The sequence below is a fragment of the Aeromicrobium wangtongii genome, from assembly GCF_024584515.1.
Classification (GTDB): domain Bacteria; phylum Actinomycetota; class Actinomycetes; order Propionibacteriales; family Nocardioidaceae; genus Aeromicrobium; species Aeromicrobium wangtongii.
In genome coordinates, this window is the sequence record NZ_CP102173.1 from 2,473,253 (window position 1) to 2,585,343 (window position 112,091).

The following is a 112,091-nucleotide window of genomic DNA, read 5'->3' on the forward strand; positions in this document are numbered from 1 at the left end:
GTCCTCGGCCGCCGCCAGGCTGCGCTCGTGCCGGCGGACGGTGGAGATCATCGCGTGGCTGTGGACCATCAGGGCGCAGATCATCAGCGCGGTGACCACGCCGTGCAGCACGGGGTAGAACCGGTCTTCGGCGAGGAACACCGGGGCGAAGCAGGCGAGGGTGACGGTGAGGAGTCCCGCCAGGAGCGGGAGGAGGCCGGGGACCAGCGCGAGAGCGATGCCGGGGACGAAGAGCAGCACGGCGACCGAGCCGGTTCGGTCCCCGCTGCCGAGGTCGAGCAGGGACACCGCGAGGATCTGGCCGAGGGGGAGCAGCAGCATCCACTCGCGCGACCAGCGCGCCGGCCGCGCCAGGCTCGCCAGCGCCTGGACCGTGAGGCTCACCGCGACCGCGGCGACGACGAGCGGGGCGCGAGTGGGCAAGGGGATCTTGGAGACGATCAGGGCCACCAGGACGACCAGCAGGGTGAACGGCAGGTGGCGCCACCCCGATGCGTCCGGCGTCGGCCACGCGTCGGCGACCCGGCGGGTCAGCTCGCGCACCCGCGTGCCGCCCACCGTGGGCATCAGCCGACGCCGCCGTGGGCGGTGTCCGCCGCGGAGTCGTCCACGGCCTGCGTCGCCCGCACCGTGGTCGTGGCGCGCACCGTCTGGGTCACCCGGACGGTCTCGAGCGGCTCCGCCTCCAGGGCTCTGCTGAAGCGGGCCCAGTAGCGCGCGGTCGCGCGGACCACGTCGGGCTGGATGTAGTCGCGATGCCTCTGCGAGACGAAGGCGGCGAGCATCTCGAGCTTGGTGTCGACGAAACCGTCGACGGTGACGAAGCGGTTGGGCCGGAAGTCGACGGTGGACGACGGGCTCTGGAAGCACCACAGGTCCGCCACCGACCGCGCGCCGACCTCCACGGCGTCGTGCACGGCGCGGTGGTCCTGGTGGCGGTCGTGCATGCCATGGGTGTAGATGCGGTCGGGGTCGACCTCCGCGACGGTCTGCTCGACGGCCCCGATGAGGCCGTCCGCGGGTGACATCCGGGTGTCGGCGAAGTCCAGGTGGATCAGCCGAGCGCCGACCACGGCGGCCGCGTGCATCGCCTCCTGGTGGCGGACGTCGGCGCTCCCACCGACCGCGCCGCCGGACAGGATGAGCGTGGTGAGCTCGTCGCCGGCCGCCGCGTGGGCCGCGAGCGTCGCACCCACCCCGAGCTCGACGTCGTCGGGGTGCGCACCGATCGCCAGCACCCGCAGCCTCGACGGGGCCTGGCGGCTGCGGGCCAGCTGCGCCAGCTCGCGGACCCGCCTGACCAGCTCCTCGGCCCCGATCGGCTTGGCGATGAAGTCATCGGCGTCCTCGCGGAGCGCCTCGACAGCGTGGTCGAAGGTCGGGTAGGCGGTGAGGATCAGGATCGCGATGCTCGGGTTGAGCGCGCGGAACTCCGGCAGCACCTGCAACCCCGAGCGGCCCGGGAGCCGGATGTCGGCCACGAGCACGTCGTAGCCGTGCCGCCGCATCGCCGCGACGGCCTCGTCGGCCGTGCCCGCCAGGTCGACCTCCATCCCGCCGTGTCGCTGGAGGCTGGCACGCATGAAGTTGGCCGCGTCGCGGTCGTCCTCGAGCACGAGCACCCGGATCGCTGCCTCGGCCATGGTTTCCCCTCGCGGACGACGTGGTTCCACGGTACCGCGGCCCCCTTGCCCAGGAGGCTTCCGCAGGGTGGCCGCCCCGACCGTCCCGGTCAGCAGCCAGGAGCCGTCGCGATGGGTTCAGGCCCGCCCGAGAAATTCGGACGAGCAACCCCCGACAGGGTGATCAGCACGAGCGGACGCACGAAGGCGCGCACCCGTCCGTGGACGGAGTGCGCGCCTTCGTATGCCTGCGTGCGCTGGATTCAGCCCTTGAGGGCCGAGGCGAGCTGCTCGTCGGTCTGCTCGAGAGCCTCAGCGGCCTTCGTCAGGTACTCGCCCATGCCCTCCAGGCCCGAGATGGCCTGCTTGGCGCCCTTGTCGAAGTCCTCGTAGGACACGTTGAACGCCTTCGAGGACTTGTCGGTGACGTAGCCACCTTCGACGAGGGTTCGCACCAGGTCCATGAGCTTCCCGAGGGTCACCTCGATCTCGTTCTGACCGCCCCTGAGCTGGGTCGCCGCTCCGCGCATCTCTTCATAGGTGACATTCATGTTCGCCATAGGTCGAGCCTTTCTCGTCGAATATCCTGCGCCGGCCCCCCGATGGCCTCTGCTGGCCCCGGTACTCAACCCGGCATGTGGCCAACACCATAACGGAGACAGGGTGAATCTTCATCTCCAACACCGAACCGATTTCGCCGAGCCGGGCGTCGGTGGGACGCCGCCCACCTATGCTGACCCGCATGCGTGTCGAAGTGACTGTGATCCAGCCTGAGGTCGGCCTGCGCCGCGACATCGTGCTGGACGCCGACGAGTCCACTCCCCTGGGCGATGTCATCGCCGAGATCGCCGGGCTGAGCGGCACGTCCGTCATCGAGTCGCCCCACGTCATCTCCTTGGCCGCGCGCCGCAGCGGCCGGTCCCCGGACAGCGTGGCCGACGCGGCTCCGACGGTCTACCTGCGTGGCGAGCCGCTCGACCCGGGCAGCCCGGTCGCAGAGGCCGGCCTCAAGACCGGGTCGATCCTGTCGATCGGCGACCCGGCCGCCTCGATCGTCGACGAGCCGGAGGGCCTGGTCGAGATCCGGATCGTGTCCGGCACCGGCGCGGGCGCGGTCCACCGGCTGATGGCCGGCGAGGCCGGCATCGGCACGGATCCCGGATGCACCATTCGGCTCGCGGACGACCGGGTGCCGCCGGTCGCCGTCTCGATCGAGGTGTCGCTGCGCGGCGAGGTCACCGTCAGCGTGATGGAGGGTGCCGCCGACGTGCTCGCCGAGACGGTGCCGCACGCCGATCCCCCGCTGGCGCTGGACCGCGAGGAGCTGACCGACACCACGACGTGGGAGATCGGCTCGCAGCTGAGCGTCGGCGACATCCTGCTCGAGCTGGAGACGATCCAGGAACCGGACGCAGCCGTCGACGACAGCGCGGACCCCGGCTGGAGCGACTACAACCGTCCGCCCCGCCTGCTGCCGCCCGAGCGTCCGACCCAGTTCAAGCTGCCCCAGCTCCCGTCGCAGCAGAGCAAGAACGGGCTGCCGTGGCTGACGATGATGATCCCGGTCGTGATGGGCGTGTCCCTGGCACTCATCACCGGACGCATGTACATGCTCATGATGGCCGCGATGTCGCCGATGATGATGCTCGGCTCGTACCTGCAGAGCAAGAAGACCGGCAAGCAGACGTACCGCCAGCAGATGGCCGAGCACAAGGAGAAGACGGCCGCCGTCGAGGCTGACATCGCGCAAGCGGTCGTCGACGAACGGATCGCCCGCCGCATGGAGGCCCCCGACCCGGCGCTGGCCCTGCTCATCGCGAGCGGACCGCGGGCCCGGCTGTGGGAACGCCGGACGACCGACCCGGACTACCTGTCGATCCGACTGGGTGTCGGCGACCTGGAGTCCGACGTCACGGTCGACGACCCCCAGCAGATGGAGCACAAGCGCAAGACCGTCCGCCCCGCCTATGACGTGCCCGTCACGCTGCCGCTGGAGGAGCGCGGCGTCGTCGGCATCGCTGGACAGGGCGACCTGCCCCGGCGCGTCTGCACCTGGGCGATCGCGCAGCTGGCGACCCTCCAGAGCCCTCGCGACACGCAGGTCTACGTGCTGACCGACGCCGAGGGTGCGGACGCCTGGGAGTGGCTGCGGTGGCTGCCTCACGCCCGCCCGCAGTTCGGCCAGGACACCGTCGTGACGATCGGCATCGACACCGAGACCTGCGCCCGCCGCATCGCCGAGCTCTCCGCGTCCCTCGCCGCTCGTGCCCAGGCGGCCTCCAAGTCCTCCTCCAAGCCGGCCCGCGTCGACGCTGACATCGTCATCGTCTTCGACGGCGCCCGGCGACTGCGATCGCTGCCGGGCGTCGTCGCGCTGCTGAAGCAGGGCCCCGCGCTCGGCATCTACTCGATCTGCCTCGACACTGACGAGCGGCTGCTGCCCGAGGAGGCCAGCGCCGTCGTCCTGGAGACCCCGCGTGGACTGACGCTGCGCCAGCAGCGCGTCACGGTGGTCGACGACATCATCCCCGACCTGGTCGACCCCGCCTGGCTGTCCCGGCTGGCCCGCTCGCTCGCTCCGCTGCGCGACATCTCCGGTGGGGACGACGACTCGGTGCTGCCGTCGGCGTGTCGGCTCACCGAGGTCATGGCGCTCGAGCCACCGACGTCCGAGCTCATCCGGGCCCGGTGGTCGATCAGCCCTCGCTCGACCGAGGCCGTCGTCGGCATCTCGCTGGACGGGCCGTTCTCGATCGACATGCGCAAGGACGGGCCGCACGGCCTGGTCGCCGGCACGACCGGCGCCGGCAAGTCCGAGCTGCTGCAGACCATCGTCGCGTCCCTGGCGGTCTCCAACCGGCCCGACGGGATGACCTTCGTGCTGGTCGACTACAAGGGCGGTGCGGCGTTCAAGGACTGCGTCGACCTGCCCCACACCGTCGGCATGGTCACCGACCTCGACACGCACCTGGTCGAGCGGGCCCTGGTGTCGCTGGGCGCCGAGCTCAACCGGCGCGAGCACATGCTCGCCGCCGCCGGAGCCAAGGACATCGAGGACTACGTCGACCTGCAGGCCAAGCGACCCGAGCTGGCGGCGATGCCGCGTCTGCTGATCGTCATCGACGAGTTCGCGTCATTGGCCCGCGAGCTGCCCGACTTCGTGACCGGCCTGGTCAACATCGCTCAGCGGGGACGCTCGCTGGGCATCCACCTCATCCTGGCGACGCAGCGGCCCAGCGGTGTCGTCTCCCCCGAGATCCGCGCCAACACCAACTTGCGCATCGCGCTGCGCGTCACCGACGGCTCGGAGAGCACGGACGTCATCGACGCCCCCGATGCCGGCAACATCTCCAAGGCCACGCCGGGCCGCGCCTACGTCCGGCTCGGTGCGAACTCGCTGGTGCCGTTCCAGTCCGGACGCGTCGGCGGCCGGCGGCCGGGCACCGTCAACACGAGCGCGGCGGCCCCGTGGGTCAGCACGATCGGTCTGCCCCAGCTGGCCCAGCCCATCGCGGTGCGGCCGCGGGCGGCGGTCGTCGACGATGCGGAGGTCACCGACCTCACGGTGCTGGTCGAGGCGGTCCGCAAGGCCAACGACGACCTGGGCCTGCCGCCCCAGCACAGCCCGTGGCTCCCGGCGCTCACGACCGAGGTGCAGCTCGACGACCTGCTCGCCGATGTCACCGTCCCGGAGGCACCCGCCCTGCCGGTCATCCCGTTCGGCATCGAGGACCTTCCCGCCGAGCAGGCCCGGCGGCACGCCGCGATCGACTTCGAGACGTTCTCGCACCTGTCCATCGTCGGTGGGCCGCGCAGCGGCCGTTCGCAGGCGCTGCGCACCATGGCCGCCTCGATCGGACGGCTCGCCAGCCCCGCGGACGTCCACGTCTACGGGCTCGACTGCGGCAACGGCGCGTTGCTGGCACTCACCGATCTCCCGCACTGCGGCGCGGTCGTGCAACGCACCCAGACCGACCGGGTCACCCGGCTGTTCGGCCGCCTGACCGGCGAGCTCGCCCGCCGCCAGGAGCTTCTCGCCGGTGGCGGGTTCGCCGATCTGGGCGAGCTGCGGGCCTCGATGCCTGCCGAGGAGCGCCTCCCCCACATCGTGCTCATGCTCGACCGCTGGGAGGGATTCCTGGGCGGGCTGGCCGAGATCGAGAACGGGGCGCTGTTCGACCAGGTGCAGAACTTCCTGCGCGAGGGAGCATCGGCCGGCATCCACCTGGTCATCACCGGCGACCGGCAGCTCGTCAACTCCCGGATGGGCTCGCTCGTCGAGCACAAGATCGGCCTGAAGCTGCCCGACAAGTCCGACTACTCGATGCTGGGCCTGCAACCGCGCAAGATGCCGGACGAGGTGCCCGAGGGCCGCGGCTTCCGCTCCGAGTCCGGGCTCGAGCTGCAGTTCGCCCTGCTGGGCCCCGACACGACGGGCCAGGCGCAGGCCGCCGAGCTGCGGCGCATGGCCGCCGACGCCAAGGCCACGTATGCCGACGTCCCACGGTCGGCCAGACCGTTCCGGGTCGACGTCCTGCCCACCCGCCTGTCGTTCGACGACGCCTGGGACATGCGCGAGCAGACGACCACGCAGCCGCTGTGGGCGCTCGTCGGCGTCGGCGGCGACGAGCTCACCGCGGTCGGCCTGGATCTCGAGCGCACGCCGCTGGCGACGATCGGCGGCCCGCCGCGGTCCGGACGCTCCACGGTGCTGCTGTCCGTCGCCGAGTCGCTGCTGCGCGGCGGCGCCGATCTGGTCGTCGCGGCGCCCCGGCCGTCCCCCTTGCGTGACCTGGCCGGTCGTCCCGGGGTGCGGGCCGTGCTGACCTCCAGCGACCTGACGGCCGCCGAGCTGCAACCGTTGATCGAGGAGGGGGACGGCCCGGTCGTCCTGCTGATCGACGACGGCGAGCTGCTCAAGGACGTCGAGGCCAAGGACTACCTGAAGGCGCTGACCCGCACGTGCGGCGACCGCCGGCGCGCCATCGTGCTGGGCGGCGACTCCGGGGAGATCGGCAGCGGGTTCAGCGGCTGGCAGGTCGAGATGAAGGGGCGCCAGGGTGTCGTCATCTCACCTCAGGGCATCAGCGATGGCGAGCTCATCGGCGTCCGCATGCCGCGCAGCTCGATCGGCGCGCAGAACCAGGCCGGTCGCGTCCTGGCCAACCTCGGCGACGGCATCCTGCGCACGATCCAGGCCCCCCTGCCGTAGGCAGCCGAGCCTCAAGCCTCCAGGGCGGCGTGCACCAAGGGGGCGACCTTCGTGCCGTACAGCTCGATGCTGCGCATCAGCTTGTCGTGCGGGAGGGTGCCGTTGCTGAACTTGAGGTCGAAGCGGTCCAGGCCCAGGATGCGGGTGTTGCGGACGATCTTGTCCGCGACGGTCTGCGGGGAGCCGACGTACACGGCGCCCTCGGGTCCGGCGGCGACCTCGAACTCCTGGCGGGTCGGCGGCGGCCAGCCACGCTCGCGGCCGATGCGCTCGCGCTGCACCGCCCAGTGCGGCCACAGCTCCTCGCGGGCCTGCTCGTCGGTGTCGGCGACGTGGCCGGGCGAGTGGACGCCGACCGGCAGCGCCGGCTGACCCAGCTGCTGGAGCGCCTGACGGTACAGATCGGCGAACGGCGCGAACTGGGCCGGCGGGCCGCCGATGATCGCCAGCATCAGCGGGATGCCGTAGCGAGCGGCGCGGATGACCGACTCGGGGCTGCCCCCGACGCCGATCCAGGTCTTGACCGAGCCGGCAGCGGTCTTCGGGAACACCTCCTGGTCGACCAGTGGCGGGCGCAGGTTGCCCTGCCACGTGATCGGACCCTCGGAGCGCAGCGCTGCGAACAGGTCGAGCTTCTCGGAGAACAGCTCCTCGTACTGGGCCAGATCGAAGCCGAACAGCGGGAAGGACTCCGTGAACGAGCCGCGGCCCAGGATGACCTCGGCGCGCCCGTTCGACACCGCGTCGAGCGTCGCGAAGCGCTCGTAGACGCGGATCGGGTCGTCCGAGCTCAGGACCGTGACCGCCGTGCCCAGGTGGATGTTCGTGGTGCGCGACGCGATCGCGGCCAGGACCACCTCGGGCGCGGTGACCGCGAAGTCCTCGCGGTGGTGCTCCCCCACCCCGAAGAACGCCAGGCCGAGCTCGTCGGCGAGCACAGCCTGGTCGATCACGTTGCGGATGACCTGCGGATACGGGAGCGGCTCACCGTCCGGACCTTCGGTGACGTCACCGAAGGTGTCGAGCCCGAGCTCGAGGCGGATGGGGGCGGAGGCACCGTCGGAGGACATGGGCCAATCCTAGGTGCGACTCCCGCAGCCACTACGGCACACTGGGGCCGTGCTCGACATCGTGCTGATCGTCCTCATCGGCCTGCTGCTGGGTGTGGGTGCCCTCGTGATCGCGGGTCTCGTGCGGTTCCGCTCCGTGCGGGCCCGGCACCGCCGGCGCATCGCTGCCGTGGAGCCCGAGCACAGCGAACCGGCCAGCCTCGTGGGCGTCGCGTCGGAGGGCAGGACCCAGGCACGCGGCGTGGGCACCCTGGCCGTGGGCCCGTCGCACCTGCTCTTCGTCCAGCTGGCCCCCGAGCGGGAGATCCTCATCCCCCGGGACGCGATCACGTCCGCCCGGGCGACCCGGCACTTCCTGGGCAAGACGACGGGCGCGGACATGCTGGTCGTCACGTGGGACGTCCAGGGCATGACCGATGCCGTTGCGCTCGCCGTTCCGGACGTCGGGGCCTGGCGCGACCGCCTCGCCTGAGGCCGGTCAGCCGACCTTCGCCGTGTGGACAGCGGACGCCGTCCGCACCTCGACGACCATGCCCTTGGCGAGCTGACGACCGCGGCGCGTCTCGACCTCCCCGTCGACCAGCACGTCGCCGTCGCCGATCATCGCACCGGCGTGCGCGCCCGACTCCGCGAAGTTCGCGAACTTCAGGAACTGCCCCAGCCGGATCATGTCGCCGCTGATCTCGATGGTCTCGATGTCGTCGCTGCTCATGGCCCGAGTCTAGAGTCGGACACATGGAGACGACCGCACGCGCCGACGTCTGGGTATCGTCCGTGCGGCTGTACAAGAACCGCAGCATCGCCTCGCGGGAGTGCAAGGCCGGCCACGTGCGCATCAACGGCGCCAAGGCCAAGCCCTCGCAGCCGGTCAACATCGGCGACCGCGTCGAGGCGCTGACCGAGGGCGGCCTGCGCACCGTCGTGATCACCAGGATCATCGTGAAGCGCGTCGGCGCCTCCGTCGCGGTGCAGTGCTACGAGGACAAGACACCGCCACCGCCGCCGAAGGAGGAGATCGCGATCATGCCCCGCCGCGATCGTGGCGCAGGGAGGCCGACCAAGCGCGACCGCCGCGCCCTGGACAAGCTGCGGGGACGCCAGTAGCCACCGAAATTTGGCCCATGAGCAACCGTTGTGGTCGAGGTGGAGCCTCGAAACGGTTGCTCATGGGCCAAATTTCGGTCGGCGGTGTCAGGGGGTGGGTGTCTCGCGGGGCGCGCCCCACTTGTCGACCCACGACGGCGGTGCCGACAAGGCGTCCAGCAACGCGTCGAGGTCGTCGTCGAAGGACACGATGCCGGCCTGCTCGGCCCGCACGAAGCCCTCGTCCACCATGGTCGTGAGCATCTGCCGCATGGGCGCCCAGTACCCGCCGACGTCCAGGAAGCCGCTCGGCTTGGCGTGGATCGTCAGCTGGGCCCAGGTCCACTGCTCGGCGATCTCCTCCAGCGTGCCTGCTCCACCGGGCAGGGCGATGAACGCATCGGACAGGTCCGCCATGAGCTGCTTGCGCTCGTGCATCGACTCCACGACGAGCAGCTCGGTGACACCCCGGTGTGACAGCTCACGGTCGTCCAGCTGCCGCGGGATGACACCGATGACGCGTCCCCCGGCCTCCAGGGCCGCATCGGCGACCAGTCCCATCAGGCCGACGTGGCCGCCGCCGTAGACCACGTCGATCCCGCGCTCAGCGAGCGTGCGCCCGGTGAGCCGGGCCGCCTCGGCGTATGCCGGATCCCGTCCGAAGCTGGATCCGCAGAACACCGCGACGGCCCGGGGCGTCATCGGCTCAGACGTCCGTGATGCGCACGCCCGCGTGCGCCTTGTAGCGACGGTTGACGCTGATCAGGTTGCAGGTCAGCGCCTCGACCTGGTGTGCGTTGCGCAGGCGTCCGCCGAAGATCCCGCGCATGCCGGGGATGACGTCGACCAGTGCCTGGACCGTGTCGGTGGCCTCGCGGTCGTCGCCCAGCACCAGCACGTCGGTGTCCATCGAGGTGACCTCGGGATCCTCCAGCAGCACGGCCGACACGTGGTGGAAGGCCGCGGTGACGACCGAGTCGGGCAGCAGCTGACGGGCCTGCATCGCGGCCGATCCCTCCTCGACCGGCAGCGGGTACGCACCCTGCTTGTCGAAGCCCATCGGGTTCACGCAGTCGACGACCAGCTTGCCGGCGAGGGTCGAGGCGAGCCCGGCGAGCAGCTCGGCGTGGCCGTCCCACGGGACCGCGACGATCACGATGTCGCCGGCTGCGGCAGCACCCTCGTTGTCGGCGCCCGTGACCGTTCCCCCGACCGCCTCGACCAGGTCGGCGGCAGTGGCCTCGGCGCGGTCGGCCTTGCGGCTGCCGATCACGACGGGCACGCCGGCAGCGGCGAAGCGCCGGGCCAGCCCGCGGCCCTGCGGTCCGGTGCCGCCGAGCACGGCGACCGTCTTGCCGGCCAGCTTGTCGTCGAGTGTCACGATGCGTACTCCTTCAGTCGAGCCACGTCCTTGACGCGGTGCTCATGGGTCTTGGCCAACGGGGTGGCGTTCAGCGAGGTGACCCCCGCCTCACGGAAGGCTTCCACACGCTCCGCGACGTGCCCCGCCGGGCCCAGCATCGCGACGCCGTGGACCAGCTCGTCCGGGACGGCGGCTGCCGCCTCGGCCTTCTTGCCCGACAGGTAGAGATCCTGGATCTCCTTGGCCGCGTCGACGAATCCGTAGCGGATCGCGAGCTGGTTGTAGAAGTTCTTGTCGCGCGCGCCCATGCCACCGATGTACAGCGCGAGGTTGTCGCGGACCTCCTGGACGGCGACCGCGAGCTCGTCGGCGTCCTCGGTGATCAGCATCCTGGTGTCGACGATGATCTCCAGCGGCGGCAGATCGGGCGAACGCTTGGCCTTGCCGGCCGCGAGCGCCTCGCCGAAGGCCTCCTCGGCGCGCTCGGGCAGGTAGAAGATCGGCTCCCAGCCCTCGAAGATCTCCGCGGACAGCTCGACGTTCTTGGGGCCGAGCGCGGCCAGCACCATCGGGATCCGGTCGCGGACGGGGTGGTTGATCAGGCGCAGCGGCTTGCCCAGGCCACTGCCGCCGTCCTCCTTGGTGAGCGGCACCTGGTAGTACTTGCCGCGGTGCTCGACCTTGTCTCGGCGCCACACCTGGCGGCAGATGTCGACGACCTCGCGCATGCGGCCCGACGGCGCCTCGTACTTCACGCCGTGGAAGCCCTCGACGACCTGCGGGCCGGAGGCGCCGATGCCCAGGATGAAGCGCCCGTCGGACACGAAGTCCAGGCCTGCGGCGGTCATCGCCAGCATGGTGGGCGTGCGGGAGTAGATGTTCAGGATGCTCGAGGCGATCTGCAGCGTCGAGGTCTGCGCGGCGATGTAGCCCAGCTGGCTGACCGAGTCGTACGTGTATGCCTCGGCCAGCAGGACCAGGTCGAGGCCGACCGCTTCGTACTCACGGAGCTCCTCGACGGTCTGCGAGAACTCACCGACGTAGTTGATGGGCATACCGATCTTCATGGATCTCCTCGAAGTCGTCGACAGTGATCTGCACCCTACTGTGACCCCGCACGCCGATATCGTCACGCCATGACCTACCGCGTGCTCGATGACGACGACATCAACTACGCCTCGACCAACCGCGCCTCCGGCCACAAGGGATCACTGGCCAGTGCCCTGGAGAATCTCCAGGCGCAGGGCTACACGCTGGTGACGACCGTCCCGGCCCCCGCGGCGCAGACCCTGTGGGTCTTCCATCAGGACGCGAGCTGACCCAACCGGTCCCCGAGCAACCGCCCGAGGGTCAGAGCGGGGGTCAGCAGCATGCCTGAGCAGAAGCTGTTGCCGCAAGTGGCCCCGGCCCCGATGATCTCCCCCACGGCGTAGAGACCGCCGATGACCGTCCCGTCCTCGGACCGGACGGCGCAGTCGGCGTCGATGTCCACGCCCTGGAAGGTGACCAGGGTGATCGCGTGGTTGCGCAGGGCGTAGAACGGCCCGTTCGCGATCGGGGCCGGCAGGTGGGTGCGCCCGAACTGCTCGTCGACCCCGGCCTCGACCGCCCGGTTGTACGAGGCCACGGTGGCGGCCAGCCCGGCAGCGTCGATCCCGGCCAGCTCGGCGAGCTCGGCCAGCGACGCCGCGGAGTGCACGCCCGGGCGGGTGTTCGCCATGGCGCGCACCTCGTCGGGCTCACGCCCCACGACGATCTGCTGCAGCCCGCCGCTGGCGGCGCTCAGTGCCGTGTCGTCGAAGATCGTCCAGAACGTCTGGTCCGGCACGCCGACGAGGGCACGCTCCTTCTCGTCGATCGACTCCTCGTCCTCGGCGACCCAGCGCCGGCCGTCCCGGTCGACGTAGATCTCCCACGGCGGCCGCTCGCTGGTGAGGCGTTGCCGGTCGTGCCAGTTGGCCCGTCCCGGTGAGACCGGGTCGGGCAGGCCGCCGAAGGTCGGCAGGTAGGTGCCGGCGCCCTGCAGCGCCGCACCGACCGAGAGGCCCAGGTGGATGCCGTCACCGGTCGAGGTCCGCGCGGCGGCCGACACCAGCGGGACGCCCTCCAGCTCGCGGAACAGCTCCGGGTCCGCGCCGTACCCGCCGGTGGCCAGGACGACGGCGCCGGCACCGACCTCGACCTCCTTGCCCGACCGCAGGACGCCGACGCCCGTGACCCGGCCGTCCTCGCCGGTCAGCAGCTCGGTCACCGCGGCGTCGAGCCACACGTCCAGGTCGGCGGTGGCCCGGACGCGGTCGAGCTCCTGCTCGAGCACGGCCAGGATCGACACGCCCTCGTTCACGCCGTAGACCGTGCGGGCCGTCTCGTAGGGCTCGTGCCCGTAGACGATGCGCGGCGTCTCGGGGGCGAAGTCGAAGCCGCGGTCGTCGAGCCAGTCGACGGTGGCCGGCGCGTGGGTCGCCACGATCTCGACCAGCTCCGCCCGGGCCGTCCCCTGGCTGATGCGCCGGATGTCGGTCAGGTGTTCTTCCGGCGAGTCGGCGATCCCCTGCTCACGCTGGCGTCGGGTCCCGCCCGCGGCGAGGTGCCCGCCGCTGAGGTGCAACGTGCCGCCGAGGCGGCGATCCTTCTCCACCAGGAGCACGGAGGCACCGGCGCTCGCGGCGCGGATGGCGCACGACAACCCTGCGGCCCCGGCACCGACGACGACGACATCAACATCCATGTTCACCATGGTCGTAGATAATATATGATTCCCGACTATGGGTCCCCTGAATGGCGTGCGCGTGCTCGATGCCTCGACGATCCTGGCCGGGCCGCTGGCCAGCCAGGTGCTCGGCGACTTCGGTGCCGACGTGATCAAGATCGAGCATCCGATCGCCGGTGACGGCATGCGCGGTCACGGTCCCGCCAAGGACGGCGTGCCGATCTGGTGGAAGGAGATCGCCCGCAACAAGCGGACGATCGGCCTGAGCCTGAGCACGCCCGACGGCGCCGACATCTTCCGCGCGCTCGTCGCCCAGAGCGATGTCGTGGTCGAGAACTTCCGCCCCGGCACGCTCGAGCGCTGGGGCGTGGGTCCCGAGGTGCTGCAGGAGCTCAACCCCGGACTCATCCTGGTGCGGATCACCGGCTTCGGGCAGACCGGCCCCTATGCCTCCCGCGCCGGCTTCGGCACCCTCGCCGAGGCGATGAGCGGATTCGCCCACCTGACCGGCCAGGCCGACGGCCCGCCCACCCTGCCGGCTTTCGGCCTGGCCGACTCGATCGCCGGCATCGCGGCGTCCTCGGCCGTCTCGATGGCTCTGTTCGCCCGCGAGCGCAACGGCGGCCGGGGACAGGTGATCGACCTGAACCTGCTCGACCCGATCATGACCGCCGTCGGCCCCGGCCCCACCGTCTACCAGCAGACCGGCGAGGTGGGCATGCGGCACGGCAACCGATCGACCAACAACGCACCCCGCAACGCCTACCGGACCAGTGACGACCACTGGGTCGCCGTGTCGACCAGCGCGCAGGCCATCGCCGAACGCGTCATGCACCTGGTCGGCCATCCCGAGGTGATCGACGAGCCGTGGTTCTCGGCCGGCAGCACCCGGGCCGCCCACGCCGACCTGCTGGACGAGATGGTCGGCTCCTGGATCGCCACCCGCACCCGCGACGAGGTCGTCGAGCAGTTCACCGAGGCCGGCGCAGCGGTCGCCCCGGTCTACGACGCGCGCGACCTGGTCAACGACCCGCACGTCCGGGAGACCGAGATGCTCGTCGAGGTCGACGACGCCGATTTCGGCCCGCTGCTGCAGCACAACGTGATGTGGCGGATGTCCGATACCCCCGGCGGCATCCGGTTCACCGGCCGCGACCTCGGCCAGGACACCGACGACATCCTGGCCGCGCTCGGTCTCCACGAGGACGACGTGGCCACCCTTCGCGCCCGCGACATCATCCGCTGACCCACGACTCCGAGGACTGCAGATCCATGCCCGACACGCTCAACCAGACCACCTCCCAGCTGCTCGACGCCGTCTCCGCCGGCCTCCAGGTGCACGACCTCGGCCGGCTGCTGACCGTCGGCATGCCGCAGTCGCCCAACCACCCGGCCTACTGGCACTCGCTGCCCCGCCGGCACGGTGACATGGTCCGCGCCGACGGCGGCTCCGCGGCCAACGACATGATCTCGATGGGCACCCACGTCGGCACCCACATCGATGCGCTCGCCCACGTGTCGCAGGACGGCAAGCTGTACGGCGACCTCGACGCCGCGGACGCGCTCGAGGGCGGCCGTTACGCGCGGCTCGGCGTCCACACGATCGAGCCGATGCTGCGTCGCGGCGTCCTGCTCGACGTGCCGGCGGCACTGGGCGTGGAACGACTGGAGGCCGGCCAGGAGATCACCGTCGACCACCTCGAGGCCACGCTGTCCGCCCAGGGCACCCGGATCCAGGCCGGCGACGTCGTGCTGATCCGCTCCGGCTGGGGCCAGCACTTCGACGCCGGCGACGGCGACACCTACCGCGGCCTGAGCACCGGCGTGCCGGGCGTCGGCGAGGCCGGGGCCACCTGGCTGGCCGGTCAGGACGTCCACGCCGCCGGCGCCGACACCATCGCCTTCGAGCGGCTGGCTCCCGGCGCCGGTCACGGCCTGCTGCCGGCCCACCGCGTGCTCCTGGTCGAGAGCGGCATCTACATCATCGAGGCCCTGGACCTGGAGGGCATCGCCGCCGCAGGCGTCCACGAGTTCTTGTTCGTCCTGTCCCCCTTGCCGCTGTTCGGCGCGACCGGTTCGCCGGTCCGCCCGCTGGCGGTGGTCGGGGCGTGACCGAGAGCGAGCGCACCCTGTCCCAGCAGCTGGCTGCCTTCGCAGTCGATGCGGCGACCCACGGCGTCCCCGCCGAGGTCGTCACCTCGGTCGGCCAGCGGACCCTCGACGTGCTTGGCCTGTGCGTCGCGGCCCACCGGCTGCCGACCAGCGCCGCCGCGATCGGCCACGTGCTGGACCAGGGCGGCCACGAGCAGGCAACGATCATCGGCGAGCCCACCCGCGTCACGGCGGCCCAGGCCGCCTTCGCCAACGGCGTGCTCGCCCACTCCCTGGACTACGACGACACCCACCTGCCCTCGGTGCTGCACCCCAGCGCATCGGTGGTGCCGGCCGCACTGGCCGCGGCGGAGCATGCGGGTGCCTCCGGCGAGCTGACCGTCCGCGCGATCGCCGTCGGGCTCGAGGTCGCGGTCCGGCTCGGCATGGCCGGCTACGACTCAGAGCTCGGCAACTCGGTGTTCTTCGAGCACGGGCAGCACGCCACCTCGATCACCGGCGCGATGGGCTCGGCGGTGGCCGCCGCGGTGGTCTACGGGCTGGACGAGCAGGGCATCACCGATGTGCTCGGACTGACCGCGTCGATGGCGTCGGGGGTCATCGAGGCCAACCGGACCGGCGGGACGGTCAAGCGTCTGCACTGCGGCCTGGCCGCGCAGGCCGGCGTCACCGCCGCACAGCTGGTCCGGCGCGGCTTCACCGGACCGCCGACCGTGCTGGAGGGGCGGTTCGGCTTCTTCCAGGCGTGGCTGCACGGACAGTTCTTTCCCGAGGCCGTCACCGACGGCCTGGGCACCGAGTGGTCGGTGCCGGGCATCTTCTTCAAGCCCTACCCGGCCAACCACTTCACCCACACCACCGTGGACGCGGGCCGCGCCCTGCGCGAGCGTGGGCTCACGCCCGAGCAGGTGGCCGAGGTCGTCGTCGGTGTCGCCGGGTCGACGGTGCGCACCATCGGCGAGCCGATCGAGGTCAAGCGCGCACCCGAGACCGGGTACCAGGCCCAGTTCTCGGGTCCCTACGCCTTCGCCGCCGGCCTGTTCGGTGGCGGCGGGCTGGGCACCGGTCTGGACGACTACAGCGACGAGCTCGCCCAGGACCCGGCGCGCCGGGCCCTGATGGCCAAGGTCAGCGTCGTCGCCCACGAGGTCTGCGACGAGATCTACCCCTTCCAGTTCCCGGCGGTGGTCACGGTGACCACGACGTCGGGCGAGGTCCTCGTCGAGGAGGTGCTGGCCAACCGCGGCGGGCCGGCCCGCCCCCTCACCGACGACGAGCTCGCCACCAAGTTCCGCGACAACGTCGCGGGTCGTGTCGGCGACGACGTCGCCGCCCAGGTCAGCGACGACGTGCTCGCCCTGCACCTGGCACCTGACCTGGCATCGGTCCTTCGGCCGCTGTCGACCATCACCCACCAAGGAGAGTCCCAGTGAGCGACTTCGACGTCCTGATCACCAACGTCCGGGCCGTCCTGCCCGGGCACGACGAGCCCCAGACCGTCGACATCGCCGTCAAGGACGGTCGGTTCGCGCGGATCGAGGCCGGCATCCCGGCCGAGTCGGCCGACCGGGTCGTCGACGCCGGCGGCAAGACCGCCTTTCCCGGCGTCGTCGACGCGCACCAGCACTGGGGCATCTACAACCCGCTGCCGATCGACGCTCGCACCGAGTCCCGCGCCTCGGCGCAGGGCGGCGTGACGACCTCGCTGTCGTACATGCGCACCGGCCAGTACTACCTGAACAAGGGCGGCCCGTACGCCGACTTCTTCCCCGAGGTGCTGGAGCAGACGGCCGGCAACGCGATGATCGACTACTGCTACCACCTGGCCCCGATGAGCAAGGAGCACATCGAGGAGATCCCGTCGCTGGTGGCCGACCACGGCGTCACCTCGTTCAAGGTGTTCATGTTCTACGGCAGCCACGGGCTGCACGGTCGCAGCACCGACCAGTCGTCCTTCCTGATGACGCCCGAGGGCGAGCGCTACGACTACGCGCACTTCGAGTTCGTGATGCGCGGCATCCAGAAGGCTCGCGAGGAGAACCCCGAGATCGCCGACCAGATCTCGCTGTCGCTGCACTGCGAGACCGCCGAGATCATGGCGGCCTACACCAAGATCGTCGAGGAGGACGGCTCGCTCAGCGGCCTGCCGGCGTACTCGGCGTCGCGTCCGCCGCACTCGGAGGGCCTTGCGGTCACCATCGCGTCCTACCTGGCACACGAGACGCAGCTGCCGACGATCAACCTGCTGCACCTGACCAGTCGCAAGGCCGTCGAGGCCGCGCTGACGATGGCCGCGGCGTTCCCGCACATCGACTTCCGCCGCGAGGTCACCGTGGGCCACCTGCTGGCCGACTGCGACACCGCCCACGGGATCGGCGGCAAGGTCAACCCGCCGCTGCGTCCCCGTGAGGACGTCGAGGCGCTGTGGGGCTACCTGCTCGACGGCAAGATCGACTGGGTCGTCTCGGACCACGCATGCTGCAAGGAGGAGCTGAAGTTCGGCGATCCCAAGGACGACGTGTTCCTGGCCAAGTCGGGCTTCGGTGGGGCCGAGTACCTGCTGGCGGGCATGATCAGCGAGGGCGGCAAGCGCGGTCTGCCGTTCGGCCGGATCGCCGAGCTCACCGCGACCAACCCGGCCCGTCGCTACGGCCTGGGTGCCCGCAAGGGAGCCATCAGCGTCGGCCTCGACGCCGACCTCGCACTGGTCGACGTCGACCGGCCGTGGACCGTGCGGGCCGAGGACTCCCTCTCGACCCAGGAGTACACGCCGTTCGAGGGCGCGAAGCTCACCGCCCAGGTGACCGACACGTTCCTGCGCGGCCGCCAGATCATGACCGACGGCGTCGTCACCGACGACGAGCCGGCCGGCATCTTCTTGTCGCGTCCCGCGTCGAGCTGATCAACACCGTTCGATGACCAGGTGCGGTGTCGCGCAGGGCGGCACCAGCACGCTGGTCCGGCAGCGCCCGAACGGGGCCAGGTCGATCGTCACGGCCGGGCCGGCACTCGTGCCGGCCCGGCTGATGACGTCGTCGAGATCATCGGTCAGCACGACCAGACCCAGCACGCCGCGGCGCGGCGCCACGGCCTGTCCGTGCAGCGATCCGGCCTGGTCGGCCGTGAGCCCGTAGTCGACGATGTTGACGTAGGTCTGCTGCCGGCTGGGACCGACGGTGCTCGAGCGCACCCGCAGCTCGTGATCGACCTGCATCAGCTCGGAGAAGGACGCATCCACGAAGTCGTAGGTGTAGACGACTCCCCAGCCGAACACGTCCGCGTACCAGTCGATGGTCGGCGCCGCGTCGCTGAGCGGCAGCGAGATGCTGACCGGCTCGCTCACGATGCGGTCGCGCACCTGCGCGAAGTCGGTGAAGAAGTCCGCGGGACCACTGAGCAGTGCGGTGACCACGCCGTCGGCGCCGCCGTGGTGGGCCTCGCGGAAGCTGCCCTCGGCCAGCTCGTACGAGGCCTCCGAGGTCGCCATGGGGAAGCCGGCATCCCGGGCGTGCTGCACCGCGGCCACGAAGTCCGGGGCGTAGAAGTCGATGACCCGGAAGGCGTCCCGGTGGATCCGGGTCCGCTCGTCGCGGATCGGGGCGGCGACGGGACCCTCGGCGTCGAAACGGCACAGCACCGCGCCCGCGTCCACGCCCGGCGTGCCCATCACGGTGAGCTCTGCGCCCGCTGCCACCCCGAACAGTCCCGAGACGTCTTCGGGGGGCAGCGAGCCCGTGCCGTCTGCGGTCATGCCGAAGACCTCGGCGAGCAGCGCCCGGTGGGGTTCTGCATCAGAGACCGAGATCAAAGGACCATAGATCGAGGACGACATTCATATATTATATCGCCATGACTGTGTCGTTGATCGAGAGCACCGCCGCGGTGGCCGTCGCCGCGATTCCCGCCGGAATTCCGGCCGCCGAGGACTTCCGCCTCGTCGAGGCGCCTGTTGCCCGGCCCGGCGACGGCGAGGTGCTGGTCCGCATCGAGGTGCTGTCGCTGGACCCCTACCTGCGCTCGCTGCTGACCGCCGGCCACCTGGACGATCCGCCGGTCGGACCCGGCGACGTGATGCCGGGACGCTCGGTCGGCGTCGTGATCGAGTCGGGTTCCCCCGGCCTCCCCGTCGGGGCCAGGGTGCTCGCCGAGACCGGCTGGCGAGCACACGCCGTCGTGGCGGCCGACCAGGCACGTCCGGTCTCGGTGCCCGACGGGGTCTCCCCCTCGGCCGCCCTCGGCGTCCTCGGCATGCCGGGCCTGACCGCGTACGCCGCCGTCGAGCGACACCTGCGCCCCCGTCCGGGCGAGACCGTCGTCATCTCGTCGGCCACCGGCGGCGTCGGGGCACTCGCCGGGCAGCTGAGCAAGCTGGCCGGGGCGCGCACCGTCGCGATCGTCGGATCCGACGACAAGGCCGAGCTCGCGCTGGAACTGGGTTACGAGGTCGCCGTCGTCCGAGGCCGCGACGGCTGGTTGGACGCGCTGCGCGCCGCCTGCCCCGACCGGATCGACGCCTACCTGCACATGGGCGACCAGGAGACCCTCGACGGCGTCGTCGAGCAGCTGGCCATCGGCGCCCGGGTGTCCCTGACCGGTCTGATCGACCAGTCCAACGGCGCCGCACCGACCCGCATCCGCGCCGGCGCCTTGATGGCTGCCCGGGCGACCACCTACGGGATGGTCGTGTACGACCACGCGGATCTCGCTGCCGAGCACGTCGAGCGAGTCGGGCGACTTCTCGTCGAGGGCACCGTGACCGCCCCCGAGGACCGCTACGACGGTCTCGAGCAGGCCGGCACCGCCTTCGCCCACCTGATGTCCGGCCGCAACCGCGGCAAGGTCGTCGTCACCGTGACGCACACGCCGTCATGAATCCAAGGGAGCTGTCATGAAGAACGTCGTCATCACCGGAAGCACCAAGGGGGTCGGGTTCGCCCTGGCCCGCGAGTTCCGCCGCCTGGGCCACTCGGTGGTGATCACCGGCCGGACCGCCGAGGCGGTGGACTCCGCGGTCACCACGCTGACGTCCGGGCCCGGCACCGGACGCGTGATCGGGCACGCACTGGACGTGACCGACCCCGACGCGGTCGCCGCCCTGTGGGACCACGCTGCGGCCAAGCTGGGCACGATCGACCTGTGGATCAACAACGCCGGCGTCGCGCACACCACCGCGCCGATCATCGAGACCTCCCCCCAGGACGTCCGCGCGATGGTGACGACGAACATGTACGGGACGATCTTCGGCTCCCAGGTCGCCGTCCGCGGCATGATCGCCCAGGGCTCCGGCCAGGTCTTCAACGTGCTCGGCGGTGGCAGCGACGGCAAGATCCGCCCCAACATGGGGGTCTACGGCGCCACCAAGCGCGGCCTCGACATGTTCACGGCCGCCTTGGTCAAGGAGGTCAAGGGCACCGGGGTTCGGGTCGGCCAGGTCCGCCCCGGCATCCTGATCACCGACGGCTGGCGCCGCGAGGCCGCCACGGCGCCCGACCAGGTCGCCAGCCAGCGCAAGATGCTCAACATCCTGGCCGACCACGCCGAGGACGTAGCCCCCGTGCTGGTCGATCGGATGCTGTCGAGCACCAAGAACGGCGACGCGATCGCGTGGCTCACGACGGGCAAGATCACCAAGCGGTTCATGACCCCGGGCTACGCCAAGAAGCATGACGTCCTGGGCCGCTACGGCCTATGACACCCCACCGCACAGACCAGTGCCCCGGCCCTCCGAGGAGGACCGGGGCACTGTCTTGTTCAGTCGATCAGCAGTTCTTGATCGTGTTCTGCAGTGCGGTGACAGCCGCAGCGGCCGAGGCCGCGTTGTTGTTGGCAGCCGCCGAGCTGTTCTGAGCCGCCGCGAGCTGCGCCTTCGCCGCAGCGACCTTCGCCTTGGCCTTCTTCTGGGCCTTCTTGGCCTTGGTGACCGCCTTCTTCTTCTTGGTCACGTTCTTCTTGGCCTTGGCCTTCTTGGCCTTGCCCTTGGCTTTCTTGACGGCCTTGTTGGCCTTCTTGACGGCCTTGTTGGCCTTCTTCACCGACGAGTCGGCCTTCTTGAGCGCCTTGGTTGCCGCAGCGACCGCTGCGTTGGCCGGGGCAATCTTGCCGGCCTCAGCAGCCGCGGCGTTCACGGCCGTCGAGTGACTGGACTGGGCTCCGGGCAGGGCCGCGACGGCGTCCGCGCAAGCCTTCGACATCGGCGTGATGTTGACCGTGAACGACTTGTCAGCCGGCAGGGTGCAGTCAATGGCCACGTTGGCGTCCGGCACGTTGAGCTTGAAGCTCTTGACCGCGACGGTCATGGTGCTGCCCGTTCCGGCCATCGACGCGGCGAGCGCCGGGATCGGAAGCGCAACCCCACCCTTGAAGTCGCCAGTGCGAGTGCCGGCCAGGGTGCCGAGATCGGTCACCAGGGTCGCGTCGAACTTCTGGTTCGGCAGGGCGATGGCCGCAGGCGCCGTGTTGGGCATGTCGTCCATGCTCGCCGCAACGGCGATCTTGCCGTCGGCCTTGGCCTGGGCGGTCAGCGCGAGGTCGGTGTTGTATGCGTAGCTCGTGCCGAAGGTCGAGCACGTGAACGACAGCGCCTTCGAGGGCAACGGCGTGATCGGCACGGTCAGTGTCACCGGGGCGGTGGGGGTGCACGGGATGTTCGTCGAAGCACCCACCGCCAACGCGAAGTCCTCGACCTTGAGAGACAGCGTGCTTCCCGAAGCGGTGACAGATCCGCTCAGCGCGGGGATGACGATCGGCGTACCGCCCTTGAAGTCCCCGGTGCGCGAGCCCTTCAGATCGCCCAGATCGGTGCCGAGGGTCGCCGTGATGTCCTGGTTGGGGAGATTCACGAACGAAGGTGCCGCATTGGGCATGTCCTGCATCGCAGCAGTGACTGCCACCGTGCCACCCGCCACGGCCTTTGCCGTGAGGTCGACGGTCGACGTGTAGACGAACCCGTTCTGACCGAAGGTGCAGTTGAAAGACACCGACTGAGGGTCGGCCGCCTGGGCCGCGGACATGGTCATCGGCACGCTCAGCGCGCCGAGCACCAACGCCCCTGCTGTGGTCCCGGCAAGTTTGCGAAAACGCATATTTCCTCCTTGGCGGCCACCGGACTGTGGCCTAGGTCTCACCGAAGAATATACGATATCCAATACCCTGTGGGGCTTTTGCGTAACAGAGCTGTTAAATCAGCACAATCAGGACGAAGGTCACCGGTGGGCGCGGGCCAGCACGAGGCGTGCCTGCCGGGCGACGGCCTCGTCGAGCATGCGCCCGCGGGAGTCGACCGCGACCCCGGACCCGGCCGCAGCGAGTGCAGTCAGGATCTCCTCGGCCTCGGCGACCGCTTCCGCCGTGGGCGTGAACACCTCGTTGACCACCGCGACCTGGGCCGGGTGGATGCAGGCGCGTCCGACGAAGCCGATCCGGGCGAGCGCCTCGGTGGAGGCACGCAGCGCGGCCAGGTCGCGGAAGTCCGTCGAGACCGGGGCGATGGGCGGGGCGATGCCGGAGGCGGCCGACACGACCACGATCTGGGAGCGCACCCACAAGAGCTCACGCTCGTCGGGGCCGAGCGTCACACCGAGATCTGCGCGCAGGTCCGCCTCCCCCACCTGCAGGCGGTGGACCCGGGGCGCTGCCGCGATCTCGGCCGCGCGGAGGATTGCGCCGCCGCTCTCGAGGAGCGGGACGATCCGGGCCGCGGAGCCGAGCGCGTCCAGCACGGCGGACGCGGCCTCGACATCGGCCGCGGACTCCGCCTTGGCCAGCACCACACCGGTGAACCCTTCGGCCTCACCGATGGCCCGGATGTCCTCCAGCCCTGCCTCCCCCGGGTTCACCCGGACCCAGACGCCCACATCCGACGTCGGCAGGTCGTCCAACCACATCGCAACGATGTCGCGGGCCAGGTCCTTGCGCTCGGGACGGACCGCGTCCTCCAGGTCGACGATCAGCTCGTCGGCACCCCGGTCCAGGGCGCTGCGCAGCTTGTCGGGCGCATCGCCGGGGACGTAGAGCGCAGATCGGGCCAGTCGTAGGGGTTCAGCGGTCATGGGGAGCTGTCCTTCGTGGGGGATGTCGGGGAGTGCGCGAGCAGGATCCGGGCCACCTCGGCCGGCGCGCTGAGCGGGGCGTCGTGCCCGGCGGCGATCAGGATGGGTTCCACTCCCAGCGCCTCGACCCTGGCGCGGGTGGCGCCGGAGGGATATCCGTCCGGTGTGCGGGCGCAGAAGACGAAGGTCTCCCGGACGGTCGATGGCACCGCCGGCACCGGGTCGAGCGCGGGGGCCACGGGGCTCACCGTGAGCCGGGCGTTGAGCCACGCGACGGTCGCCGCGTCGTACTCGCCGGACTCGGTGGACGCCGGGCGCGAGGGGACGGTGGCGTCCCGAGGTGGCGGGGTCCCGGCGCCGGGCAACATGTCGACGGCTCGCTCGCCGGGTGCCGGGACCGCTGCGTCCAGGTGCACGAGCGCGGCGATCCGGTCCGGGACGCGTGCCGCCACTGCGGTCGTGACCAGACCACCTTGGCTGTGACCGACCAGGACGACATCGCTCAGATCCTCCAGCTCGATCAGCGCGGTGACCTGATCGACCCACACGTCCAGTCCGGTGACCTCGGCGATCCTGCCGACGTGCTCGCCGGCGCCGATCAGGCTGGGTGCATGGACGTCGTGCCCCGCCGCGGCCAGCAGCGGGCGAACCCGCGACCAGGCCCAGCCCCCACGGAACGCGCCGTGCACCAGGACGAAGCTCGTCATGAACCGCTCGGGTCGGGCTCGTCGATCACGATCTCCAGGTACTCGCGCGGATAGGAGTCGTAGGGCTCGAGGTGCTCGTACATCGCCTCGGTGTGCGCGACATAGCCCTCGGCCGAGGTGCACTGCTCATAGCTGGCGACCGCGTCGAAGAACCGGAGGTGGGTGAAGTGCTGCGGATCGTCCAGGCTGCGCACCAGGCGCCGGCCACGGAAGCCCGGATGGTCGCGGAAGAAGCGTCCGAACTCCTCGTTGAGGGCGATGTACGCCTGGGCGTGCTGCTCCCCCGGTTTCGTACGGGCCTGGCTGACCACGACAATCATGGCGACCTCCTGTCAGAATAGATCATATATGGCTATGCTCTGGCCATGACGAGTAGCAGTCAGACCAAGACAATCCCCGAGTTCCTGGCCGAGGCTCCCGATGTCGACAGCCACGCGCTGTGGCAGCAGTTCTGGGAGATCCTGAGCGAGGCCAAGGACAAGATCACGGCGGTCCTGCCCGTCTCGCCGCACCCCTCCAGCGAGGGCCTCGGCGCCTGGAACACCGACGACAACAGCTACGAAGGCTCGCTCAACACCTTCGTGGGGGATCCGGACAACGGCGCCGAGTGGCTGGTCCACTCGTGGATCGGCAACCGCAGCGCCTCGATCCTGGACATGAACCTGCAGGTGTGGCTCGGCCCGCACATCGACGTGCCGCACCTGATCATCGTGTTCGGGACGGTCCCCAATGTCTTCTTCTTCACCGATCTGGTGCCCCGGCGTGACCTGATGGTCGACATCGACCACCTCAACCGGTACTACGAGTCGCAGAACGAGTCGTGGCTGGCCCTGCGCGGCGACGATCGGTTCACCTGGTCGGTCAGCCACGGCACGTACATGCGTGCCTACCTGTCGCCGGCCGGCCACTCGTACGTCGCCGATCGCACCGATGACGTCGTGGAGACGCTGCGGGCGGCCGTGCACGAGCGCGTCGACACCTGGCTGCAGTGGGTCGCCGAGGCGCAGCCCGTGCCCGAGTCCGAGCGGGCCGCCCTGCGCGCCCGTGACCACGCGGTCCGCACGTACGGCTACACACTTGATCCGATGAATGAGTTGTCCAAGCGGTTCCTGGGCGCCGAGCGCGTCGAGGAGCTCGTCGCGGTCCGGGCGGGTCTCGCCCAGATCGCATCTATCGATGGGAGCGCTACATGAAGGTACTCGTGATCGGAGCCGGCTTCGTCGGCTCGGCGGCCGCCACCGAGCTGGCCGCACTCGGCCACGAGGTGACGGTGACCGCCACCAGCGAGGAGAAGGTGATCACCCTCAAGGAGCGCTTCGGACGCGCCGTCGTGCTGCGCGGCTCGGACGCCGACAGCGTCGCTGCCGCCGTGGCGGACAAGGACGCCGTCGTCATCACCGCGGGTCCGTCGGCCCAGGGATCGATGACCCCGGAGGGTAGGGCGAAGACCTATCGCGACGTCCTGGTGACGACCGCAGAGAACGTCGTGGCAGCGGCCGGACCGAACACCCGACTGGTGTCGTTGTCGTCGCTGTCGGTGTACGGCGACGCCGCCAACCACCTCGACCAGATCGACGAGTCCTCCCCCGTGACCGACTCGGCAGACCCCAGCCCCAGCAACTTCCTGGCCATGGAGCGCACCTACTCCCAGGCCGGCGACCGGGCCGTGATCCTGCGCTGTGGCGACATCTTCGGGCAGGGCGATCCGCCGATCGCCGAGAAGGTCAAGATGGCCCACCAGTACCTGGGTGGCTCCGTGCCGTTCTCGGGCGAGGCGCTGCTGTACCGCCTCCACGTCGAGGACGCCGCCGCGGCGGTCGTTCACGCCGTCGAGAACGACCTGAGCGGGGTCTTCAACCTGACCCACGCCGAGGTGCCCCCCACCAACGCCCGGCTGTTCGACACCCTGTCGGCCGAGCAGGGTCTGCCGCCGCTGGAGTACCGCAACGAGATCGCCTCCCCGTCCTCCCCCATCTCGGTGGAGCGACTGGCAGCGACCGGCTTCCGTGCCTCGAAGTCCTTCGACCCGGCGCTGACCGCACTGCGCTGAGCTCTCTCGGCTGAAACAGGACCCTCCCTGGCCTCACGGCCGGGGAGGGTCTTTCGCGTACGGGGCGCAGCATGACGAAGACCCTCCCTCGGCCGCGCGGCCGAGGGAGGGTCTGGTCGTCGTGCAGGTTCTGTTCTGCCGCTGGGTCAGGCCTCGGTCCGACGGGTGCGGCCCGGCAGGAACATGAACAGGGCCACGGCCAGCAGCACGAAGGCGCTGGACCACAGACCGATCACCGTGAGTGCAGCAGCACCTGTCTTGGGCAGCGCCGCGCCGGAGTCGCCGGAGCCACTCGAGCTGCCGCCACTGCCACTGCCACTGCCGCTGTCGGAGTCGTCATCGACGCTGCCGATGCCCACCGTCATGGCGCTGAGCTTGCCGCCGCCGGTGCAGTCGGAGTAGACCGTGAGGCCCGACATCTCGCCGAAGTCGAACTTGAATGCGGTGATCTCGACGTCCATCTTGGACTCGGAGCTGGTGATGGTCGACGTCAGCGTCGGGACCGGCACCTTGCCGTATTTCGGAACGGTGACCTTCGACGTGCTGGCGAAGGAGACCTTCTTGCCACCGATCATGGCCTCGGCGTTGATCTTCATCTCGCCGTTGTCGATCGGCACCGGCGCGAGACCGGGGATCTCCGAGAAGGACGCCTTCAGCGTGACCTTGTCGTCATCGGCCGTGGCGCGCATTCCGCTGATGCTCACCGTCGGGTCGTAGGTGAACGGGCTGCCCAGGGTCTGCAGCTTGCACGCGAACTTCGCCGTGCCCTTGGCCGCGACGCCCTTCTTGTCGCCCGACTCGGTCGGCGTGGGCGTGGGCGTCGGCGCCGGGGTGGCCGTCGGAGTGGGTGTGGGGGTCGGAGTGGGTGTCGGTGTCACGCCGGGCAACGTCGGAACCGTGTCGACCGTGACGCTGGGAATGGGCCAGGAGGTCTCGCCACCGCCGGTGGGGCACAACGTCGGGAACGTCGCGCCGATAGCCGTCGTGTCGTACTGAAGTCGCTTCACCTCGACCTTGAGCGGCGTGGCGGAGCCCGCCAGCTTGGCGGAGACAGCCGGCACCGGCACCGGCTGGGACTTCTTGATGGGAGTCGTGCTGGTGCCCGTGAGAGTCACCTTCGTCCCGTTGACGTCGGCCACGATGCTTCCGGCCATCTTCGCGCTCGCCACGTCCAGGGGTACGACTCCGGGCAGGTTGTTGGCCTGCATCGTGAGCACCGTGTCGGTGCCGTCGGTCACCGCCGTCACATCCAGCTCGATCGCCCAGTCGTAGGCCGGGAAGGCGTCGGTCTGGCAGTTCAGGGTCTTGGCCGACTTGACCGGAGCAGCCTGGGCCGGGGTCGTCAGGAGGGGCACCGAGGCAAGCGCCACCGCCGCGGCGGCGAGGGCCGTACCGGCCGGTCGGCGCCAGCTGATGGTCCGGGCGCTCATGCGATGCCGCCCTTGGTGCGCACGCCGAACCGCAGGCCGGCACCGACGAGCAGGAACAGCCCGGCGCCCACCACGGCGTACGCCAGGACGTCACCGGCACCGGTCTTGGGCAGCTCGGAGGCTGCCGCAGGCGCATCGGCTGCCGCGGTTGCGGGGGCCGCGGCTGCGGGGGTCTCGGCTGCGGGGGCCGCGGCCGGCGCCTCGGCGGCGGCACCGAACGTCATCGGCATGATGACCTCGTTGGCCTTGACGGTCTTGGCGTCCGCGACCGTCGGGAGCGGGCCGGCCGCGATGACGCACTTGACCTTCGTGCAGTCGTGCGGGCCGAACTTCTGCTTCACCACGATCGTGAAGGTGCCGATGGAGCCCTTCGCGTCCGCATTGCGGAAGGTCGCGCCGCCCTGCAGGTTGCAGTCACCGGGGCCGGTGTAGCCCTCGACGCACTGTCCCGCCGCGATCTGCTTCAGCCCGGGGGTGAACCCCGATCCGCTGATGGTGATCTTCTGGCCGTCCTTGAGGCCTTGCGTCGCGCTGACGTCCATGGACGCTGCCGCGTAGCTCGGTGCTGCCCCCATGATGGCGACGACGAACAGCGCGGACGCGCCCGCCAGTACCTTGGCGAGTCTCGTGGTGATTCTCATATTTCTCCTTGGTCGAGCGACGTGCTCAGGGAAACTTCGGTGGCGGGATGTCGAACGGGTCGATGACGGTCGTGAGGCCGGCGGCCGCGGTGGTGCGCACGGCCGATCGGGTGATGGCGTTCTCGTCGGTTCCGAGGTAGGAGCGGACGACCTCGGGGTGCTCGCGCACCTCGTCGGGCGTTCCGGCGGCGATGACCCGGCCCAGGTTCATGGCGATCATCCGGTCGCACAGGTGCGACAGCAGCGGGAGATCGTGCTCGATGATCACCATCGTGGTGCCGAGCTCGCGGCGGATCCCGAGCAGGAGCTCACCCAGCGGCTCGCTCTCGCTCTGCGCGATACCGGCCGACGGCTCGTCGAGCAGCAGCACCCGGGGCTCGAGGGCCAGCAGGCACGCCAGCTCGACGACGCGGCGGGTGCCTGTCGAGAGCTCGCCGATGCTCATACGGGCGAACGGCGTCAGCGCCATGCGCTCCAACAGCTCGTCGGCCATCTCGGCCTTGCGCCGCTCGGCGACCCGGCCGCCGAGCGAGGCTGCCCAGAGCCCGGAGGGATCGACCCGCTCCTGCGCCAGCATCAGCGTCTCGTGCACCGAGAGGGTCGGGAACAGTGCCGCATCCTGGAAGGACCGGACGAGGCCGACCTTGGCGCGCTGCTCCGGCGTGGACTGCGTGACGTCCTGCCCGCCGTAGACGATCTGCCCTTCGTTCGGGGCCGTGAAACCGGCGACGAGCTCGAACAGTGTCGTCTTGCCGGCGCCGTTGGGGCCGATGATGCCGACGATCTCGCCCTGCTTGGCATCCAGGCTCACGTTGTCGACCGCCACCAGACCGCCGAAGCGACGGGTGACGCCGTTGACGGCCAGCACCGGGCCACCGTCGACCTCCAGCTCGGAGGGTGCACGGGTGCTCAGGCCCTCCAGCCGCAGCTCGCAGGCCAGCGGTGAGACCGCCTCGTTGACAGCCCCCAGGCGAGCCAGCTCCACGTCGATGCCGGCCCGACGGGCCACACCGTCGGCCCACCAGTCGCGGCACTTGTTGATCATGCCGCCGAGGCCGTCCTTCATCAGGACGACGACCAGCAGCCAACCGATCGCCAAGGTCGCCTGGCCGTAGAGGTCCAGCGACCACAGGCTCGGGATGCCGACGATCAGCAGGGCGCCGAGGACGGGCCCGCCGGTGAGGGCCAGACCGCCGACGACCGCGATGGCGACGACGTCGATGCTGGCGTTGGCCGGGAACGAGTTGACCGTCAGCTGCGTCTGGCTGTGGCCGATGACGGCGCCACCGAGGCCGGCGACCGCGCCGGACAGGGCGAAGATCTGCAGCTTGCGCATCCGGCTGCGCACCGTGAAGGCGCGGGCGGCGTCCTCGTTGTCACGGATGGCCTGCAGGGCGCGGCCGAAGCCACTGCGGCGCAGGTTGTTGACGAACCACATGGCCAGCGCGAGCATCAGCAGGGCGAACAGGTAGTAGTCGACCGCGAGATCGACCTCGTAGCCGAAGATGGTCGGCTTGGCGGGCTGCACGCCGAAGCCCAGGAAGCTGTCCAGCCTCAGCAACCAGCCCGAGGTGGCCAGCGCCAGTGCCAGCGTGGACACCGCCAGCGCGAGACCCTGCAGTCGCATCGCGGGGATGCCGACCAGGGCCGAGCTGAGGGCTGCGGCGAGGATGCCGGCGCCGACGCCGAGGACGAAGTTTCCGGTCGACGAGACCGTGTGGACCGAGACGGCCGCCCCGATGCCGGCGTAGGCGAACTGACCCAGGGACAGCTGGCCGGAGACACCCGTGAGCAGGCCGACGCTGAGGCCGACCAGCGCGAAGCCGATGACGTTGACCAGCGCCGAGGCCGTGGAATTGCTGATCGCGTAGGCCAGGCCCACCGATCCGGCCAGCAGCACGCTGCCCATGACCCGCGGGAACCAGCGCACCGCCCAGAGGCTCTGGTACTCCTGGGGCAGCGGCGGCATGGCGATGCGCTGCCAGCCGACGCGCTCGCGGGCCGCGCGGCCCAGCGCCGGCTGGGTCAGGAGCGCCACCACGATGATGATGCCGAGCGCGAGCGGCACGACGTTGCGGGTGTCGGGGTTGGACAGCAGGAGCTGCTCCAGGACACCCACGCCCAGCGAGGCGACCACCGCGATCGGGATGGACGACATCCGGGCGATGACGGCGCCGGCCAGTCCCTTGAGCAGCATGTCCGGGCCGAGGGTGTCCATCGACTGACCAGCGGTCGTCGGCGTCACCAGGATCGCGGAGAAGGCGGCAACACCGCCGGCGATCGCCCACGCGAGCGTGGCCATCCGCTTGGCGGGGATGCCGTCCAGCAAGGCAGCGTCGTTGTCGTCGGCGGCAGCACGGATCGCGACACCGACCCGGTGGTGACGCAGGAACCAGGCCAGTCCGAGCAGCAGCAGCGGGCCGAGGACCACCATCGCGACATGGGGCGTGGAGATCTGGGTCGAGCCGATGGAGAACTCGGGCAGGCCCGGCGGGCGTGGGAACGTGAAGCCGGTGACGCCGTCGGTGTTGATGATGAGGGCGAAGATCAAGATGAACTGCGACAGACCGAGCGTCGCGATCATGCCGATCATCGTCGGCCGGCCGGCGAGGCGGCGGATGACGATCCACTCGATCGCACCACCGAGCGCGGCGGCGACGGCCATCGCCACCAGGAACGAACCCCAGTACGGCAGGCCCCAGTCGCCGGCCAGCAGACCGAGCATCGAGGCGCCGAACACGCCGATCGAGCCGTGCGCGAAGTTGACGAATCGGCTGGACCGGTAGACCAGCACCAGACCGATGGCCAGCAGGCCGTAGGTCAACCCGGCGAACAGGCCGAGGACCAGCCGGTCCACGCCGAAGTCGAATCCGCCCCACGTGATGCGGGCCTCGGCGAAGGTGGCCGTGGTCAGGAGCGCGTTCATCCCGTCACCGCCGCGTGTCCACCCAGCATGAGGGTCCGGATGCGGTCCGGGTCGGCAGCGAGCACGGCGGCAGATTCTTCAGCGATGATCTCACCCTTCTCCATGACATAGGCGCGATGCACCAGCGACAGTGCGACGTTGACCGACTGCTCGACCACCAGCACCGAGGTGCCGCGCTCGTTGAGCCGACGCACCAGCTCGCACAGTCCGCCGACGACCACCGGCGCGAGGCCGAGCGAGAACTCGTCGATGACCAGCAGCTCCGGGTCGTTGACGATCGCCTTGGCGAGGGCCAGCATCTGCCGCTCTCCTCCCGACAGGGTGGAAGCGGGCTGGTTGCGCCGGGAGTTGAGCCGCGGGAAGATCGCCAGCGCGGCCTCGACGGCCTCGTCGACCCACTTCTTGTCCTTGGTCGCGTAGCCGTGCATCCTCAAGTTGTCCACGACGCTCAGCGACCCGAACGCCGACTGGCCGATGACCTGGCTGAGGCCCGCCTCGACCCGCTTGCGCGGCGACCAGTTGGTGGCGTCGACGCCACCGAGGTGGACCGTTCCGGCGTCCGGCTTGAGCAGTCCGCCGATGACCCGCAGCGTCGTGCTCTTGCCGACACCGTTGGGGCCCAGGAGCGCGACCATCTCGCCGCGCTCGACGGTCAGGCTGGCACCGAACAGGACCTGGACCGGTCCGTAGGACGCACTGATGCCGTCGACGCGCAGGGCCGGAGCCGCGGGGTCACTCACTGAACGGGACATCGTCACCCTCGTAGACGAAGCAGTTGCAGTCATCGGCGAAGCGCATCACGCGGTAGCTGCCGGCGGCGGCGTGACCGCCGTCGCCCAGCGCGTTGCCGAAGCCGGAGGCGGTCTGGAAGCCTGCACCGTCGGCGTCGACGGCCTTGCTCCAGGCCTCGGCCGTGAGCGGCCCGTCGACACCGTCGGCGCCCATCTTCAGCATCCGCACCGAGTCGCAGTACGGCAGCGCGACACGGGCCGCCTCACGCGTCTCGAAGGTGATGCCGGCAGCCTCGTAGATGTCGAGGCACTCCTTCTCGACGCCCTCACCGGGGAATGGCATCTCGCTGTCCGCGACGTCCTGCGGCGGGTGGAAGCCGATGCCCACCATGCCGTTCATCGTGTCGGCGGGAACCGTATCGGGGTTGTTCAGGAAGAACGACGGGTTGTCGAAACTGGAGATCGCGTAGGTGGCCTTGAACTGCTTGGAGCCCGCGATCGTGGCGAAGATCGACGCCAGCCGTGAACCACCCAGGAACATCACGCGGTCGATGCCTGCGCTGGCGAAGGTGATGGCCGCCTGCTCCGAGCCCTGGTAGATCGTGCCGATGTCGGTGGTGTCGACCCAGCCCACCTCGGCGTCGATGCCCAGCTTCTTGAGCTGCGGGACGGCCTTCTTGCCAACCGTGCGCCGGTTGACCGGAGTGTCGGCGGCGACGATCGCGACCTTCTTGCGGCCCTCGAAGAACTTCTCCTGCGACAGCGCCTTGATGTAGGAGGCGGTGAACGCGTTGTACTCCGGGAAGCTCGGGGACCACAGATACGGCGCCAGCTCATCGAACAGCGCCTGGTCGTTCGAGACCAGGCTGGCGTCCAGCATCAGCGTCTTGCGCTGCGCATAGCAAGGACGGGCATTGGACTGGTACTGACCGGTCAGCACCACGGCGAATGCCTTGTCGTCCTGGGCGACCTGGTTGCAGAGCTTCTCCTCCGAGGCCGGGGAGTCGGTCTGGGCGTCGTACATGCGGAAGACCGCGTCGAGCTTGCGGCCACCGAGCCCGCCGTTGTCGTTGACCCACTTCTCGAGGGCCTCGACCTGCTTCTTCGGGTCGCCGACCGAGGCCGTGACCAGCTTGGTCTGCTTCTTGACCTCGTCCAGGTCGACGCCGATGAAGACCACCTTGACGGTCTTGCCCGCGGCCGCCGGGCTGGCGCTGGTCGGCTGGGAACCGTCACCGCTGCTGCTGCCACCGCCGCCGGGCATCACTGCGCCGCAGCTGGCCAGGGCCAGCGCCGCAGCCGCTGCGACCACGACCGAGCGTGCGCGCAGGGCGCGATCCCGGGGCCGCTTCGGACCGCTGTCTGCCTCAACCATGGCTCGCCATCTCGTCAGCATGAAAGAACTATATAGGATATCTACTCGGCTATGACGTGCTCTTGGCAGAAATCTGGTCGCCCTGGGCCTGCCGCGCGGAGCACCGCTCCAGCCAGCGCTCGACCGCGTCGACGTCGACGACGGCATCGGCCGTCATGTCGGCTCCGGCCTTGACCGGCACGCCCTCGCCGTCCGCCTGCAGCGCCCACCAGCGCTCCAGCACCGCCAGGTCGATGACCGCGGCACCGTCGCCCGACGAGGCGCCGGCCGCCGGCGGTGGGCCTGCCAGGGAGGCGACCCGGCTCGGTGCGGGGGCAAAGATCCGGCGACGGATCGCGAAGGCGATCAGCAGGACACCCAGCGCATTGAGGGCGAACAGTCCCCACGGATAGGTCTCGAAGGTGGTCGAGAAGGCTCCTGACGAGCCCTCTCCGACCTGCCCGCTGATCGTGTACACGCCGAAGGCACCCGCCGGCAGGCCGATGGGGATCTGCAGCGTGAGGCTCTTGCCGGGCGCGAGCCTGGCGAAGCCGTCGGAGGAGTAGACCGGGTCGACCTTCTCGCCCTTGCCCACCGCGATGCTCAGCCCGGGAGCGACGACCTCGGCGGTGCCGACGTTCTCGACCCGCAGCTTCAGGACCCGGTCCGGTCCCCCGCCCATGAGATCGCCGAACCGGGTCGACCCCGTCAGCGACACCTTGGTCACGGCCAGCTCGGCAGCCCCGGCCGCTGCCTGCGGATCGGCGACCGTCGTGACCGGCAGGTCGACCGGCGCAGGAATGTCGATCGGGGCGGCGCCGGGCGGCGAGACCGCGCTGGGGCTTGAACCGCTTCCGGTGCCGGCACCGCTGCCCGCGTTGTTGCCCGCCTCGTTGCCGGCACCGTTGCCGGCGTTGTCACCGGCGCCATTGCCGGTGTCGTTGCCCGCGCCGTCGCCCGCGTCCGAGCCGCCGCCTGCACCGCCGGCCGTGACGTCGACCGTGGCCTTCAGCGTCGTGCCGCGGTGGTCCTGCGTCGCAACGACGCCCGCGACCTCGGCATCGGCGGCGACCGTCAGCTCTGCGTCGATCGCCCCGGTCGCGGCAGCCGCGACACTCACCGCAGTGCCCACCGGGGTGCCCGAGCCGTCGACGGCAGTGACGCTGACCTGACGCAGCGGGTCCCACTCGGCGCCGACCACGCGGAGGCGGTTCTTGTCGGAGGTGTCGCCCAGCCGCACGGTCGGGGCGGCCAGCACCCGCATCGGCTGGTCGAGGACGACAGTGTCCTTGCCGAGCTTCGCCGTCGCCCGGACAGTACCGGTTCCGGTCGCGGCGTCGGCCGGGACGAGAAGCGTCCCGGTGCCGCTGCCGTCCGCGATGGTGGTGGCGTCGACGGGCCGGCCGCAGGTGGTCCCACACAGGGCCAGCGGGACCTTGGTCTCCGAGGCGAATCCGGACAGAGAGGTCTGGACCTCGTCACCGGGGCGCGCGGCGTTGAGGACGTCCTGGCCGACGACCCGCGTGACGGTGAGTTGCTGCGCGGCCACCGTCGTCATGCTGGCCAGCATCGCGGTGTCCTGGGGCGTCGTGGCCGGATTGGTCCCGTCCGCGAGATCCACCTCGGCTGGCCGTTGCACACCAGCCGCTGACCGGGCAGGTCGAAGAAGACGGTGCGCAGGATCAGCGCCGAGGTGCCGGCCGTCGTGATCGGGAACGTGCCGTCGACCCGGGTCGGCGGGATGGCGTCCTTGCCGGCCTCGATCTCGAAGTCCACCACGACCGGCTTGAGCGGGGTGCGCTTGGAACCGGCGTCGAGGACGTCGAAGTAGTAGTAGGCCTTGCCCTCGCGGTCCGACAGCAGGGGCAGCACCTCCGGGCCGGTCGTGTTCGTGAGGCTGTAGGTGCGGTCGCCGCCGACCGCCGTGTCCCCCGCGGTCTGCAGTGTCATGCGAGGGTTGACACCCCACGGCTCGAGCTGCGTGCTGAGGGCGAGGATGCCGTCCACGTCGTCGATGGCGGCGTCGGGATCCGCAGCCGGGTTCGGCAGGTAGCGCCAGCACCCGCCGCCGGGATCGATCGGGCCGACCGGTGCGGCCGATGCGCTCGCGCCGGCGAAGCCGGGCAGAGCGGATCCCACGACCACCAAAGTGGCTAAAAACGACCTCACAGGCCCTTTGGCCATGACACACTCCAGAGCGTCGGCATGCCGGACAATCACCTCGCAGGCGAGGGCAATCGAAACCCTACATGATATATTTCGGAGATGTCGAGGATTCCACAGGCGTCGATCGCAGGAGTCCTCCGCGGGTTCGCCGAGCTGCTCCTCACGGTCGGCGCGCTGCTCGCCGCGCTCGCGTTCTACCTGCTGGTCTGGACCAATCTGCAGACCGCGGCAGCGCAGAAGGATCTGCTCCAGGAATTCCGTTCCCAGCAGCAGACCGACCAGACCGGCCAGGCCGGCCGCCAGACCAGGCCGGGCACCGGCGACGGGCTCAACGTCCTGCACATCCCGCGACTGGGCAAGGACTGGAAGCGCGTGGTCGTCGAGGGCGTCGACATGAAGAGCCTCAACACCGCCCCGGGCCACTTCCCCGACACCGCGCTGCCGGGGCAGGTCGGCAACTACGCCGTCGCCGGGCACCGCGCCACGCACGGTGAGCCGTTCGCCGATCTCGATCGCATGGTCGCCGGCGACAAGGTGTACGTCGAGGCGGCCAACGGCTGGTTCACCTATCAGGTGACCTGGTCACGCATCATCGCCCCGAACCACACCGAGATCCTGGCCCCGGTCGCCGGGAAGCCGGGCCAGGCGCCCACGGCCAGGACGTTGACCCTCATCACCTGTCACCCGCGCTGGGGATCGACCGAGCGCCTGGTGGTCGGGGCACAGCTGGTCGAGGAACGCTCACTGGCCGCGGGCCCACCCGAAGGAATGGACAGCTGACATGTATGCCCTCATCTGGCGACTGCTCCCCGGTCCGACCCCGGTCAAAGTCGGCGAGGCACTGGTGCTGCTCGCGCTGGTGTTCTGGCTGCTGATGGCCGTGGTCTTTCCGGCCGTCGAGCCCCACCTGCCCATCGACGAGGTCGTCGTCGGCTGAGCGGCCCCACCGATCAGTACTCGCGCAGCAGCGTCCCGTAGCCGTGCAGCTGGTCCTCGATGCCGTTGTCGCGCAGCGCCATCCACCAGGTCGCGGCGTTGATCGCGATGACCGGCTTGTCGAGCCAGCGCTCGGCCTCGTCGGCCAGCTCGGTCATGCACAGGTTGGTGCCGCACTGCACGATCGCGTCGACGTCGGAGTCGTTGATCTCGATCAGCGACTCGCGCAGCGTCTTCTCCGAGACCTGGGCGATCTCGACCGCACTGTTGACGCACAGCCCCTTGATCTGGCCGACCTCGAAGCCGAGCTCGGTGAAGAACTTGCGCACGTTGGTGTCACCGATCGGGGTGTACGGCGTGACGACGGCGATCTTCTTGGCGCCGAACAGCTTGAGCGCGCGCTCGCACCCCTCGGCGCCCGTGGCGACACCGAGCCCACCGGTGAGACCCTGGATCTGCTTGACGAACTGGCGGTTGCCCTCGACCCCGTCCCAGAACGTCTCGGCGCTCATGCCCATGACCATGTAGTCGGGCTGCATCGTCATCAGGCTGCGAACGCAGTCGTCCATGTTGGCCCGGATCTGCTCCAGCAGGTTCTCCATCCCCTCGTCGGTCGCGATACGACCGTCCGGGATGTAGATGCGGCCGTAGTGCGAGGTGACGCCGGGGACGCGCATCGCGTCGAACTCGGGCTGGACGATCGTGTTGGTGCTCGGGGCGATGACGCCGAACTTGCGGCGCCATCCCAGACGGTCCACGCTCACGCGGTCTCTCCAGTGGTCTCGTAGACGGACTCGCGGTCCGCCGTGGTGGGAAAATACTTGCGCAGCCACAACGCTCCGAGCAGGAAGCACAGCTGGACCGCGGTGTTGGTCAGCTGCTCAGCCCACTGGATCTGGACCGACTGCTCGGGCCGTGCCGCGAGCGAGGGCAGGATGTTGGTGCCCAGGACGTAGACGACGAACAACGCCCCGATGACGCGCCGGCCGGCCTTGAACGCGATGACCGCCGCGGTGACACCCAGTGCGGTGGCACTGACCGCCGCTGCGATGAGCAGGGGCCACATGTGGCCCATCCAGAGCGCGCCGATCGCGGCCGCCACCGGGAACACGGCGAACGGCCAGCCGGTCAGCTCGGACCCGCGCTTCGCGCTGAGCAGTGCCCACACGAGGGCGCTGAAGCCGAAGGCCAGGCACGGGAAGAGCAGCTGCTCGAGGATCGGGTACTCGTGGCACCCCGATGCGACCAGGATCTTCCAGGTGGCCTTGGCCAGACCGCCCGTGGTCACCACGATCGCGCCGATCAGCGCGATCGGGAAGACCCGCGGAACCCGCCGACCGGTCGCTTGGGCGGTGATCATCAGGGCCACCCCGGCGAGCATGACGGGGACGAAGTCCTCCAGCGCCAGGGCGACGGTGTACTCCTCGCAGACATCGATGCTGCGGGCGACCAAGGTCGCCGATCCGGGGTGCATCAGGCCTCCTGCGGGGTGAAGATGTCGCGCTTGCGGAAGCCGGCGCCCATGAAGCGTCCCATCGCCTTGGGCTTGGTCAGCCAGGCCACGCGGACGCCGTGCTTGTTGGCGGCCAGGACCTGGTCGACCAGCCACGGCGTGACGGTCTCGACCCGGTCACCGAGGATGTTGAAGATCTTCTTGACCTTGTCGAACTCCTCGGGCTTGTCCGCGTAGTCGCCGATCAGCAGATCGGTGGCCACGATGCCCGGGGAGAGGAAGCCGACCTTGACCGGCGTGCCCTTGGTGTCGCGGACCAGCGCCTCGGTGAGGTACTGGACGGCGCGCTTGGAGGCACCGTAGGTCGCCATGCCGGGCTGGTGCTCACCGCGGGAGCCGAAGCCCTCCATGTTCCAGATCCAGCCACCCCCGGCCTGGGTCGCCATCCCGGCCTGGGCGATGGCCGAGCCGTTGAACGCGCCGACCAGATTGGTCTGGACGACCGCGTCGACCAGCTCGGACGGCTGGTCGGCCAGCGGACCTCGCGGTGCCGACATACCTGCGTTGTTGATCCAGATGTCCACCCGGCCGAACGTGCCCACGGCCTGCTGCCACAGCGCCTGCACCGCGTCGCGGTCGGACACGTCCGTGACGACGCCGAGCACCCGGCCAGGATCGTCCAGGCCGGCGCGCAGCTGCTGCACACCGGCGTCGACCGATCCGGCACTGCGGCCGCAGATCGCGACCTGGTGACCACGCTCGAGCAGCTCACGCGCCAGGCCCAGACCGATGCCCCGGGTACCGCCGGTGACGACAGCCACCCGGCGGCCGGTCAGCGCGGTTCCCACGCCAACGATCCGTGCACGAAGTGGGTCGTGGTCTCGCCGCTCATCAGCTGCCAGACGATCGCCAGCTCGCGGGTGTCCGGATCCATCAGGAACTCGCGTCCACGGATCTTCTCGATGCCGGTCTTGTCGACCCCGACCAGGTGCTGCACCGTGAACAGTGCGCGGCCGTAGGAGGTGGCGTTGCCGAACACCTCGGGGCCCTCGAACATCGTGCGGGCGCCATCGCGATAGCGGTCGAAGGTGTACTCCCGCTCGAGATCGCCGCTCCACGTGATCGTGTGCCGCGCCGAACGCAGCGAGGTGGGCTCGTGCTCGATGCGCACCTGCACCTGGCCCTCGGTGGTCTGGTCGGCGCCGTTGACGAACAGCGTCCCGGTCCAGGCGCCGGCCTGCTTGGTGGGCAGGACGTGCGGACGGGGCCCGCGCTCCTTCTCCAGCTCGCGCCACTGGTCGACGTACTCCTGGGTTGCAGGATTGGTCTCCCGGTCAGTGGTGCGCTTGTAGACACCGTTGAAGACCGCGCAGACGGCCCATCCGTCGTGCAGCACCGAGGAGTAGACCTGGGTCTCCCCGTCAGGAAGAACCTGGTTCCAGGTGCGCAGATCGGCCTGCCAGCCCGGCGAGTAGTAGTTGGCCTCGACGAACAGGCCGTAGGGCTGGCCGGTGCCGTAGAAGTCCGGACCGGTGTAGACGCGGTTCTCGTCGGAGTCGACGACGCCGAAGTCGAACTGGGCGCCGAGCTCGAAGCGGTTGCGCAGCGGACCGGCGCCCGAGAGCTTGGAGTCCATCCAGTAGCGGGCGCCCTCGGCGGTCACCTCACTGGCCCGCGCGATGTACTCGAAGCCGACGTGGTTGCCCTGCGCGTCGAACAGCCCGGGGATGCCGTGCCACTCCCCCTCGATGCGCTTTTGCCACTCGCTGGTCTCGACCTGCGCCTGAACGCTCATCCAGGCAGCTCGTTGTTGACCAAGAGCTTGCGGATGTCCTCGGCGACCGGCTCGGTGATGAGGCGCGAGATCTGTGCCCACACCTTGTCGACCTCGGGGCTGAACAGCAGGCCGCGGTTGCGGGCGTCGCGGGTCGGCAGATCGGTGTCGGCGACATCGGCGACGACATCGGCCGGCACGTCGCCCTCGACGAGCGAGAACCAGTGGTCGAGGTAGGCCGCGACCGGCGCGTCGAGCTGGCCGAAGGCCTCCTCGGTCGCCCGGCTGGCCAGCATCCACGACGACATGACCGTGAGCTGGCGCGGCTCGAGGACGGCCTTGGACAGGCCTTCCATCGCGTTGACCTGCTCGTAGGTCTCGGTCAGCGGAGTGTGCGCCCAGTCGTTGTAGACCATGTGCGTGCCGGCGTCGACGCGCTGGATCAGGTCGAGGTGGAAGGCGAAGTACTCGCCGGCACCGACCGAGTCCAGCGTGAAGTGCGGCACCGGCGACTCGTCCGGCATGAAGGCGAACACCATGTGGCTGTCGAGGCCGATCTGCGGCACGACGATGCCGACGTAGACGGCCTTGGCCACCTTGTCGCCGGTGAAGACCCGGACCGAACCGACCGGATCGGGCCCCATCGTCGAGCTGAGGGTCATGAACGGGCCACCGTCGGCACCGGAGAACTCCTTGAGTCCCGCGCGATCGATCAGGGTGTCGAGGGTTCCGATGCACAGGTCACTGGGCAGGCTCATGCGTTGTCTTCCTTGTTGCTCGTGGTGACGTAGGTGGTGGTGATCTCGTCACCGGCGATGTCGCCGATGGCATCGGCCTCGGGGGCCGAGTCGTCGTGCAGGTCGTCGTGCAGGACCAGGCGGTGCTCGACGCGGGGCGGCGATGCCTCACCCCGGGCGTCGAGGATCTCGCGGCTGCGAACCTCCTTGAAGTTCCAGGCGCTCGCCAGCTCGGGGACGGCCTTGCGCGTCGGGGACGGGATGACCCGCGCCTCGACCCGTGCGCCGCCCTCGCCGACGATCGTGTTGCCCTCGACGCCCCAACCGGCCTCGATGAGCTCCTGGCGACGGCGGCGGTACTTGACTGCGTTCTGGTCGCTCTTGATGTGCAGCTCGGCCGACAGGTCGAACGGCAGCAGCTCGGGGCGCACGTGGTCGACGATCGCCTGGTCCTCGTACAGCACCTTGAAGACACGGCGACGGGCGTCACGATCGGCCCACTTGCCCTTGAAGAACGAGCGCAGCGCGACGAACTTGACCAGCGTCGTCTCTTCGTCGATCGGGATGTTGACGTCGAAGATCTTCATCGCGCCCATGGGCGTGCCCACGTCCAGCAGGATCATGTTGGGCATGAACCAGGTGGTGGAGACCGGCACCGGGGGCCGCTCGGTCAGCTTCTGACGGTTGGGGTTGATCATGCCCCAGATGCCCTTGGACCGCGGCGGGTTGAGCTCGATCGAGATCTTGCAGTGCCAGTCCGAGTCCTCCATGACGAAGTCGGGGACCTCGGGCTTCTCGGGGTTGCCGAACACACCACCGTGCACGAACGGCGTGTGGGCGACGTCGATGCCGTTCTCGAGGATGCGCTCGTAGTTGGACTTCCACAGGAACGAGCCGGTGACGGCGCGGTAGGTCTCCGTGTCGTCGATGTCGGACCAGTCGGGGATCGGCGGCCGCTCCTCCTCGGGGAGGTCACCCATGTAGACCCAGATGAACATGTACTTCTCTTGGGTCGGGTACGAGTCGATCCGCGCCTTGCGCGGGATGCCCTTGTCGGGCTGCGCGGGGATCTTCTGCACGACGCCATCGGGGTCGTACTCCCAGCCGTGGTACGGGCAGACGATGCAGTCGTCCTTGATGGTTCCGCCCGAAAGCGCGGCACCGCGGTGCACGCACAGATCCGACATCGCGACGACCGAGTGATCGCTGTTCTTGCGGTACAGCACCAGCTGCTGCCCGAGGATCTTGACCTTCTTCGGCTTCCCGACCTCCAGGTCGGTGCTGAACTCGACGGCGTACCAGAAGTTCTTGAACATGTTGGTCTCCTAGCGTCGACGGATGTCGGCGATATCGGGGTGGATGTGGTCCTGCCATGTGTCGAGCTCGGCCAAGGACGAGGGCTCGGCACCGAGACGGGCCGAGAAGAATGTGGTGACCAGGTCGATCAGGACCGACCGCAGCCGGTCCTGGTCACCGGCGGGTGGTTCCTCGAGGAATCCTCGAGCTGAGGTCGGGTCCTCCGGGGCTGCCGGCAGCATGTGTCCGGCATCGGCGATCCGCACCAGCCATGCCTCCGTGTCCGGTGGCAACGCCTCGGTGAAGGTGCGCTCGATCGGGTCGTGCCCCGCCGCACCGGCTTCCTGGCCGTACCGGATCGCGCTGGCGGCGACGACGCCGTCGGCCGTACCTCCCAGCAGGAGCACCGGCACGTCGACCGGGGCAGGAAGCAGCGTGCCCGGTGCGTGCCCGAGCTGCTGCGAGGCCATCGTGTGGGCGCCGTAGGTCGCGACCGCACGCACCTGCGGGAACCACGCGGCGCGTGCGGACTGCAGTGCCACGGTGCCACCGGCGGAGTGACCGAACACGCCGATCCTGTCCAGGTCCAGCAGCCCGGCCAGCGGGCCGGCTTCCTGCGCCTGCGCGACGGCTGCGAGCACCGCGGCCAGCGCCGGCGTGGTCGGCTTGGACCCGTAGGTGTCAGGTCCGACGGCCGTCAGGTCGACGCCCGGTGTCAGTCCGAACTGGCCCGGGAACAGCTCGGCGAGCCAGTCGAAGGTCACCGCGACCATGCCGGCCTGCGCCAAGGAGACGGCCAGCTCTAGATAACCGCTGGACGCCACGTTGATACCCGGCAGCACGATGACCACCGGATACGGTGCGCCGGACGGATCAGCCGGCAGGACGCCGCTCATCCGCTCGATGTCCGTGGCCGCCGGCAGCGCAGGATGCCGCAGGGTCACGTGGACGGTGTCGTAGGGGGCCACGGCACCGTCCACCCGGACAGCCGTCCGGTGAGCTCGCACCAGCGTCGTTGCGCCAGCGTTGTTCATGGTCCGTGCTCTCAGCGCAGGTGAGGGCGCGGCAGGACCCGGTCGCCACCCCACAGGGCGCGGACCAGCTGCTGGGTCATCTCGGGGCCGAAGAACCGGTCGCCCATCTCGTTGGCCGGATCGCGCTCGGCGATGTTGCGACGGGTCAGCTCGTCCTCGGCTGCCAGCGCGGCCTGCTCCTCGACCGGGACGCGCTCGGCCTCGTCGACCCAGGCCAGCCAGCGATCGAGGTGACGCTCGGCCAGCTCGGTGACCACGTCGGTGGTGCGCTGGTCGCCGGGTGCCATGAAGCAGAACGCCGTCGGCGACAGGCTGGCCCGGACGAAGGCACTGCGGCTCACGAAGGGCTCGATGAAGTCGTTGTCGGCCTGGAACTGCTCCCACTCGTCGTTGAGCGGACCGTAGTACTTGTCGAACGAGTCGGTGTCGGTCATCAGGTTCGACCGCGGCACGGAGTCCAGGAACAGCCAGCCCTGCGGGAAGGCGCCGAGCGCCATGCCGAAGTGCGGCACGCGGACGTGCGGGCCGAGCCAGATCGTGAGGTGGACGTTGACGAAGCCCAGGGCCGCGTTCTCCATGTGGGAGTGGATCATCCAGTCGACCTCGGGGCCGGTGTATCCGCGAACGCTGCCCGACGGGCCGTTCTCGGAGGTGAAGCTCTCCAGCGCGTCCGTCGAGGGGTCACGCACCAGGTCGAAGCGGTCCGCCACCTTGGTGGCCATCCGGTCGATCAGTGCCTTCCAGTCGGCGAACAACGAGGTCACATCGGTGGGACCCGCCTCGTCGAAGTACTCCTGAACCGACTTGAGGTTCTGACTCATGCCCTATCCCTCCACTATCGCGCACTGCTTTTCAAACAATATATTCTATCTTCGTTCCCGGAGGGGGGTTCTCGGCGAAGAATTTTCACCCGCCCGGATACGCGGTGGCGGCAAGCCCTGCGGCTCCGGCCCGAAAGGCTCCGGGGGCGTGGATCACACACGGCTGGACGTACTCCAGCAGGCCCTCGTCGCCGTACTCGCGCCCCCATCCGGAGCGCTTCACGCCGCCGAAGGGTGCCCGCAGCGTCATCCCGGTGCGGTTGTGGGTGTTGACGAAGGCGAACCCCGCATCGAGCCGGGCGGCCACCTCGAAGGCGCGCTCCTCGTCGCTGGACCACACCGATGCGCCCAGGCCCAGCTCCCCCGCGTTGGCGCGGGCCACGACATCGTCGAGCGAGTCGTAGGTGAGCACCGGGAGGGTCGGGCCGAACTGCTCGGTCGCGACCACCGGATCGTCGTCGGCCGCGCCCAGGACGAGGGTCGGCCGCACGAAGTGCCCACGGGACAGGTCACCGACCACGGTGCCGATCTCGACCACGGTCGCCCCGGCCGATCGGGCGGCCTCGACCAGGTGCTTGACCCGGGCCGCCGAGGCGGCACTCACCACGGGCCCCATGGTGACGCCGGGCGTCAACGGGTCACCGACGTGCAGCACGCGCTCCGCAGCCGCGACCAGCGCGGCAACGATCTCGTCGTGCCGCTCGGCCGGGACGTAGAGCCGCTTCAGCGCCATGCAGACCTGACCGCTGGTGGCGAAGGCCGCCATGACCATGCGGTCCATCGCGGCATCGTCGAGGTCTGCGTCCGGCAGCACGATGGCCGGGTCGTTGCCACCCAGCTCGAGGACGCTCGGGGTCAGCGAGCGGCCGGCCAGCGAGGCGATCGCGCGCCCCGCGACGTCGCCACCGGTGAACGCGATCCGCGAGATCAGCTCGTGGCCGACCAGCGCCGTGGCCGTCTCGACCTCTCCGTGCACGACCCGCACCAGCCCCGCCGGGAGGGCATCGGCCAGCGTCTGCAGCATCTGCGTGACCCCGAACGGCGCCAGCGGCGAGGGCTTGACCACGATCGCATTGCCCGCCACGAGCGCCGGGGCCACCTTCAGCATCGACAGGATCAGCGGGGCGTTCCACGGGGTGATCGCACCCACCACGCCGAACGGCCGGTGCCGGGTCACGAGCCGACCGCGCTCGTCGTCGGTGACCCGATCCTGGAGCAGCTCCTCGCCCCGTTCGGCGTACCAGCGCAGGACCACCGCCGCGAAGCCTGCCTCGCCGCGCGCATCGGCCAGCACCTTGCCGGTCTCGCGGGCGGTGAGCTCGGCGATCGCGTCCAGCTCCGGGTCCAGGGCATCGGCTGCGGCCCGCACGGCCCGCACGCGCTCGGCGACCGGGGTGGCGGCCCACCGGCACTGCGCGGCCGCGGCCAGTCGCACCTCGCGGTCGACGGCGGCGGTGTCGTGGAACTCGACCGTCCCGACGACGTCGTCGATCCGTGCCGGGTTCTCCCGGGCGGTCACGCGCCGGCCCCTCCCAGCACCGCGACCGGCTTGCCCAGCCGCAGCGAGTTGATCATCGAGGTGTTCAGCAGGTGGTTGCGCATCCGGTCGGGATCGGCGGCCAGGGCACGCAGCTCGTCGTGATAGGCCTTCTGGGCCTCCGGATCGGTCTGGCGCAGCCGCTCCCAGTTGTCGTGCGTGATCGCCTTGACGTACGACAGGGCGACCTGGCGACGTCCTTCGCAGGCCACGTCGAGCTCGTCGAGCGAGCCCGTCCCGTCCAGCACGGCCAGCAGCGCCCGGGCCTCGACGACGGCGTCGTGCAGGCCGCTGTTCATGCCCATGCCGCCCAGCGGGTTGTTGATGTGGGCGGCGTCGCCCATCAGGATCAGCCGGTCCTTGCGGAACGTGTCGGCGACGCGCTGGTGGACGCGGTACAGCGTCGTGTGCAGGACGTCCCACGGGCGGCCCAGGTCGGCCACGCCGGTCAGGCGGGCCTGGATCCGCGCCGGGTCGATCTCGACCTCGTCAGGGGTGTCCTGGTCGGTGGGGAACAGGATGCGCCAGTGCTCGGGGGTGCGCAGCACCACCAGCCACTCGGTCGGGTCGAAGACGTAGTTGACCGCGGCGATGCCGGGCAGCACGCCCTCCAGGTCCTCGGTCGTCGAGGCGACGAGGAAGCGCTCCGGATAGGTCATGCCCTCGAACGTGAAGCCGGCGGTCTGTCGGACCTGCGAGTTCGAGCCGTCGGCGCCCAGCACCCAGTCGGCGGTGAAGACATCGCCGCGCTCGGTGGTCAGGGTCGCACGGTCCTCGGTCGTCTCGGCCTTCGCGACCCGCTGGCCGAAGTGGACCGTGACGTTGTCCAGCGCCTGCAGCTCCGCCAGCAGGATCGGCGTGAGCTTGCTCTGCTCGCACTGCACGCGGAACGGGAACCTGGTGTCGCCGGCCAGGATGCCCAGGTCGAGATCGGCGATCGGGCCGGTCTGGCGGTCGCGGTACTGGAAGCTGGTCGAGACGATGCCGCGCTTCATCAGCGCATCGAGCACGCCGAGGTCGTCCAGCATCTCCAGGCTCGGCGGGTGGAAGGTGGACGCCCGCGACTCGGTCGCCAGGTGCTCCCCCGCCTCCAGGACGGTGACCTGGACCCCTGCACGGGCGACGACCAGCGCCGCGGTCAGGCCGACTGCGCCGGCGCCTGCGACGATCACCGAATCGGTGCGAACTGTGCTCATCTGTGTCCTTCCGACAGCGCCGCGGGCTCCGAGCCCGCGGCGTACCTCAACTCGTCCTGCAGGAGCTCGGGCAGCCCGACCAGGTCGGTCAGGTCTGTCCATTCCATCCGGTCGACCGCGCCGGCATGGCCGGTTCCCACGATCGCCGCCATCGTCCGGCGCACCGCCTCGGCCGCGGCGAGCATCGCCGACACCGGATGGATCACGAAGCGGACGCCGGCCTCGGCCAGTCGTTCGTCGGACGGTCCGGCGTCGATCGGGCCGCCGGCCTCGGACCGGTTGTACATCTGGGGCAGCGGACGACCGTCCGCCGCGAGTGCCGCGGCGACCGCCTCGAGGTCCTCGATCGAGGCGCCCTCGACGAAGACCGCGTCGGCACCCGCGGCGGCGAAGGCCCGGCAGCGCTCGACGACGGCGTCGCGACCCAGCACGGACAAGGCATCCGTGCGGGCCACGATGACCAGTCCGGTGTCCGCGTCGACCGCGGCCCGGACCCGGGACGCGGCCTCGTCGACGCCGACGACCTCCTTGCCGCCGAGGTGGCCGCACCGCTTCGGCGCGACCTGGTCCTCGAGGTGGAGCCCGGCGACGCCGGCCGCCGCATAGGTGTGGGTGGTCCGCCGGGCCTGCAGCGCATTGCCGTAGCCCGTGTCGGCGTCGGCCAGCAGGGGCACGCCGCCCAGCGACGGCAGCAGTGCCGCGGCACGTCCGGCGATGTCGGTGCCGTGCACGAAGCCGAAGTCCGGCAGACCCAGGTCGACAGCCGAGACCGTCGCGCCCGAGAGACACACCGCCTGGGCCCCCGCGGCAGCGGCGAGCCCGGCGGACACGGCGTCGAAGACACCCGGCAGCCGGACCACGGTGGGTCCGGCCAGCAGGGCTCGCAAGCGATCGGCGGAATGCTCCGAGGACGTCATCGGCCGTGGAGGGCGTAGCCGCCCTCGACGCCGACGACGCGGGCACCGGTGAAGATCCTGATGGTCTCCACGGTTCCCTCCTCGCCCATGCCCGACAGACCCCACGCCGGGCGCGGTGTCATCAGGTGCAGGCTCATGATCGTCGAGCCGTTGACCTTGACCTCTCCGGCGCGGACCTGACGGGCGACCGCGAGGGCCGCCTCGGTGTCCGTGCCGACGACATAGCCCTCGAGGCCGAACGGCGTGTCGTTGGCCAGCGCCACGGCCTCGTCGAGCGACTCGTAGGCGTGCACGGTCGCGACGGGGCCGAAGACCTCGTCGCGCGCGGCCGATGACGGCACGCCGGTGACCAGGGTCGGGGCCAGGAAGTTGCCCGGCCCGTCCGGGAGCTTCGTGGTGGCGTGGGCCGTTCCGCCGGCCGCGACACGCTCGTCGATGACGGCCTGCAGGTGGGCGAGGTGGCCCGGGTGCACGATCGGACCCAGGTCGGTCGACTCGTCCAGCGGGTCGCCGGCGGCCAGATCGGCCAGGCGGGCGCCGATCTCGGCCACGATGTCGTCGGCCAGCGCGGCCGGGACGACCAGACGCCCGAGCGCCCGGCACCACTGACCGTTGAGCGTGGTGAGCAGGTCGGCGGCCCGGCGGGCCGCATCGGCGACATCGGCGTCCGGCATGACGACCAGCGGGTTGTTGCCACCGAGCTCGAGCTGCAGCGCGGTGAAGTTGGCCGCGCAGGCACCGGCGATCTCACGACCCGCCCGCAGGCCTCCGGTGAAGGAGACGGCGCGGATGCGCGGGTCCTGGACCAGACGTCCGCCGACGACCGAACCGCCCTGCAGGAGCTGGAAGGTCCCCGCCGGCGCACCCTGCTCGGTGAGCACCGCGTCGACGACCTGCGCCAGTGCCGTGGTGCCCCACGGCGCGTACTCGCTGGGCTTGAGCAGCGACGGCGCGCCGGCCGCCAGCGAGCTGGCGATCTTGTGCGCCGCCATGGGAGCCGGAGCGTTCCACGGCACGAGGCTCAGCGCCGGGCCGAGGGGCAGGCGATGCACCTCCACGGGGTTGCCGTGCTCGCCGGTGCTCGTCTCCAGCAGGACGCCGTCACGCAGCATCTGCGCCGCGAGGTGGAATGCACCGGGGACGATCATCCCGACGATGCCGGTCTGCGAGACCGGCACACCGGTCGCGAACGACTCGAGCGCGGCCAGTCGCGGCACGTGGGCCTGCAGCGCCGCCCCGATGGCGTCGAGGATCTCGGCCCGGCGCTCGACCGGGACGTCGCTCCAGCCGCCCGTGGTGTGGACCCGGTCGGCGGCGGCCAGGGCCGCCTCGACGGAGTCCGCATCGCTGGCCGGCGCGACGCCGACGGGCTCGCCGGTGAACGGATCGGTCAGGGTCAGGTCAAGCGTGTCGGCCGGCGCCGACCAGACGCCGTCGACGAGCTGCTGGACGGCAGGAAGATCGAGCCCGGCGCGGGCCGGCGGAACAGTGCTCATCGGGCGGCTGCTTCGACCTTCTCGGGCTTCGCGTCAGCCATCGCGTCGCGCGTGGTCAGACCGGCCCAGCCCTCGCGATCGACGATGACCTTGGCCAGGTCGAGCTTGCCCCGCTCCGCGGGGAATGCCTGGACCAGGCCCATCGCGGTGTCGCGCAGCGAGCGGCCGAGCACGTTGTCCATCAGGGCGCCGGAGGTGCCGCACATCTTGAGGGCGTCGGTCGCGACGGAGAAGGCGTGCTCGCAGATGGCTCCCTTGGCGAGCTTCCAGCTGGCCACGACCTCGTCCTTGGGCAGGATCGGCGGCTCGCTGGCCTCCAGGTCGATCTGGCGGCGCAACCACAGGTGCGCCTCGCCCAGCGATGCCTCACCGTTGCCGATCAGCACCTGGTGCATGGGGCTGGAGGCGATCGGCTTGCCCGTGTCGGCGAACTTGGCCGCCATCGTGCGGCCGAGGGCGTACTCCCACACGCCGCGGGCGATACCGGCGTAGATCGCTGCGATCGCGACCTGGTTGCCGACCCAGGAGCCACGCGACATCTGCGTCGCGCGGGTGAATCCGCCGGGAATCGCCAGCGCCTCGTCGGCGGGGACGAAGCAGTCCTCGAGGACCAGGCCGTGGTTGTCGGAGGCACGCATGCCAAGACCCTGCCACGGGGCGCGCGGACGGACCCCGACGGACTCGCGGGCGACCAGGAACAGGCCGAGACCGTCGATGCCCGGGACGTCCTCGCGACGGGCCGTCACCAGGTAGTAGTCGGCCGTGCCGGACAGGCAGCCGAAGGACTTCTCGCCGTTGAGCAGCCAGCCACCCTCGGTCGCGGTGGCCGTGGTGGAGATCAGCACGTTGGCGTTGCTGGCCTTGACCGCCTCGCTGGCGAAGTTGGCCAGCATCAGGCTCTCGGCACCCATCCGGCGCAGCACCTTCTCGGCGAACTGGCGGACGACGGGAACCTCGTCATCGGTGTACAGGCCGGCGTCGATGGCCGCCAGCGGCAGCATGCCGCGCGAGGACGCCGAGCAGTGGAAGAAGTAGGCCAGTGCGGTCGAGCCGCACACGGTTCCCAGCGCGTAGGTCGTGGCGGCGAGGTCCCGCAGGCCTCCGCCGAGTCCGCCGAACTCCTCCGGGACGACCAGGCCGAGCAGGCCGGCGTCCGCGAGCAGCTTGACGTGCCCCTTCGGGAAGGCGCCGAGGGCGTCCGCCTCCTGGGCCGCGGCCCTGATGGCCGGCAGGACCGACTCGACGCGCTCCATGCGGGCGCGCTCGGCCGGGGTCAGATCAGGAATCAGGACCTCTGCGGTCAGCTTCTGGGTCATCCTGTGGCTCCTACGATCTCGGGTTCCCCGGCCAGGGCAGGCGCGGTGGGTGTCTGGGTGAAGGTGGTGGGTGTCGTCTCGTCGTGACGGCTGCGCAGGTCGCGCGCCAGGCCGAGGAGTGCAGACGTGTCCACCGGGGTGTCGACATCCACCTCCTCCAGCAGACGGATCAGGTCCTCGGTGGCGACGGCACCGCCGAGGCCCCCGAGGGTGCTGTCGAAGTGACGCACACCGCTCTTGAGCGCGGTGATGGCCTTGACCAGCCCGAGCCGGTCTCGATCGTGCAGCCCGAGGCGCAGGGGCGTCGGGCGGGCGAGGGCCACGGCCTCCTGCAGCAGTGCCCGGACCTGCAGCGGTGTGGCGCTGCCGGCCGTGTCGGGCAGGCCGATCTCGAGGACCTTGGCCCGGCCGAGGCGCTGGACGGCGCTGAGCACCGCGTCGACCCGGTCGGCCGCGAAGGGATCGGTCAGGTGCACGGCACAGCGTTCGGCGATGCCGTCGACCGCGGCGAGCACACGCTCGACATCGACCGGATCGGTGGGGTCCAGCACGAGCTCGGCGGTCCCGACCCCGAGGCCGAGGACGAGATCGGCCTGGGCACGATCGGCGACGACGACGCTGGCGACCTCCAGCGGCATGGTCCTGGGCACGAGGGCAGACGCCTGCTCCAGCGACGCGGCGGCGCTCAGATCGGCGACTCGGACCCGTGCCCCGGCGTGGGCGACGCTGGTGGCCAGGTGCGCCGCCTCGTTCGCGAGGCCGGCAGCGGCCAGCCCGGCCACTACACCGCCATCGGCGAGGGTCGCGACATCGGGAAGGACGTCGGCGAACTGCCCCCAGCCACGGGAGTGGAACAGCAGAGGCGCCGAGCGGCGGGCTGCGTGGCCGGCCAGGACCTCGCCGACGAAGATCGTGTGGTCTCCCCCGGGGTACGCGTGGACGACGCGGCAGTCGAACCAGCCCAGGCCGGAGTCGAGCAGGGGCACACCGGTGGCGGCGGTCGTCCAGGTCTCCCCGGCGAACCGGTCCTCGACGCCCGGGTCCATCCCGGCGAACCGGCGACCGACGTCGGTCTGGTCCTTGGCCAGGACGTTGACGCCGAAGATTCCGCTCTCCGCGATGAGCTGGTGGCTGTACAGGTTCTTGCTCAGGCAGATCGAGACCAGGGGCGGCTCGAGACTCACGCTGGAGAACGAGCTGGCCGTCATGCCGTGCCAGGCCCCGTCCCCGGACAGCGTCGTCACGATCGTCACCCCGCTCGGCCACTGTGCCATCACGTCACGGAACGTCGTTGGATCAACCATGGTGCACCTCCTTGTGCAAGAAGAATATACGATATCTGTTCTTCGCGTAAGGCGGTTCGGGTTGTCGGTTCTGTCTTTGTCAGGGACGGGAATATAGGATTCAGGCAGAAGGTTGTCTGCTCGCAGTCAAACCTCGGCAACAAACTCACCCCCATCACTTGAAGGGCAACGACATGAGTCGACGCTCCAACGGCGCCACCGGCGTCCGACCCATCGCCCACCAGTCACTCGTGGACCGGGTCACCGACGAGATCCATCGCGCGATCCTCAACGGGGACCTGCCCCCCGGATCCACCGTCTCGATCGTCGACCTGTGCGAGCGCTTCAGCATCAGCCACATCCCCGTGCGCGAGGCCCTGCGCCGGCTCGAGAGCGAAGGCGTCGTCAGCCTGCGTCCGGGCCGATCCGCCCTGGTCGCCACCGTGACCTCCGAGGAGCTGCGCAACATCTACCACCTGCGCAAGCTGGTCGAGGGCGATCTGTGCCTGCGCGCCGCGCCCCACATGAGCAAGGAGCGGCTCGCCGACGCCGAGCGCGCCCTGGCCGAGTACATCGGTATCGAGCGTGAGCCGTCGGCGCTGGCCGCCAAGCACCACGCATTCCACGAGGCGATGCTGCTCGACGTCATCGGCCCGGCCGACTCCATGGTGCTCGGCCTGCTCTGGAAGGCATCCGATCGTTACCTGCACCTGCTGATGGCCGATCTGGACCACAAGCCCGAGACCCAGGAGAGTCGGATCGACGAGCACCGCCTCCTGCTCGACCTGGCCCGCGACGGCAAGGTCGAGGAGTTCAAGGACGCCTGGATCGCCCACCTCGAGAGCACCGAGACGGCGCTCATGAAGGCCCTGGCCGTCCGGGAGACCGCGACTCCGCAAGCCGCGTCCTGACCCCACCGGTCAGGACGCGGTCCGGGTTCAGTGAACCCGTGAGACGTCGCTGACCAGCGGTCCGGCCAGGTGCCAGGGGCGCCCGTCGACCACATCGGTACCGCGGCTCACCATGCGGTTGATGGCGCACGCCGGACGCAGCACCGCCACCTCGACAGCAGCCTGCGCGTGCTGCGGATCCGGTCGGCTGATGACGCCGGCGAACGGGTTCTCCCACGCGCCCCACAGGGTGAAGTCGCCCGACAGCCCGATCAGGACGCCGCCGCCGTGCTCGGCGTGCCGGCGCGAGGCCACCGCCAGGTTGAGCCGGTTCTCGGCCGCGCGCTCGAGCAGCATGAGGTCGCTGTCGTGCGGCTCGGCCACCGTGAAGGGAACCGCCACGACGTCGGCGTCGGCCAGCGCCGCGAGCCGGAACGTCTCGGGGTACAGCGCGTCGTCACCGACGACAACGGCCAAGCGGCCCCAGGCGGCTTCGTGCACCACGATCGGCGAGTCCGGGGCGACGTCTGCCGCGGGCAGGTCGCCGTGCCGGACGCTGCGGTGCAGCTGCGGCTGGGTCAGCTGCACGCCGTGCGCCGAGACGGCGATGCCCACATGGGCGCCCGACGCGTCCAGGACGCTGGTGACCAGCAGGGTCTCGGTGCCCTCGAGCATCGATGCGAGGGCCTCGGGCCCGAGTGCCGGCGAGGCGGGGCCCGTCGCGAGCCCGTCGACATGGGCGGCGAGCTCGGGCAGGACCACCAGGTCGACGCCCTGGCCGACGGCCTCGGCCACCAGCGCTGCGATGTCGTCACCGTCCTGCGGCGAGAGCACCGCAGCGCGGATCTCGTCGGCTCCCGCCGGGGCGCGGCGACCCACCGGCTCGTCGGCGAGCGCGGCGTACAGCTCGGGACGGCGGGCCGCGATCACGTCGGTGCCGTCGGGACGCGACTTGTCGTCGGCCAGCGCGATGTCGATGTCGGCGACCACCACGGCCTCCCCCGTCCGGGGCGCGCAGGCGACGACGGTGCCGTCGGGGGCGACGATCTGGCTCTCGCCGGCACCGTGCAGCCGGTCGACCGGGACACCGACCATCGAGGCGACCTTCTCGATGCTGTGCTCGGGGACGAGGGGACCCACCTTGTTCGCCGCCACGACCCACACCTTGTTCTCCGCGGCCCGGACCGGGACGTGCAACGAGGCCTCGTCCAGCGCGAACGAGTTCAGGCTGTTCAGCAGCACCTGGGCACCCTCGACCGCCAGCATCCGTGGGGTCTCGAAGATGACCCCGTCCATGCACGAGTAGAGCCCGAGCCGGCCCACGGCGGTGTCGACGACACCGATCCGGTCGACCGCGCCGTCGATGTGGTCGCGCTCCGAGCCCATCAGCACCTGCTTGTCGCTGACGGCGAGCACGGTTCCGTCGGGGCCGAACAAGATGTTGCTGCCCCGGACGCGTCCGTCCTCGCGCAGCAGCGTGCAGTTGACCATGAGGTGGATCCCGTGCTCGGCCGCCTTGGCCGCGAGCGCCGTGACGAACGGCCCGTCCAGCGTCTGGGCGAACCGGCGGGCGTGGTCGCGATCGGCGTACCACGAGACGTGATTGGCGAACTCCGGCAGCACGATCACCTCGGCACCCTCTGCCACGGCCCGCTCGATCATCCGCAACGCCGTCGCCAGGTTCTCCCCGACGTCCTCGCCCACGGCGTACTGCACGGCTGCGACTCGAGTCATGAGGCGAACTCCAATTCATATATCTTGTAGGATTCTGCAATCTTAGTCACACCGTGGTCATCGAGCACAGGAGTCTCCCCATGTCGGACGCAGCATCCCCGACCGATTCGTCCGACCGTTCGGTCACGATGCCAGTCCTGGCCAAGGGAGGTGAGCGCGAGGTCGACCTGACCCGCGACGCGCCCTTCGGCTGGTGGCCGGCCATCGCGATCGGCCTGGTCGCCTTCATCGACCGGGTCGAGGTCAACCTGATAGCCGGCGCACTGCCCGCGATCCAGGACCACTTCGGGTTCAGCGACACCGTCGCCGGCGCGATCCCCACGGCGGCCAGCATCGCTGCGGCCCTGCTGCTGCTGCCGGCCGGACGCCTGGCCGATCGCGCGCCCCGCGTCGCGACCGTCGTGGTCGTGGTGCTGGTGTGGTCGCTGTTCTCCGTGCTCAGCGGACTGGCCACGACGTTCGCCATGTTCTTCCTGGTCCGCATCGCGATCGGTGCCGCCGGCCAGCTCTACAACCCGCCCGCGTCCAGCCTGATCGCGGACTACTATCCGAGCCGAAGTCGCGGCAAGGCGTTCGGCATCGAGCGCGCGGGCTACTACATGGGCCTGCCCGCCGGAGTGATCATCGGCGGCGCGGTGGCCGAGGCGTTCGACTGGCGCGCCGTCTTCTTCATCGCCGCAGTACCCGGCGTGGTGATCGCGATCGCGATGGCGACCGTCAAGGAGCCCCTCCGCGGGCTCGGCGACAGGATCGACCGGCTCAAGGCGGGCGGGGCCGAGACGTCGTCGACCGCTGCCCCCCACACCGCCGCAACCATCAATGCGTCGATCATCAGCGAGGCCAAGACGCTGCTGAAGGTACGCACCCTGCGGGGCGTCATCGGCGCGCAGGCGATGCTCTCGCTGGGCGTCGCGGGTCTCTTCTACTGGTTGCCGACGTTCTTCGAGCGGGTCGAGGACATCGGCGAGAGCGCAGCTTCCGGCCTGGCCGGCGGCGTGGGTGGAACCGGCATCGTGATCGGCATCATCCTGGGCAGCCGGATGGGCGACAAGGCGCGTCCCGGCGGGTGGCGCATCAGGGTCGCCTGCGGCTTCCTGCTGATCGGTGCGATCGGCCTGAGCCTGACGGTGCTCATACCGGGTGTCCCGATCCGCGCCGCGATGGTCGCGGTCGCCTGCATCGGCTTCGCCGGAGCCATCCCGAACCTCACGGCAGCCGCGGCCGACGTCGTGCCGTCGGCCAACCGCGGGATGGGCTTCGCCCTCCTGCAGTTCCTCACGACGCTCGGCGGCGCTTTCGGGCCCCTGCTGGTCGGGTTCATGTCGGACACGCTCGACTCCATCAGCCTCGCGATGCTGTGCCTGCTGCCGCCGCTGTTCTTCTCCATCGTGATCCTGGCGCGCGTACGCAGCACCTACGACACGGACGCCAGGACGGCCCTCGCCACGACGTAGTCACCAAGACGCAGGAAGATCCGTCCCTTCGGGGACGGATCTTCTGCGTTGGTGGGGCGTGGCGGGTCAGAAGGTGTGGATGATCGCCAGCCCGGCGATGTCCGGAGCCGCACCGCCGGCCGGGACGAACGCCCACCGGCGAGCCTCGGGCCAGAGCACCTCGACATCGGTGTCGAAGACGGCGCCCGCGGCGTCCTCACGCGCGGTCAGGGTGCCGACCAGGCCGTCACGCGCACCGCGCGTCAGGGTCCGGTCGGCGGTGAGCAGCTCGGCGGAACCCGCATCGGCCGCCTCGCCGTCCGCCCAGCCGCCACCCGCGCCGGAGAACCACACGACGGCACGCGTCCCGTCGGCGGTGGAGGTGGCCGCACGCGTCGCCTTCGGCTCGACCACGAGCACCTGGCCGGGAGCGCAGGTCAGCCCGCTGATCGACAGCGCGCCGCCCAGGACGACCATCTCCTCGGCTGCGGGCTGATGACCCACGGCATCGCGCGTCCAGCCGTCCGGGAAGCGCACCATCACGGTGCGGGTGCCCCGCTCGCTGTCGGCGCGCAGCATCACGATGCGAGCCGGGCGTTCGGCGCCGGCGATCTGGTGCTCGCCCCACGCGAGGTTGTCGGCGTCGAGGTCCACGATGGTGAGCTGGTCGGTCATGGTGCTCCTGGAGCGGTGAGGTGTTCGATGATCTGTGCTTCGGACAGGACGTCGGCGTACTTGGCGTCGAGGTCGAACAAGTTGGCGTCGTTGACGCCCGCGTCCCGGTCACCGCAGGCCTCGCGGGCCACGAGCGAGCGGAATCCGTGCTGGGTGGCATCCAGGGCCGTGGCCCGGACGCATCCACTGGTGGAGAAACCGAGCACGATCGTGGTGTCCACGCCCAGGGCGCGCAAGGTGGAGGCCAGGGTCGTGCCGAAGAACGCCGAGGCGTACTGCTTGGTCACGACGACCTCCCCCGGAAGGGGGGCCGGGGACTTCGGGAAGTCGGCGTACGGCGAGCCCTGCTCGAAGGCCACCAGGCCGGGCACCTTGACCGCGAACCAGCCGGCGTCCACGCCACCGGGGGCGAGCTCGATCCGGGTGAACACGACCGGCCGTCCGGCGGCCCGCGCAGCGTCCACGATGCGATCGGCGCTGCTCCTGGCCTCCTCGAACCGACCGTGGGCATCGCTGAACGGCCCGTCGTCGAGGTAGGCGAGGCACACGTCGACCACCACGACGGCCGGGCTGGCGCCGCAGCCGATCGTGCCGGCGAAGCCGACCGAGGCGTAGTCGGAGGCGCGGTCCGAGGTCTGGGTTGTCATCGCCGTCCTCAGATGATTCCGCGCTGGGCCAGATCGGCGCGCGCCTCGGAGTCGATGCCCAGCAGGTCGTCGTACACGTCGTCGTTGTGCTGGCCCAGGTCCGGTCCGGTCCAGCGGATCGTTCCGGGCGTCAGCGACATCTTGGGCACGACGTTCTGCATCTTCAGCTGACCGAAGGTCTGGTCGGGCACCTCGACGATGGAGTCGCGCGCCTGGAAGTGCGGGTCCTCCAGCATGTCGGCCGCTCGGTAGATGCGGCCGGCCGGGACGCCGCCGGAGCTCATCAGCTCCAGCAGCTCGTCGGCGACCAGGGTCGACGTCCACGCCGAGATGAGGTCGTCCAGTTCGGTCTGTGCCTTGCCTCGTCCGACGTGCGTCGAGTACTCGTGACCCGGGGCGCTCCACTCGGGGTGGCCCATCGCGTCGGCGAGACGGGAGAACACCGTGTCCTGGTTGGCCGCGATGAGGATCAGCTGGCCGTCCTTCGTCGGGTAGACGTTCGACGGGGCGACATTGGGCAGGATCGCCCCGGTGCGCTCACGCTGGTACTGCGCGACGTCCCACTCGGTGACCAGGCTCTCCATCATCGCGAGCACCGACTCGTAGATCGAGGCGTCGACGACCTGGCCCTCGCCCGTGACGTTGCGGTGCTGCAGCGCCGACAGCGCCCCGACGCACGCGTGCATCGCGGCCAGGGAGTCGCCGATCGAGATGCCGGCACGGGCGGGCTGACGGTCCGGGTCGCCCAGGATGTAGCGCAGGCCGCCCATCGCCTCGCCGATCGAGCCGTAGCCGGCGCGGTGGGAGTACGGTCCGGTCTGGCCGTAGCCGGAGACGCGCACCAGGATGATCCCGGGGTTGACCTCCTTGAGGCGCTCGTAGGACAGGCCCCACTTCTCGAAGGTCCCCGGCCGGAAGTTCTCGACCACGATGTCGGCCTCGGCGACGAGGCGCAGGAAGATCTCCTGGCCCTCCTCCTCGCGCAGGTTGAGGGTCACCGACCGCTTGTTGCGGCCCACGACGGGCCACCACAGCGAGTCGCCGTCGGTCCGGCCCCAGGCCCGCATCGGGTCGCCGGCGCCGGGCGCCTCGACCTTGATGACGTCGGCGCCCTGGTCACCCATCAGGGTCGCAGCGAAGGGGCCGGCCAGCAGCTGGCCCGCCTCGATCACGCGAATGCCGGACAGGGAACCGCTTGCGGAGATCTCAGTCGTCATGCGTGGATCATATATTCGATATGATGCACCCGTAAACCACTTGGCAAGGAGTGCACCGTGACCACCCCCTCACCCGTGGAGATCGTCGAGGTCTCGCCGCGCGACGGCCTGCAGAACGAGAAGAAGATCCTGCCCACCGCCACCAAGGTGGAGCTCGTGCGCCGCAGCGTCCGCGCCGGCATCCGGCGCATCGAGGTGACCGCCTTCGCCCGACCCGACCGCGTGCCCCAGATGGCCGACGCGGCCGAGGTGCTCGCCGAGGTGCGCGGGACCGAGGGACTGTCCTCGATCGGGCTCGTGCTGAACCGGAAGGGCCTCGAGCGTGCCGTCGAGGCGGGGTGCGACGAGATCACCGCTGTGGTCGTGGCATCCGACGGCCTCGCCCTGCGCAACCAGGGTGCCGACACCGCAGCGCAGATCCAGGGCTGGCACGCGATCGCCGAGGACGCGCGACAGGCCGGGGTCAAGGCCAGCGTCATCATCGCGGCGGCCTTCGGCTGCCCCTTCGACGGCGAGGTGTCGACGCAGCGGGTGCTCGAGGTGGCCCGGGGGGTCCTGGACGGCCGTCCCGACGAGCTGGCCATCGCCGACACTATCGGCGTGGGCGTGCCGCGCCAGGTCACCGAGATCGTCACCGGCCTGCGCACCCTGAACGCCTCCATCCCGTTGCGCGCGCACTTCCACAACACCCGCAACACCGGGTACGCCAACGCGATCAGCGCCATCGCGGCCGGGGTGAGCGTCCTGGACGCCTCGACCGGCGGCATCGGCGGCTGCCCCTTCGCGCCCGGCGCCACCGGCAACATCGCCACCGAGGACCTGCTGTACCTGCTCGACCGCTCGGGGCAGCCCGTGCGCTCGTTCCGGAGTGACGGCGGCCCGATCGACGCGATGGCCGTCGCCGCGACCGGCACCTGGATCTCCGAGCAGCTCGATCTCCCGCAGGCCCCGGCCATGCTCGGTCGGGCCGGTTGGTTCCCGCAGGGCTGACGGTCAACAGGCGTGCGACCCGGTCGCGCCCTACTCTTGACGACGCTGACCGTTTGTTCGATATCATATATTTCTACCCCAACCGATGGAGGCACCCGTGCGACCCCACGTGGAACTGATCAAGGAAGACGACTACGTCTGGCATGCTGCCGAGCTGCCCGGCGCCGAAGGCCGCGCCAGTGAACGCCGCCTCTCGGTCGACGAGGAGGACGGCTCGTCCTCCCTGCGGGTCGACTTCCACACCGACTGGGGCCGGGGCCCCGGCATCCACCACGCCAACACCGAGTACTACGTGCTCGAGGGTGAGATCGACTACGGCGGACAGAAGATCGGCAAGGGCGGCTACGTGTACGCCCCCAAGGGTGTGCCGGTCGACTACATCAAGATCGCCCAGGGCACCCGGCTGCTGAAGTACCGCGAGTACGGCGATGCCGGCTTCGACGCGGTCGACTCCATCAACGCTCCGCGCTGGGCCGACGCCCGCGAGGAGGTCGTCGTGATCGACTCCGAGGCCATGAAGTGGGACGCCGTCCCCAACCCGGGCCCGATGCCCGGCATGTTCATCAAGTACCTGCACGTCGATCCGGTCACGGGCTTCTACACCCGCCTCGTCCACGCCCAGGAGGGCTGGTCGGACCACCGCCTCGCGCACCACCCGTGCTACGAGGAGGCGTACACCGTCCAGGGCCACATGGAGTACAACTTCGGCACGCTCGACCTGGGCACGTACTTCTTCCGTCCGGCCCGCGTCAAGCACGGCCACTTCACCACGATGGAGGGCGGCGCCACCTGGCTGCTGCGCTCGGACGGCGAGCTGCGGAACTGGTACACCCAGAACGAGTGGGTGCGCTGGGGCGGGGAGGCGTTCAACTATGGCCCCGAGGGCCTGGAGGAGCACCCCCACCCGGCTCGCCCCTGGTCCATGTCGTCGCACGACATGGGTGAGCCGTGGCGCACCGACGAGGACATCCGCCAGCTGAACGGCTCGCTGCAGTTCCAGCTCGACCAGGGCCACGACGGCCCGGCCATCAAGCACCACGGCACCGGTGCGGACTCCTCAATCATCGCGATGATGAAGGCCATGGACGCCGCACAGCTGCAGGGCGGCCACGGTCACGAGCACGACCACGACCACGACCACGACCACGATCACGATCACGACGGGGAGCACTCGCACGATCACTCGCACGGCGAGGAGTCCACCGAGCGCGAGACCATCAACCTGGACTGGGGCTGGGCCGGTCGGGCCACCGAGGACCCGGAGGATCGCACGGCTCCCGACGCCCACATCTGGGGTCGCCGGCTCAACTGGAAGGACGGGGACCCGATCCCCGCGCCGATCCTGTCGAGCCTGCCCGTCCGCAGCCGGTCCGTGGGCCGCTGGGACGGCGACGGGATGTGATGGTGGGCTTGTCCGCCATCTCCCCCTTGATCGACTCCGCGACGGCGGCCGGGGCTTCCTCGGCCGTCGCCGTGGAGGCGGCGCACGGCTTCAACGGCCAGACGCTGGCCATCATCTTGCACATCGTCCTGTTCGTGTACTGGCTCGGTGGTGATCTCGGCGTCTACTACTCCAGCCGGTTCATCATCAAGCCCGAGCTGCAGCCCGAGACCCGGGCCATCGCGGCCAAGATCATGGTGGGCTGCGACATGGCGCCCCGGTTCTCGCTGATCCTGTTCGGGGCCAGCGGCCTGACGCTCATGTACTACGGGCCCCTGGGCGACGAGTTCTTCATGACCGGCTGGATGCTGGCCCTGGCGTGGGTGGGAACACTCGCGTGGGCGCTCGTGTCGCTGTTCGAGGCCCGCGGCACCGGCGGCCAGCGGGCGACGCACGTGTGGCACACCGCCGATCTGTGGGTGCGCTACGTGATCTCGGCGGTTCTCGTCGGCTTCGCGCTGTACACGCTGATCGCGTCCGAGCCGTTCGGGGTGGACACCAACCCCAAGTGGCTGGGCGGCAAGCTGCTGGCCTACGGGCTGTGCATCTTCTGCGGCGTCATGATCCGGCGTGCACTGCGTCCATTCGGTCCGGCCTTCGGCGCCCTGATGACCACCGGCTCGACCCCGGAGGTCGAGGACGGCATCACCGGCTCGATCCGGCGCAGCGAGCCGTGGGTCTACGGCATCTGGGCCATGGTCCTGATCGCTGCGATCCTCGGCGTCATCAAGCCGGGCTCGACGGCGTTCTGACCGCAAACCACAACAGATCGGCCACCGCCCCACTCGGGGACGGTGGCCGATCTGTTTGCGCAGGGCTCAGATGTCGGTGGGCATCACGTTGGTGCCGCTCTTCATCCGCTCGCGGAAGCTGCCGGTCGGGAAGTCGCGGTCCTTGAGCTTGTCCATGAAGCCGCGCAGCGTCCGCGTGCCGTACGCGGGGGCGACGTGGTCCACGACCGACCAGTACTTCGCGGCCTCGAGGTAGTACGCGACGGGCTTGAGGTTCTTGCTGACCTTGCCCAGACGGGTCAGGCGGGCGATCTTCTTGTCCCACGTGGCCATCGGGACGACGTCCCAGTTGGGCTCGCGACCGGTGATGTCGAACATCATCTGTCCGGCGCCCTTGAGCGTGACGGCGTTGTCGGCCACCCACGGCCCGCCGACGGGCAGCACCCGACCCAGCGCGTCCGGCGAGAGCACCTGGTTGGTGATGAACTCGGCGAGGTCCTCGCGCGCGATCGGGTTGACGACGCTGTACTCGCCGTGGTCGAAGATGCGGTAGGGCTCGCCGTTCTTGACGTCGCCGAAGGTCATCGACAGGTACGGGTAGTACGCCGTCGGACGGATGATCGTCCACGGCAGCGGGCCGTGGTGCTGACCGATGAGCTCGCCCTCGACCTGGAGCTTGTAGACCTGCGGGATCAGCTCGGGCCGGTAGGCGCCGAAGTCGCTGATGTGGATGAACTGCTGCACGCGGTGGTCGACGGCGGCGCGGATGCCGTTGACGACGGCCTCGTGGTCGACCAGCCGGCACTCCTCGGCGTCATTGGGGCGACGGCCGCTGAGCAGCGAGATGACCACCGGCGTCGGGCCGGCCGAGATGGCCTTGACGACGTCACCGGGACGGGTCGGGTCGCCGACCACGACCTCGGCGTCGGCGAACTCCGCCTCGGTCGCGACCGAGGCGCTGCGGGCCAGGACCACCGGTTGGTAGCCGCGGCGGGCGAGCTCGGGCACCAGCGCGCGGCCGATGTAGCCCGTTCCACCGAGGACCAGCACCCGCTCCCCCGATCCGGTGCCGGTCGGGCCCGTGACGTAGGTGTCACTGGAGCTCTCGAGCAGGCGGGCCAGGAGCTCCTGGCTGTGCTTCTGGGCGGATGGGACGTCGAGTGAGGTGATCGTGCTGAAGGCCATGTGTACATCATATATGGCCGTCCCGGTCGAAAGGCGGTTATTCGGTTCCGCCCAGGGGACGCAGCACGTGGCAGCTGGCGCCGAGCACTGCGTGATCGTGCGATGCCACGAGCACCGCCGCTCCCCGCTCGGCGCGGCCGGCGATGACGCGCATGATCACCGCGGTGGTCGACGCGTCGAGCATGGCGGTGGGTTCGTCACACAGCAGCACCTTCGGGTCCAGGGCGAGCGCCCGGGCCAGGCACGCCCGCTGGAGCTGGCCGTCGGAGACCTGGTGCGGCAGCCGGTCGAGCAGGTCCGGCGAGAGCTGGACGAGATCGGCGAGCTCGGCGATCCGCTCGGTGTACGCCGAGGCATGCGGGGTGCGCCGACCGTCGGCGAACGACAGGGGTTCGGCGATGATGCGCCGCAGGCTCAGCCGTGGACTGGTTGCGGCGCGCGGGGACTGGCCGACGGTACCCATGGTCCGGCGGATCGACCGCGGCACCGCATACCGGACACCCGACACGGGGTGCCCGGCCACCGTGACTGCCCCGCCGGTCGGCCTCAGCGACAAGGAGGCGATGCGCATCAGCGTCGTCTTGCCCGAGCCCGACGGGGCGAACAGCCCCATCGCGGTGCCCCCGGGCACCTGGAGGGACAGCTCCTCCAGCGCATCGACGTCACTGCCGGGATACCGATGGCTCACGGCGTCCAGTCGCAGCATCACGACCACCCCGCGGGCACGCAGGCGAGCCAGTGGTCGTCGTCGACGCGGCCGGCCGGGACGCACGGGACGCCCACCCGCGTGTGCCACGCGCAGACGCTCGGGTCGGGATCGACCAGGGACGACGGCAGACCGGGCGCAGGGGTCATCCCGTTCTCGGGCAGGGCGTCCAGCAGCGCCCGCGAGTATCCGTGCCGGGGCCGGACGAGCACCGGGTCGACCGGACCGATCTCCATCAGGCGGCCGGCGTACATCACCGCGACGGTGTCGGCGACCTCGCGCGCCGCGACCAGGTCGTGGGTGATCAGCATGACCGCGTGGCCGGCATCGGCGTGGTTGCGCAGGGCGGCCAGCACGAGCCGGGCGGTCCCCGGATCCAGCGCGGACGTCGGCTCGTCGGCGACGACCACCGCCGGGCGCAGCGCAAGCGTCATCGCCACGAGGACACGCTGGGCCATCCCGCCCGAGAGCTCGTGCGGATAGCGGTCGATCGTCCCGGCCGGCAGGGCGAGCTCGTCGAGCAGCGCCCGGACGCCGTCCGCTCCGGTGGGCCGGCCGTGGGCGGCGAGCGCCTCGGCCATCGTCGACCCGACGGTCCGCACGGGGTTGAGGTGGGTCGCGGCCGACTGAGGGATCAGCCCCAGTCCCCCGCCGCGGATCCCCTGCAGGACGCGCTCCGAGGCGGTCAGCAGGTCGACGTCCCCGTAGTGGATCGATCCGGCCGTGATGGTTCCGGCGGGCAGCAGGCCCATCAGGGCCAGCGCCAGGACGGACTTCCCGCACCCCGACTCGCCGACGACCGCCGTGACCCGCCCCGGGACCAGGTCCAGGCTCACCCGCTCGGCCGCGTGGACCCACCGTCGGGGCGAGCCGGGCAGGCCGATCCGGATCGACACCTCGTCGAGACGGACCGAGCCGAGCATGGTCGTGGGCATGGCCGTGGTGGTCGTCATCGGGTCATCCGTTCCTCGATCGAGCTCTTGGGCAGCGCAGCGCGAGCGAGACGGCCACCGATGCCGGCGATCGCCAGGCAGGTGCCGGTCAGCAGGGCGGCCGGGAACGCCAGCAGCCACCAGCCGCCGGCCATGATCCCCGAGCGGGCGTCCTGCAGCAGGGTGCCCAGCGACGGGTCGTTGGGCTGGAGCCCGACGCCCAGGAAGGACAGTGCGCTCTCGTGCCAAATGGCGTGCGGGAGCAGCAGGACGACCGCGATCAGCGCCTGCGGGACGACGACGGGCAGCAGGTGCGTGCACCACACCTGCACCCGCGAGGCCCCCGCGGCCACCGAGGCCACGACGTGCTCGCGGGTGCGCACCGACAGCAGCTCCGACCGCACGATGCGCGCGACCTGCGTCCAGTGGGTCAGGCCGATCGAGGCGATGATCGCCCACCACTGCCCCCGCCACAGCGAGACGATCACGACGCCCAGCAGCAGGTGGGGCAGCGCATTGGTCGCATCCACGAGGCGCATCACCACCCGGTCGGTCCACCCGCCCAGTGCCGCCGAGACCGAGCCGATGACGGCGCCGATGACCGTCGACACGATGGCGGCCAGCGCCGCGATCATCAGGGAGACCCGGATGCCCTGGGCGCAGCGGACCAGCAGGTCGCGCCCGAGCAGATCGGTGCCCATCAGGTGGTCGGCCGTGGGCGGCTGCAGGTAGGCGTCCAGGTCGACGACGCGCGGATCGACCGTCGACATCAGCGGCACGACGAGCGCGTACAGGCCCACTGCCACCAGCACCGCGCTGCAGACGATCATCGTGGCCCGGCCCGAGCGGACGCGGCCCGTGCTGCGGCGGGGGGGCCACGCCTGCGCGGAGCGCCACTGCTGCGGTGCGGGGGGCGGCACCATCGCCGGCTTCTCAGACATCGTCGATCCTCGGGTCCACCAACAGGTACACCGCATCGGCCAGCGCCGAGCCGATCAGCACGACCAGGCAGGTCACGGTCGTGACGGCGGCCAGCAGCGGGAAGTCACCGTCGACCGCCGCGCCGACCGTGGCCGAGGCCAGGCCGGGCCAGCTGAAGACGGTCTCGACCAGCAGGGCGCCCGACACCAGCTCCGGCAGCCGCACCCCGATCACCGTGACGAACGGCAGCAGCGCCGCCGGCAGGGCGTGCTTCCACACCACGGTGCGATCGGGCAGTCCCCGGCTGCGTGCCGCCGTGACGTGGTCCTCGGCCAGCGCGGCGATCACCGACGAGCGGACGTTGAGCAGCAGCCACGGCACCTGCGACAGACCCAGCACCGACGCCGGGAGGATCAGGTGCGTCGCGATCGAGGTCGCCGTGGGATCGGCCCCGCCGTTCGCCACTCCCCCGGCCGGCAGCCCCATTCCGATCGAGAACACGCTGATGGCCAGCAGTCCCACCACGAACGGCGGGATCCCCTGCATCGAGTACGCCAGGCCGGTCGCGAACCGGTCGGTCCACGAACCGGGGCGCCACGCCGCGCGGACGCCCAGCAGCAGCGACAGCACCACCGCGATCAGCAGGCCGGTCCCGGCCAGCAGCAGGGTGTACGGAAGCCGCTCGGCGAGGACCTCGGACACGGGACGGGACATGGACCGGGACTGCCCCCAGTCCCAGTGCAGCAGCACGTCCCCCGCCCACCGTCCCCACACCGCGATCCAGGAGTCGTCCACCCCCAGCTGCTCGGCCAGGATCTTGCGCTGCGCGCCGCTGGTCTTCTCGAACCGCGAGCCCAGGTAGGCGGCCAGCGGGTCGAAGGGCGAGAGCGAGGCCAGCCAGAAGGTCACCATCGAGACCACGACCGTGATCGGGGCGGCGGCCAGCAGCCGCGCGCGGACCAGCCGCGCCGACAGGGCGCGGCGCCGCCGGCGCGGGCGCACCGGCGCCGCGAGGCTCGTGGTCGTGGTCATCGGTCCCTGGCCGTCCACAGATCGATGTCGACCCACGGCCCCCATGCCGTTCCGTGCTCGTGCGGCTCCAGCAGGGTGGACGTGCCGTCCCAGGCCTTCGCCACCGACGTCTTCTGGACGTACATGTGGTCGACGAACGCCAGGACGACCATCGAGGGCGACCGGACGTACAGGTCCTGGACCTTGCGGTAGGCAGCAACACGGCTGTGCTCGTCCAGGGACGTCCGCCCGGCCTCCAGCTGCCGGTCCATCTCCGGATCGGCGAACATGCTCGGGTTGTCGTAGAAGCTGCCGGCCTCCGGGTAGGACGAGTGCAGCATCTTGAACACCTGCGAGTCGACGTCGTACGGGGTGTCTCCGCCGCCGAGCAGGATCGCGTCGGTGGCGATGCGCGGCTCGGCCTGCGCGAAGTCGACGCCCTGGAGCGTGACGTCCACGCCGAGCTCGAGCACCTGGGAGGCGAAGGCCGCCGAGAGATCGCGGCGCAGCAGGTCCGAGGGGCGGTACATCAGCGTGAACGCGGCGCGCTCGCCACCGCGGGTGCGGATGCCGTCCTTGCCGCGCACCCAGCCGGCGTCCTCGAGCATCTGGTTGGCCCGATCCCGGTCGAAGTCGAAGACTGCAGTGGGGTCGTAGTACTCGCCGTACTCGGGCGGAATGAACCCCGACGCCGCGCGCCCGCGGCCGGCCAGCACGCCTGTGATGATCTCGTCCCGGTCGATGCCGATGTTGAGGGCCATGCGCGCGGCCGGATCGGACGTGAACGGGTTGTCCGGCGGCAGCGACAGCCCGCGCCAGTCGGCGGTCTTGGACCCCACGACGTCGAATCCGTCGCGATCGGCGAACGTCTCGGCCAGGCGCGGCGGCAGGACCGTGCCGTCGAACTCACCGGCCGTCATGCGCTGCACCCGCGTGTTGTCGTCGGCGGCCAGGAGATACACGACCTTCTCGACCTGCGGAGCCTTCTTGCGGTACCGCTGGTTCGGCGTCAGGACCAGTCGCTCGGGCGTGAACGAGTCCACGACGTACGGGCCGGTCCCGATCGGCTCCTGGTTGAGGACCGACTCCTCGACCTTCTGGGCCGCGGTGATGGTCTCCGAGGGAGCGATACCGATCAACAGCAGCGTCTTGAACGAGACCTGCGGCTGCTTGAGCGTGAAGCGGACGGTGGTCTCGTCGACGGCCTCGACGGACCGCAGGTTGACCAGGTCGCCCGCGATGGGCGATGCCGTCGCCTCGTCCATGATCGCCTCGTAGGTCGAGACGACATCGCCGGCGTCCAGCGCCGAGCCGTCCGAGAAGGTCACGTCCGGCTGGATCGCGACGGTCCAGGAGGTGGCGTCCGCCGAGACCTCCGGCGGCGCTGCCGCGAGATTGGGCACCAGCTCCGGCAGCTCGTCGGCGCCGCCGCTCAGGGTCAGCAGACCCTCGTTGATCTTGCCCTTGCCGGTGTTCCCGTACCCGGCGATCGGGTTCAGCGTCTCGGGCATCGCTGCGGTGAGCAGCGTGATCTTCTCCTCCGCGTCCGACCCGCTGCCGGAACCACCCCCGCACGCAGCCAGGGCAAGGATGCTGACGACGCCACACAAGGCCAGGGCCGAACGGGTGGACGTCATGTGCACACACCTCGAGGTCAGGGAACTAGACTGCCGTCCGCCGGATAGATCATATAGGTTTATATCTGATCAGATGGACACATGTCCATCGGAATCGCCGGTAGAGTCCGCCGAGACCACGAAGGGAGCTCAGCATGTCGAACGCAGATCAGCAGGACCCGCCGTCCCCGCCCGTGACGCCCGCCCCCGGCGAGCCCCTCGACTGGGTCGGCACGTTCGGCCTGCTCTCCGACCCGACCAGGATGAAGATCCTGCTCGCGATCCACGACCGCCCCGACTCCGCCGTGTTCGAGCTGGCGGAGGCGACCGCCCTGCCCACCAACACCGTGACGCAGGCACTGCGCACCCTGCACCACGCCGGCGTGGTCTCGGTCCGCCGCGAGGGCCGCTACCGCCGCTGGACGCTCGTCCAGGAGGCCGCGCACCAGCTGCTGCACCACATCAGCGACCCACCCGCCGCCGCGCACGGGCAGTGATCACTGGCTGGACACAGCGGTCGACAGTCGATGGGCCGCCTCCAGCAGCAGGCGGCCCAGCTGCGGGCGGCGCTCGGGCGAGAACCTGGTCTCGACCCCCGTGAGGCTCAACGCCCAAGCCGGCCGGCCGTGCCCGTCGAACACCGCGGCGCCCAGGCCCCAGCTGCCCTCGACGACCAGGCCGGGATTGGTCGCGAACCCGTCCAGCCGCGTCTGCGCGATGCGTTCGCGCAGTGCGGCGGCACCGTGCGCCGGCCCCCACTCGCCGGTCAGGTCGACGCGGGTCAGGTAGTCGCCCACCTCGCGGTCGGTCATCATCGACAGGATCGCCAGCCCTGCCGAGGCAACGCCCAGCGGGAACCGGATGCCCTCGTGCAGGACGTGCGATCGCAGCGGGAAGCTGCCGTCCTCGCGCAACAGGCACACCGTGTCGTCTCCGCGGACCGCGGACAGGAAGGCGCTCTCCCCCGTCGTCTCGGCCAGCTGGTGGACGACCCGGCGGGCAGCGTCGCTGATGTCGTAGCGGGCCGCCGCGGCATTGCCGAGCAGGTACATCTCGGCGCCCAGGTGCCAGCGGCCGGACGTCCGGTCGCGATCGACGAGACCCTCGACCTGCAGGGAGGTCAGCAGCCGGTGGGTGGTCGCGCGGGCCAGGCCGACGTCGCGGGCCAGGCCGGTGGTGGAGGCTCCCCCGGGCTCGAAGGAGCCGAGGCCCCGCAGCACGGCACCGACCCGCTGCACCACACCGGACCGCTCGTCATCGCTCGCCACGCGGTCATCCTAGCGTCCATCCAGTGAACGCGATGGGCATCATCGTCCGATCTGCGACCAACTCGTGCCCCGGCGCTCCGGAGTCCTTGACCCGTGGCCCAGCTGCTCGTTGACTGTCGCCAGGCGTCCGCGTCACGACGTCCCACAGACGCAGAAGGAGACCCATGAGCCACCACAAGGTCCATGACGACGTCGGCAGCGCCGTTGCCGACATCCCGGACGGGGCAACCCTCGCGGTGGGCGGCTTCGGGCTGTGCGGGATCCCCGATCAGCTGATCGCGGGTCTGGACGCGCGCGGCGTCACCGATCTGGAGGTGTTCTCCAACAACTGCGGCGTCGACGACTTCGGCCTGGGCATCCTGCTGGGCGCCGGCCGCATCCGCCGCGTCACGGCGTCGTACGTCGGTGAGAACAAGGAGTTCGCCCGCCAGTACCTCGCCGGTGAGCTCGAGGTCGAACTGACCCCGCAGGGCACGCTGGCCGAGCGGCTGCGCGCCGGCGGCGTCGGCATCCCGGCCTTCTACACACCGGCGGGCGTCGGCACGCCGGTCAGCGAAGGCGGCATGCCGTGGCGCTATGCCGCCGACGGTTCGATTGCGATCGCCTCGCCGCCCAAGGAGACCCGCGAGTTCGACGGCACCGAGTACGTCCTGGAGCAGTCGATCAAGGCCGACTTCGCCCTGGTCCACGCCGCGGTCGGCGACACCGAGGGCAATCTGGTCTTCAACAAGGCCGCGCTCAACTTCAACAGCCTCGTCGCGATGTGCGGCGCGGTGACCATCGTCCAGGTCGAGGAGCTCGTCGAGCCCGGCGACCTCGACCCGGCCTCGGTGCACCTGCCGGGCATCTTCGTGCAGCGCATCGTGCACACCGGCCCGCAGGACAAGCGCATCGAGAAGCGGACCGTTCGGGAGGCCCAGTCATGACCAGCACGCCCACCACCGCGCCCGGATGGAGCCGCCACCAGATGGCCGCTCGCGCCGCCCTGGAGCTCTCCGACGGCGAGTACGTCAACCTGGGCATCGGCCTGCCGACGCTGATCCCCGGCTACCTGCCCCAGGGCGTGCGCGTCACCCTGCACTCCGAGAACGGCATCCTGGGCACCGGCCCGTACCCCGATGACGAGCACGTCGACCCCGACCTGATCAACGCCGGCAAGGAGACGGTCACGGTCCGCCCGGGCGCCGCCTTCTTCGACTCCGCGCTGTCGTTCGGCATGATCCGCGGCGGGCACATCGACGCCGCCGTGCTGGGCGGGATGCAGGTGTCGGCGAACGGCGACCTGGCCAACTGGATGGTCCCGGGCAAGATGGTCAAGGGCATGGGTGGCGCGATGGACCTGGTTCACGGCGCGCGCAAGGTCATCGTCCTGATGGAGCACAACGACCGCTCCGGTGCGTCCAAGCTCGTCGAGACCTGCTCGCTGCCGCTCACCGGCCGCGGCGTCGTCCACCGCGTCATCACCAACCTGGGCGTCGTCGACGTCGAGGCCGGCGAGTTCGTCCTGCGCGAGGTCGCGCCCGGCCTGACGCCGGACGAGGTCATCGCCGCATCCGGCCCCGTGGCGGTGCGGGTAGCGCTGGACTGACCACGGACTCGAGTTCTCACAGATCGTGCACTAAGTTGGTGGAGTGACTAGTCAGTCTACCAACCGCGGTGGCTGGCCTCCCCCACCGACCCAGAGGAGCACCATGACCATCACCGCTGAAGACGTCTATGCCTTGGCGCCGTATGCCCGGACGCTGGGCGTCACCTTCGACAGTTTGGACGCGTCCGAGCTGCGGACCGGGCTCGCGTTCGTACCCGCCCTGTCGACGACTGGCGGTTCGTTGCACGGCGGCGCCCTGCTGGGTCTTGCAGACGTGAGTGCCGCCGTGTGCGCCGTGCTGAACGCGCCGCCAGGCACCCTGCCGGCCACGGCCGATTCCACGGCGCGATTCATGCGTCCAGTCCATGGCGACGCCACAGCCGTCTCGCGGCCGCTTCAGGTCACGCGATCTCGGGTGATCGTCGAGGTCGAGATCTCCGACGCCTCAGGACGGTTGTGCGCCAAGGTCACCCAGTCCGTGTCGCTCGTGGCGCCTCGCCGCACAGAGGATGTCGAACGCCAGTTCGTCTGAGCTCATCCCATCAGCTGACGGAGGCCTCTTCGAGGGCGAGCTCGACGAGCAGCTGGGCGTGCGCTTCCACCGTGTCGATCATGGGTAGGGGTGCGTCTCCGGGCCTGACGAGAAGGCCGATCTCGGTGCAGGCCAGCACGACAGCCTCGGCGCCGCGGGCCCGCTGGTCGCAGATGACATTGAGATACGCCGCCCTCGACTCCTCGCGGATGACGCCTTGGGTGAGCTCGTCGAAGATGACGCGGTCGAGGAGCTCGCGACCGGTCTCGTCGGGCACGATGACGTCGATGCCGTGGCCGGCGAGCCGCTCGGTGTAGAACGGGCCCTCCATCACTCCGCGCGTGCCGATGAGGCTGACCGTGCGCCAGCCGTTGGCCTGCGCGACGGCTGCCACGGCGTCGGCGATGTGGACGGCAGGCACGGTGACCGCGTCCTCGAAGGCGCCGAAGTTCGTGTGCATCAGGTTGGTGCAGAGCGCCACCAGGTCAGCTCCACCGGCCTCGCAGCGGCGGGCCGCGTCGGCGATCAGCTCGCCCGAGCGGATCCAGTCACCGCGTATCTGGCAGTCCCGAATCTCGGCGAAGTCGAGCGACTGGAGCGATATGCGGGCCGAGGCGTGGCCGCCGCGGCGGGCAGCCACCTGCTCGTTGAGGATTCGGTAGTAGGTGGCGGTGGAGTGCCAGGACATGCCGCCGACGAGTCCGATTGTCTTCATGAGGCCCAGTCTGCGCCGGAGCGAAGCACCAAGGAATCCCCGGATCCGTAGGACGAGGCATAACCTGTGCCTATGGCCATCGACGCCCGGCGGACGCTCATCTTTCGTGAGATCGCCAAGGCTGGTTCGATCAGCGGTGCAGCCCGCGCACTGGGCTGGACCCAACCGGCCGTGAGCCAGCACCTGGCCCGCCTCGAGCGCGAGGCAGGAGGCCCGTTGCTGCTGCGCGGTCCCGGTGGGGTCACCCTCACCGAGGCGGGCGCTGCGCTCCTTCGCCGCGCCCACGTCGTCGCGGCCGAGCTGCACGCGGCTGCGGAGGAGCTGGCGGCGCTGACCCAGCTGGAGGCAGGAAGGGTGCGGCTGGTGTCCTTTCCCACGGCGGCCGCGACACTGGTACCCGAGGCACTCGGAGCGCTGGCCGATGAGCACCCCGAGATCGAGGTGGAGCTCCATGAGGCCGAGCCGCCCGAGGCGCTCGCCGCGGTCGCGGCGGGCGACGCCGACCTCGCCCTGGTGTTCGGGTACGACGGCCCGCCTGCCGATCTGGGGCCTCTCGTGTGGCGCCGACTGCTCGACGAGCCCGTGCACCTGGTCCTGCCACCGGGCAGCCGGGCTCCTGGTCGCCGCGGCCTCGCTGCATTCGAGGACGCCGACTGGATCGCCGGCTGCGTGCGCTGTCGCACCCATCTGATCGACATCTGCACGCAGGCCGGGTTCACCCCGGCCATTCGGCACACCACCGACGACTACGTGGTCGTCCAGAACCTGGTGGCTCGAGGGCTCGGCGTCACGGTCCTGCCGGACTCGGCGTTGTCGCCCTACCGGCACCCGGACGTCCGCGTCATCCCGATGCGTTCCCTCGGGCGGCGCCATGTCGGCGTCGCCCATCGCCCCGGCGGTGAGACCGTCCCTGCCACGGCGGCTCTGCTCCAGCAGATCGCGCGGGCCGCCCTCAGCGCGGGCTCGGTCAGGCAGGCACGTACTCCATGACGATGTCCGGCGCTGGTTGGTAGATCTCCATGATGAGGGGTTTGGACGGGGGTCTGGGTGGGCTGGTGGACCAGTGCAATACGCCGTGGCCCTTGAGGTTGTGGTGTCTTCGGCAGAGCGGACCCATGTTGTCGCCGCTGGTCGGACCGTGCGGGTGGGGTATCCGGTGGTCGAGGTCGCACCGTTCAGCGGGGACCATGCAGCCGGGTGCTTGGCAGACCCCGTGCAGGAACTGCAACGCCACCGCGAGGGTGTCGGAAGCGAACCGGCCCAAGTATTCGTGGGAGAGGACGTCGTCCTTGACGGGGTCGACCACGATGCGGTGCCAGAAGGTGCTGCCGGTGGCGGCCACGTCGGCGATCCACGAGGCGGGAACAGCCCAGCGGCCGTCGGTGGACTCGGCGAACCCAAATGCGGCACCCGCGAGGACGTCGGCGGCGACGGTGACGGCGATGTTCGCATCGACTGCCGAGGTGGCGGCCTCGGAGCTGGTGCACCAGGCGACCAGCAGGTCGGCTTCACGCTGGGCCACGGTGCGGTCATCCTCGGGATCAGCGGGCTTGCGGGCCTCTTGGCGGAGGCGCGCCTCGATGGCCGCGGCCAGGTGCGAGGGCAGGTAGGCGTTCAACCACGCCATCGCGTCGTCCCCGTGGGTCACTGACACGTGTCGCTCGCGGCGTTCGGCCTCAGCGCGCTCGATGGCCAGGTCGGCCTCGACCCGCTGCACGAACCGGCGCAACCACTGCCGCAGCTCGGCTCCGGTGTGATCGGCCGCGTATGCCAGGACCCGGTCCTCGAGCCGCGCGATGGACTCGTCACGGCGCAGCTTCTCGATGGCCATGCTGATGTCCCGAACCCTTGAGAAGTCGATCAGTCCGTCGATGAATGCGTCCCACACCTGCGGGGTCTTGGCGCGGACTCGGTCGGCGATCGAGAGCCGCAGCTGGACCTGCGCCTCGGACATCCCGGTCGCCTCACCGATGGTCAACGCGATCGCGGATCGTTCGATCTTGCGCCGCAACGACGACTCGATCAGCGCGGTGCGCGCCATCTCGGCGTCGCGGTAGTCGATCATCGCCTGAACGGTGCTTGCCTCGGCCATCGCCTGCCACCGGATCGCATGTGACAGCGACTGCGCCGTCGGTGCTGTCGTGGTGGCCATACCTCAAACCTAGAGGACCCCACTGACACTTTTTTACTGCGAAGACAGGACGTATCCGGCATGTCACCTGACCTGACGAGGACGGGACTTCTCGGCCTCATCGCAGTACTGTGTCGAGATGGTCGACGATCAGGTCGAGATGTGGAACCACGCCGTCGGTGACGCGTGGGTCCGCCACGTCGACCAGTTCGACGCGACGCTCGCCCCCTTCGGCCAGGCCGCCGTCGAGGTGCTGGCCCCGGCCGATGGGGAGCGCATCCTCGACATCGGCTGCGGGGTCGGGACGACGACGCTCCAGCTCTCGGCCATGGTGGGCGGCGGTGAGGTCGTCGGCGTTGACATCTCTGCCCCGATGCTGACCGAGGCGCGTCGCCGCGCCGACGCCCGGGGTCTGCGCAACGTCCACCTGTTCGAGGCCGATGCGCAGATGGCCGATCTCGGCGACAGCACGTTCGACGCAGTCTTCTCGCGCTTCGGCGTCATGTTCTTCACCGATCCGCCAGCGGCGTTCGCCCACCTGGCCGCTGCGCTGGTGCCGGGGGGCCGCCTGTCGTTCGTGTGCTTCGCCGCGCCTGGGGCCAATCCGTTCATCCTGCTGCCGGTGATGGCAGCGGCCGCTCACCTGGACCTGTCACCTCCTTCACCGGACGGCCCGGGCCCGTTCTCGCTGGCCGATCCTGACCGCACCGTGACTCTGCTGCGCGAGGCGGGTTTTGACGACGTGGTCATCGTGCCGGGCCCCGACGAGGCCATCCTGCACGGCGCCGACGACCTCGACGCGCTCGCCGAGCGCGTGCTTGAGCAGAATCCGGCCACCGGCACGCGCCTGGCCGTCGTCGAGCCGTCCGTCAGGGCCGCCGCCGTCCAGGCCACCGCACAGGCCTTGGCCCCGCACCGCACGGGTGACCGCATCCGGCTCGGCGCCGGCTCCTGGATCCTCTCGGCCACCCGGAGGTGACCGGGGCGGTCACGTCTCGGTGGCTCCCTCGTAGACGCCGATCACGTTGCCGTCGGGGTCCTGGAAGGTCGCCATCCAGCTTGTCTCGCTGATCGACGACTTGGGCATTACGACGGTGCCGCCCTGGTCCTCGACGGTGGCGAGGACGTCGTCGATGGAGTCGACCTCGACGTACGAGCGCGGCGACGTCACGTTCCCGTCGCGAAGCATCAGCCCTCCGCCGGAGATCTGGTTGGGCGCCCGCCACATCGGATAGCCCTCGTAGCCGGGAACCTCGGCGATCTGCCAGCCGAACAGTGCCGAGTAGAACGCGGCCCCGCGGTCGAGGTCGCTGACCGGAATGTCGATGTGGGTGATGTCTCCGTGTGCCATGGCTCCTCCTCGAGCTGCCTTCCCACGGTCCACCCGCTGGCCCGTCCGGTCAAGACTCGGTCCGCCTCTTCCTAGGCGTCGTCCACCTGGTCCAGCAGGTAGAGGGTGAGGGCATCCATCGTCAACGGTCCGGTCGCGGAGGAGCGGTTCCCGCGCAGGCGGGCGCTGTCCTGGCCCGGCGCTCGCCCGAAGGTGCGCCGGTACTCTCGGCTGAACTGCGAGATGCTCCCATAACCGACTGCAGATGCGACGACGGCGACGGTCGCGTCGCCGCTTGCGAGCAGGATGCGGGCCTGCCGCAGTCGTAACGCCTTCTGCCACTGAATCGGTGTCATCGAGGTCGCGGCACGGAAGTGACGGTGGAACGTGGACACACTCATGCCGGCAAGTCGTGCCAGCACTTCGACCGGCGCTGGGTCAGCGAGGTGCTCCCGCATCCAGGTCGTGGCGCGGGAGATGTGCGCGATGCTGCTATTGGCCGAGCCGATGGGGGCCACCACGCCGCCTAGGGGCCCGGTGAGCAGACGCCAGACGATCTCTCGCTCGGTGGGGGAGCTCAGGGCAGCCATGTCGGCCGGATTGTCCGCGAGCCGTACCAGCCGTGAGACGGCGTCGATCAACTCATCTGACGCCTCCGCGACCGCCATGCCCGCGAATTGAGGCGGTTCCGCCACGTCCACCGTGTCGAGCAGGAGTCCGGCGATGACTGCGGGACGCAGGGCGAGAGTGAACACGACGAACGGGTCGTCAGGACTGGCGTTGGCCACGTGTCCCGTAGCGGGAAGGTCCAGCGAAGCGACAAAGAACTGGCCCGGTCCGAAGATGAAGTCGAGGTCGCCCACACTGGTTCGCTTCCGTCCGCCCGCCACCAGCGTCATCGACGGGTTGGTCATCGTCGCAGTCGGTCGGGAGCCCCGCTCGACGACGCCGACGCGGACACCTTCCGCTAGTTCCCGTCGGATCGCGCCCCCGGCGCTGCGCAGGATCAGCTCCCGCAGCTCCTGCACTCGTTCCATAGGCATATGGAACGAGTGCAGGCGCGCGGTGTCAACGATGCGGAAGCGTCCGGTCTGCTGCTCACGTGGTTCCGGAATCTGTCGAATCCGGCAGGATCGTGCAGCTTTCCGCCACGATCTTGGTTGTCGCCGCCTGCTCCGTGCTGATGGCATGGAGACATCAGTTTTTGGAGGAGGACTCGATGAGACGGCGTGTGTATGGTGCGACGGGGTGGTCGGTGAGCGAGCTGGCGCTCGGCACGATGATGTTCGGCGCGATGGGTAACACGGACCGCGATGACAGCGCTCGGATCATCAATCGCGCACTGGACGCGGGCATCAACCTGGTAGATACGGCGGACGTGTATTCGCAGGGCGAGTCGGAGGAGATCGTCGGCGCGGCGATCGCATCGCGCCGTGACGAGGTGGTGCTGGCAACCAAGTTCGGGCTGCCGTTGAGTGAGGACCCCAACAGTGCCGGCGCGTCGCGGCGCTGGATCGTGCAAGCGGTCGAGAACAGCCTTCGGCGGCTCCGCACCGATCGGATCGACCTGTATCAGCTGCACCGCTTCGACTGGACCACTGACCTGGGCGAGACCCTGGCGGCACTCGATGACCTGATCCGCGCGGGCAAGGTTCTGGCTGTCGGGGCGTCCACCTTTCCTGCAGAGAAGATCGTCGAGGCGCAGTGGATCGCGCAGCGCACGGGTACGCACCGTTTCCTCAGCGAACAGCCCCAGTACTCGATCCTCGGGCGGACGCCGGAGCGGTCGGTGTTCCCGGTCGCTCGGCAGTATGGGATGGGGGTCATGACGTACAGTCCGCTGCACAGCGGCTGGCTGTCCGGACGGTCGCGCACCGAGCCCAGCCATCGCGCGCAGGGCCGGGTCGAGCTCCACGACCCGGAGAGCGAAGCCGGTCGGAGACGGGTGCGTGCAGTCGAGGAGCTCGAGAGAATCGCCGCCGACGCGGACCTGACGATGCCGCAGTTGGCGATCGCCTTCGTCACCTCGCATCCGGCCGTCACGGCGGCCATCATTGGGCCCCGGACGCAGGACCAGCTGGACGGCCTCCTCACCGCCGCCGACGTCGTGCTGGGTGATGACGTCCTTGACCGCATCGACGCGGTGGTGGCGCCGGGTACCGAGGTGCACGATGACAGCTACAACGCCACTCCGCCCGCCCTCGCCCTGGCCGCTGTGCGCCGTCGTTAGCCGATCCGACACGACGAAAGGACACCGATGACCGCCAACTTACGGTTCAAGGTTCATACCGAGCGACGTGAAGGCCTGACGCGCGACCTCCCGCCCGGCAACGACGAATGGCGGTGGGTCGCCAACAGCGCGACCCTCATCGTCGGGGAGCAAGAGGCAGTGCTGGTCGACACTTTCGCGACGGTCGCGCAGAACGAACGCCTGATCGAGTGGATCCGTGCCCACGACACCACCCTCTCGACTGTCTACCTCACGCACGGTCACGGCGACCACGCCTATGGGATCGGGCAGCTCCGTGCCGCTTTCCCCGGTGTGCGGGTGCTGGGCACGGCCGGCACGCTGGTGAAGCTCGAAGAGCAAGCTCGTCCGGAGTGGCGGGACGATTTCTGGGGGCGGCTGTTCCCGGGTCAAATACCCGAGGTGGAGTTCCCGGAGGTGATCGAGGGCGGGTTCACCCTGGAGGGGCACGATCTGTCCATCGTGGAGGCAGGGGACACGGACACCGAGGGAACCACGTCCCTGTGGGTGCCGGACGCTGGGCTGGTGGTGGCTGGCGATGTCGTTTACAACGCGACCTACCCGTACCTCGCGGAGACCACGGCAGAGTCGCGGCTGAATTGGGTGGCCGCGCTGGAGCGGCTCCGCGAGCTGGACCCGGCATGGGTGGTCAGCGGTCACAAGCAGCCGGATCGCCCGGACTCGCCGTCGGACATCGAGGCGACCATCCAGTACTTGAGAGATGTCGAGGAGACCGAGATCACGCCCGACGACCCGTTGGGCTTCTACGAGCGCATGCTCGCAAAGCAGCCCGGACGGACGAACATCGGTTCGCTGTGGGGTGCTGCGAAGGCGATCACAGCAGAGCGCTCCTGAACGCTCACGCGACGGACCCTGTGAGCGACATTCTCATGGCGTGTGGGGGTCGAGGAGGCCGAGATGGAGCCTGAGCGGCGGGAATCTCGCGATCCTACGGCCGGCATCGCGGCGCGTGCGACCCCGTTCGAGTTGCTCTTCGACCTGGTCTTCGTGTTCACGATCACGCAGGTGACGCACGTGGTCACGCATGAGCCTGACGCGGTCGGCATCTACCGGGCGGTCGTGCTGCTCGCTCTCGTCTACTGCATCTACGACGGCTACATCTGGCTGATGAACCAGGCGCCGCCCGCGGGCGCCGTGACCCGCGTCGTCCTCTTGGTGGCGATGGCAGGATTCCTGATCGTCGCGGTGGCGATCCCGACCGCGTTCGAGGATGGGCAGTGGACCTTCAGTATCACCCTCCTCGCCGTCATCCTGATCCACCACGTGCTGTTCGTTGTCGTCGGCTCCCCGGCCAATGCCGGCGGCATCCTGCGAACCGGACCGTTCAACCTGGTGGCTGCGATCATCTTGGTCGTCTCAGGACTGATTGGGGAATCCGGGGCCGCCTGGTTGTTTCCGCTCGCTCTTGCCGTCATCCTGGCAAGCGTCCTCTCGAACCGTCGCGGTGGGTTCGACCTCCGCGCGTCGCACCTCATCGAGCGGCATGGACTGCTGATGATCATTGCGTTCGGCGAGTCGATCGTAACCGTCGGCGCCACCCTTACTACGCAGTCTCTGGACCTGTCGTCGCTCACGGCCGCCAGCCTCATCGTCGGCGTGGTCGGTGGGCTCTGGTGGACGTATTTCTTCACCGGTGACCTCGCTAGGACTGAACAGCGAGTGCAGGAGCGGGATGCCACCCGCCGGGGAACGCTCGCCATCACCGCGTTCTACGGCGACCACCTCGGCATGATGATCGGCCTCGTGCTCTTCGCCGCCGGCAGCGGCCTCTCGGTCGGCGAAGCAGACCACGGTCACAGCGTCGATGCAGGAACACTAGCGGGCATCGGGGTGGCGATCTTCTTCTTCAGCCAGGCCCTTTACCGAGTCGAGCTCCGTCTCGGCCATGCTGCCTCCCGCCTCGTCGGAGGCCTCGTCGCAGTGGCGATCGGAATCTGGAGCGTCCTCATTGACCCGCTCACCGAGCTCGCCCTCCTCTTGACCACTGTCGCCGGAGTGGTCGCGTGGGCGCCGCTCCTCAGCGCGCTCAGCAAGCGCCGAAGCAAAGCCCGCCAACCCACCTCGTAGGGCGGCACTGGCCCGCACCATGAGCTCGGACGCTGCCTCCTTCAGGGCTTCGCTAGACATCGACAAACTCTGGCCTGCCGGCTCCCTCTTCCAGCCTGGCGTGAAGATCTATGCAAACTTCGACGTCCCGGACGGACCAGCCGTGCCGATGCAGGGCCAGAACCTCGTCCTCGACGCCGCCGCCGAAGGCCGTGAAGCGGCTTCGAGCCCAAAAGCAGAACAGGCTCTGATCAACGTTTCCGCTGATCAGAGCCTGTTTTCTGTCGGGCTGACAGGATTTGAACCTGCGACCCCCTGACCCCCAGTCAGGTGCGCTACCAAGCTGCGCTACAGCCCGTCGTACCGAAGAGGAACTTTACCGCAACCCTCCACCGCCCCTGACATCGCCCATGCCGGACGTCACGGACGGATCGTGTTCGGGTCGAAGCCGAACGGGAACTCCAGGCGGTGGGCGGCCATCGTCGCGGTGTCGGTGAGCACGTCGACCGTGGTTCCGTCGGCGGCGATGCGCCCGCCCGACAGGATCACCGACCGCTCGCACAGCTCCAGGGCGTACGGCAGGTCGTGCGTCACCATCAGCACGGTGACGTCCAGCGAGCGCACGATGTCGGCCAGCTCCCGGCGTGAGGCGGGGTCCAGATTGGACGACGGCTCGTCGAGCACCAGGATCTCCGGCTCCATGGCCAGCACGGTCGCCACCGCCACCCGCCGCCGCTGACCGTAGCTGAGGTGGTGCGGCGGCCGGTCGGCCAGGTCGTTCATGCCGACCTGGGTGAGAGCGCGATGTACCCGCGCCTCGAGCTCGGCGCCCCGCAGACCGAGGTTGGCCGGCCCGAAGGCGACGTCGTCACGCACGCACGGCATGAACAGCTGGTCGTCGGGGTCCTGGAACACGATCCCGACGCGGCGGCGCACCTCAGCCAGGTTCGCCTTCTCGACCGGCAGGCCCGAGACCGAGACGCTGCCTGACGAGGGCTGGAGGATCCCGTTGAGGTGCAGCACGAGCGTGGTCTTGCCCGCCCCGTTGGGTCCCAGCAGCGCCACCCGCTCCCCCACGTGCACGTGCAGGTCGACACCGCTCAGCGCCCGGTACCCGCCGGGATACACGTAGTGCAGGTCGCGGACGTCCAGGACCGGCGTGCTCACGGCAGACGCCCGGTGTACCCGCGCGACAGCATCGCCAAGTGGACGCGCTCGCCGCGCTCGAACGAGCGGATGAACAGGGCACCGGCCGACTTGCCCAGCACCGGCCAGTGCCGAGGATCGCGAGCGACGAATCCACGCGATGTGAGCGCCACGTGCTGGCGCCGCAGATCGTCCCCCACGACGTCGAGGTAGCGGATCATGAAGCCCATGATCTGCACCATCAGATCGGGCAGGTGCAGCCGCGACAGCCCACGGACCAGGTCCTGCGGCTCGGTGGTGGCAGCGAGGGTGAGGCCGGCGATCACGCCCAGGGTGGCCTTGACGAGCAGCGTCCACCCGGCGATCAGGCCGGACTGGCTCACCATGAGGCCCAGCACCTCGATCCGCGGCCCTGTCGCCACGAACGGCATCAGCACGGCGAAGACCACGAACGGCGTCTCGATCAGCATCCGCGGCAACAGGTGCGAGGCGGGCACCTGCGAGATCACCACGACCACCACCAGGGCCAGAAAGTAGACCCCGAAGGCGGCGTACCAGTCGCCCGGCGTGGCGACCACGACGAGCATGAAGCCGAGCAGGGCGAGGACCTTGACGTGGGCGCCCAGGCGGTGCACCACCGAGTGCCCGTGGTGCGTCAGCTTGTGCGAGTGGCCGGCCCCCACGAGCTCAGCTGCGCTCTGCGTCGGCCGCTGAGGCATCGGCGCCCGAGCGGCGGCGCACCAGCAGCGTGACACCCCCGGCGATCACCAGTGTGGCCGTCACACCGATCACCCCGGCCAGGCCGCCGGACAATCGGTCGTTGTGCACGCCCTTGACCGAGTAGCCGGCCAGCGGCCCGTCGGACGTCGCATGCGGACGGGCGGTGTCGCCGAAGCCGGTCGTCGCTGCCACGTGCTCCAACCCATCGGGGTTCGACGATGCGTAGAAGCTCACCACACCGGCGATCAGGAAGGACACTGCGCCGAGCACCAGCAGCACCCGGCGCGTGGTCCTGCGCTGCGGGACGCCGGTCATGCCGCACCTCCCTCCGGCCGTGGCCGCAGCGCTGCCCGCGCGACGACCGGCCGAGCGGCGTAGACCAGGTCCGGGCGGCTCACGGTCACCGCGCTGACCACGAGGCCGGTGATGACCGCCTCCCCCACCCCGATGGCGGTGTGCCAGGTCACCATGGCGGTGAGCACCGACCCGATGGGGATGTCGGCGACGCCTCCGATCGCGAACAGCCCGGTGAACGCCGCGGCCGCCACCGGCACGGACACCAGCGCGCCCGCTGCGGCGGCGATCGGGATCGACGAGATGCGCTTGGGCAGCACCGCACGAACCAGGACCAGGACCAGCCAACCGACCCCGACCCCCACGACTGCCATGAGCGTGATGTTGGTGCCGAGGGCGGTCAACCCGCCGTCGGCGAACAGCAGCGCCTGCACGAGCAGCACCACGGACACCACCAGCACGGCCGTCCACGGCCCGACCAGCGCCGCGGCCAGCGCACCGCCCAGCAGGTGCCCGCTCGTGCCCGCCCCCACCGGGAAGTTCACCATCTGGGTGGCGAAGACGAAGGCCGCGACCAGCCCCGCGAGCGGAGCGGTGCGATCGTCCAGCTCGCGCCGAGATCCGCGCAGCGCCAGCCCGACGGCGGTCACGGCCACCGCGCCGGTCGCCACCGAGGTGGGTGCGTCCAAAAATCCGTCGGGCACGTGCATGTGCGTCTCCTGATTCGCGGGCGAGGGACGCGTGCTCCCCCAGTCAGTCCTTCCCGCTGAACCTATGCACGGAGCCGGGGGCCCGACAGGGACGAAAGCCCTCCCGAGCCCGCGGCGGCCCGACCGACAGCAGGGTCAGCGACGCTCGCGCTTCTTGCGCGGACGCTGCTGCAGGTGGATCGGCGAGCCGACGAAGCCGAACTCCTCGCGCAGACGACGCTCGATGAAGCGCATGTACGACGCCTCGAGCTTGCCCGACGTGAACAGGACGAAGGTCGGCGGCGCGGTGGACGCCTGGGTGCCGAACATGATCTTGGACTGCTTGCCGCCACGCACCGGGTGCGGGTGCTCGGCCACCAGACGACCCAGGAAGGCGTTCAGCATGCCGGTGGGCACGCGGGTCTCCCAGCCCTCCAGGGCGGAGTCCAGGGCCCGCACGAGGCGATCGACGTGCCAGCCGGTCAGCGCGGTCAGGTTGATGCGCGGCGCCCACGGCACCTGGACGAGCTCGCGCTCGATCTCGCGCTCCAGGTAGTAGCGGCGCTCCTCGTCGACCTTGTCCCACTTGTTGAACGCGATGATCAACGCACGGCCTGCCTCGGCGACCGAGGTGACGATGCGGACGTCCTGCTCGGTCAACGGCATGCTCGCGTCGATGATGACCACGGCGACCTCGGCACGGTCGATCGCCGAGCTGGTGCGCAGGCTGGCGTAGTACTCGTGACCGGACGCATCGCGCACGCGGCGGCGGATGCCGGCGGTGTCGATGAAGTTCCAGGTGCGCCCGCCGAGCTGGACGATCTCGTCGACCGGGTCGACCGTCGTGCCGGAGGCGTCGTCGACGACGACCCGCTCCTCGCCGGCGAGGCGGTTGAGCAGGCTGGACTTGCCGACGTTCGGCTTGCCGACGATCGCGACGCGGCGCGGGCCCTGCGGGGCGTCGAAGTCCTCCGGCGGCGGGTCGGGCAGCGCGTCGATGACCGCGTCGAGCATGTCACCGCTCCCCCGGCCGTGCAGCGCCGAGACGGGGAACGGCTCGCCGAGCCCGAGGTTCCACAGGCCCGCGGCCTCGACCTCGGTGCGCTGGTCGTCGACCTTGTTGGCGGCCAGCACGACGGGCTTCTTGGCCGCGCGCAGCAGCCGGACGACCTTCTCGTCGACGTCGGTGATGCCGACCGTGGCGTCGACGACGAACAGCACGGCGTCGGCGACCTGGATCGCGATCTCGGCCTGCGCGGCGATGCGCTCGGCGAGCCCGCGGGCGTCCGGGTCCCAGCCGCCGGTGTCGACGACGGTGAACGCGCGGCCGTTCCAGACCGCGTCATACGAGACCCGGTCACGGGTCACGCCGGGGACGTCCTCGACGACGGCTTCGCGCCGACCGATGATGCGATTGACCAAGGTCGACTTGCCGACGTTGGGACGCCCGATCACAGCGAGAACGGGGACAACGTCAGACATCAGGGGATCCTGTCGGAAGGGGGCCGGGCAGATCGCGCTTCAGCGCGTCCTTGGCCTGGGACACATGGGCACGCAGATGATCATGGATCTGATCGCCTGCGTCCTCCAGCATCCCACGATCTCGTGGCCAAGCCCGCATCGGGAACTGGATCGGGTCTCCGTAGACGATGTCCAGGCGGGTTCCACGGGCCGGCTTGGCCTGCGGACCCTCCCCGCGCTGCCGTGTCCCGAAGATCGCCACGGGCACGACCGGGGCCCCCGTCACCAGCGCCAGGTAGGTCACGCCGTTCTTGAACTGCTTGAACTCGCCGTCGCCGCGCCGGCTCTCGGGATAGATCAGGACGCACTGCCCGGCGCGCAGCGACCGGACGGCCTCACGCACGGCACCGGTGTCGTTGCGACCCCGGGAGACCTTGATCTGGGCGACCAGGCGCAGGAGCCAACCGGTGCGACCGGCGAACTCCTCCTCCTTGACCATCGCGTGCACAGGACGCGGCCCTGTCGCCACCAGCAGCGGCCCGTCCAGCCAGCCGATGTGGTTGCTGGCCAGGATGACCGGCCCGGACGCGGGCACCTTGCTCTGGCCGCGCTCGTGGATCTCCCACCGGCGGTGGAAGTACCCCCGGGCCCGGTTGCGCACGAAGCGCAGCGCACCCTCGGGCAGGCCGCGCTCGACCGGCGCCGACTGTTCGGCCGTGACGCTCATGACCGCTCCCCCACGAGCCCGACGATCGTCTCGATGACCTCGTCCAGCGTCAGGTGCGTGCCGTCCACGACGATCGCCCCGTCGGCCTTCTTCAACGGCGAGGCGGTGCGGGTGGAGTCGATCTGGTCGCGGGCCGCCAGCGCCGCTTCCGTCGCCGCGGCGTCGGTGGAGCCGTTCTCCGCGGCCCGCCTGGCCGCGCGGGCCGCCGGGTCCGCCACCAGGTAGATCTTGACCTGGGCGTCCGGCGCGACCACCGAGCCGATGTCACGTCCCTCGACCACGATGCCGTCACTGTCGGCGATCGCCGCGCGCTGCAGATCGACCAGCAGCTCGCGGACGTGCGGCACCGCCGCGACCAGGCTCACCGAGCCGGTGACCTCGTCGCTGCGGATCGGTGCGGCGACGTCCGTGCCGTCGACGTGGATCGTGGGAGCCAGCGGATCGGTCCCCGACGACAGGGTCACCCGTTCGGCCGCCGCGGCCACCGCGGCGGGATCGCTGAGGTCGACACCGGCGCGCAGCAGCGCCCAGGTCATCGCGCGGTACATCGCGCCGGTGTCGAGATAGGCCAGCTTCAAGCGGTCGGCGACGCCGCGCGACGTGCTCGACTTGCCCGAACCGGACGGTCCGTCGATCGCCACGACGAGGGGGGAGGTCACAGGTATTTCGACTCCTTCTAGCGGTACGCGGTCCAGCCGCGTGAGGTCAGGGCTTCCACCAACGAGTCGCCGACGCCGACGGCGACCGAGATCTCGGCCAGGCCGACAGGCCGCCCGAGGTCGTGGTCGAGGCGGAGGTCCTCGATGTTCACACCAGATTCTCCCGTATCGGCCATGAGCCGCGACAGCTCGCCGGGACGATCGGCCACCTGGACGTGGACCACGTCGACGCTGGCGGCCTGGGAGCCGTGCTTGCCCGGGATCAGGGCGCTGCCGCGGCGGCCGGACTCCAGCACCCGTTGCAGCTCGTCGGCGTCACCGTCCAGCGCGCCGATGACCCGGTCGAGGTCGTCGCGGACGCGCTCCAGGACGGCTTTGACGTCGCTGGCGTTCGTGCCCAGGATGTCCATCCACAGGGCGCTGTCGCTCGCGGCGATCCGGGTCGTGTCGCGCAGCCCCGCGCCGGACAGGGCCAGGTGATTGCCCTCGGCGTCGTTGAGCCGTGCCGCGGTCAGCGAGGACATCACCTGCGGAACGTGCGAGACCAGTGCCACGGCGCGGTCGTGGTCGGCGGCGTCCATGATGATCGGCACCGCCCCGACGTGCAGCGCCAAGTCGACCACGGCGTCCAGGGCGTCCGGACGGGTCGAGGGGCCGGGCGTCACGGCCCACGGACGTCCCTCGAACAGCTGGGCGGACGCGGCCATCGGCCCGGAGCGCTCGCTGCCGGCCATGGGGTGGCCGCCCGCGAAGCGATCGGCGCCAGGGCTCTGGTCGACCCGGCGCTGCAGGCTGGACTTGACGCTCGTGACGTCGGTGACGACCGCCTCGGACCACCGGGCCAGCGCATCGGCGACGACATCGGCGACCGCGGCCGGCGGCACCGCGACGACGACGAGCTGCGGCTGCTCGTCGTCGGAGGCCGGACGACCCGCCCCGCGGGACACGGCCATCTCGACATTGCCCGGCAGCGCGTCGACCAGGGCGACGTCGACCTGGTGATCGCGCAGCGCGAGGCCCACCGATGTGCCGATCAGCCCGCAGCCGATCACCAGGACGGCCCCGTCGAGGGCTCCGGGTGCCACTGCCGTCATGCGTCGCCCGCGGCGTCGTCGGGAGCTGCGGCGTCCACGGCGTCGAAGAGCGCGCCCAGCTCGTCGCGCGTCAGGTCGCGCATCTTGCCGGACGCCAGCCCGCCGATGTGCAGGGGGCCGAAGGCCGTGCGAGTCAGCTCGCGCACCGGGTGACCCGCGGCGTCGAGCAGCCTGCGGACGATGCGGTTGCGGCCCATGTGGATGTCCAGCTCGACCATGGAGCGTCCACGGGAGCGGTCCTTGACCAGGAAGCGATCGACCTTGGCCGGGCCGTCGTCGAGCTCGATGCCCGCCCGCAGCTTGGCGGCGAGCGAGTCCGGCACGTCGCCGTCGACCAGCGCGACATAGGTCTTGGTGATCTCGAAGGACGGGTGCGCCAGCTTGTGCGCCAGGTCCCCGTCGTTGGTCAGGATCAGCAGCCCGGACGTGTCGGTGTCGAGGCGTCCGACGTGGAACAGGCGATCCTCGCGACCGGCCACGATCGACGACAGGTCCGGTCGTCCCCGCTCGTCGGCCATCGACGTGACGATGCCGCGGGGCTTGTTCAGCAGCACGTAGGCGTGGTCGTTGGGGGCCGGGATGCGCTTGCCGTCGACCCGGATGACATCGGTGGCCGGATCGACCCGTGCACCCATGACGTCGATGATCTCGCCGTTCACCTCGACGCGTCCGTGCGCGATCATGTCGTCGCACCGGCGACGGCTGCCCAGCCCGGCCTGGGCCAGGACCTTCTGCAGGCGGATCTCAGCCACGGTCATCGTCCTTCGTCGTCGTCTCGAGTGACTCGTCAGCGGTACCAGGTGACTCGTCAGCGGTACTGGGTGACTCGTCAGCGGTACTGAGGAGCTCGTCCTCCATGTCCTCCATGTCGGGCAGGTGCTGGGCGATGTCCGGCAGCTCGCTGAGGCTGCCAAGACCCATGCGCTCCAGGAAGTAGCTGGTCGTGCGGTACAGGATCGCGCCGCTCTCGGCGTCGACCCCGCCCTCCTCGATGAGCCCGCGGGTCACCAGGGTGCGCACCACGCCGTCGACGTTGACGCCGCGGATCGCCGAGATGCGCGAGCGGCTGATCGGCTGGCGGTAGGCCACCACGGCCATCGTCTCCAGTGCGGCCTGCGTCAGGCGTGACTGCTGCCCGTCCAGGATGAACCGCTCGACCGCCCCGGCGTACTCCTCACGGGTGAAGAACCGCCACCCGCCGGCGACGTTGCGCAGCTCGAAGCCGCGCCCCTGCTCGGTGTACTCCGCGGCCAGTCCGTGCAGCGCCTGCTCCACGTCGACCGGCGGGTGCCCGACGGCCTGCGCGAGCGTCAGGTGGTCCAGCGGCTGGTCGGCCACCATCAGCACCGCCTCCAGGGCAGGACGCAGCTCGAGCATCTCCAGCTCGAGCTCGTGGGGTCCGGTGGGTACCTGCTGGTCAGTCATGGGTGCTCTCGGGTTCGTCTGAGGTGTCGGGTGCGTCGAGCAGGCTCGCGTCGATCAGCACGGGCTCGTCGTCAGCGGCGGCCTGCGGGGCGTCGAACTCGTCGCCCACGTCGATGTCGCCGTCGTCGGTGCCGGTCCAGCGGATGTGCAGGTCGCCCAGCGGGGTGGCCTGCTCGAAGGAGATCACGCCCTCGCGGAACAGCTCGAGCACGGCCAGGAACCGGGCGACCTTGGTCATCAGGTCTGGTGCATCGGCGGTCAGGGCACGGAAGGTCATCTCGCCCTTGCGGCGCAGCTCGTCGACCACCAGATGGGCCTGCTCGCGGACGCTGACCTGCGGCGCGTGCAGGTGCGCGAGCGACAGGATCGGGACGGGCTTGTCCGCGAAGGCCTTGGCCGCCAGCTGGGCCAGCTCGGTCGGGCCGACGGAGATCAGCACCTCCGGCAGCAGGTCGGCGAACCGCGGCTCGAGGGTCACGGTCCGCGGGAACCGGCGCGACTCCTGGACCAGCCGCTCGGCCATGATGCCGGCGACCTGCTTGAAGGCGCGGTACTGCATCAGGCGGGCGAACAGCAGGTCGCGGGCCTCCAGCAGCGCGAGGTCCTCCTCGTCCTCGACCTCGGCCTGCGGCAGCAGGCGGGCGGTCTTCAGGTCGAGCAGGGTCGCCGCGACGAGCAGGAAGTTGGTGGTCTGCTCCAGGTCGTCGCCGAGCTCCTTGATGTAGGCGATGAACTCGCCCGTCACCGCCGAGAGAGCCACCTCGGTGATGTCGAGCTCGTGCTTGGAGATCAGCTGGAGCAGCAGGTCGAAGGGGCCCTCGAAGTTCGTGAGGTTGACCTGGAACCCGGTCGGCGCGGACTCGTCGACGTCCGCGACGCTCACGACTCGCTCAATCGACGGGCTACGTCGCTGTGGACGCCACGGGCGTCCAGATCGGCCAGGGCGACGGCCAGGGCGGCCCGGACGAACCGTCCCCGGTCGACACTGCGTCCCAGCTCGGCGCGCAGCGTGAGTCGGGCGTGCTCGACGGCCATCAGCTCGGCGGCCGTGACGTAGACGGTCATCTTCTCGTCGTGCTTGACCCGTCCGCTGGCGACCTTGGGCGGCTCGGGCTCGGGCTGGGTCTCCGCCTCCGGCTCGGGGGCGGGGCGGACGGTCGCCCGGAACAGCTCGTCGGCTCCGGGCATGGCAGGGCGGCGGCCGGACCCGCCGGAGGAGGCGGTCACGCGTCGGGGCATCGAACGAGAACCTCCCGGGCGAGCTGGCGGTACGACTCGGCGCCCGGGGACGAGGTCGCGTACTCGGTGATGGGCTCGCCGGCGACGGTCGAGTCCGAGAACTTCACGGTGCGGCGGATGACGGTGTGGAAGACCAGGTCGCCCCAGCCCTCGACGAGGGTCTGCAGCACCTCCTTGCCGTGCAGGGTGCGGCTGTCGTACATCGTGCCCAGCAGGCCGATGATCTGCAGCTCGTCATTGGTGCGGTCGCGGACCTTCTCGATGGTGTCCTTCAGCAGTGCGACGCCGCGCAGCGCGAAGTACTCGCACTCCAGCGGGATCAGCACGCCGTTGGCGGCGGTCAGCGCGTTGACCGTCAGCAGGCCCAGCGACGGCTGGCAGTCGATCAGGATGACGTCGTAGTCGCGGCGGATGGGCTTGAGCACCCGGGCGAGCACCTGCTCGCGGCCGACCTCGGTGACCAGCTGCATCTCGGCGGCGGACAGGTCGATGTTGGACGGCACCAGGTCGAGACCCTCGACTGTGGTGGGCATGATCAGGTCCTTGATCGAGATCTCCCGGTCCATCAGGACGTGGTAGATGCTCTGGTCGAGGTCGTGCGCGTTGACGCCGAGCCCGACCGTCAGCGAGCCCTGCGGGTCGAAGTCGACCAGCAGCACCTTGCGCCCGGTCTCGACCAGCGCGGCACCGAGGTTGATCGTCGTCGTGGTCTTGCCGACGCCACCCTTCTGGTTGCACAGGGCGATGATCGTCGCGGGCTGACCCGGGTCACGGGGCTTCGGCTCGGGGAAGTCGGGCAGCGGACGGCCTGTCGGCCCCAGCTCACCGCCCATGCCGGCACTCCCCTTGTCGAACAATGGGCGCTGGCGCTCACTCATGTACTACCCCTGCACTCGACCGACGGACGAGCGTCACTCTACCGCCACATGTCGACATCAAGACCATCTGTTGGACGACTCGCCCGCGTCAGTCCCGTGCGGCCCGCGGATGCGCGGTGGCGTAGATCTCACGGAGTTTCTCGACCGTGACGAGGGTGTAGATCTGGGTTGTCGTCACCGAGGCGTGCCCCAGCAGCTCCTGCACCACGCGGACGTCCGCGCCACCGTCGAGCAGGTGGGTCGCGAAGGAGTGGCGCAACGTGTGCGGCGACACGTCGGTGCCGATGCCGGCGCGATCGGCCGCCTTCGTCAGCACGGTCCACGCGCTCTGGCGCGACAGCCGGCCGCCCCGCGCGTTGAGGAACACCCCCGGCGTCCGGGTCGTCGCCGACACCAGCGCCGGACGCGACGCGGTCAGGTAGTCGGCCAGCGACGCCTTCGCGTACGAGCCCAGCGGGACGATCCGCTGCTTGCCACCCTTGCCCCGCAGCAGGACCGTGGACTCCTCCAGGTCCAGGTCGTCGATGTCCAGCCCCACGGCCTCGGAGATGCGCGCCCCGGTGCCGTAGAGCAGCTCCAGCAGGGCCCGGTCCCGCGACGCCAGGATCGTGCCCGGCGATCCCGCGGCGTCCAGGATCGCCTCGACGTCGGACAACGGCAGCGCCTTGGGCAGCCTCGATGCGGGGCGGGGCGGCTTGACCGCCGCGGTCACATCGGTCGGGACGGTCTGCTCACGCAGCCAGAAGCGGTGCAGCCCGCGCACGGCGACGATCGTGCGGGCAGCGCTCGCGGTGCCCAGCGCGACGTGATCGGCGTCGCCGGTGCGCAGCGAGCCGAGGAAGGCGGTGATGTCGTTCTCGGTGATCGCCGCGGGATCGGTGATCTCCCGCGTCGCCAGGAAGTCCAGGTAGCGGCGCAGGTCGCGCCGGTACGAACGCAGCGTGTTGTCGGCCAGGCCACGCTCCACCGTGAGGTGGCTCAGGTAGTCCTGGACGCCGCGTCCGACGTCCTCGCTCATCGCGAGCGCGACACCTGGACGGCCAGCAGCGCTGCCACGGTCTTGGAATCGGTGATGCGCCCCGACAGGACGGCGTCGACGGCCTCGCCCAGCGGCATCCACCACTGGGCCATGTCGGCCTCCTCGGCCTCCCGGGTCGTGCGATCGGCGTCGGCGACCGCGGACAGGCCGGTGGCGAGGAACACCTCGATCCGCTCGGTCGAGTGCCCGGGCGTCATGGTCAGCTGCAGCAACGGGGTCCACGCCTCGGCGACGATGTCGGCCTCCTCGGCCAGCTCGCGCTTGGCCGCATTGATCGGCGACTCCCCCTCGACGTCCAGCGTCCCCGCCGGCAGCTCGATCAACCGCCGCTGGACGGCGTGCCGGTACTGCTCGACCAGCAGCACCCGGTCGTCCTCGTCGAGGGCGACGACCGCGACCGCGCCGTGCGGCGACACGACGGCCCGCGTGTGCTCAGCACCCGACGGGTCGACGATGACGTCCGTCCGCAGTGCGATGTACGGGGTGTCGTAGACCGTCTCGCTGCGGGTCACCGGCCAGGAGTGCTCGGAGTCGGCGACGCCGACCCCGGCCAGGCGACCCGGCAGCGAGGGGTGCTGGGTCATGCCTCGATCTTCTCCGGCGCCTCGACCTCTGCCTGCTCCTCGACCGGCAGGCGCGTCTCGCGCTGGCGGTCCAGCGCCGCGCCGATCAGGCCGGCGAACAGCGGGTGTGCGTTGGTGGGACGCGACTTGAGCTCGGGGTGGGCCTGGGTCGCGACGTAGTACGGGTGGACCTCCCGGGGCAGCTCGACGAACTCCACGAGCTTGCCGTCCGGCGAGGTGCCGCTGAACACGAGGCCTGCCTTGGACAGCTGGTCGCGGTAGGAGTTGTTGACCTCGTAGCGGTGGCGGTGGCGCTCGTCGACCCGCTGCGAGCCGTAGGCGGCAGCGACGACGCTGCCCTCCTGCAGCACGGCGGGGTACGAGCCCAGGCGCATCGTGCCACCGAGATCACCCTCGCCGTCGACGATCGTCAGCTGCTCGGCCATCGTGGCGATGACCGGGTTCGGCGTCTGCGGGTCGAACTCGGTCGAGCTCGCTCCCGCGATGCCGGCCTTGTTGCGGGCGTACTCGATGACCATGCACTGCAGGCCCAGGCACAGCCCGAGGACCGGGATGCGCCGCTCACGCGCAAAGCGCAGCGCGCCGAGCTTGCCCTCGATGCCACGGATGCCGAAGCCGCCGGGCACGCAGATGCCGTCGACATCGCCCAGGTGCTGGGCCGCGCCCGCTTCGGTCTCGCAGTCGTCGGAGGCCACCCAGCGCAGCTTGATGCGGGCGTCGTGGGCGAATCCGCCGGCGCGCAGCGCCTCACCGACCGACAGGTACGCATCGGGCAGGTCGATGTACTTGCCGACCAGCGCGATCGTCAGCTCCTCGGCGGGCTGGTGCACCCGGCGCAGCAGCCGGTCCCACTGCGTCCAGTCGACGTCACGGAACGGCAGGTCGAGGCGGCGGACGACATAGGCGTCCAGCCCCTGCCCGTGCAGGACCTTGGGGATGTCGTAGATCGACGGGGCGTCGGCGCAGCCGATGACGGCCTCTGCGTCGACATCGCACATCAGCGAGATCTTGTTCTTCATGCTCTCGGGGATCTCGCGATCGGACCGGCACACGATGGCATCGGGCTGGATGCCGATCGAGCGCAGCGCCGCGACCGAGTGCTGCGTCGGCTTGGTCTTGAGCTCACCGGACGGTGCCAGGTACGGCACCAGCGAGACGTGCAGGAAGAACACGTTGCCGCGACCGACGTCGTGGCGCACCTGGCGCGCGGCCTCGAGGAAGGGCAGCGACTCGATGTCGCCGACGGTGCCGCCGATCTCGGTGATCACGACGTCGACGTCCGGACCGGCCATGGCACGGATGCGCGACTTGATCTCGTTGGTGATGTGCGGGATGACCTGCACGGTGTCGCCCAGGTAGTCGCCGCGGCGCTCCTTGGCGATGACCTCGGAGTAGACCTGGCCGGTGGTGACATTGGCCTTGCCGGACAGGTCGACGTCCAGGAAGCGCTCGTAGTGGCCGATGTCCAGGTCCGTCTCGGCGCCGTCCTCGGTCACGAAGACCTCACCGTGCTGGAACGGGTTCATCGTGCCCGGGTCGACGTTGAGGTACGGGTCGAGCTTCTGCATCGTGACCCGCAGCCCGCGTGACTTCAGCAGACGCCCGAGGGACGAGGCGGTCAAGCCCTTGCCCAGCGAGGATGCGACCCCGCCGGTGACGAATACGTGCTTGGTAACCGCGCTACCTGCCAAGGTGACTCCCGTGTCGAATGTCGATGTCGAGCGCTCGTGATGCGAGTGCATCAGGGCTCCACGGGATTCCAGCCTACCAATGAATCAGGCCCCGGGGCCAATGCCGCCCGTGTCGGCTCCCCCACAGCCCAGGTCACTGGGGCATCGCGCCGCCGGTGCTGCGCGAGGTCCCCCACGCTCCGGGCTGGCCGCTGGCCTGCGCGGCCGCCGCGAGCACCGTCACGATGCGTCCCGAGGCGGTGTCGGTCACGTCCACGGTCGACACGGCCGTCGCGAATGCACCGTCGCGGACGGCCTTGACGGCTCCCCCGTCGGTGCTGGAGGACGCCGGTCCCGCCACGAGGACACCCTTGCCGGTGTCGTTGAGCGCCCCGGCCAGGGCGGCGATCACGGTGCTGCGGTCGGCCGTGCCGGCGCGCTCGGGTCCGGTCACCAGCACCGCCATCGTCGCCAGGTTGGCCGGCGGCGTGGCCGCGGCGATCAGATCTCCCTCGGAGAAGGCCGAGCGCACCGTCATCGCGGTCTGATCCGCCGGGGTGGTCTCCTCGGCCATCAGGGCACGGGCCAGCGCGGCACCGATGCGCCCGTAGCTGTCGGTCGCGGCGCTGACGCCCGGGACGTCCGCCGCCGACTGCGTGGCGACGCCCTCGGCGAACTGACGGCCGGCCGAGTCCAGCAGCTTGCTGGTCAGCTCCACCTGTCCGGTCACCTCGGCGCCCGCGAGCTTCAGGTTGTCCACGATGCCGGTGACCTCACCCTGGCTGGCGCCGGGGACGGTCAGCACGAGCACCGACTGGCCCTTGAGCTGGTCCTCCAGCAGGCCCTCCGCGGTGCGGCCTGCGAAGCCGTCCTCGAACGACACCCTGGCCGGATCGGCCTTGGAGCCGTTGCCGCCCCCGAGGACGTCCGTGGCCTCGTCGAGCGGGCCGGAGCCCAGGGCGATGCCGGCCGCCAGCGCGATGAGGACCGCGGCGATGGAGACGAGGTGGTAGCGGAAGGTGATCACGTGAAAAGTCCTTTGATCCAGGAACCGAGGTCGGTGAGCTGTTCACCGATGGAGTCGTACCAGTCCTGACCGACCGGGGTGATGGCGATGGCGACGGCGACGGCGGCGAGGCCGGCGACCAGCAGCAGGAAGACCGGCCACAGGGAGTGCCGCCGGGACGAGAAGTGGTGCACGGCCTTGGCGTCGACGATCTTGGCGCCGGCGCGCAGGCGTGCCACGAACATGCGCGCCGCCTCGGTGGGCGGCCGCTCCAACAGCTTGGGCAGCGAGCTGGGCGCACCGACGTGCACGATGACGCCGGCGTCGTTGGTGTCGGCCAGCAGGATCGCGAGGTCGTCGTCGGAACCGCTGGCCACGAACGTCACGATCTCCATGCCGTGGCGCTCGAGGCGCTCGGGGCCCTCGACCATGCCGGACGGCGTGGTCACCACGACCTCGCCCGCCTGCTTGATCGCGGCGTCGGAGATGTTGTCGAGGGCGCCGACCACGATGCCGGGGGTCAGCCCGGCCTCGATCAGGACGTCGGCACCGGGTCCGGCACCGATCAGCACCGGGTCCTGCTCGCGGATCCAGCGGCGCAGGCCCTTGAGATCGGCGACGTCGTCGTAGGCACGGGACACCACGACCACAGGGCGTCCGCGCAGCGGGGTGCGCAGCTTGGGCACCTGGGCACCCGACATCAGCATCGCGTGCTCGCGGTGGATGTGGTCGGTCGCGTTGGCGGCCAGTGAGTCCAGCCGGGTCGCGAGTCCCTCACGAGCGGCCTGCAGGTCGGCGGCGGTGCGCTCCTCGTCCAGCTCGATGCCGCTGGCCACGAGCAGCTCGTCGCGGAACACCTGCCCGCCCTCGACGCGGACGGTGTCGCCGTCCTTGAGCCGGGTCCAGATGTCCTCGCTGGTCAGGTCGACCAGCACGATGCCGGCCGTCGTCAGCATCTGCGGGCCGGTGTTCGGCGCGCGGCCCGAGCTGGACCGGGCAGCGTTCAGCACGACCGCGACGTGGCGGTCGATCAGCGTCTGCGCCTGTCGGGCGTCCAGATCGGGCAGTCCGACGAGCGCGATCTCGCCCTTGTCCAAAGTGGCGAGATCGTCATCGCTGCGAGCGAGCCGAAGAGTTCCGACCACACCCTCGGCGGCAGTTGGCAGGGGTGTCTTGCGTTTCCAGGTGACCATCGCGGTCCATGGTTCCCCGCCGGGTGGGGCGCATCGGGGAAGGGCTGCGGCGTGTCGCGCAGAAGCCCGATTCTCAGGAACAGATCACACGCCGCGCGCCAGCTCCAGCAGCTCGCGGGCGTGCGCCTGGGCGGCGGCGGACTCCTCCTGGCCGGCCAGCATGCGGGCGAGCTCGTCGACCCGTCCGCCCTCCTCGACCCGGGACACCGAGCTGCTGGTCACATTGCCGTCATCGTCCTTGGAGACCACGAAGTGGTGATCGGCGAAGGCCGCGACCTGCGGCAGGTGCGTCACCGCGATGACCTGGGCGTGCTCGGCCAGGCGGGACAGCCGGCGACCGACCTCCACGGCGGCCTTGCCACCGATCCCGGCGTCGACCTCGTCGAACACGAGGGTCGGCACGGTGGTGCGATCGGCGAGCACGACCTCCAGCGCGAGCATCAGGCGCGACAGCTCACCGCCGCTGGCCCCCTTGTGCAGCGGGCGCAGACCGGTGCCGCTGTTGGCCGCGAACAGCAGCTCGACGTCATCGACGCCGTGCGGACCGGGAACCGCGTCATCGGAGGTGGTGACCGAGACGTCCAGGTGTGCGGAGGGCATCGACAGCTGCGTCAGCTCGGCGTCGACCAGCTCCGCGAGCCGTCCGGCCGCCTCCGATCGCAGCCGCGACATCTGCGCGGCCAGCCGGCGCACCTCCGGGACGAGCTCGGCCTGCTCGGCCTCGAGGGCGACGATGGTCTCGTCGTCGTTGCCCAGGTCACCGAGGCGGGCGGCGCTCTTCTGCGCCCACGCCAGGACGTCGTCGAGCGTGGGGCCGTACTTGCGCTGGAGGGCGGCCAGGGCCGCGCGGCGCTCCTGCAGGGTCGCCAGGCGCTCGGGGTCCAGCTCGACCGCGCTGGAGTAGGCCGCGAGCTCGGCACCCACCTCGTCGATGAGGATCGCGACCTCCTGCACCCGCTCGGTCAGCGCGTCGAGGGCCGGGTCGTGGCCGGCCACGTCCTGCAGCACGGCCGAGGCCTGCGCCACCAGGGTGCGGGCGGCGCCGGGCATGTCGTCGCCCACCAGCACGGTGTGCGCATCGTCGGCGGCGTGCGCCAGCGACTCGGCGTGCGCCAGGACGCCCTCCTCGGCCTTCAGCTCCTCGTCCTCGCCGGGCTGCGGGTCGACGGCGGCGACCTCGTCGAGCCCGAACCGCAGGACGTCGAGCTCGCGGGCCCGCTCCTGGGCGTGGGTGCGCAGCTCGTCGAGGGTCCGCTCGACGGCACGCCACCGCGAGTACGCCGGCGCATACGCGGCGGCCGCGGCCGCGAACTCCTCACCGGCGAAGCGGTCGAGGGCGGCCCGCTGCTCGGCGGCCCGCAGCAGGCGGTGCTGGTCGGACTGGCCGTGCACCGCCACGAGCTCGTCGGTGACCTCGGACAGCAGTGCGGCCGGGACCGTGGCGCCGCCGGCCACGGCGCGAGAGCGTCCCTGTGCCGACAGGATCCGGCCCAGGATCACGACGTCGTCGTCGATGCGTCCGCCGGCCTCCTCGACCGCGGACACGGCAGCCGCGCCCGGACGCACACCGATGCTCGCCTCGACCCGCGCCTGGTCGGCCCCTCGGCGCACGAGGCCGGGATCGGCGCGTTCGCCACGCAGCAGGCCCAGAGCCGTGACCACCATGGTCTTGCCGGCACCGGTCTCACCGGTGATGACCGTGAAGCCCTCGGACAGCTCGAGCTCGGCGGACTCGATGACGCCGAGCGAGGACAGGCGCAGGTGCTGCCACATCAGTCCTGGTCCTCCCAACGCCGCTCCGCGACGCCGCGCCAGCCCGCCACGGGCAGGTGGAACTTGCGCACCAGCCGGTCGGCGAAGGAGGCGTGGTGCAGGCGGGCGAGACGGACCGGCTCGCGGCCCTTCCTGACCTCGACCCGTGAGCCGACCGGCAGCTCTGCCGCACGACGACCGTCGCACCACAGCACGCCCTTGGCCTGCTCCCCCACGACCTCGATCGCCAGGGTCGAGCTCGGCGAGACGACCAGCGGGCGGGCGAACAGCGCGTGCGCACTGATCGGCACCATCAGCAGCGCGGACACCTCCGGCCACACGATGGGGCCGCCGGCGCTGAAGTTGTACGCGGTCGAGCCGGTGGGGGTCGCGCACACGACGCCGTCGCAGCCCCAGCGGGACACCGGACGGTCGTCGATCTCCACGACGACCTCGAGCATCCGCTCGCGGGCGTCCTTCTCGACCGTTGCCTCGTTGAGCGCCCAGTTGGTGGCGACGACCTCGCCGGCGACGGTCACCGAGACGTCGACGGTCAGCCGCTCCTCGACCGTGTAGCTGCGATCGGCCACGACCCGCACGACCTCCGACATGTCCTCGACATCGGCCTCGGCGAGAAAGCCGACGTGGCCCAGGTTGACGCCCAGGACGGGGGTCTCGGTGCCGCGGCAGAGCTCGGCCGCGCGCAGGATCGTGCCATCTCCGCCGAAGACGACGGTGAGCTCGCAGCCGGCAGCCGCCCCGGGACGCGCCGCAACGATCTCGGCGTCCTCGACGCCGGCCGCGCGCAGTGCCCCGGCCTCGGGGTCCAGCACGCACACCGCGATACCCAGCGAGCGCAGCTCGCCGGCGAATGCCGCCGCGATCTTGGTCGCCTCGTCACGTCCCTCGTGGACCACCAGCAGGATGCGCCTCACCCCTGGACTCCTGAGGTGTCGAGCGGACCGGCCAGCACGACGTCGTGGGCGGCCTGCTTGCTCGGCGGCCCGGCGTCCGAGCGCAGCCAGCAGAAGTACTCGACATTGCCGGCCGGGCCGGGCAGCGGACTGGGCGCGAGCGCGCGCGTGCCCCAGCCCAGCTCGTGGGCGGACAGGCAGACCCGGTGCACCGCATCGGCGTGCAGCTCGGGATCGCGCACCACGCCGTTCTTGCCCAGGTTGCTCTTGCCCACCTCGAACTGCGGCTTGATCATCAACACGATGTCGCCTTCCGGGCTTGGCTCGCAGACCCGCGTGAGTGCCGGCATCACCACCGTAAGGGAGATGAACGACAGATCCGAGACGACCAGCTGCACGGGACCGCCGATGTCGGCCGCCTCGAGGTGGCGGATGTTGGTGCGGTCGAAGACGTGGACGCGTTCATCGGACTGCAGGGCCCACACCAGCTGGCCGTACCCGACGTCGACGGCGCACACCTCGCGCGCGCCCTTGCGCAGCAGGACGTCGGTGAATCCGCCCGTGGACGCTCCCGCATCGAGGCAGCGGCGGCCCTCGACCGTCAGACCCATCGGCTCGAACACGGCCAGGGCCCCGAGCAGCTTGTGCGCGCCACGGGAGGCGTAGCTCGGCTCGTTGCTCTCGCGGACGACGATCGCCTGGTCGGTCGTGACCCCGGTCGCGGCCTTGGTCGCCACGGATCCGGCGACCAGCACCTGACCGTCCGCGATCAGGGTGCTGGCGTGCTCACGTGAGCGGGCCAGCCCACGACGGACCAGCTCGGCATCGAGCCGCAGGCGCCTCACGGGGCGCCCTGGACCTCGTCGCGGCCGGCATTGGCCAGTGACTGGCGCAGCACCCCGTGGATGGCGTCGAACTCCTCGGGGTGAAGGGACAGATCGAGCTCGTCGACGCGGTCAAGACGTTCGAGCGCCTCGTCGATCGCGGGGTGACCGGTCCTCTGCACGTCACTCTCGTGTCCAGCGCTCATGCGTCCAGTGTCCCATCCAGGGTGACCTCGGTGTCGGAGCGATCCGCCACGGTCCACGCCAGCTCCACCAGGGCCCGCAACGCGGTGGTCGACGACCGGTCGCCCTGGTCGATCGTGACCACACCATCGGACACGACGGCCGAGGCCGAGCCGCAGCGCGCCCGGTCGCCGTCGACCACGACCTCGGGGTGCTCCTCGTCCAGCCCGCGCAGATCGGCCGACACGTAGGTCGGCCGGTGTCCCGGTGCCGCAGCGACGACCTCGCGCAGGGAGCTCACCCCGGTCAGCACCACCAGGCTGTCGATGCCCGCATTGATCGCACCGTCGATGTCGGTGTCGAGACGGTCGCCCACCATCAGGGGGTGGGTTCCGCCGACCCTGGCGATCGTCTCGTCCAGCAGGGCCCGCTCGGGCTTGCCGGCGACGATCGGCTCGGCGCCGGTCGCGAAGCGCACGGCCTGGACCAATGAACCATTGCCCGGCGCGATGCCGCGGGCCGTCGGGACCGTCAGGTCGGTGTTGCTGGCGTACCACGGCAACCCGCCCTGGATCGCATAGGACGCCTCCGCCAGGTCGTGCCAACCGATGTCACCGTGGAAGCCCTGGACCACTGCGACCGGGGAGTCGTCCAGCGAGGCGACGGGCCGCAGTCCGCGGGCCTCGAGCGCGACCCGCAGCCCCTCGCCGCCGACGACGAGGACGGCAGCGCCGCTGGGCAGAGCGTCGGCCATCAGGTGGGCGACGGCCTGGGCGGAGGTGACGACATCGTCCTCCCGGACGTCGGGCATGCCCATCGACTGCAGCTTGTGGACCACCGCGTCGGCGGTGCGCGACGCATTGTTGGTGATGTACGCGAGCCTCAGCCCCTTGCCGCGGGCGACGCCCAGGGCGTCCGCCACTCCCGGGATCGCGTCCGCACCCCGATAGACGACGCCGTCGAGGTCGAGCATCGCCAGGTCGTAGGTGGTGCTGAGCGACTTCGTCGTGGAGCCCAAGATCATGGGTCAGAGGCTACCGCCGCCGCCACGTCAGGCCGGCAGGAGTCGACCTCGACGCTGACCCAGCTGGCCACGGCCGCGCTCCCCCGGGAGAACCGCCGTCGCAGCTGCCCGGTCACCGAGACGCGCGTGCCCGGTGCCAGCCGCAGGACCGAGCGTCGCAGCGCGGCCCGCCACACGGTGCACTCGATCGTGTCGACGACCTGCTTCGAGCGACGGCGGGCCGCGCGGCCACGTCTCACCACGAGCCGGAACGAGACGATCTCGTCACCGCTGGGCAGGGTGCGCCGCTCGGGAGCCGCGGAGATGCGCCCGGTCAGGTGCACCGTGTTGTCGTCCGGGATGGTCCTGTCATCGGTCATGACATGACGATGCCCCTCACCAAGGGTGAGGGGCATCGTCTGCTTCGCCGGCTGTGGACGACCACCGGATGGCTCAGGCCTGTGGACGCGGCTCCAGCTCGGCCAGGCGCTCCTCGGCATCGGTCGTCTTGTTGCCGTCGACCGCCACCGTGCGGTGGAACCACTCGATGGCCTCGGCCTTGCGGCCGGCCGCGAGCAGGGAGTCGGCGTAGGCGTACCGCAGTCGCGGCACCCACTCGCCGCGGCCCTTGGTGTGCAACGGCTCGGTCTCGAGCAGACGAATCGCAGCGTCGTACTGACCGAGATCGCGCCGTGCACCGGCCACGACGATCGACAGCTCGATCTGACCGGCGTCGTCGAGCTGCGACCGGATCTCGGTGGTGTCGTAGGCGATCGCCTTGTCAGGGCGCTTGAGGGCCCGCTCGCAGTCGGCCATCATCGGCGCGTAGATGTAACCACCGGTCATGCGCCGAGCAGCACGGAACTCCGAGAGCGCCTCGGCCCACTTGCCACAGGCATAGGCGGTCTCACCGCACGCCTCACGGACCAGACCGGTCCGGGTGGCGCGGGCGCGAGCAGCCAGGGCGTGCTTGTGCGCGGTCTCGGGATCCTCGGCGATCAGCAGACCTGCCATGACGAGGTGGCGCGCCACCTTGTCGGCGAGCTTCTCCGGCAGGCTCTGCAGGGCCTGCCGAGCGTGCTTGTCGAGGTCGTTGGCGCTGACGTCATCGGGGATCGGCGGTCCGTCGTAGATCTTCTGAGCTGCGGTGCGGTCGCCCTCTTCCTGGCGACGGTCGCGACGAGCCTCATAGGGCTTGCCGTCACGGCGCGGGGTCGTGGGCTTGCCATCGCGACGAGCAGCGGGCTTGCCATCGCGGCGGTCGGACGGCTTGCCGTCACGACGATCGGACGGCTTGCCATCGCGGCGCGGCGCTCCGCTGCCCCGCTGGTCGCGTCCCCCACCGGCGGGCTTGCCGCCGCGGCCGGCTCCTGCGCCTCGTCCCGCGCCGTCACGGCCTGCGGGCTTCCCACCGTCACGGCGGGGATTTCTCGACTCTGCCATGAGTCGTTCCTTCCATCGAACTACTGGGTAAATCCATCAAACTGCTGGGTAAATGCAGCGAGGCCGCCGAGATCCATTCACATGAACCTGGGCGGCCTCGCGCTAATGATTGTCCGGCGACGTCCTACTCTCCCACACCGTCTCCAGTGCAGTACCATCGGCGCTGAGAGGCTTGACTTCCGGGTTCGGAATGTAGCCGGGTATTTCCCTCTCGCTATGGTCGCCGTAACTCTATTGAGATATCAAAACCATTCAACAACTCTCCCCCGAACCAAACCCAAAGGGTGTGGTGGGGGGTGTTGGTGGTTCCCGATCATATCTCGGGAACCTCACAGTGGACGCGGTGTACATCTTTGTAAGAAACAAGCCCTCGGCCTATTAGTACCGGTCGGCTCCACACATTGCTGTGCTTCCACCTCCGGCCTATCAACCCAGTGGTCTGCTGGGGGCCTTACCTGGTAAACCAGTGGGAAACCTCATCTTGAAACACGCTTCCCGCTTAGATGCTTTCAGCGGTTATCGCTTCCGAACGTAGCTAACCAGCGGTGCTCTTGGCAGAACAACTGGCACACCAGAGGTTCGTCCATCCCGGTCCTCTCGTACTAGGGACAGATTTTCTCAAGTTTCCTACGCGCGCGGCGGATAGGGACCGAACTGTCTCACGACGTTCTAAACCCAGCTCGCGTGCCGCTTTAATGGGCGAACAGCCCAACCCTTGGGACCTGCTACGGCCCCAGGATGCGACGAGCCGACATCGAGGTGCCAAACCATCCCGTCGATATGGACTCTTGGGGAAGATCAGCCTGTTATCCCCGGGGTACCTTTTATCCGTTGAGCGACGCCGCTTCCACTTGCCAGCGCCGGATCACTAGTTCCGACTTTCGTCCCTGCTCGAGCTGTCACTCTCACAGTCAAGCTCCCTTGTGCACTTACACTCGAAACCTGATTGCCAACCAGGCTGAGGGAACCTTTGAGCGCCTCCGTTACATTTTAGGAGGCAACCGCCCCAGTTAAACTACCCATCAGGCACTGTCCCTGATCCAGATAATGGACCTAGGTTAGATATCTAGTACAGCCAGAGTGGTATTTCAACGATGACTCCACACACACTGGCGTGCATGCTTCACAGTCTCCCACCTATCCTACACAAACTGAACCAAACACCAATACCAAACTATAGTAAAGGTCCCGGGGTCTTTCCGTCCTGCCGCGCGTAACGAGCATCTTTACTCGTAGTGCAATTTCGCCGAGTCCATGGTTGAGACAGCGCCCAAGTCGTTACTCCATTCGTGCAGGTCGGAACTTACCCGACAAGGAATTTCGCTACCTTAGGATGGTTATAGTTACCACCGCCGTTTACTGGGGCTTAAGTTCTGTGCTTCGCTTGCGCTGACACGTCCCCTTAACCTTCCAGCACCGGGCAGGAGTCAGTCCGTATACGGCGTCTTTCGACTTAGCACGGACCTGTGTTTTTAGTAAACAGTCGCTTGGGCCTGGTCTCTGCGGCCGTCAACGCTTCTCGCAGCAAGTGCGATAACGAATCGGGCCCCCCTTCTCCCGAAGTTACGGGGGCATTTTGCCGAGTTCCTTAACCATGGTTCACTCGATCACCTTAGTATTCTCTACCTGACCACCTGAGTCGGTTTGGGGTACGGGCGGCTCTAGATCTCGCTAGATGCTTTTCTCGGCAGCATAGGATCACTCACTTCGACAAAATTGTCTCCCCATCAGATCTCAGGCACGTGAATGACGGATTTGCCTATCATTCGCCCTACATCCTTAGCCCGGGACAACCATCGCCCGGGATGAGCTACCTTCCTGCGTCACACCATTGCTTGCCTACTACCAGATCGGGTCGTGCGCAGCGCCGGCATCGCTCCGAAGAGTCCCGCCAGTTTTGGGCACTTAGCATTTCTGGGTTCAGCATGGGCGATCTAATGCCGGTACGGGAATATCAGCCCGTTGTCCATCGACTACGCCTGTCGGCCTCGCCTTAGGTCCCGACTTACCCAGGGAAGATTAGCTTGACCCTGGAACCCTTGGTCATTCGGTGGAGGAGTTTCTCACTCCTCATTCGCTACTCATGCCTGCATTCTCACTCGTGTAGCCTCCACGGCTGGATCACTCCGCCGCTTCGCTGGCCACACGACGCTCCCCTACCGATCCACACACCTGGACCACGAAGGCCTGGTTATTGTGTAAATCCCATAGCTTCGGTGGATAACTTGAGCCCCGCTAAATTGTCGGCGCGGAATTACTTGACCAGTGAGCTATTACGCACTCTTTCAAGGGTGGCTGCTTCTAAGCCAACCTCCTGGTTGTCTCTGCGACTCCACATCCTTTTCCACTTAGTTATCGCTTTGGGACCTTAGCTGATGGTCTGGGCTGTTTCCCTCTCGACAATGGAGCTTATCCCCCACTGTCTCACTGCTGCGCTCTCACTTATCGGCATTCGGAGTTTGGCTGGGTTCAGTAAGCTTGTAGGCCCCCTAGCCCATCCAGTGCTCTACCTCCGACAAGAAACACGCAACGCTGCACCTAAATGCATTTCGGGGAGAACCAGCTATCACGGAGTTTGATTGGCCTTTCACCCCTATCCACAGCTCATCCCCCCAGTTTTTAACCTAGGTGGGTTCGGTCCTCCACGCGGTCTTACCCGCGCTTCAACCTGGCCATGGATAGATCACTCCGCTTCGGGTCTAGATCCTGCAACTATGGTCGCCCTATTCGGACTCGCTTTCGCTACGGCTACGGCTCAACGCCTTAACCTCGCTACAGAACACTAACTCGCAGGCTCATTCTTCAAAAGGCACGCTGTCACCCGTCACAAGGACGAGCTCCAACGGATTGTATGCACATGGTTTCAGGTACTATTTCACTCCCCTCCCGGGGTACTTTTCACCTTTCCCTCACGGTACTAGTCCGCTATCGGTCATCGAGGAGTATTTAGGCTTAACGGGTGGTCCCGCCAGATTCACACCGAATTTCAGGGGTTCGGTGTTACTCGGGGTGACGCAAAAGAGCCATGAGCTTACGTGTACGGGGGTATCACCCTCTATGCCGCGACTTTCCAGTCGGCTTTCACTTCACTCATGGTTTATGACTCTTCGTCTGATCGGCAGAACAGACCATGCGGCCCCACAACACCCCAAACACAACGCCTGCCGGCTATCACATGCTTGAGGTTTAGCCTGATCCGGTTTCGCTCGCCACTACTACCGGAATCACTTTTGTTTTCTCTTCCTGTGGGTACTGAGATGTTTCACTTCCCCACGTTCCCTCCAAACGCCCTATGTGTTCAGGCGCAGGTACTCAGACTTTACTCTGAGTGGGTTTCCCCATTCGGACATCCCCGGATCACAGGTCGGTTGTCACCTTCCCGGGGCTTTTCGCAGACTCCAACGTCCTTCATCGGCTCTCGATGCCAAGGCATCCACCATGTGCACTTAGTAGCTTGTTGTTACTACAAAGATGCTCGCGTCCACTGTGAAGTTCTCAAAATACGATCGGTCCCGCATACAAGTCCCACGCCTACCAGATGAGCATCCCCGCCGAAGCGAAGAAACCGAACCTGGTGGTTCGAGGGGGTATACGGTCCGAGAAACCAACCCTTGCGGGGCTGATCCCTCAGGACCCAACAGTGTGCCTGATTCAGATGACAACCAACAACGATGTTCCACTCTCCCGAAGAAGAAGTACTGACGCTGCCAACCACCACCTGAGCCAAATAACCGACAATCCACTAGTGAGCTGGCCTGCGGACACACATTCGGTGTCCAAACAGAACCAATGGACAACCACCACGATGGACGGTTGCCGAATGCTCCTTAGAAAGGAGGTGATCCAGCCGCACCTTCCGGTACGGCTACCTTGTTACGACTTCGTCCCAATCGCCAGCCCCACCTTCGACAGCTCCCTCCGTAAACGGTTGGGCCACTGGCTTCGGGTGTTGCCGACTTTCATGACGTGACGGGCGGTGTGTACAAGGCCCGGGAACGTATTCACCGCAGCGTTGCTGATCTGCGATTACTAGCGACTCCGACTTCATGGGGTCGAGTTGCAGACCCCAATCCGAACTGAGACCGGCTTTTTGGGATTCGCTCCACCTTGCGGTATCGCAGCCCATTGTACCGGCCATTGTAGCATGCTTGAAGCCCTGGACATAAGGGGCATGAAGACTTGACGTCATCCCCCCCTTCCTCCGAGTTGACCCCGGCAGTCTCCTATGAGTCCCCACCATTACGTGCTGGCAACATAGAACGAGGGTTGCGCTCGTTGCGGGACTTAACCCAACATCTCACGACACGAGCTGACGACAGCCATGCACCACCTGTATACCGACCAAAAGGGGGCTACATCTCTGCAGCTTTCCGGTATATGTCAAACCCAGGTAAGGTTCTTCGCGTTGCATCGAATTAATCAGCATGCTCCGCCGCTTGTGCGGGCCCCCGTCAATTCCTTTGAGTTTTAGCCTTGCGGCCGTACTCCCCAGGCGGGGCGCTTAATGCGTTAGCTGCGGCACGGAGACCGTGGAAGGTCCCCACACCTAGCGCCCAACGTTTACGGCATGGACTACCAGGGTATCTAATCCTGTTCGCTCCCCATGCTTTCGCTCCTCAGCGTCAGGTAATGCCCAGAGAACCGCCTTCGCCACCGGTGTTCCTCCTGATATCTGCGCATTCCACCGCTACACCAGGAATTCCGTTCTCCCCTGCATACCTCTAGTCTGCCCGTATCGGAAGCACGCTCAGGGTTGAGCCCTGAGTTTTCACTCCCGACGTGACAAACCGCCTACGAGCCCTTTACGCCCAATAATTCCGGACAACGCTCGGACCCTACGTATTACCGCGGCTGCTGGCACGTAGTTGGCCGGTCCTTCTTCTGCAGGTACCGTCACTTTCGCTTCGTCCCTGCTGAAAGAGGTTTACAACCCGAAGGCCGTCATCCCTCACGCGGCGTTGCTGGATCAGGCTTTCGCCCATTGTCCAATATTCCCCACTGCTGCCTCCCGTAGGAGTCTGGGCCGTGTCTCAGTCCCAGTGTGGCCGGTCACCCTCTCAGGCCGGCTACCCGTCAATGCCTTGGTGAGCCATTACCTCACCAACAAGCTGATAGGCCGCGAGCTCATCCTTCTCCGCCGGAGCTTTCCACCCCCCAACATGCGAAGGGGGGTCATATTCGGCATTAGCCATCGTTTCCAATGGTTATTCCAAAGAGAAGGGCAGATTGCTCACGTGTTACTCACCCGTTCGCCGCTCGTGTACCCCCGAAGGGGCCTTACCGCTCGACTTGCATGTGTTAAGCACGCCGCCAGCGTTCGTCCTGAGCCAGGATCAAACTCTCCGTTGAAAGCCACATAAGTGCGACTCAAACTTCAGTTCAACCTGACAAACTATTTGCTGACAAATAAATTGTCGGAATTAATCCATCGATCATCACCACAAACCCGAAAGTCTGTAGATCCGGTCTCGACGGGGTACTACTAATTAATCTCGTCGATTTTTGGCACACTGTTGAGTTCTCAAGGATCAGACGCTCACCTCAGCAAGACTGGTGTGTCTCACCTCAGGGCAACTCGTCCAACTTACACGGCTCGTTTTCACCGGTCAAACCGGGTCGGTCACCATGCTCAGTCTGTGTTGTCAGCGACCCTCGCCGGCGACTTGCGCCGTACTGGAATCGTTTCGGTCCAACTGGTCAGAACTGCTGCGGTGGCGGGCTTTTCGGCCTGCCGTTCGCTGCTCGTTCCAACAAGAAGAACATTACGGGCTCGTTTCCGCATCCGTCAAATCGGTTCGCTGTGGTCCAACCCACAGGGGCGCCGAAGGCCGGAATTGCAGGGGTCAGCCGATCGAGACGCCTGAGACGGACCGTTTGCCTTTGCGAATCACGGCCCAGGTGTTGTAGAGGAGCCGATCGGCGGTCAGCGGCAGATCGGGGTCGGTGACGCGCTCGTTGTTGAGGTACGCGCCCCCCTCCCCCACGGCGCGACGGGCCGCCGAACGGCTGTCCGCCAGACCGGTCGCCACGAGGGCGTCCACGATCGTCGGATCGTCCGCGGCCGCGAGATCGACCGCGCCGGCCTCGCGGAGCGCGGCGGCCAGCGTCGGCTCGGGCAGGTCCTGCAGCTCGGCGCGTCCGAACAGGGCCTGCGACGCGAGCTCGGCAGCGGCTGTCTCCGCCTCCCCGTGGACGATCGTGGTCATCTCCGCGGCAAGACGCCGCTGCGCAGCGCGCAGACCCGGCTTCTCGACGTGCTCGGCCGCGATGTGCGCGATCTCGTCGAGCTCGAGGAAGGTGAACTGGCGCAGGTACTCGATGACCTTGGAGTCCTCGGCCTGGATCCACGACTGGTAGAAGGCGTACGGGCTCATCAGGGCGGGGTCGAGCCACACCGTGCCGCTCTCGGTCTTGCCGAACTTGGTGCCGTCGGCCTTGGTGATCAGCGGGGTCGCCAGGGCGTGGGCCTTGGCCCCGTCGGCGCGTCGGATCAGCTCCACGCCCGCGGTGATGTTGCCCCACTGGTCGCTGCCCCCGGTCTGCAGGACACAGCCGTGCCGGCGGTGCAGCTCCAGGAAGTCCATCGACTGCAGCAGCACGTAGCTGAACTCGGTGTAGCTGATGCCGGACTCGAGTCGGCTGCTGACCACGTCGCGGGCCAGCATCCGGTTGACCGGGAAGTGCTTGCCGATGTCGCGCAGGAAGTCGATCGTGCTCAGCCCGGCGGTCCAGTCCAGGTTGTTGACGATCGTGGCGCCGTTGGGCCCGTCGACGTCGACGAAACGGGACACCTGCGAGGCGATCCGGTCGACCCACTCCGCGACGGTCTCCTTGGTGTTCATCACCCGCTCCCCCGCCTCCTTGGGGTCGCCGATCAGTCCGGTGGACCCGCCGACCAGCAGCAGCGGCCGGTGCCCGGCCATCTGCAGCCTGCGGGCGGTCAGGAGCTGCAGCAGGTTGCCGATGTGCAGGCTCGGCGCGGTCGGATCGAATCCCACGTAGTAGGTGATCGGCCCCGCAGACAGCTCGGCGCGCAGGGCGTCACGGTCTGTCGAGTGCGCGATCAGGCCGCGCGCTTCGAGGTCGTCGAGGACGTGGGTCACAGGTGTCGCCTTTCGGGTGGTGCTGGTAGGAGAGCTCGGATCTCGTGCCGGTCTCACGCTGCTCACCCTAGCGATCACGACCCCGTCGAGCCGGTCGCCCCGGTGCGGTTGCAGCGCCGCACCGGGGGCCGATTGCGGCGCTGGGCCGGAATATGGAGGCTGCCGTGTGGTGTTGTCGTGCACGTGAACAGCTCAGTGAAGGTCGACATCTGGTCCGACATCGCCTGCCCGTGGTGTTTCATCGGCAAGCGCCGGTTCGAGACGGCGGCCGCCGAGTTCGCCGCGAGCGGCGGGGAGCTCGAGGTGGAGTACCACTCCTTCGAGCTGGCCCCGGACACACCGGTCGACTTCGCCGGCAGCGAGGTCGACTTCCTGGTGTCGCACAAGGGCATGCCGGCCGAGCAGGTCTCCCAGATGCTCGGCCAGATGACCCAGCTCGCCTCGACCGAGGGGTTGTCGTACGACTTCGACGCGCTGCAGCACACCAACACGATCAAGGCGCACGAGCTGCTGCACCTGGCCGCGGCCAAGGGCCGCCAGGCCGACATGATCGAGCGGTTGTTCGTGGCGTACTTCGAGCAGGGCCGCCACGTCGGTCGCACCGAGGACCTCGCCGACCTGGCTGCGGAGATCGGTCTGGACCGGGACGAGGTCGTCGATGCGCTGACCGCCTCGACCTACCGGGCCGCGGTGGACGCGGACAAGCAGCAGGCGATCGCATACGGCATCACCGGCGTCCCGTTCTTCGTCATCGACGGCCGGTTCGGTGTCTCCGGCGCCCAGGAACCCAGCGCACTGCTGGAGGTCCTGCAGCATGCAGCCACCACCACGGACGTGCCGGCATGACCGAGCCGACCTCCCACCGCGCTGAGCCTGACGTCTTGACGGACACGCCGTCGGCGTGTTGGTCAAAACGTCAGGCTCAGCGGGGACTTGGGTCAGCCGCTGGTCGCCAGTGACCCGGTGTCCGGCATCAGCTCGTTGACCAGGGCCTCCGTCTCGGCCTCGAGGGGCACCGACTCCAGGGCGGCGCCCATCTCGTCGAGCGTGCGTCGCACCCCGGCGGGACCGCTCTCGGCGTGGCGCGAGCGCAGCAGCGCCCGCCACAGGCCCTGGTGCGCGGGGTTCACGCGCAACCCCGCCTCGGCCGCGGCCGACGATCCGGCCGGGTCGTCCTGGTCCGAGAGGAGCTCGGCCAGCCGGGACGCGGCGTCGACCAGCACCCGGGCGATCGTCCGGGGCAGGTCCTCACGGGCGATCCAGCCGTAGCGTCCCTGCGGCACCCCGGAGAACGCCTCGCCGCGGGCCATCTTCAGGCCACGACGCAGCAGATCGATCTCCTCACGGGGCGTCGCAGCCCGGCGGGACCGCACCAGCAGCGTGCGGGCGCAGTCCCAGTCGCAGACCACGCTGTCGGCCAGCGCCAGCCGCCCCTCGGCGTCCTGGCGCAGGAGGTGGGATCCGTCGGCGTCCGAGCCCAGCCACTCGCGGGCCCGCTGGATGCCGGCATCGCGGACATCGGCCGTGACACCGCGCGGCCAGATCGCCCCGGAGAGCACCGTCGGGTGGACGCCCTCGGGGTGCAGGGCCAGATACGTGACCAGCTCGGTGGCCAGCTCGACCCGCTCGTCGGCGAGCGCTCCCCCGCCCTGCACCGCCACCTTGCCCAGCACCGCGACCCGGTGCGAGGCCGCGGCCCATGCGGAGTCGTCGTGGGTGCGGACCGGTGCCGGCACGGACACGCGATCGCCGTCATCGGGACGGTCGACCTCGCGGGACGCGCTGAACAGCTCGGCGACCGCCGCCACCTGCGCGGCGGTGACCCGGTTGGCCTCGAGCGTCAGGCCCAGCAGCGGGACGCTCAGCGTGCCGTGCTCGTCGACCTGCAGCTTCCAGCGTGCGCCGGGGTGCTCGCCGGCCACCAGCACCGAGAAGGCCTGGCGTCCCGACCCCATCAGGGCACCGAGTCGCGATGCCACGTCCGGGGACGGGACCCGACCACTGACCACGACCTGCGAGGTCAGGGAGCCACGACGGCCCATGCGTCCGGTCAGGACGCCATCGCGCCACGAGTCGATCTGTCGCTCGAAGCCATCCAGCTCGTCGGCGAGATCTGCGACCCGCAGACGCTCGTCGCCGACCTCGGCGATGCCCTCGGGCAGATCGGATGCGGTGACCCGCACGACATCGGACCACGGCGCGGTCGCGGCCTGCACCGCGACGGCGGCAGCGACCTGCTCGGCGACGCCCGGATCGCCCGTCACGGCCACGATGCCGCCGGCCGACTCCAGGTCGACCAGCACGTCGCGACCATCCGGGTCGATGCCCAGGGCGACCAGGGCCGGATACGGGACGGCGTCGCCGGAGCGCGGTCCCTCGACCGGTGCGACAGAACGCCAGCGATCTCCGTCGTCCAGTGCCTCCCAGCCCTCGACGGCCTCGGGGCGTGCGGGCGCCAGCAGCAGCTCGACGCTGACGTCGTCGACCAGGGCCGCGTACGCGGGCGGCGGGTTGACGCCGGCCTGGCGGCACCGTCCGGTCAGGTCACGCAGGACGTGGTCGAGACGGTCGACGCGCTCGGTGGACGCCGCGATCCGCAGATCGGCCTCGACGTCGCGTGCCTCGTCGCGCGCACGACGTCCGGCGGCGCGGCGGCGCTGCAGGGCCAGCGCTCCGATGACCCCGGCGGCCAGCAGGCCGATGCCGCCCATCCAGCCGGACTGGTCGCTCTGGCTCACTGCCGTGGCGCCGTCGGCGGCGGCCACGTCGCCGGAGGCGTCCGTGCTCGGCACCCCGGCCGGCGGCGCCGGCGGGGCCTCGACCGGTGCCGGGGGTGCGACCCGCTCCAGACCGACGGCGTCATCGGGCATCTGCAGCTCCCAGCCGGGCTGGATCAGCCGGGCGAGCTGGAGCTTGCCGCCATCGGCCTGGATGCGGTCCTTGTTGAGCTCGTAGATCTCGTGATAGCGACGGCCCTCGCCCAGGTGGCGCTCGGAGATGTCCCACAGGTTGTCGTGGTAGCCGTTCTTGGGCGCCTTGACGGTGTAGACCTTCTTGCCGACGTTGTCGGTCTGCTCGTCCGCGACGGCGGTGTCCCCCGCATCGTCGGCGACCGCGACGGGCGGCAGGTCGGCCATGACGATCGAGGAGACCGAGGTCGTCGTCGGAGCAGGAGCCTCCGTCACGGCCTGGGCCTGGCCCGCCATGATGCCGGTCAGCAGCAGCGCACCCACCAGGGCGCGGGCGAGCCGCTGCAGCGGTCCGGCCAGCGGCACGGACTTCGCCAGCCCGCCGCGCCGGGCGGCCAGCACCTCGGCCACGACGCAGACCAGGAACCACAGCCAGGTCAGCCACAGGACAGCGACCAGGACGGTCAGCAGGTCCTCGAAGCTGAGCTGCTGGGCGAAGTCGCGCGCCGACGGCAGCGAGGTCGGGATCGGTGGCGGCCCGGCCAGTGCGACCAGCAGGACCGGGAGGCCCACCAGCAGCAGCAGGAGTGCGACGGCGGAGCCGAAGATCTCCCCCAGATGACGATCATCGCCTGGCCGACCCGGCGACGCGGTGGCGAACCGGCTCGGATCGGTCGATCGGTCGATCGGTTCTGTCACGGTCGTGTCGTCAGTCATTGGATCCCCCTGCGTTTCATGGTGGGTGGTCGGGCGTCGGCGCGCAAGCGTCAGTCCGGCTCGGTGGCGGGCTCGGCGGTGGCGCGGCCGTTGACCACGAAGTTCTTGATGTTGACCAGCTTGAGCAGCGCGGTCTCAGTGGTGTCCTGGACCTCGACGATGACGGCGTTGCCGTCCGCGTCGACGGTGTACTGGCCGGCCACGTAGCCCCGGTCCTGCAGGTACCCGGCAGCACGCTGCCGGGCCAGGTCCCCGTCGATCTTCAGGGCACCGCCGCTGCGCAGCTCCGTGACGTCGATCGAGTCCGCCCCGACACGTGCGGCCTGCTCGGCGTCGTCGGCCACCCGCATCCTGGCGTTGATGGCCAGTCCGCCGTCCACGACGAGACCT

General features: G+C 69.5%; 108 protein-coding genes, 1 tRNA gene and 3 rRNA genes (2 of these 112 running past the window's edge). 30 read left to right on the forward strand and 82 right to left on the reverse strand.

From position 1 onward, the window contains the following. From NQV15_RS12155 to NQV15_RS12165, 3 genes are all read right to left on the reverse strand, one after another. Window positions 1–567 carry the 5' end (the start) of a sensor histidine kinase gene (locus NQV15_RS12155; RefSeq protein WP_232400142.1) on the reverse strand. 1,101 nt of this gene lie to the left of the window's left edge, so 567 of the gene's 1,668 nt are visible here — the first part of the coding sequence; its start codon is at window positions 565–567; the stop codon falls past the left edge of the window. Next, a complete protein-coding gene (locus NQV15_RS12160) occupies window positions 567–1,643 on the reverse strand; it encodes a response regulator (RefSeq protein WP_232400143.1) in 1,077 nt (358 codons plus the stop codon). Before NQV15_RS12160 ends, NQV15_RS12155 begins: the two co-directional genes overlap by 1 nt. Window positions 1,644–1,885: 242 nt before the next feature. Next, window positions 1,886–2,182: a WXG100 family type VII secretion target gene (locus tag NQV15_RS12165; protein ID WP_232400144.1), complete on the reverse strand. Its 297-nt coding sequence runs from the start codon at window positions 2,180–2,182 to the stop codon at window positions 1,886–1,888. Between the two features lie 182 nt (window positions 2,183–2,364). Here NQV15_RS12165 and NQV15_RS12170 point away from each other — a divergent pair, with 182 nt between their 5' ends. Continuing rightward, the gene (locus tag NQV15_RS12170) at window positions 2,365–6,834 is read left to right on the forward strand and encodes an FtsK/SpoIIIE domain-containing protein (RefSeq protein ID WP_232400145.1); all 4,470 of its coding nucleotides are present in this window, start codon (window positions 2,365–2,367) and stop codon (window positions 6,832–6,834) included. Between the two features lie 11 nt (window positions 6,835–6,845). Here NQV15_RS12170 and NQV15_RS12175 read toward each other — a convergent pair whose 3' ends face one another. After that, complete coding sequence (locus NQV15_RS12175; RefSeq protein WP_232400146.1) at window positions 6,846–7,904, reverse strand: LLM class flavin-dependent oxidoreductase; 1,059 nt, start codon at window positions 7,902–7,904, stop codon at window positions 6,846–6,848. 49 nt (window positions 7,905–7,953) lie between these two features. Here NQV15_RS12175 and NQV15_RS12180 point away from each other — a divergent pair, with 49 nt between their 5' ends. Beyond that, window positions 7,954–8,376, forward strand: coding sequence for a hypothetical protein (locus NQV15_RS12180; RefSeq protein ID WP_232400147.1), 423 nt, complete (start codon window positions 7,954–7,956; stop codon window positions 8,374–8,376). A gap of 6 nt (window positions 8,377–8,382) precedes the next feature. Here NQV15_RS12180 and NQV15_RS12185 read toward each other — a convergent pair whose 3' ends face one another. Then, complete coding sequence (locus tag NQV15_RS12185) at window positions 8,383–8,616, reverse strand: RNA-binding S4 domain-containing protein (protein ID WP_255670017.1); 234 nt, start codon at window positions 8,614–8,616, stop codon at window positions 8,383–8,385. Window positions 8,617–8,639: 23 nt separating this feature from the next. Between NQV15_RS12185 and NQV15_RS12190 the strand changes: the two genes are divergently transcribed. Beyond that, window positions 8,640–9,008: an RNA-binding S4 domain-containing protein gene (locus tag NQV15_RS12190; protein WP_232400148.1), complete on the forward strand. Its 369-nt coding sequence runs from the start codon at window positions 8,640–8,642 to the stop codon at window positions 9,006–9,008. A gap of 87 nt (window positions 9,009–9,095) precedes the next feature. Here the strand turns inward: NQV15_RS12190 and NQV15_RS12195 are convergent, their stop codons facing one another. From NQV15_RS12195 to NQV15_RS12205, 3 genes are read right to left on the reverse strand one after another with little or no spacing between them, the layout of a single operon-like run. Continuing rightward, window positions 9,096–9,689 (reverse strand): LOG family protein, encoded by a 594-nt coding sequence (locus tag NQV15_RS12195; RefSeq protein WP_232400149.1) that lies wholly within the window; start codon window positions 9,687–9,689, stop codon window positions 9,096–9,098. A gap of 4 nt (window positions 9,690–9,693) precedes the next feature. After that, window positions 9,694–10,368 carry an NADPH-dependent F420 reductase gene (gene npdG / locus NQV15_RS12200; RefSeq protein ID WP_232400150.1) on the reverse strand — a complete coding sequence of 225 codons (675 nt, stop codon included), beginning with the start codon at window positions 10,366–10,368 and terminating at the stop codon, window positions 9,694–9,696. Continuing rightward, the gene (locus NQV15_RS12205; protein ID WP_232400151.1) at window positions 10,365–11,417 is read right to left on the reverse strand and encodes an LLM class F420-dependent oxidoreductase; all 1,053 of its coding nucleotides are present in this window, start codon (window positions 11,415–11,417) and stop codon (window positions 10,365–10,367) included. Before NQV15_RS12205 ends, npdG begins: the two co-directional genes overlap by 4 nt. Before the next feature lie 69 nt (window positions 11,418–11,486). On the opposite strand from NQV15_RS12205, the gene NQV15_RS12210 reads away from it, so the two are divergent. After that, window positions 11,487–11,669, forward strand: coding sequence for a hypothetical protein (locus NQV15_RS12210; RefSeq protein WP_232400152.1), 183 nt, complete (start codon window positions 11,487–11,489; stop codon window positions 11,667–11,669). On the opposite strand, the gene NQV15_RS12215 is transcribed toward NQV15_RS12210, so the two are convergent. Further along, on the reverse strand, window positions 11,654–13,078 hold the full coding sequence (locus tag NQV15_RS12215; RefSeq protein WP_232400153.1) for an FAD-dependent oxidoreductase: 1,425 nt from the start codon (window positions 13,076–13,078) through the stop codon (window positions 11,654–11,656). The genes NQV15_RS12210 and NQV15_RS12215 overlap by 16 nt on opposite strands. Before the next feature lie 37 nt (window positions 13,079–13,115). Between NQV15_RS12215 and NQV15_RS12220 the strand changes: the two genes are divergently transcribed. Genes NQV15_RS12220 through NQV15_RS12235 form a run of 4 tightly spaced genes read left to right on the forward strand, consistent with a single transcriptional unit; the run spans window position 13,116 to window position 18,074 of the window. Further along, a complete protein-coding gene (locus tag NQV15_RS12220; RefSeq protein ID WP_232400154.1) occupies window positions 13,116–14,306 on the forward strand; it encodes a CaiB/BaiF CoA transferase family protein in 1,191 nt (396 codons plus the stop codon). 26 nt (window positions 14,307–14,332) lie between these two features. Continuing rightward, complete coding sequence (locus tag NQV15_RS12225; RefSeq protein WP_232400155.1) at window positions 14,333–15,172, forward strand: cyclase family protein; 840 nt, start codon at window positions 14,333–14,335, stop codon at window positions 15,170–15,172. Continuing rightward, complete coding sequence (locus NQV15_RS12230) at window positions 15,169–16,605, forward strand: MmgE/PrpD family protein (protein WP_232400156.1); 1,437 nt, start codon at window positions 15,169–15,171, stop codon at window positions 16,603–16,605. The genes NQV15_RS12225 and NQV15_RS12230 overlap by 4 nt, the downstream gene beginning before the upstream one ends. Next, entirely contained in the window at window positions 16,602–18,074 is a 1,473-nt protein-coding gene (locus NQV15_RS12235) for a dihydroorotase (RefSeq protein WP_232400157.1), read from the forward strand. Before NQV15_RS12230 ends, NQV15_RS12235 begins: the two co-directional genes overlap by 4 nt. Here NQV15_RS12235 and NQV15_RS12240 read toward each other — a convergent pair whose 3' ends face one another. Continuing rightward, the gene (locus tag NQV15_RS12240) at window positions 18,075–19,004 is read right to left on the reverse strand and encodes a hypothetical protein (RefSeq protein WP_232400158.1); all 930 of its coding nucleotides are present in this window, start codon (window positions 19,002–19,004) and stop codon (window positions 18,075–18,077) included. A 17-nt stretch (window positions 19,005–19,021) separates the two neighbouring features. Between NQV15_RS12240 and NQV15_RS12245 the strand changes: the two genes are divergently transcribed. After that, window positions 19,022–20,044: an MDR family NADP-dependent oxidoreductase gene (locus tag NQV15_RS12245; protein WP_232400159.1), complete on the forward strand. Its 1,023-nt coding sequence runs from the start codon at window positions 19,022–19,024 to the stop codon at window positions 20,042–20,044. Window positions 20,045–20,060: 16 nt separating this feature from the next. Continuing rightward, window positions 20,061–20,864, forward strand: coding sequence for an SDR family oxidoreductase (locus NQV15_RS12250; protein ID WP_232400160.1), 804 nt, complete (start codon window positions 20,061–20,063; stop codon window positions 20,862–20,864). Window positions 20,865–20,931: 67 nt separating this feature from the next. Here the strand turns inward: NQV15_RS12250 and NQV15_RS12255 are convergent, their stop codons facing one another. The 4 genes from NQV15_RS12255 to NQV15_RS12270 form a co-directional block, all read right to left on the reverse strand. Then, entirely contained in the window at window positions 20,932–22,254 is a 1,323-nt protein-coding gene (locus NQV15_RS12255) for a hypothetical protein (RefSeq protein ID WP_232400161.1), read from the reverse strand. A gap of 120 nt (window positions 22,255–22,374) precedes the next feature. Next, window positions 22,375–23,220, reverse strand: coding sequence for an HpcH/HpaI aldolase/citrate lyase family protein (locus NQV15_RS12260; protein ID WP_232400162.1), 846 nt, complete (start codon window positions 23,218–23,220; stop codon window positions 22,375–22,377). After that, a complete protein-coding gene (locus NQV15_RS12265; protein WP_232400163.1) occupies window positions 23,217–23,927 on the reverse strand; it encodes an alpha/beta fold hydrolase in 711 nt (236 codons plus the stop codon). Before NQV15_RS12265 ends, NQV15_RS12260 begins: the two co-directional genes overlap by 4 nt. Then, the gene (locus tag NQV15_RS12270) at window positions 23,924–24,247 is read right to left on the reverse strand and encodes an antibiotic biosynthesis monooxygenase family protein (RefSeq protein ID WP_232400164.1); all 324 of its coding nucleotides are present in this window, start codon (window positions 24,245–24,247) and stop codon (window positions 23,924–23,926) included. The genes NQV15_RS12265 and NQV15_RS12270 overlap by 4 nt, the downstream gene beginning before the upstream one ends. Before the next feature lie 45 nt (window positions 24,248–24,292). Between NQV15_RS12270 and NQV15_RS12275 the strand changes: the two genes are divergently transcribed. Then, window positions 24,293–25,120, forward strand: coding sequence for a hypothetical protein (locus NQV15_RS12275; protein WP_232400165.1), 828 nt, complete (start codon window positions 24,293–24,295; stop codon window positions 25,118–25,120). Beyond that, the gene (locus NQV15_RS12280) at window positions 25,117–25,977 is read left to right on the forward strand and encodes an NAD-dependent epimerase/dehydratase family protein (protein ID WP_232400166.1); all 861 of its coding nucleotides are present in this window, start codon (window positions 25,117–25,119) and stop codon (window positions 25,975–25,977) included. The genes NQV15_RS12275 and NQV15_RS12280 overlap by 4 nt, the downstream gene beginning before the upstream one ends. Before the next feature lie 146 nt (window positions 25,978–26,123). Here the strand turns inward: NQV15_RS12280 and NQV15_RS12285 are convergent, their stop codons facing one another. The 7 genes from NQV15_RS12285 to NQV15_RS12315 are packed head-to-tail and all read right to left on the reverse strand — an operon-like array spanning window position 26,124 to window position 35,198. After that, window positions 26,124–27,407: a hypothetical protein gene (locus tag NQV15_RS12285; RefSeq protein ID WP_232400167.1), complete on the reverse strand. Its 1,284-nt coding sequence runs from the start codon at window positions 27,405–27,407 to the stop codon at window positions 26,124–26,126. After that, the gene (locus tag NQV15_RS12290) at window positions 27,404–28,048 is read right to left on the reverse strand and encodes a neocarzinostatin apoprotein domain-containing protein (protein ID WP_232400168.1); all 645 of its coding nucleotides are present in this window, start codon (window positions 28,046–28,048) and stop codon (window positions 27,404–27,406) included. The genes NQV15_RS12285 and NQV15_RS12290 overlap by 4 nt, the downstream gene beginning before the upstream one ends. Window positions 28,049–28,073: 25 nt before the next feature. Next, window positions 28,074–30,974 (reverse strand): ABC transporter permease subunit, encoded by a 2,901-nt coding sequence (locus NQV15_RS12295; protein WP_232400169.1) that lies wholly within the window; start codon window positions 30,972–30,974, stop codon window positions 28,074–28,076. After that, on the reverse strand, window positions 30,971–31,726 hold the full coding sequence (locus tag NQV15_RS12300) for an ABC transporter ATP-binding protein (protein WP_232400170.1): 756 nt from the start codon (window positions 31,724–31,726) through the stop codon (window positions 30,971–30,973). The genes NQV15_RS12295 and NQV15_RS12300 overlap by 4 nt, the downstream gene beginning before the upstream one ends. Further along, entirely contained in the window at window positions 31,707–33,080 is a 1,374-nt protein-coding gene (locus tag NQV15_RS12305; RefSeq protein WP_232400171.1) for an ABC transporter substrate-binding protein, read from the reverse strand. The genes NQV15_RS12300 and NQV15_RS12305 overlap by 20 nt, the downstream gene beginning before the upstream one ends. A gap of 49 nt (window positions 33,081–33,129) precedes the next feature. Further along, a complete protein-coding gene (locus tag NQV15_RS12310) occupies window positions 33,130–34,680 on the reverse strand; it encodes a hypothetical protein (protein ID WP_257125046.1) in 1,551 nt (516 codons plus the stop codon). Then, window positions 34,614–35,198 (reverse strand): hypothetical protein, encoded by a 585-nt coding sequence (locus NQV15_RS12315; protein ID WP_257125047.1) that lies wholly within the window; start codon window positions 35,196–35,198, stop codon window positions 34,614–34,616. The genes NQV15_RS12310 and NQV15_RS12315 overlap by 67 nt, the downstream gene beginning before the upstream one ends. A 126-nt stretch (window positions 35,199–35,324) precedes the next feature. Between NQV15_RS12315 and NQV15_RS12320 the strand changes: the two genes are divergently transcribed. Further along, the gene (locus NQV15_RS12320; protein WP_232400173.1) at window positions 35,325–36,005 is read left to right on the forward strand and encodes a class E sortase; all 681 of its coding nucleotides are present in this window, start codon (window positions 35,325–35,327) and stop codon (window positions 36,003–36,005) included. A gap of 1 nt (window position 36,006) precedes the next feature. After that, window positions 36,007–36,162: a hypothetical protein gene (locus tag NQV15_RS12325; RefSeq protein WP_232400174.1), complete on the forward strand. Its 156-nt coding sequence runs from the start codon at window positions 36,007–36,009 to the stop codon at window positions 36,160–36,162. 13 nt (window positions 36,163–36,175) lie between these two features. Here NQV15_RS12325 and NQV15_RS12330 read toward each other — a convergent pair whose 3' ends face one another. From NQV15_RS12330 to NQV15_RS12395, 14 genes are all read right to left on the reverse strand, one after another. Further along, window positions 36,176–36,925, reverse strand: coding sequence for a maleate cis-trans isomerase family protein (locus tag NQV15_RS12330; protein ID WP_232400175.1), 750 nt, complete (start codon window positions 36,923–36,925; stop codon window positions 36,176–36,178). Next, the gene (locus NQV15_RS12335) at window positions 36,922–37,635 is read right to left on the reverse strand and encodes a hypothetical protein (RefSeq protein WP_232400176.1); all 714 of its coding nucleotides are present in this window, start codon (window positions 37,633–37,635) and stop codon (window positions 36,922–36,924) included. Before NQV15_RS12335 ends, NQV15_RS12330 begins: the two co-directional genes overlap by 4 nt. After that, the gene (locus NQV15_RS12340; RefSeq protein ID WP_232400177.1) at window positions 37,635–38,462 is read right to left on the reverse strand and encodes an SDR family NAD(P)-dependent oxidoreductase; all 828 of its coding nucleotides are present in this window, start codon (window positions 38,460–38,462) and stop codon (window positions 37,635–37,637) included. Before NQV15_RS12340 ends, NQV15_RS12335 begins: the two co-directional genes overlap by 1 nt. After that, window positions 38,447–39,409: a calponin homology domain-containing protein gene (locus NQV15_RS12345; RefSeq protein ID WP_232400178.1), complete on the reverse strand. Its 963-nt coding sequence runs from the start codon at window positions 39,407–39,409 to the stop codon at window positions 38,447–38,449. Before NQV15_RS12345 ends, NQV15_RS12340 begins: the two co-directional genes overlap by 16 nt. Next, a complete protein-coding gene (locus tag NQV15_RS12350) occupies window positions 39,406–40,146 on the reverse strand; it encodes a hypothetical protein (RefSeq protein ID WP_232400179.1) in 741 nt (246 codons plus the stop codon). The genes NQV15_RS12345 and NQV15_RS12350 overlap by 4 nt, the downstream gene beginning before the upstream one ends. Next, window positions 40,143–41,441 carry an aromatic ring-hydroxylating dioxygenase subunit alpha gene (locus NQV15_RS12355; protein WP_232400180.1) on the reverse strand — a complete coding sequence of 433 codons (1,299 nt, stop codon included), beginning with the start codon at window positions 41,439–41,441 and terminating at the stop codon, window positions 40,143–40,145. Before NQV15_RS12355 ends, NQV15_RS12350 begins: the two co-directional genes overlap by 4 nt. A gap of 9 nt (window positions 41,442–41,450) precedes the next feature. Then, window positions 41,451–42,389, reverse strand: coding sequence for a dienelactone hydrolase family protein (locus NQV15_RS12360; RefSeq protein ID WP_232400181.1), 939 nt, complete (start codon window positions 42,387–42,389; stop codon window positions 41,451–41,453). Window positions 42,390–42,466: 77 nt separating this feature from the next. Then, window positions 42,467–43,276: a hypothetical protein gene (locus NQV15_RS12365; protein ID WP_232400182.1), complete on the reverse strand. Its 810-nt coding sequence runs from the start codon at window positions 43,274–43,276 to the stop codon at window positions 42,467–42,469. 85 nt (window positions 43,277–43,361) lie between these two features. Beyond that, a complete protein-coding gene (locus NQV15_RS12370; RefSeq protein ID WP_232400183.1) occupies window positions 43,362–44,795 on the reverse strand; it encodes an aldehyde dehydrogenase family protein in 1,434 nt (477 codons plus the stop codon). Further along, a complete protein-coding gene (locus NQV15_RS12375; protein WP_232400184.1) occupies window positions 44,792–46,009 on the reverse strand; it encodes an FAD-dependent oxidoreductase in 1,218 nt (405 codons plus the stop codon). The genes NQV15_RS12370 and NQV15_RS12375 overlap by 4 nt, the downstream gene beginning before the upstream one ends. Continuing rightward, entirely contained in the window at window positions 46,006–46,926 is a 921-nt protein-coding gene (locus NQV15_RS12380; protein WP_232400185.1) for an isocitrate lyase/PEP mutase family protein, read from the reverse strand. The genes NQV15_RS12375 and NQV15_RS12380 overlap by 4 nt, the downstream gene beginning before the upstream one ends. Beyond that, entirely contained in the window at window positions 46,923–48,422 is a 1,500-nt protein-coding gene (locus NQV15_RS12385; protein ID WP_232400186.1) for an aldehyde dehydrogenase family protein, read from the reverse strand. The genes NQV15_RS12380 and NQV15_RS12385 overlap by 4 nt, the downstream gene beginning before the upstream one ends. Then, entirely contained in the window at window positions 48,419–49,738 is a 1,320-nt protein-coding gene (locus tag NQV15_RS12390) for an acyl-CoA dehydrogenase family protein (protein WP_232400187.1), read from the reverse strand. The genes NQV15_RS12385 and NQV15_RS12390 overlap by 4 nt, the downstream gene beginning before the upstream one ends. Further along, window positions 49,735–51,042 carry a flavin reductase gene (locus NQV15_RS12395; protein WP_232400188.1) on the reverse strand — a complete coding sequence of 436 codons (1,308 nt, stop codon included), beginning with the start codon at window positions 51,040–51,042 and terminating at the stop codon, window positions 49,735–49,737. Before NQV15_RS12395 ends, NQV15_RS12390 begins: the two co-directional genes overlap by 4 nt. A gap of 173 nt (window positions 51,043–51,215) precedes the next feature. Here NQV15_RS12395 and NQV15_RS12400 point away from each other — a divergent pair, with 173 nt between their 5' ends. Then, a complete protein-coding gene (locus NQV15_RS12400) occupies window positions 51,216–51,932 on the forward strand; it encodes a GntR family transcriptional regulator (RefSeq protein ID WP_232400189.1) in 717 nt (238 codons plus the stop codon). 27 nt (window positions 51,933–51,959) lie between these two features. Here the strand turns inward: NQV15_RS12400 and NQV15_RS12405 are convergent, their stop codons facing one another. Then, a complete protein-coding gene (locus tag NQV15_RS12405) occupies window positions 51,960–53,645 on the reverse strand; it encodes a nitrilase-related carbon-nitrogen hydrolase (protein WP_232400190.1) in 1,686 nt (561 codons plus the stop codon). An 80-nt stretch (window positions 53,646–53,725) separates the two neighbouring features. On the opposite strand from NQV15_RS12405, the gene NQV15_RS12410 reads away from it, so the two are divergent. Next, window positions 53,726–55,099 (forward strand): MFS transporter, encoded by a 1,374-nt coding sequence (locus NQV15_RS12410; RefSeq protein ID WP_369413860.1) that lies wholly within the window; start codon window positions 53,726–53,728, stop codon window positions 55,097–55,099. A gap of 66 nt (window positions 55,100–55,165) precedes the next feature. Here NQV15_RS12410 and NQV15_RS12415 read toward each other — a convergent pair whose 3' ends face one another. The 3 genes from NQV15_RS12415 to NQV15_RS12425 are packed head-to-tail and all read right to left on the reverse strand — an operon-like array spanning window position 55,166 to window position 57,617. Further along, window positions 55,166–55,753 (reverse strand): hypothetical protein, encoded by a 588-nt coding sequence (locus NQV15_RS12415; protein WP_232400192.1) that lies wholly within the window; start codon window positions 55,751–55,753, stop codon window positions 55,166–55,168. Continuing rightward, a complete protein-coding gene (locus tag NQV15_RS12420; RefSeq protein WP_232400193.1) occupies window positions 55,750–56,400 on the reverse strand; it encodes an isochorismatase family protein in 651 nt (216 codons plus the stop codon). The genes NQV15_RS12415 and NQV15_RS12420 overlap by 4 nt, the downstream gene beginning before the upstream one ends. A gap of 8 nt (window positions 56,401–56,408) precedes the next feature. Continuing rightward, the gene (locus NQV15_RS12425; protein ID WP_232400194.1) at window positions 56,409–57,617 is read right to left on the reverse strand and encodes a CaiB/BaiF CoA transferase family protein; all 1,209 of its coding nucleotides are present in this window, start codon (window positions 57,615–57,617) and stop codon (window positions 56,409–56,411) included. A 57-nt stretch (window positions 57,618–57,674) separates the two neighbouring features. Here NQV15_RS12425 and NQV15_RS12430 point away from each other — a divergent pair, with 57 nt between their 5' ends. The 3 genes from NQV15_RS12430 (at window position 57,675) to NQV15_RS12440 (ending at window position 60,800) form a co-directional block, all read left to right on the forward strand. Then, entirely contained in the window at window positions 57,675–58,607 is a 933-nt protein-coding gene (locus NQV15_RS12430) for a hydroxymethylglutaryl-CoA lyase (protein WP_232400195.1), read from the forward strand. Between the two features lie 97 nt (window positions 58,608–58,704). Beyond that, a complete protein-coding gene (locus NQV15_RS12435) occupies window positions 58,705–60,009 on the forward strand; it encodes a DUF4437 domain-containing protein (RefSeq protein ID WP_232400196.1) in 1,305 nt (434 codons plus the stop codon). 8 nt (window positions 60,010–60,017) lie between these two features. Further along, window positions 60,018–60,800, forward strand: a complete 783-nt coding sequence (locus NQV15_RS12440; protein ID WP_232400197.1) for a hypothetical protein — start codon at window positions 60,018–60,020, stop codon at window positions 60,798–60,800. Window positions 60,801–60,866: 66 nt separating this feature from the next. On the opposite strand, the gene NQV15_RS12445 is transcribed toward NQV15_RS12440, so the two are convergent. Genes NQV15_RS12445 through NQV15_RS12470 form a run of 6 tightly spaced genes read right to left on the reverse strand, consistent with a single transcriptional unit; the run spans window position 60,867 to window position 67,171 of the window. After that, complete coding sequence (locus NQV15_RS12445) at window positions 60,867–61,964, reverse strand: NAD(P)H-binding protein (protein WP_232400198.1); 1,098 nt, start codon at window positions 61,962–61,964, stop codon at window positions 60,867–60,869. 37 nt (window positions 61,965–62,001) lie between these two features. Then, window positions 62,002–62,670, reverse strand: a complete 669-nt coding sequence (locus tag NQV15_RS12450; protein ID WP_232400384.1) for an ABC transporter ATP-binding protein — start codon at window positions 62,668–62,670, stop codon at window positions 62,002–62,004. Then, the gene (locus NQV15_RS12455; RefSeq protein ID WP_232400199.1) at window positions 62,670–63,623 is read right to left on the reverse strand and encodes an ABC transporter ATP-binding protein; all 954 of its coding nucleotides are present in this window, start codon (window positions 63,621–63,623) and stop codon (window positions 62,670–62,672) included. Before NQV15_RS12455 ends, NQV15_RS12450 begins: the two co-directional genes overlap by 1 nt. Continuing rightward, the gene (locus NQV15_RS12460) at window positions 63,620–64,543 is read right to left on the reverse strand and encodes an ABC transporter permease (protein ID WP_232400200.1); all 924 of its coding nucleotides are present in this window, start codon (window positions 64,541–64,543) and stop codon (window positions 63,620–63,622) included. The genes NQV15_RS12455 and NQV15_RS12460 overlap by 4 nt, the downstream gene beginning before the upstream one ends. Continuing rightward, entirely contained in the window at window positions 64,536–65,555 is a 1,020-nt protein-coding gene (locus NQV15_RS12465; RefSeq protein WP_232400201.1) for an ABC transporter permease, read from the reverse strand. The genes NQV15_RS12460 and NQV15_RS12465 overlap by 8 nt, the downstream gene beginning before the upstream one ends. Continuing rightward, complete coding sequence (locus NQV15_RS12470) at window positions 65,552–67,171, reverse strand: ABC transporter substrate-binding protein (RefSeq protein ID WP_232400202.1); 1,620 nt, start codon at window positions 67,169–67,171, stop codon at window positions 65,552–65,554. The genes NQV15_RS12465 and NQV15_RS12470 overlap by 4 nt, the downstream gene beginning before the upstream one ends. Window positions 67,172–67,305: 134 nt before the next feature. On the opposite strand from NQV15_RS12470, the gene NQV15_RS12475 reads away from it, so the two are divergent. After that, window positions 67,306–67,647 carry an ArsR/SmtB family transcription factor gene (locus NQV15_RS12475; protein ID WP_232400203.1) on the forward strand — a complete coding sequence of 114 codons (342 nt, stop codon included), beginning with the start codon at window positions 67,306–67,308 and terminating at the stop codon, window positions 67,645–67,647. Here the strand turns inward: NQV15_RS12475 and NQV15_RS12480 are convergent, their stop codons facing one another. Then, complete coding sequence (locus NQV15_RS12480) at window positions 67,648–68,418, reverse strand: IclR family transcriptional regulator (RefSeq protein ID WP_232400204.1); 771 nt, start codon at window positions 68,416–68,418, stop codon at window positions 67,648–67,650. It lies immediately after the preceding gene. Window positions 68,419–68,582: 164 nt separating this feature from the next. On the opposite strand from NQV15_RS12480, the gene NQV15_RS12485 reads away from it, so the two are divergent. The 3 genes from NQV15_RS12485 (at window position 68,583) to NQV15_RS12495 (ending at window position 70,538) form a co-directional block, all read left to right on the forward strand. After that, a complete protein-coding gene (locus tag NQV15_RS12485) occupies window positions 68,583–69,344 on the forward strand; it encodes a CoA transferase subunit A (protein ID WP_232400205.1) in 762 nt (253 codons plus the stop codon). Further along, window positions 69,341–70,006, forward strand: coding sequence for a 3-oxoacid CoA-transferase subunit B (locus tag NQV15_RS12490; protein ID WP_232400206.1), 666 nt, complete (start codon window positions 69,341–69,343; stop codon window positions 70,004–70,006). Before NQV15_RS12485 ends, NQV15_RS12490 begins: the two co-directional genes overlap by 4 nt. A gap of 103 nt (window positions 70,007–70,109) precedes the next feature. After that, the gene (locus tag NQV15_RS12495; RefSeq protein ID WP_232400207.1) at window positions 70,110–70,538 is read left to right on the forward strand and encodes a PaaI family thioesterase; all 429 of its coding nucleotides are present in this window, start codon (window positions 70,110–70,112) and stop codon (window positions 70,536–70,538) included. 10 nt (window positions 70,539–70,548) lie between these two features. On the opposite strand, the gene NQV15_RS12500 is transcribed toward NQV15_RS12495, so the two are convergent. Continuing rightward, window positions 70,549–71,253: an aspartate/glutamate racemase family protein gene (locus tag NQV15_RS12500; RefSeq protein ID WP_232400208.1), complete on the reverse strand. Its 705-nt coding sequence runs from the start codon at window positions 71,251–71,253 to the stop codon at window positions 70,549–70,551. A 72-nt stretch (window positions 71,254–71,325) separates the two neighbouring features. On the opposite strand from NQV15_RS12500, the gene NQV15_RS12505 reads away from it, so the two are divergent. Then, window positions 71,326–72,243, forward strand: a complete 918-nt coding sequence (locus NQV15_RS12505) for a LysR family transcriptional regulator (RefSeq protein ID WP_232400209.1) — start codon at window positions 71,326–71,328, stop codon at window positions 72,241–72,243. Here NQV15_RS12505 and NQV15_RS12510 read toward each other — a convergent pair. Beyond that, a complete protein-coding gene (locus NQV15_RS12510; protein ID WP_232400210.1) occupies window positions 72,221–73,405 on the reverse strand; it encodes an HNH endonuclease signature motif containing protein in 1,185 nt (394 codons plus the stop codon). The two genes, NQV15_RS12505 and NQV15_RS12510, sit on opposite strands and share 23 nt — an antisense overlap. Before the next feature lie 118 nt (window positions 73,406–73,523). On the opposite strand from NQV15_RS12510, the gene NQV15_RS12515 reads away from it, so the two are divergent. Then, window positions 73,524–74,363, forward strand: coding sequence for a class I SAM-dependent methyltransferase (locus tag NQV15_RS12515; RefSeq protein ID WP_232400211.1), 840 nt, complete (start codon window positions 73,524–73,526; stop codon window positions 74,361–74,363). A 9-nt stretch (window positions 74,364–74,372) separates the two neighbouring features. Here NQV15_RS12515 and NQV15_RS12520 read toward each other — a convergent pair whose 3' ends face one another. Together NQV15_RS12520 and NQV15_RS12525 are read right to left on the reverse strand one after the other, a co-directional pair. After that, window positions 74,373–74,735 carry a VOC family protein gene (locus NQV15_RS12520; RefSeq protein ID WP_232400212.1) on the reverse strand — a complete coding sequence of 121 codons (363 nt, stop codon included), beginning with the start codon at window positions 74,733–74,735 and terminating at the stop codon, window positions 74,373–74,375. Between the two features lie 71 nt (window positions 74,736–74,806). Beyond that, window positions 74,807–75,751 (reverse strand): AraC family transcriptional regulator, encoded by a 945-nt coding sequence (locus NQV15_RS12525; protein ID WP_232400213.1) that lies wholly within the window; start codon window positions 75,749–75,751, stop codon window positions 74,807–74,809. Between the two features lie 182 nt (window positions 75,752–75,933). Here NQV15_RS12525 and NQV15_RS12530 point away from each other — a divergent pair, with 182 nt between their 5' ends. The 4 genes from NQV15_RS12530 to NQV15_RS12545 all read left to right on the forward strand — a co-directional run bounded on the left by NQV15_RS12530 (window position 75,934) and on the right by NQV15_RS12545 (window position 79,348). Next, the gene (locus NQV15_RS12530; RefSeq protein ID WP_255670046.1) at window positions 75,934–76,944 is read left to right on the forward strand and encodes an aldo/keto reductase; all 1,011 of its coding nucleotides are present in this window, start codon (window positions 75,934–75,936) and stop codon (window positions 76,942–76,944) included. Window positions 76,945–76,971: 27 nt separating this feature from the next. Further along, window positions 76,972–77,817, forward strand: coding sequence for an MBL fold metallo-hydrolase (locus NQV15_RS12535; RefSeq protein WP_232400215.1), 846 nt, complete (start codon window positions 76,972–76,974; stop codon window positions 77,815–77,817). A gap of 63 nt (window positions 77,818–77,880) precedes the next feature. Next, on the forward strand, window positions 77,881–79,050 hold the full coding sequence (locus NQV15_RS12540; protein ID WP_232400216.1) for a low temperature requirement protein A: 1,170 nt from the start codon (window positions 77,881–77,883) through the stop codon (window positions 79,048–79,050). A 19-nt stretch (window positions 79,051–79,069) separates the two neighbouring features. Further along, window positions 79,070–79,348, forward strand: coding sequence for a hypothetical protein (locus NQV15_RS12545; RefSeq protein WP_257125048.1), 279 nt, complete (start codon window positions 79,070–79,072; stop codon window positions 79,346–79,348). On the opposite strand, the gene NQV15_RS12550 is transcribed toward NQV15_RS12545, so the two are convergent. The 30 genes from NQV15_RS12550 to tyrS all read right to left on the reverse strand — a co-directional run bounded on the left by NQV15_RS12550 (window position 79,314) and on the right by tyrS (window position 108,075). After that, window positions 79,314–79,387, reverse strand: a tRNA-Pro gene (locus NQV15_RS12550). The two genes, NQV15_RS12545 and NQV15_RS12550, sit on opposite strands and share 35 nt — an antisense overlap. A 62-nt stretch (window positions 79,388–79,449) precedes the next feature. Continuing rightward, on the reverse strand, window positions 79,450–80,196 hold the full coding sequence (locus NQV15_RS12555) for an energy-coupling factor ABC transporter ATP-binding protein (protein ID WP_232400218.1): 747 nt from the start codon (window positions 80,194–80,196) through the stop codon (window positions 79,450–79,452). Then, entirely contained in the window at window positions 80,193–80,894 is a 702-nt protein-coding gene (cbiQ, locus tag NQV15_RS12560) for a cobalt ECF transporter T component CbiQ (protein WP_232400219.1), read from the reverse strand. The genes NQV15_RS12555 and cbiQ overlap by 4 nt, the downstream gene beginning before the upstream one ends. Further along, complete coding sequence (locus tag NQV15_RS12565) at window positions 80,863–81,210, reverse strand: PDGLE domain-containing protein (protein ID WP_232400220.1); 348 nt, start codon at window positions 81,208–81,210, stop codon at window positions 80,863–80,865. The genes cbiQ and NQV15_RS12565 overlap by 32 nt, the downstream gene beginning before the upstream one ends. Beyond that, window positions 81,207–81,899, reverse strand: a complete 693-nt coding sequence (locus NQV15_RS12570) for an energy-coupling factor ABC transporter permease (protein ID WP_232400221.1) — start codon at window positions 81,897–81,899, stop codon at window positions 81,207–81,209. The genes NQV15_RS12565 and NQV15_RS12570 overlap by 4 nt, the downstream gene beginning before the upstream one ends. A gap of 135 nt (window positions 81,900–82,034) precedes the next feature. Next, complete coding sequence (der, locus tag NQV15_RS12575; protein ID WP_232400222.1) at window positions 82,035–83,360, reverse strand: ribosome biogenesis GTPase Der; 1,326 nt, start codon at window positions 83,358–83,360, stop codon at window positions 82,035–82,037. Beyond that, window positions 83,353–84,066 carry a lysophospholipid acyltransferase family protein gene (locus tag NQV15_RS12580; protein WP_232400223.1) on the reverse strand — a complete coding sequence of 238 codons (714 nt, stop codon included), beginning with the start codon at window positions 84,064–84,066 and terminating at the stop codon, window positions 83,353–83,355. The genes der and NQV15_RS12580 overlap by 8 nt, the downstream gene beginning before the upstream one ends. After that, entirely contained in the window at window positions 84,063–84,725 is a 663-nt protein-coding gene (gene cmk / locus NQV15_RS12585; protein WP_232400232.1) for a (d)CMP kinase, read from the reverse strand. Before cmk ends, NQV15_RS12580 begins: the two co-directional genes overlap by 4 nt. Window positions 84,726–84,742: 17 nt before the next feature. After that, window positions 84,743–85,819 carry a prephenate dehydrogenase gene (locus NQV15_RS12590; protein ID WP_232400243.1) on the reverse strand — a complete coding sequence of 359 codons (1,077 nt, stop codon included), beginning with the start codon at window positions 85,817–85,819 and terminating at the stop codon, window positions 84,743–84,745. Then, complete coding sequence (locus NQV15_RS12595; protein ID WP_372490358.1) at window positions 85,816–86,571, reverse strand: pseudouridine synthase; 756 nt, start codon at window positions 86,569–86,571, stop codon at window positions 85,816–85,818. The genes NQV15_RS12590 and NQV15_RS12595 overlap by 4 nt, the downstream gene beginning before the upstream one ends. Beyond that, the gene (gene scpB, locus NQV15_RS12600) at window positions 86,564–87,244 is read right to left on the reverse strand and encodes an SMC-Scp complex subunit ScpB (RefSeq protein ID WP_232400254.1); all 681 of its coding nucleotides are present in this window, start codon (window positions 87,242–87,244) and stop codon (window positions 86,564–86,566) included. Before scpB ends, NQV15_RS12595 begins: the two co-directional genes overlap by 8 nt. Continuing rightward, a complete protein-coding gene (locus NQV15_RS12605; protein WP_232400263.1) occupies window positions 87,237–88,127 on the reverse strand; it encodes a segregation and condensation protein A in 891 nt (296 codons plus the stop codon). The genes scpB and NQV15_RS12605 overlap by 8 nt, the downstream gene beginning before the upstream one ends. Beyond that, entirely contained in the window at window positions 88,124–88,483 is a 360-nt protein-coding gene (locus NQV15_RS12610) for a hypothetical protein (RefSeq protein ID WP_232400265.1), read from the reverse strand. Before NQV15_RS12610 ends, NQV15_RS12605 begins: the two co-directional genes overlap by 4 nt. Beyond that, the gene (locus tag NQV15_RS12615) at window positions 88,468–89,361 is read right to left on the reverse strand and encodes a ParA family protein (protein ID WP_232400267.1); all 894 of its coding nucleotides are present in this window, start codon (window positions 89,359–89,361) and stop codon (window positions 88,468–88,470) included. The genes NQV15_RS12610 and NQV15_RS12615 overlap by 16 nt, the downstream gene beginning before the upstream one ends. An 88-nt stretch (window positions 89,362–89,449) precedes the next feature. Next, entirely contained in the window at window positions 89,450–90,379 is a 930-nt protein-coding gene (gene xerD / locus NQV15_RS12620; RefSeq protein ID WP_232400269.1) for a site-specific tyrosine recombinase XerD, read from the reverse strand. After that, window positions 90,376–90,984: an NUDIX domain-containing protein gene (locus tag NQV15_RS12625; protein ID WP_232400271.1), complete on the reverse strand. Its 609-nt coding sequence runs from the start codon at window positions 90,982–90,984 to the stop codon at window positions 90,376–90,378. The genes xerD and NQV15_RS12625 overlap by 4 nt, the downstream gene beginning before the upstream one ends. Then, entirely contained in the window at window positions 90,981–92,726 is a 1,746-nt protein-coding gene (locus NQV15_RS12630; RefSeq protein WP_232400273.1) for a CTP synthase, read from the reverse strand. Before NQV15_RS12630 ends, NQV15_RS12625 begins: the two co-directional genes overlap by 4 nt. 82 nt (window positions 92,727–92,808) lie before the next feature. Beyond that, window positions 92,809–93,681: a copper transporter gene (locus NQV15_RS12635; protein ID WP_232400275.1), complete on the reverse strand. Its 873-nt coding sequence runs from the start codon at window positions 93,679–93,681 to the stop codon at window positions 92,809–92,811. Beyond that, window positions 93,678–94,853, reverse strand: coding sequence for a putative cytokinetic ring protein SteA (steA, locus tag NQV15_RS12640; RefSeq protein ID WP_232400295.1), 1,176 nt, complete (start codon window positions 94,851–94,853; stop codon window positions 93,678–93,680). The genes NQV15_RS12635 and steA overlap by 4 nt, the downstream gene beginning before the upstream one ends. A gap of 84 nt (window positions 94,854–94,937) precedes the next feature. Continuing rightward, the gene (recN, locus tag NQV15_RS12645; RefSeq protein WP_232400300.1) at window positions 94,938–96,626 is read right to left on the reverse strand and encodes a DNA repair protein RecN; all 1,689 of its coding nucleotides are present in this window, start codon (window positions 96,624–96,626) and stop codon (window positions 94,938–94,940) included. After that, window positions 96,626–97,540: an NAD kinase gene (locus tag NQV15_RS12650; protein WP_232400320.1), complete on the reverse strand. Its 915-nt coding sequence runs from the start codon at window positions 97,538–97,540 to the stop codon at window positions 96,626–96,628. The genes recN and NQV15_RS12650 overlap by 1 nt, the downstream gene beginning before the upstream one ends. Then, on the reverse strand, window positions 97,537–98,364 hold the full coding sequence (locus NQV15_RS12655; RefSeq protein WP_232400322.1) for a TlyA family RNA methyltransferase: 828 nt from the start codon (window positions 98,362–98,364) through the stop codon (window positions 97,537–97,539). Before NQV15_RS12655 ends, NQV15_RS12650 begins: the two co-directional genes overlap by 4 nt. Further along, entirely contained in the window at window positions 98,361–98,549 is a 189-nt protein-coding gene (locus tag NQV15_RS12660) for a hypothetical protein (RefSeq protein ID WP_232400324.1), read from the reverse strand. Before NQV15_RS12660 ends, NQV15_RS12655 begins: the two co-directional genes overlap by 4 nt. Further along, complete coding sequence (locus NQV15_RS12665) at window positions 98,546–99,550, reverse strand: HAD-IIA family hydrolase (protein WP_232400343.1); 1,005 nt, start codon at window positions 99,548–99,550, stop codon at window positions 98,546–98,548. The genes NQV15_RS12660 and NQV15_RS12665 overlap by 4 nt, the downstream gene beginning before the upstream one ends. Continuing rightward, a complete protein-coding gene (locus NQV15_RS12670) occupies window positions 99,547–99,909 on the reverse strand; it encodes a single-stranded DNA-binding protein (protein ID WP_232400344.1) in 363 nt (120 codons plus the stop codon). Before NQV15_RS12670 ends, NQV15_RS12665 begins: the two co-directional genes overlap by 4 nt. A 73-nt stretch (window positions 99,910–99,982) precedes the next feature. Beyond that, a complete protein-coding gene (locus NQV15_RS12675; RefSeq protein ID WP_232400346.1) occupies window positions 99,983–100,972 on the reverse strand; it encodes a tetratricopeptide repeat protein in 990 nt (329 codons plus the stop codon). Window positions 100,973–101,083: 111 nt separating this feature from the next. Continuing rightward, window positions 101,084–101,200 (reverse strand): 5S ribosomal RNA (gene rrf, locus NQV15_RS12680). Between the two features lie 130 nt (window positions 101,201–101,330). Beyond that, window positions 101,331–104,432: ribosomal RNA gene (locus NQV15_RS12685) — 23S ribosomal RNA — on the reverse strand. 371 nt (window positions 104,433–104,803) lie between these two features. Continuing rightward, window positions 104,804–106,321: ribosomal RNA gene (locus NQV15_RS12690) — 16S ribosomal RNA — on the reverse strand. Together the 16S, 23S and 5S rRNA genes form the textbook arrangement of a ribosomal RNA operon. 494 nt (window positions 106,322–106,815) lie before the next feature. Beyond that, on the reverse strand, window positions 106,816–108,075 hold the full coding sequence (gene tyrS / locus NQV15_RS12695; protein ID WP_232402211.1) for a tyrosine--tRNA ligase: 1,260 nt from the start codon (window positions 108,073–108,075) through the stop codon (window positions 106,816–106,818). 183 nt (window positions 108,076–108,258) lie between these two features. On the opposite strand from tyrS, the gene NQV15_RS12700 reads away from it, so the two are divergent. Further along, a complete protein-coding gene (locus NQV15_RS12700) occupies window positions 108,259–108,921 on the forward strand; it encodes a DsbA family oxidoreductase (protein ID WP_232402209.1) in 663 nt (220 codons plus the stop codon). A 92-nt stretch (window positions 108,922–109,013) separates the two neighbouring features. Here the strand turns inward: NQV15_RS12700 and NQV15_RS12705 are convergent, their stop codons facing one another. Both NQV15_RS12705 and NQV15_RS12710 read right to left on the reverse strand, forming a co-directional pair. Beyond that, window positions 109,014–111,701, reverse strand: a complete 2,688-nt coding sequence (locus NQV15_RS12705) for a hypothetical protein (RefSeq protein ID WP_232402208.1) — start codon at window positions 111,699–111,701, stop codon at window positions 109,014–109,016. 50 nt (window positions 111,702–111,751) lie between these two features. Next, window positions 111,752–112,091 carry the 3' portion of a TadE/TadG family type IV pilus assembly protein gene (locus NQV15_RS12710; protein WP_232402206.1) on the reverse strand. Its footprint extends 74 nt past the window's final position, so 340 of the gene's 414 nt are visible here — the last part of the coding sequence; its start codon lies off the right edge, out of view — the gene reads right to left on this strand; its stop codon occupies window positions 111,752–111,754.

What these genes read in the sequence shown, in the direction of transcription:
- NQV15_RS12160 (WP_232400143.1), bottom strand. Translation starts at nt 1,643, where the DNA reads ATGGCCGAGGCAGCGATCCGGGTGCTCGTGCTCGAGGACGACCGCGAC.
- NQV15_RS12165 (WP_232400144.1), bottom strand. Translation starts at nt 2,182, where the DNA reads ATGGCGAACATGAATGTCACCTATGAAGAGATGCGCGGAGCGGCGACC.
- NQV15_RS12170 (WP_232400145.1), top strand. Translation starts at nt 2,365, where the DNA reads ATGCGTGTCGAAGTGACTGTGATCCAGCCTGAGGTCGGCCTGCGCCGC.
- NQV15_RS12175 (WP_232400146.1), bottom strand. Translation starts at nt 7,904, where the DNA reads ATGTCCTCCGACGGTGCCTCCGCCCCCATCCGCCTCGAGCTCGGGCTC.
- NQV15_RS12185 (WP_255670017.1), bottom strand. Translation starts at nt 8,616, where the DNA reads ATGAGCAGCGACGACATCGAGACCATCGAGATCAGCGGCGACATGATC.
- NQV15_RS12190 (WP_232400148.1), top strand. Translation starts at nt 8,640, where the DNA reads ATGGAGACGACCGCACGCGCCGACGTCTGGGTATCGTCCGTGCGGCTG.
- NQV15_RS12195 (WP_232400149.1), bottom strand. Translation starts at nt 9,689, where the DNA reads ATGACGCCCCGGGCCGTCGCGGTGTTCTGCGGATCCAGCTTCGGACGG.
- NQV15_RS12205 (WP_232400151.1), bottom strand. Translation starts at nt 11,417, where the DNA reads ATGAAGATCGGTATGCCCATCAACTACGTCGGTGAGTTCTCGCAGACC.
- NQV15_RS12210 (WP_232400152.1), top strand. Translation starts at nt 11,487, where the DNA reads ATGACCTACCGCGTGCTCGATGACGACGACATCAACTACGCCTCGACC.
- NQV15_RS12215 (WP_232400153.1), bottom strand. Translation starts at nt 13,078, where the DNA reads ATGGATGTTGATGTCGTCGTCGTCGGTGCCGGGGCCGCAGGGTTGTCG.
- NQV15_RS12220 (WP_232400154.1), top strand. Translation starts at nt 13,116, where the DNA reads ATGGGTCCCCTGAATGGCGTGCGCGTGCTCGATGCCTCGACGATCCTG.
- NQV15_RS12225 (WP_232400155.1), top strand. Translation starts at nt 14,333, where the DNA reads ATGCCCGACACGCTCAACCAGACCACCTCCCAGCTGCTCGACGCCGTC.
- NQV15_RS12240 (WP_232400158.1), bottom strand. Translation starts at nt 19,004, where the DNA reads ATGTCGTCCTCGATCTATGGTCCTTTGATCTCGGTCTCTGATGCAGAA.
- NQV15_RS12245 (WP_232400159.1), top strand. Translation starts at nt 19,022, where the DNA reads ATGACTGTGTCGTTGATCGAGAGCACCGCCGCGGTGGCCGTCGCCGCG.
- NQV15_RS12250 (WP_232400160.1), top strand. Translation starts at nt 20,061, where the DNA reads ATGAAGAACGTCGTCATCACCGGAAGCACCAAGGGGGTCGGGTTCGCC.
- NQV15_RS12255 (WP_232400161.1), bottom strand. Translation starts at nt 22,254, where the DNA reads ATGCGTTTTCGCAAACTTGCCGGGACCACAGCAGGGGCGTTGGTGCTC.
- NQV15_RS12260 (WP_232400162.1), bottom strand. Translation starts at nt 23,220, where the DNA reads ATGACCGCTGAACCCCTACGACTGGCCCGATCTGCGCTCTACGTCCCC.
- NQV15_RS12265 (WP_232400163.1), bottom strand. Translation starts at nt 23,927, where the DNA reads ATGACGAGCTTCGTCCTGGTGCACGGCGCGTTCCGTGGGGGCTGGGCC.
- NQV15_RS12270 (WP_232400164.1), bottom strand. Translation starts at nt 24,247, where the DNA reads ATGATTGTCGTGGTCAGCCAGGCCCGTACGAAACCGGGGGAGCAGCAC.
- NQV15_RS12275 (WP_232400165.1), top strand. Translation starts at nt 24,293, where the DNA reads ATGACGAGTAGCAGTCAGACCAAGACAATCCCCGAGTTCCTGGCCGAG.
- NQV15_RS12280 (WP_232400166.1), top strand. Translation starts at nt 25,117, where the DNA reads ATGAAGGTACTCGTGATCGGAGCCGGCTTCGTCGGCTCGGCGGCCGCC.
- NQV15_RS12285 (WP_232400167.1), bottom strand. Translation starts at nt 27,407, where the DNA reads ATGAGCGCCCGGACCATCAGCTGGCGCCGACCGGCCGGTACGGCCCTC.
- NQV15_RS12290 (WP_232400168.1), bottom strand. Translation starts at nt 28,048, where the DNA reads ATGAGAATCACCACGAGACTCGCCAAGGTACTGGCGGGCGCGTCCGCG.
- NQV15_RS12295 (WP_232400169.1), bottom strand. Translation starts at nt 30,974, where the DNA reads ATGAACGCGCTCCTGACCACGGCCACCTTCGCCGAGGCCCGCATCACG.
- NQV15_RS12300 (WP_232400170.1), bottom strand. Translation starts at nt 31,726, where the DNA reads ATGTCCCGTTCAGTGAGTGACCCCGCGGCTCCGGCCCTGCGCGTCGAC.
- NQV15_RS12305 (WP_232400171.1), bottom strand. Translation starts at nt 33,080, where the DNA reads ATGGTTGAGGCAGACAGCGGTCCGAAGCGGCCCCGGGATCGCGCCCTG.
- NQV15_RS12320 (WP_232400173.1), top strand. Translation starts at nt 35,325, where the DNA reads ATGTCGAGGATTCCACAGGCGTCGATCGCAGGAGTCCTCCGCGGGTTC.
- NQV15_RS12325 (WP_232400174.1), top strand. Translation starts at nt 36,007, where the DNA reads ATGTATGCCCTCATCTGGCGACTGCTCCCCGGTCCGACCCCGGTCAAA.
- NQV15_RS12335 (WP_232400176.1), bottom strand. Translation starts at nt 37,635, where the DNA reads ATGCACCCCGGATCGGCGACCTTGGTCGCCCGCAGCATCGATGTCTGC.
- NQV15_RS12345 (WP_232400178.1), bottom strand. Translation starts at nt 39,409, where the DNA reads ATGAGCGTTCAGGCGCAGGTCGAGACCAGCGAGTGGCAAAAGCGCATC.
- NQV15_RS12350 (WP_232400179.1), bottom strand. Translation starts at nt 40,146, where the DNA reads ATGAGCCTGCCCAGTGACCTGTGCATCGGAACCCTCGACACCCTGATC.
- NQV15_RS12355 (WP_232400180.1), bottom strand. Translation starts at nt 41,441, where the DNA reads ATGTTCAAGAACTTCTGGTACGCCGTCGAGTTCAGCACCGACCTGGAG.
- NQV15_RS12365 (WP_232400182.1), bottom strand. Translation starts at nt 43,276, where the DNA reads ATGAGTCAGAACCTCAAGTCGGTTCAGGAGTACTTCGACGAGGCGGGT.
- NQV15_RS12375 (WP_232400184.1), bottom strand. Translation starts at nt 46,009, where the DNA reads ATGAGCACAGTTCGCACCGATTCGGTGATCGTCGCAGGCGCCGGCGCA.
- NQV15_RS12380 (WP_232400185.1), bottom strand. Translation starts at nt 46,926, where the DNA reads ATGACGTCCTCGGAGCATTCCGCCGATCGCTTGCGAGCCCTGCTGGCC.
- NQV15_RS12385 (WP_232400186.1), bottom strand. Translation starts at nt 48,422, where the DNA reads ATGAGCACTGTTCCGCCGGCCCGCGCCGGGCTCGATCTTCCTGCCGTC.
- NQV15_RS12390 (WP_232400187.1), bottom strand. Translation starts at nt 49,738, where the DNA reads ATGACCCAGAAGCTGACCGCAGAGGTCCTGATTCCTGATCTGACCCCG.
- NQV15_RS12395 (WP_232400188.1), bottom strand. Translation starts at nt 51,042, where the DNA reads ATGGTTGATCCAACGACGTTCCGTGACGTGATGGCACAGTGGCCGAGC.
- NQV15_RS12400 (WP_232400189.1), top strand. Translation starts at nt 51,216, where the DNA reads ATGAGTCGACGCTCCAACGGCGCCACCGGCGTCCGACCCATCGCCCAC.
- NQV15_RS12405 (WP_232400190.1), bottom strand. Translation starts at nt 53,645, where the DNA reads ATGACTCGAGTCGCAGCCGTGCAGTACGCCGTGGGCGAGGACGTCGGG.
- NQV15_RS12410 (WP_369413860.1), top strand. Translation starts at nt 53,726, where the DNA reads ATGTCGGACGCAGCATCCCCGACCGATTCGTCCGACCGTTCGGTCACG.
- NQV15_RS12415 (WP_232400192.1), bottom strand. Translation starts at nt 55,753, where the DNA reads ATGACCGACCAGCTCACCATCGTGGACCTCGACGCCGACAACCTCGCG.
- NQV15_RS12420 (WP_232400193.1), bottom strand. Translation starts at nt 56,400, where the DNA reads ATGACAACCCAGACCTCGGACCGCGCCTCCGACTACGCCTCGGTCGGC.
- NQV15_RS12425 (WP_232400194.1), bottom strand. Translation starts at nt 57,617, where the DNA reads ATGACGACTGAGATCTCCGCAAGCGGTTCCCTGTCCGGCATTCGCGTG.
- NQV15_RS12445 (WP_232400198.1), bottom strand. Translation starts at nt 61,964, where the DNA reads ATGGCCTTCAGCACGATCACCTCACTCGACGTCCCATCCGCCCAGAAG.
- NQV15_RS12450 (WP_232400384.1), bottom strand. Translation starts at nt 62,670, where the DNA reads ATGCTGCGACTGGACGCCGTGAGCCATCGGTATCCCGGCAGTGACGTC.
- NQV15_RS12455 (WP_232400199.1), bottom strand. Translation starts at nt 63,623, where the DNA reads ATGACGACCACCACGGCCATGCCCACGACCATGCTCGGCTCGGTCCGT.
- NQV15_RS12460 (WP_232400200.1), bottom strand. Translation starts at nt 64,543, where the DNA reads ATGTCTGAGAAGCCGGCGATGGTGCCGCCCCCCGCACCGCAGCAGTGG.
- NQV15_RS12465 (WP_232400201.1), bottom strand. Translation starts at nt 65,555, where the DNA reads ATGACCACGACCACGAGCCTCGCGGCGCCGGTGCGCCCGCGCCGGCGG.
- NQV15_RS12470 (WP_232400202.1), bottom strand. Translation starts at nt 67,171, where the DNA reads ATGACGTCCACCCGTTCGGCCCTGGCCTTGTGTGGCGTCGTCAGCATC.
- NQV15_RS12475 (WP_232400203.1), top strand. Translation starts at nt 67,306, where the DNA reads ATGTCGAACGCAGATCAGCAGGACCCGCCGTCCCCGCCCGTGACGCCC.
- NQV15_RS12485 (WP_232400205.1), top strand. Translation starts at nt 68,583, where the DNA reads ATGAGCCACCACAAGGTCCATGACGACGTCGGCAGCGCCGTTGCCGAC.
- NQV15_RS12490 (WP_232400206.1), top strand. Translation starts at nt 69,341, where the DNA reads ATGACCAGCACGCCCACCACCGCGCCCGGATGGAGCCGCCACCAGATG.
- NQV15_RS12495 (WP_232400207.1), top strand. Translation starts at nt 70,110, where the DNA reads ATGACCATCACCGCTGAAGACGTCTATGCCTTGGCGCCGTATGCCCGG.
- NQV15_RS12500 (WP_232400208.1), bottom strand. Translation starts at nt 71,253, where the DNA reads ATGAAGACAATCGGACTCGTCGGCGGCATGTCCTGGCACTCCACCGCC.
- NQV15_RS12505 (WP_232400209.1), top strand. Translation starts at nt 71,326, where the DNA reads ATGGCCATCGACGCCCGGCGGACGCTCATCTTTCGTGAGATCGCCAAG.
- NQV15_RS12510 (WP_232400210.1), bottom strand. Translation starts at nt 73,405, where the DNA reads ATGGCCACCACGACAGCACCGACGGCGCAGTCGCTGTCACATGCGATC.
- NQV15_RS12515 (WP_232400211.1), top strand. Translation starts at nt 73,524, where the DNA reads ATGGTCGACGATCAGGTCGAGATGTGGAACCACGCCGTCGGTGACGCG.
- NQV15_RS12520 (WP_232400212.1), bottom strand. Translation starts at nt 74,735, where the DNA reads ATGGCACACGGAGACATCACCCACATCGACATTCCGGTCAGCGACCTC.
- NQV15_RS12525 (WP_232400213.1), bottom strand. Translation starts at nt 75,751, where the DNA reads ATGGAACGAGTGCAGGAGCTGCGGGAGCTGATCCTGCGCAGCGCCGGG.
- NQV15_RS12530 (WP_255670046.1), top strand. Translation starts at nt 75,934, where the DNA reads ATGAGACGGCGTGTGTATGGTGCGACGGGGTGGTCGGTGAGCGAGCTG.
- NQV15_RS12535 (WP_232400215.1), top strand. Translation starts at nt 76,972, where the DNA reads ATGACCGCCAACTTACGGTTCAAGGTTCATACCGAGCGACGTGAAGGC.
- NQV15_RS12540 (WP_232400216.1), top strand. Translation starts at nt 77,881, where the DNA reads ATGGAGCCTGAGCGGCGGGAATCTCGCGATCCTACGGCCGGCATCGCG.
- NQV15_RS12545 (WP_257125048.1), top strand. Translation starts at nt 79,070, where the DNA reads ATGAGCTCGGACGCTGCCTCCTTCAGGGCTTCGCTAGACATCGACAAA.
- cbiQ (WP_232400219.1), bottom strand. Translation starts at nt 80,894, where the DNA reads ATGCCTCAGCGGCCGACGCAGAGCGCAGCTGAGCTCGTGGGGGCCGGC.
- NQV15_RS12565 (WP_232400220.1), bottom strand. Translation starts at nt 81,210, where the DNA reads ATGACCGGCGTCCCGCAGCGCAGGACCACGCGCCGGGTGCTGCTGGTG.
- NQV15_RS12570 (WP_232400221.1), bottom strand. Translation starts at nt 81,899, where the DNA reads ATGCACGTGCCCGACGGATTTTTGGACGCACCCACCTCGGTGGCGACC.
- der (WP_232400222.1), bottom strand. Translation starts at nt 83,360, where the DNA reads ATGTCTGACGTTGTCCCCGTTCTCGCTGTGATCGGGCGTCCCAACGTC.
- NQV15_RS12580 (WP_232400223.1), bottom strand. Translation starts at nt 84,066, where the DNA reads ATGAGCGTCACGGCCGAACAGTCGGCGCCGGTCGAGCGCGGCCTGCCC.
- NQV15_RS12590 (WP_232400243.1), bottom strand. Translation starts at nt 85,819, where the DNA reads ATGACGGCAGTGGCACCCGGAGCCCTCGACGGGGCCGTCCTGGTGATC.
- scpB (WP_232400254.1), bottom strand. Translation starts at nt 87,244, where the DNA reads ATGACTGACCAGCAGGTACCCACCGGACCCCACGAGCTCGAGCTGGAG.
- NQV15_RS12610 (WP_232400265.1), bottom strand. Translation starts at nt 88,483, where the DNA reads ATGCCCCGACGCGTGACCGCCTCCTCCGGCGGGTCCGGCCGCCGCCCT.
- NQV15_RS12615 (WP_232400267.1), bottom strand. Translation starts at nt 89,361, where the DNA reads ATGAGTGAGCGCCAGCGCCCATTGTTCGACAAGGGGAGTGCCGGCATG.
- xerD (WP_232400269.1), bottom strand. Translation starts at nt 90,379, where the DNA reads ATGAGCGAGGACGTCGGACGCGGCGTCCAGGACTACCTGAGCCACCTC.
- NQV15_RS12625 (WP_232400271.1), bottom strand. Translation starts at nt 90,984, where the DNA reads ATGACCCAGCACCCCTCGCTGCCGGGTCGCCTGGCCGGGGTCGGCGTC.
- NQV15_RS12630 (WP_232400273.1), bottom strand. Translation starts at nt 92,726, where the DNA reads ATGCACTCGCATCACGAGCGCTCGACATCGACATTCGACACGGGAGTC.
- steA (WP_232400295.1), bottom strand. Translation starts at nt 94,853, where the DNA reads ATGGTCACCTGGAAACGCAAGACACCCCTGCCAACTGCCGCCGAGGGT.
- recN (WP_232400300.1), bottom strand. Translation starts at nt 96,626, where the DNA reads ATGTGGCAGCACCTGCGCCTGTCCTCGCTCGGCGTCATCGAGTCCGCC.
- NQV15_RS12660 (WP_232400324.1), bottom strand. Translation starts at nt 98,549, where the DNA reads ATGAGCGCTGGACACGAGAGTGACGTGCAGAGGACCGGTCACCCCGCG.
- NQV15_RS12665 (WP_232400343.1), bottom strand. Translation starts at nt 99,550, where the DNA reads ATGATCTTGGGCTCCACGACGAAGTCGCTCAGCACCACCTACGACCTG.
- NQV15_RS12670 (WP_232400344.1), bottom strand. Translation starts at nt 99,909, where the DNA reads ATGACCGATGACAGGACCATCCCGGACGACAACACGGTGCACCTGACC.
- NQV15_RS12675 (WP_232400346.1), bottom strand. Translation starts at nt 100,972, where the DNA reads ATGGCAGAGTCGAGAAATCCCCGCCGTGACGGTGGGAAGCCCGCAGGC.
- NQV15_RS12705 (WP_232402208.1), bottom strand. Translation starts at nt 111,701, where the DNA reads ATGACTGACGACACGACCGTGACAGAACCGATCGACCGATCGACCGAT.